This is a genomic window from Drouetiella sp. (assembly GCF_059504425.1).
Window position 1 is genome coordinate 1 of record NZ_JCACIN010000073.1, and the last position, 115,343, is coordinate 115,343.

The following is a 115,343-nucleotide window of genomic DNA, read 5'->3' on the forward strand; positions in this document are numbered from 1 at the left end:
TTTTTGTCTACACAACCCGATCTAATTTGCTCTCGCAAAACTGTCTGAACTATTGCTATAAACAATAATCAGTAACTCTGTACTTTTGCCGAAAAAATTAGGGGCGATCGCACGGCTATCCGTAGATTTTGGGGAACAGCATAGTTTGACTTGAGTTGAGAGGTCTTGATTCTAAAGTCAACCCTAGTGGCTCTATCGGTGCTATAGAAAATTCTATTAGCGACCCTTGCGATTCTATGGGCAGTATAGATTTTCTTATGGCTGATGTTTTTGCAAGCATACAATCTATAAAACTATCTACCTTAAACAGATTTGATTGTATGAATGCGTGGCTTTGAGCTATACCCGATCTAGATGATTGAGATCAGATCATAAGCTGATGACAATTGATCCCAGCAGTTACTCAATCAATGCACAATGGCAGCTAGCAGTTGAGCAATCTGTTGATTAATGGCTTCGAGATGAAAGCGCTGGCTGGCTTCTTGCTGAGCCTGCTGAGCGATCGCATTTGCCTGCTGCGGATGATTGCGGCAGTTCATAATGATCTCTGCCAGCCTTTGCGGATCATTGGGTGGACACAGCCATCCTGTTTTGTCGTGGTGCACGAGTTCTACTGCACCTCCCTCTTGTGCTGCCACTACCGGACGACTACACAGCATGGCTTCTACAATTACGCGCCCAAAGGGTTCGGGTGCAGTGGACGTGTGGGCTACTAAATCACAGGCGGTCATGAGCTGGGGAATATCGGAGCGAAACCCCATAAAGCGAATGCGGTTTTCTAGTCCCAGTTCAGCAACCTGATCATGAAGCTGTTGGACATAAGCCTGTTCACCAAACAGGGCATCGCCGACCAATAGGGCAGTCACATCTTCTGAACAGTGCTTTAGCGCCTCAATCAAAACATGCTGCCCTTTCCAGGGCGAAAGGCGGCTAAAGTGACCGACAACAAACTGGCGATCGAGCTGAAGGGTCTGTCTGAGTTGCAGCGCCTCTGCTTGATGGTGACTGTAAGACTCAGGCGTAAACCCGTTATAAACAACTTCTGTCAGCTCTACGCGCCCCCCGGCATCTGAAAACGCCTTTTGAGAGGCTTCAGAGTTGGCGATTACGAGAGAAGCAAAGCGATTTGCCAGCGTGATGATCAGGCGGCGATTAATAGCGCTGAAGTGTTCAGGCGAGACAATGTCGTGCAGATGATAAACCAAAGGGCGGCGGCTGAGAAAAGAGGCGATCGCCCCTATAACTAGAGCCTTTTGCGTGTTGGCATAGATTAGATCATAATCGCGACTGAGACGAGCCACACAACCGATTAGCGGTAGCAGTTGCTTAAGACTGCTCAATCCTTGGAGAAAGGTGCTTTCTTTGCGAACCTGAATAGACTCGGTTGTGAGAACCTGTACGGGAATCTGGTGCTGTTCTAGTAATTCCCTAAAGGAACCGTCTGCTAGTAAACAGACTAGGCTGCGATCGTGATAAAGCTTGACAATATCCAATAAGCAAAGCTGTGCGCCCCCAAGTTTGCCACTTTGGTCTAGAAATAGAATATTCATAGCTCTCGACTCAGTAAAACTTGCCGCACTCGTGGAGCAATTATCTGCCAATCAAAATTACGGCAGGCATATTCCCGACAGGCATCGCGGGAGGGCAGGGGTAGTTTCCCGGTGAGGAAATCAGTTAGCCGCTCGGCGATCGCCTCTGCCTCAATAGAATCGGTAATTAGCTCAGGGCAAAAGGGCGTGATTACTTCCGGCATTCCTCCCACTGGGGTACAGAGTGCGGGAGTTCCAGCAGCCAAGGATTCCAGTAAGATTAGCCCAAACCCTTCTAGGCTTTGGCTGGGAACAACGGTTAAGTCAGCAGCTTGATAAGCAAGGGGCAACTGCTCATCGGGCAAAAATCCCAAAAACTTGACGTTGTCTTGCAGTCTTAGCCGTTGAACCTGCTGCTCTAGATCTGCGCGGATGGGGCCTTTACCCGCGATCGCCAGCCAAACATCAGGCACTTGACGTTTCACCTCCACCAAAGCAGTCAGCAGTTTATCTAAGCCCATGCGATGCACCAGGCGACGGGTGGTAAAAAGCGTTGGGCGATCGAGATGCCAACTCAGCTGCGATCGGGCTTCCTGTCGCGATAGGTTGCGCTGAAACCGCTGAGTATCTACTCCGCCCGGAATAATATGAATCTTGTTCCAGGGAATACTGTATGTTTCGTGCAAGATCGTGCCAAAGGCTTTGCTGAGAACGATGAAGCGATCGCAGCGGTCATAGACTCTTTTCTCTATCCACTGTTTAAATAAAGTGCTCCACTTCCCTTCACCTTCTTGCTGACCTTCAAATGCCCAGGGTCCATGAAAGGTGAAGGTAACGGGCACATTCTTTGGAAAACTTTGAAGTAGCGGGAAGCTGTACAGTGCGAAGTGGAGGTTAATCGCATCGGGGTACGCCATCTGTCGCTGCTGAAAGCGTTGGTGAACTGACCAGAGGCGCTGAGGAAGCTGCTGATGAGGTGATGCGAGATCGGTAAGCATAATGGGCGGATTAAGCAGATAAGCCGGAAGACCAACTCCGCAGAGCTCTACTTTACCCTGAGTCGCAAGCTGCAAGATGAGTTCATGCACATATCGGTTGAGTCCACCTGGTGTTTGCGGGAACCATCCCATGCCAAGACAGAGTGTCGATATGGGCGAAGCCTCCAGATTTAACATGGTAATAAGAAAAATAGGGGGGTTAGAGCCTTGCGCATTAGAGAGCTGTTTCACTGCAACAGGTAAAACTTTGTCAGCATTGCCAGGTCTCATCTCCACTTACATATAGGTGATTCTTGTTTCCGCAAAGCTATAAGTAAGCTCATAACTTTTTTACTAAGAGCCATCACATGTTTAAAAAAAGATGTGTTGCCTTTAAAGCTAGCTTAACTCTGCGGTTCACTTCATGATCTCCGCTTCCAGAATAATCAGATTATTAAGTTTTCTGACTAGAGCTACTGTCTATTTCTAGAGGTCGCGCCGGAACTCCAACAACGGTTTGTCCAGGCAGCACATCTTTAGTGACTACGGCATTAGCTCCAATTTTTGCACCGTTACCAATGTGCAAGCTTTTATTACCTTGACCAATAATAATTGCACCAGCACCTATCATGACATCATCTCCAATAAAGATTCTGTGTTCAGAGCCAATCCAGGTCTCTGCTGCCAAGGTGACATGATGATAGATTTTGACTCGCTGACCGATTTTAACATTTGGATGAGAGACAATGCTCAAGCCATAGTGTTCTAATCTGAGATCTTTTTCAACTTCGGCCTGATAAGGTAAAAGTGCATGAAATACGAGAAAGTTAAAAGCTTTAATTACAGAGGCTAAAAGCTCATTATTATTTTTATGTGCTTGACAGCTAAGCCACCAAAGATAACCTGGTTTAAGAAGATACCCTCTTATCAGTTTGCTATTACTTTTAGTATTTTCCATAGTATTTGTAGTGCTCCTAAGTATGCTTAAATAAACGTTAATAATGGCTAGAGTAATGCCCTAACTCTTATGTAGCTTCAGACAATGTTTAATAAAACATGAAGACGTAATCAAGAAAACTCACTTTAACAACCTTAAACAATAAGTTTTATAAGGTTTGGTGCTGGTGATATCTTTGAGCAGCCAGACTAATGCCTAAAAATCCCCAAAGTATAAGAGCGAATACATCAAAGAAAACATTATTGAACCACACTTGTGCTAACGTTCCTAAGACAATTGATCGAGAGGCACTAGCGAAAGTATCTTGACCGCTATCTTTGCTTCGGAGAACTTGAAGAAGAATGAGAGAAGTTCCTGTTAAATAGGGAACCACTCCAAGCCATCCTAATGAAAAGAATAGAGGAAGGATTCCACTATCTGCACCTCCTAATGCAGTTTCAGGTCCAGCGCTTCCTAGCCCTTGCCCAATAGGCTCAGATAGAGCCAAATTGAGAGCATCACTATATCCTTCTGATCGGCCCTGAAGGCTAACATCTCCCTCAGGATTAGACAAGCTTTCGAGCCTCTGATTAATGCCTTCTGCAAAGGGTTCCATCGTAACTAGCGGTGTCACTAGCATCACCATCAAAACAAGGGTCAAGACGAAGCGCATTTGGAAGCGAGGCTTTAAGAATGGAAAGAAGGTAATAGTCCCAGCGATCCAACCCAACCAGCCTGATCGAGCCATAGAAAGTAGGAATGATAAATATCCAATGCTAGATGCTGGCAGACGCAGAGCATCAGAACTACTAAATAGTAAAAGCAGCCCCCCCATCATTACAGTTGCAAAGGCTTGAGGAGAACTTAGTGAGCTAAAGACTCTGATTTCAAATGGAAAGGGTTTACCAAAGGAAGTGGCTGTCAAATTATCAAGATAGAAACGATCCCAATTAGGGGCAACACAAAATTGAAAGATGCCATAGGCACCCATAAACAATACACCCCAAACGAAGCAGCGCTCAGTAACTTGACGATAGAGGGGATAGGAGCGCCAATTAGAAAATAAGTGGAAGCCAAAAGCAATTGGACCCAACCACTCAAAAAAGCTAACCATGTATTGTAGGTTAAGCCGACCATAGGCCAATCCAATAAGGAAGCCATAAATCACGCTCATTGCACTGAGAATAAATGGCAAACCTCTATCTCGACGAACCTTAGGAATCTGCTGGAATAGTGTGATAAGACTGATAGATGCTACTAGCATGGATGTCAGTCCCCATCTCCCTGGCGTAATTTGCCCACTTTGATAGTCGATGATACGCCGGATTAGAGAACCTAGAAAACAGAACCACCAAGTATACCCAATGTACAGTGCAGGTGCTCTGAAGTAGAGAAAAAGACCAACCGTTACTGAGCCAACTGGAAATACAGGAACCAGTACTCGCCCTGCTCCTGCCAGTAAGATAATCGCCAAAACTAGAATCCAAGCCCAAATGATTAGCCAAGCAAATTTGTTATGGCCTGGTGATTCAAGCGAAACTGCAGCGATAGTAGAGCCTAACCGCGATTGTTGCAGCACAATATACCTTCACCTACAAGGATATTGCTCACGGAGAGCACAAGTTGACTGCAGCTTTCTTTTCAATGGCTTCCTTATAGCAGGTCAGCCTATCATCAGCAATTCGTTGCCAGCTATAGTTTTGGGCAGTGGCATAAGCATTTCGACGCAAGGTTTCCAGAAAAGGTAAGTCTGTAATTAAACGCTCTAACGCTCGCTCAATGGCTAGGCTATCGCGCATTGGAACCACTAAGGCATCATGCTGATCTTGAACAATTTCCATCGGTCCAGCAGCATTGCTGGTGACTGGTGCTAATCCACAGGCCATTGCTTCAACAAGCGCTTTACCAAAACCTTCAGATAGAGTAGGCAACAGCTTAATATGATGTCCTTTGAGCAATTCGGGCAGCGTCTCATGCTTAAAGTACGGCACTACTTGAATACGATGGTGTAACTCAGAATCAAAGTCGGCATACACTGCTTTTTTTGCCTCTGCTAGGGCTGTGCAAGCTGTTCCTAGAAAGCTAACTTCAACGTTTGGATACCGTTTCAAGATAGCTTGTAAAGCTGGCGAAGCATACTGAATGCCCTTGCGAGGAATATAAGTGCTAATTTGAGCAATGCGAATGGTGAGATTGGAATCAACGGGTAAGGGATCGAACGGCAGACTTAAGAATGTGTTAGGAATACCGTTAGGAAAAACGTGGGTGCGCTCTGGGGAAACTCCCAATTCTTTTACAACATAGTCTTGCTCTTCACGATTAAGAAGAAATACCCGATCAGCATCCTCAATAGAACTTCTAATTTCCCAGAGTTGAAAGCCACCCCGATACAGCGGATATATCCAGCTCAGCTTTAGATTACCCTGACGCGCCTCTTCAAGAAGCCAAAGATGCTCTAGGAGATGAAGGCCGTGACTGCGAGTTACTAATAGTGGACGATGTTTTCTAAAAATACGAGTGACTTTAGCCCAGAACCACATATCTCCTGGAGAGCAATCTACAACGTCTAAAGGATCATGGCAGCAGAGTTTGGCAATGTGGGCCGCAACAATTTCTGGAAATACAATCCGCTTAAGATGTTCTCCTACTTTGGGCATATCATCCATTGAGAAGAAAAACACTTCATGCCCTTGTTTTCGGTATTGCTCTCCAAGCCTGAATGTGCTTCCTGCAGAACCTGAATCTGGATTGAACTTCTCGTGGATGACTAAAAGAATTCTCATAGGAACTATGCTTTCACAATCTTCTTGAGCTGTTCACGCGAGTTTAGAGCAAGAACCAGGAGTTTAGTCTATACCTGATAATTCTATTCCGCTTGCGAGAGGTTCGTCCCGCTGCAATACACATCATTTCGTTCTTCTAGCAAAGGGGGTGTTTGTCCGGATAAAAGACGCTGATAAAGGCTGTCTAACTGCTCATTGAGACAATTGATGTCATACTGCTGCTCCACAGTTAGTCGAGCAGCACGAGCTATCTCAGCCCACTGCTCAGGGTGCTGAATCAAGCCAATCAGGATTGCGGACAATGCCTCTACATCTCTCTCTGGAATTAAAAAACCAGAAACGCCATTTTGCACTAACTCAGGAATACCACTATGATAGGTGCTAACAACAGGAATACCGCTTGCCATTGCCTCCATTAGCACGACTGGAATACCTTCTTGATTACCATCTTTAGCGGTAACACTAGGAGCTAGCAGAATATGGGAGTGATTCATCAGCTCAACCACCTCAGTTTGATCTTTCCAACCTAAAAGCTTAATTTGATTGCCGGCTCCCAGGTTGTGGATAAGGTGTGTCAGAGACTCTAGAAGTTCTCCATCTCCCACAATGTTGTACTCAATCTTTGGATGCTGATCCAGAATTTTTGCAACTGCACGAATGGCAAACTCAATGCCCTTTTTCTCCGTTAACCGTGCCACCGAAATGAAGCGAACAACGCCTAGCGTAGGAGTGCGTGGGGCAAAGATAAATCGCTGGCAATCTATGCCCATGTGATGGGTAGCAATTCTATCAGGATGACATCCTAGCTGAATTAATTTATTTTGCCAGTGCTGGCTGATGGGCAGGAAATAGTCACCTGCTTCAAAGAGCCTATCATAAAGATGTTCACCAAAAATTTGTAAATTTTGGCTCATATCGACTCCATGAAAAGCCGTAATAAGGTTACCTTTGATTGCCCCCACATCGCGCAGGATCATTCCTCTAATACCCAATAAGCCAAAGTGGCACTGTATAGCATCGTAGGTAGGTTGCTGTCTCACAAATGGAGTCACTGCATACAGTAACCGCAGCGTCACAGCATCTCTGCCGTATTTAACGAAATTGAGGCATCGCAAAGTTAGAAAAGGAGCACTTAAAAAGTTTGTAGCTAGAAGCTTTAACCCCTTAAAGATACAGACAAGCCTATTTTGAGGAAATCGTGGATGAAAAATTGCCCGCTTTAAGAGATTATATTGTTCAACTTCTGGATGAGTTTTTTGCTCATCTTCATTAAATTCAGCATAAATAAATACTTCATGTCCCCGATCAATCAAGCCAGTGATTTGGTTAATAATAAAAGTCTGAGAGAGAATTGGAAATTTTTCAACAATAAATATAATCTTCATAAATGCTCTCAAAGAATTATTTCTGAGTTATTACCTTTCGTTAAACTTAAAGATTTATAGAATAGTCGTACTTGACCATTTTATTTTTATGAGCAGCTTATAGTTAAAAGTTACATAATTTATTTCTATAGCCAACTCAATCAAACCCACCAATTCGGAAATAATATTCGGCAAATAGATCGGATAGTATTAATTGCTATCTGTCTCGGCGATCGGTAATTCTTACGCCAATGAGCGGCTTGGCCCACTGGATCAACACTAATAGGCCACCTCAATATTGCTCCCTCTTGACTTTTAAAGATAATTAGCTTGTAGTATAAAAGCTCTTCTATTTTAGGGACTTTCATAGTTAAATCCGCTTTAGCTCCATACAATTTTTCTCCATAAAATTCAGTTGAAAAAATCATCAATTGAGTAGTGGTGAAAGCATGAGTAGAGCGCCTTAGAAAAGCGCTATTTCTACAGTCGACGGCAAACAAATATTTTAAAGGGAGGTGATTGAGTAAACTTGGAAGATTGGGAAAAGTAAGCCGTCCAGTTGCTTTGATGAAGTATTCAGAGGACTTAATCAATTCGCTCGTTTGATACGCTCTGTCAAGCATATCAAGCTCAGCATATCCATAATGTAGTCCCAATGGAATATTGTTACAGCAAAGCGAGATAAACTCAACTTGCTTTGCTAAAGCATTAGAGTTAAGTACAAGCTCCTTTAGAGAATCTAGAGAATAGCCTGAATTTTCAACAAAGACTATTTTTTGGAGGCGGCAGTCTTTTATCTTTAACCAAAAAAGAAGAGACTTTTCATAATCTGCAAGACGAGTTAATGGATCACTTCTAAATACTTTAACTGTTTTTGCTGACCCTTGAGAAGGATCAATGCAGGCAGTTAATACCACAACATATCTGCTCTTATCTTTAAGGAAAGAGTTGCTAGTTAAACTAGCGTCCTCACTTTTACTGAAAATCCATCTCATTTTATAGCTCCAGTTCTTACAATTTAAACACGCTTTTCAGCATAAATGAAATGCTTGTTATTCTTGAGAATTAGTCATTTTCAAAAAACTCTAATCTTGATTCAGGTCATGAGATTTGATTAGAAAATCTTGTATAGTAAGAGTCTACTGCTTGTTGAAAGACTTCTTCTAAATTATCAACTACTTTTTCGAGTTGAAAGTTTTTTCGAGCTGTGGTAACTGCAATTGACGAAATTGTATCTGCCGAATACTCAATTTTCTCTAGAGCCTCTAACATTGTTTGCTTCACCGCTTCTGGAGTGTAATCTTCAAAAAGAAAGCAGCAAGTAGGGCTGGTAAAGTCTTGAGTTCCATTCGTTGGCCCTAAGATCACAGGGACACCGCAACAAAGTGCTTCAGCAACTGCAGATCCAAAATTTTCGCCTTCGCTAGGCTGAATTAAGACATCGCAGGATTTAATCAAGTCAGGAATCGTTGATCGAGATAAACTAGGCTGATATTCAATGTGCTCTTGAGCCTCAAAAGAATCAATAAGCTGTTTGTAGCCCTTATACATTGGTCTAGCAGCACCAATAATCTTGAGGCGGACATCCTGGCGTTCTGCGAGCAATAAAGCAAAAGCTTCCATCATTAAATCTAGACGCTTTCTAGGATCGATGCGACCTAACCAGAGAAAAGTTTTGACGGTGCTCTGAGATTTCTTTACCTGAGATTCATCATTAAAAAATGGAATATCCATAGGATAGGGAAGAATTTTGATAGATCCCGGCTGGATACCATAAGCTACTAACTGCTCTTTAGACCATTTGCTACCGCAGATGAAAATGTCCGTCTTCCATACTTCAAATCTCAACCTTGAGTATTTCAGGGTATAGAATGCCTTAAGTTGCCAATACACGAAGGGACCACACAACTGCACCAGAATTTTTTGGAGTTTGTGAATATAGTGCCATTCTGTTTGGGGAGGTCCTTGAACCCAGCTAACTGTTGGTACTCCATCTACATTAAACGTTCCATATAGACCCAGAAATAATAGAAGATCGTATTGGTGAATGGCGTGTTGTGCAACAACGGCTTTCAGAATATTCTTCTGATTACGTCGCTCGCTGTATAGATTTTGCATCAACGCCCCAAGCGTTTGGTTGAATGTATTATGTAGCAATTTAGGTAAAAAACCTTTGATAAACTCGCGGAAAATAGATTGCTTAGGTAATTCGTAGTAAACAAAGTTTGGACATCCTATAAGTTCAAATGGAAAATTAGAATCTTTCCATCCAAAAAAATCAATCTTGTATCCCCGTTCTAGCAGCTCTTGTAGCATTAAAAAGTTGGCACCAGTTACGCTGCCAGATTCCTTTTTAACATAGCCATAGCAAGCAATTTTTAACATAGACTTTTTCTTGAAATCTTTTAAGTGGTATCCGCAATAATTTATTAAGTGAGTTATGGAGGAAAAGCAAGGCATTTAGTTTTTGAGAACCGATTCACTAGATAAAGGAGCTGCTTGTTGTAAAGCAGCAGAAAGTACGATCTTGAGTAGAGTTCTGCCTGGATCTCTATCAAATTTGCTTAGAGCAACTTTGTGAGCCTGAGTTCCCATAGTTTCCCAAATAGATTGCGCTTGCCATGCTCTTTCAAGAGTAGATGTCAGAGATCGTACTGTCGGCGCTTCAGCAATAAAACCAGTGAGTGCCTCTTCAACCCACTCAATATTACCGCCCACATCGGTGACAATTGCAGGGCGACCACATAGCATTGCTTCAACAAGGGATATGGGTGTTCCTTCACGCTTAGAAGGAAGAATCAGACAATGGTTGGTAGACCAAATTTTTCTCACGTCCTGAACATGACCATGAAACTTAACCCGATCGCCAATGCCATAATGGTAGGCAAGCGTTTGTAAGTACTCGCTATTACCTCCACCGTAGAGATTCAGCTGCCAGTTACGGGTTTGCCAAATTACACCACTAAGAGCTTCAAAGAGCGAATCTTGTCCTTTAGAAACAACATCTAAACGGGCAACATTCGCAAAGTTAACCGTTTCTAAGATTGGCCAATCTATGGCACCGACTGTGATAAGGTTGACCGGATTTCGGACTACCTGTGCATTGGATAACTTGCGCGCAAGCTGGCGTTCTGTCGTCCTTAAATTGTGTTCTGCTACAAATAGCACCGATGCCGCATTCTCAAAAAATTGGATAGCTTTTGCTCGAACTGCATCTGATGGGATATAACTGTCCTCGTTGCGATGACAAATAACGATGTAGGGAATTGATCTGTTGTAGAGCAGACTGAACAGGTTTCCTAACTTCATTATTAAGGGATCATAGGTTGCGCCCTGATTAATGATGAGAACATCAGGCTGAAAACGAAATAATTTATTAAATGAGATATTAAATTGGGACATGATCCGACCTAAAACTCCAGGTTTAGGGCGTGGTTGAAACAGTAATTTTGCTCCTCTTTGCTGAAGCTGCAAGATATGAGGTGCGATCGCAGGCCATCGAAAGGTTGAAGTAATTACAGAATGTCCATCTTCTAGCGCTACAGTTGCCATTGCACTCCATAGCTCCTCACTCCCACCCCAAGGGCTTCCTTGCATTGTTGAAATAATTGCAATTCTTGTCATCACATTAGCAAGCCTAAAGGCATAAATAGTCTAAAAAAGTATAGAAAAATAATGATCTACCTAGCGTGGGAGCATTTCTGATCACACAAATTTCAATTTCATCCTTAAGTTTATTTTAGCGAATTTGTAACTGCGTTGTATTTCAGCTATGAATCCGGTAATAAACTAATGACATCTTTAAATTAGCTAGCTTGTATTTAGTAGCCAGACTTAGCCAGAGATCGCATTCCTTAATATTTGAGAAATTCCTAATAGTTGCCTACATTCTGCCCTGTGGAACGCTTGAACAAAGCAGATGGCTCAGCCATAAGTGAGCTATGTCATCATGATAACAAGGTGCAATACATAGTTGACCGCTGACTTGAATTGATTGAAAAAATATTTACTCCATTGAGGCTCCAAACTGGAGGAGAAACAATGACTTCAAACTTTTTCATAAGTCCTCCTATTAATGTTTTAACCAAATTTAAAACTTCAACCCATTAATGAATGTTTGTGTTTGATGAATCAGACTGTCTGTTTTACGCCTAACACCAGAACTTAAATAAGCAACTAATTGTATTAAAAGTCGCAGTTCTATAAAGGTTTCAATCCTCTTAGATAAGTTATATATTTTTAATATACCTTTAGAGGTAATCTCTCCTCGTCTTATTCTAAAAAACAGTTCTTCAATAAGCTTGCTCTTGACAAGGGATGAAATTTCTTCAGATAGTTCAATTTCTCCCTTTAGAAATAGAAACACCTGCATTTTTTCATAGATTTCAAGCCCTCCTTGCTGCGACTTTGAGCGAACTGAGGAGCTATGATAACGAAAGTAATTAAGTGGCTCAGCAGCAAATGCAACGTCTGTTAACAGAAGCAATTTAATCCAGGTTATCCAGTCTCCGCATAGGAACATCGATTCTTCGGCGTAACCAGCTTGTTCAAATAAACTGCGTCTGAACAAAACAGCGCTTGCATTAGGGATGATATTTTTAATAGCTAAATAATTTTTACACTCATCTAAGCCGTGATTAAGATAATTATTTCGCCAACGCTGCTCATCTAAATCATCTGTCCAGTAGTGAAAACTGGTGATAATTTCTCCTTGTGAATCAACTTTCCAGGATTGGCAATAGGCGAGTCCTACATTCAGGTTTGCATCTAGAATCGGAACAAGCGTTTCCAGAAGTTTTGGATCTGCGAAATCATCTGATTCTGCGATCCAAACATAATCTCCAGTAGCGTTTCTAATGCCTTTGTTCCATTGTTTAAAGGGAGATCTAGTGTTTTGCTCGTTGAAAATAGCTTGAACTTTGGGGTGACCCGCAAATTGGGCAAATACTTCACGGCTATTGTCGGTTGAAGCATCATCTAGGAAGAGAATCTCAAAATCCTGATAAGTTTGCTCTAAAACACTATGAATGCGCTGCTCTAGATAGGGCGCATGATTATAGTTGGGAATAATGACGCTAACTTTAGGCATTGCTGATAGCGGAGATAGGTTGTTGTTCAATGGGTAATGCTACATTCTGCAATGCTCTTGTAGTAGCTTCTAGGTAGGCATGTCCCCATTTTTGGCAGGGTTCTAAGTGATTGCCTTCTGCCCACTCATTCCAGGCATTGATGAAAACGATGCGATCGCCCTCTTGCTTGGATCGCTCTCTTCGGATCACTTCACTTAACCAGTGTTCATAAAGCTTAGGCGTTGCATTGCGGAATATGGTTGCATTTCCATTTTTGCGGCGTGCAGCGTTATCCCATGAGGGTGTAACACAGGGAAAACGCTTATAGTCTGCAGTTGGTTTTGCTAACATCTGCTCAACAATATCAGCGTATTCATAGATATTGTTTTCGATATAAGCTTTTTCAGCAATCCCAAGTTTTCTTGCCCAATTCCAACGCCTACCTCGTTGCAGCGGCTTTCCTAATTGAGTCCAATCAGGTTGAAATTCGACTGTTGCATCAAAGCCAATCGAACTAGGATTGTTATGCTCATTAGCAAAGCTTTCAACAAAGCAAAGATGGAGATCCCCAATGCCTAGTTTGTGAGCTTCTTCACGCCAAGTCTCAGTTGTTCTGTAAGGATCTGGAATTTTTGCCGCTCGATATACTAGAAACAACGGTTTGCCATCAATCCGTATGTAACGAGGATCGCGAAAAGCCTGTGCTAACCATTGCATATGAAGGCGATCGTCCTCTTCTGCGTAAATCTGCCCCATTAATACTTCGTCTTCCAGACCATCCCAGCGTCGAGTCCAGTTTTCGTTAGCCCAGCAGAGACAAAAGGGAAAATCAGGTTCTCCTGATGCAAGTACATCATTGAAGGGACGCTCTAATAATCGCTTACCATTAAACCAGTAGTGATAATAGCAAAAGCCGTGAATGCCATAAGCTTTAGCTAACTCGGCTTGAGCTTGCTGCGACTCTGGCAATCGCAGATCATAGAAGCCTAAATCAGCGGGCAAATGAGGTTGATAATGCCCAGGAAATAATGGTTTAGCTTTTGTAACATTCCTCCACTCGGTGAAGCCCTTGCCCCACCATGCGTCATTTTCGGAAATGGGATGATATTGAGGAAGATAGAAAGCTATCGCTTTTGCCTTTAATTCGTGATCTGACACTTCACTTCCCCTTGAGCTTGGTTATGGTTTACACGTTTAACAGCCTCAAGGTATTGAGTACCGTGCTTCAAGTCAGGCTCAAGGTGGTTTCCTTCTGCCCATTCATTCCAGGCATTAATAAAGAGTAATCGTTCATCATAGGGTTTATCCATTAGAGAATTAACCATCTTTAATAAACCTTCTTCAAAATATTCTGGTTTAGCATTGACGATGATGGTAGCGTTTTGCCCTCGTCTAGCTGTGTTATCCCAAGAAACAAAAATACAGGGATGATGCGAGAAATTCCTTTGGCGGCGGAGCATCAGGCGGCGCGCCGTCAAGTAGTCATATACTTTTAATTTGGGGCTGTCAATACCTAGCTTTAGGTTTCTTAAAAACTTTGATAGCTTGGCTCGATCGTCCATAAAATCGGGTAATGCCCCAAGCTGAGGCTCAAAAGCTAAGGTACTGTCGAAGCCAATTTCTGCAAAGTTAAAACCCGGACGATGGGCATCTACTCCAACTAAATAGGGTTCGGGAAGCCCCTGTTTTACACATTTAGATTTGAAGGTTTCTATCGTTCTTTTGGGTTCAGGCAAGTCAAGCGGTCTATAAATTAGGAATAGCGGTCTGCCTTTGATTTGAATATATCGAGAGTCAGAAAAGGCATTCATTAGCCATCTGATATGATTCAAATCATCTTCAGCAGAATAGGCTTGCTTTTGTAGGATGTCTCTTTCTTCTCCTAGCCAGCGTCTAGACCAAACTTCATTAGCCCAACAAAGGCAGAATGGTAAATCTGGTTTTCCAGAAGACAAAACATCATTGAAAGGTCGCTCTAATAACCGTTTACCGTTGAACCAATAGTGGTAATAGCAAAACCCTTCAACACCATGTGCTTTAGCAAGATCAGCCTGGGCGTGACGAGCTTCTGGAAGCCGTAAATCGTAAAACCCCAAATCTGCTGGGAGATGAGGTTGGTAATGTCCTGGAAATAGTGGTTTTGCCCTAGTGACATTCGTCCACTCTGTAAAGCCTTTGCCCCACCATTTATCATTTTCTGGGATAGGGTGATATTGAGGGAGATAAAAAGCAATACAACGTAACTTCTCCTGAATTGTTTCAGCGTTTTGCATACTCAAAATATATCTAATCTACTTCAATTAGCTTTTGGACGAGCTACTATGGCAAATTGGAGATAGCGCATATCCCTAAATCTACCAAGCGTAATACAGTTTAGAAGATTAAACTTTCTTGACTGGTGAGGATGCTTTTTCTCGACAGGATTAATACCCTCTATTAATTCAGTTTGAAAGCCTAAGTCATCCAACGTCCTCAAAATGCTACTCTCCGTAAAGAAGCGCAAATGGGTTCTATCGAGTATGCCGCACTCCTCATATTTCCATTCTTTTTCAATTATTAATTTCCAAATATTGTCAAAATAGCGAACATTTGGAATTGAAATTACTAAATATCCGTTATTTCTCAAGATTTTCTTGCAGTAAGTCAATGCCCCAAAAGGATCAACAAGATGTTCAAGTACATCATTAAAAATAATGCAGTCGAAGCTGTGTTCTGGTATATCTAGCTCGTCAGATAAAGTGCTGTTGATCACTTTATCTAGTCTTTGCCCTGCAACTGAAGCAGCATCTTCATTTGGCTCAATACCCCAAACTTCAACCTGGCGGATCTCTTTAAGAATCTGACCAAATCTCCCGCTTGCACATCCAATATCAAGAATTAGTGAAACGTCGGCTGGTATGTATTTAATCATTTCATGACGGTCATCCTCATAGTAGACATGAAAGGGTTTTGATTTGTAATCATCTGCAAGTAGGACTTCAGATAGTTTATTTGCCATTTCTCGAATCCCCACTCTACGCAATTTTCATTCCATTTCTAGGTAAGCATCTTATATGATTCATTGCTAGAACCAGATACAATTACCAAAGAATTATCTTTAAAGAAGATGTTTCCCCAACTAGAGTTCCAACTTGATATATTTGTTGAATCCTCTAAAAGAGGAAGAATCTGGAAACTTGGTTTGCCTACAACTATTTCTAAATCTTTTCGTACTCCTTCCTTTTGCCCAAAACCGATACTAAAGCCAGCGTAATAAGAACCCGGAGCAAGATTCATATTCGAAACGGTGAGACGTAGGTTTAACTGTTTATTTGCACAAATGTCGAATTCATCACTGATAAGCGAACCTATACATATTCCATCATTTTTGAAGAAACTGGATCCTATACTCAAACCCTGAAAGTTGTGATCAGAAGAAATCTCCAACTTATAAGTAATTAGCTCCCCAAATCGTATATTGTTATCTCTTGATAGGAGTTCTATGTTAGAAAACCTTATTTTCTTTCCAAATCCCGGCAATCTCAGATCACCTAGTTCCTGATTTTTATTCTTAAGTACTTCAGAAAAGTACTCTGTCACAATCCTTTCTGTTTCTCCAATCGAATGAACTTGTCCTTTCTTCAAAAAAACTACTTGATTACACAAAGCACTAATTGTGCCCATTTCATGGCTAACGAAAATGATTGTTCTCCCCTCCCCTGCAACTTGCTCCATTTTGCCTAAACATTTTTTCTGGAACTGGATGTCTCCAACTGCCAACACCTCATCCACAATCAAAACTTCTGGTTCCAGGTGTGCTGCCACTGAAAATGCAAGCCGCACATACATCCCAGATGAATAGCGTTTCACCGGAGTATCCAAAAACTTCTCCACTTCTGCAAACGCCACAATTTCATCAAACTTGCGCTTAATCTCTTCGCGGCTCATGCCCAAAATGGCACCATTCAGGTAGATATTTTCTCTACCCGTTAACTCCGGGTGAAATCCCGTCCCTACTTCCAGCAAACTCGCCACGCGACCTTTAATGCTAATTCTGCCGCTTGTCGGTTCCACAATGCGGCTCAACACCTTTAACAAGGTCGATTTTCCAGCCCCATTCCGCCCAATAATGCCAACCCGATCGCCCTGCTTAATCTCAAACGACACATCCTTCAACGCCCAAAATTCTTCCTGAGTAGGGCTAAGTTCCGGTTTCCCCATCGGCTTCATTAGCCTCTGCCCCAAAGACTTTGCGCCCTCTGCAATCACATCCCGCAAAGCCTTATACTGCTGACCTTCTCGCTGATGGCTGAGAACATACTTCTTGCTCAAATTCTCAACGCGGATGACGGTATCGCTCATTCTTCAAAAGCCCACTCAAAAGTTCAAATAGGATAGCTAGGGTTGATTAAAGCCCAACCTGTGTCGATATCACAAGCCTTGCATGATTAATCTCTGCATCAACCTCTTAGCCTCGAAGTTGTTCCATCACTGCCTATCTCTACCAGCAGCCAATAACACTATCAGGAAAACTTGGGGCAACAACCTATTCTTTGTCGCATCTTCACCCAGCTAAAGCTTAGATTCATCTTTAATAAGTTGGTATAAGAGTTAACTGAAAGGTGGAGAATTGCTCAATGAGCGCGATCGGTTAACCGTAAACTTATCCCAACACTGCCCATCTTTACTGGCAGCTGATGGTGCAATCAGGAAAACTTGGGGCGATCGTGCCTTTCTTTGCCAAGTCCAGACGAGCGAGATATCCACCCCATAAGACTTTTAGATCAAGTTGTCTATTGCATTAGCCCGATTCAAAATTACCTGTTGACAGCGATCGCAAATTCCGCTAATCTCGCTTACTTATAGGCAGTTGTTGCGCCCTTGCTCTTCTGTCTATTCGCCGCTCAAAAACTTAGTCGCCACCCAAAGCTGCTGGTAACAGCAATGAGTGGCTAACCGGCCCAAACTGATGACGCAGTTCGGCTGGCTAACGATGGATTTTAACACTCCTCTTAGCCACCCTGCTTTGTTATGGCAAGGTGGCTAAGTTTTTGGGTTTTCTTCAACCATCCAAAATAGGAGAAACCCTTATGCTTCAAGACTTTATCGCGACGCTCACCCAAACCGAAGGGGCGATCGCTCACCCCGCCGCCAAAGTGCGGATGATCCTGCTCGGCACCCCCGAAGACGTCAACAGCGTGATTTATGACCTCTATCAGCGGGGCTTTGCCGAAGTTACCGCCTGGAGTCCACCCCAGCCGATTCCAGACTCCCAAGAAGTCATCCGCCTGTTGATTCGTCGCTTTGGGCGATCGGCGAGTCCGCATCAGGGGTAAGGGAACCTCAGACCTCCGAGTTTTCAAAACCTCGGAGGTCTAAAACCTCGAAGTCTGCGCGATCGCCTGATCGTGAAATCAGCATTGCAGCTCAGGCGATCTTGTCCGATACCCAAACAGAATCTGAATTCTGAAAACGGTTGGATTTAGTGAGAGCCATACTCGTAAAACAAGTTCCCCCAACTCAGGTCTGCGGTTTAGAAGGGAGATGACCATGCTGAAAAGTTATGAAGCGATTTATGAAAACGGCCAAGTAAAATGGCTAGCAGAGCAGCCAGAGATTAAGTTTGCACGAGTAATTGTGACAATTTTGGCAGAAACTGAATTGCCGACACGCACCTTCCCCGTATCTATGGCAGGCAAAGTAGAAATACTGGGCGACATTGTCAGCCCAATTGTTGGCGAGGAAGATTGGCAGTGTTTGAAGTAATTATTCCTGACACTCACATTTGGCTTTAGCTAATCGATGGAAATTTTGATCAATTTCCGTCCATGCTTTTGGTGATACTGTCTGGTTTTTGTTTGGTGATCGCGTCAGTAGCCAACGTATTTTTGCACAACCATAGTTGATTGAAGAGATCAAACGCCCCCTCAAGTGCACCAGATACAGCTGAATTCCGCTGGTCAGGGTTGGGGTCATCCTCCAACCTTTTGACTAGGCTTCAAATGTTTCAGGATCTATTCCCAACTCTCTTAACTTCTGAGCTAACCGTTGAGTTGAAGATCTCTCTTGTTCCAAAGCAATTTGCGCTTGCTCCGCCCGTTGCCGCTCTTGCTCCGCCCGTTGCCGCTCTTGCTCCGCCCGTTGCCGCTCTTGCTCCGCCCGTTGCCGCTCCTGCTCCGCCCGTTGCCGCTCCTGCTCGACCCGTTGCCGCTCTATCTCTATCTGTTCTCCCCCCCACAGCAATAAACCCCCTGACTGATCCCACCAGCGTAGCCAACCAGTCGTCATGTTTGCTTTCTTGCCCTGCCACACCCCCAGAAATAGGCTGACTTCCTCAATCCAGTAACGATTCTGCTCATCGGGCACCTGCTGCTCATACTTACCGTCAGTCAAGCGATAAACATCAAGTTCACCAGTCTTGGGGTGAAAAATTCCATAGACAGGGACTTGCAAGATCCGCTCGTAAAAGTACCATTTTCCATAGGGATAGTGAGGATTGATCGAGTATTCACCCCCCTCAGTTTCAGAGACAAATTCCATCACGATCGCCGGAACCTCCCCCTCAGTATGGGGTGTATAGCTGCGCCGCACTTCTCCTTCTGGCAGCGGCTGCACCGACGGCACATAGACCCAATCTGGAGCTTTTACGATCGTCTTATCGCCTACCGTGGCACAAATCCCAAAATTTGAGGCAACCAGACTAGCTTCAAGGATTAACCCTGCCAACTCTAGAGATTCTCGTAAAGCTGCTGCCAGTAGAGGCTGAAGATTACTTTCCACGGGTTCATCCGGTAAGGTGAAATCCGGCGGCAGTTTTGCCCAAGTGATGGGAGGTAGCGCGTTTAACTGACGAAGTTGTAGAGCTGTCATAAACCGTCCTCTATCCATAAACAGGGTGCTGCGGTAGCCAAGCGCCCCTTCTACTCTTTAACATAGCTTATGTCTCTAACATAGCTCATGCTCAAAAAGCGATCGCCCCATTCAATGAAAATAGCTTACTCCACAAATAGAGAGATAGCCGACCTAAATTACGTCTGCAAACGTCCGTTCCATCCTGCGAAAATACCAGATGCCCGTAATTAGCACCACAAATACCAGCCCCACCGATAGGGTAAACCCTGGCCAGTAGATAGCGGCATCTTTGCCAATAATAGCCCACCGAAACCCGTCAATGACTCCCACCATCGGATTGAGCGAATACAGCAACCGCCACTGCTCCGGCACAATGCTGCTGCTAAATCCCACAGGCGAAATATATAGCCCAAATTGCACAATAAATGGCACGATATAGCGAAAATCGCGGTACTGCACATTTAACGCTGCCAGCCATAGCCCTGTACCGATCGAGGCTGCAAACGCAATGAGCACAAACAGCGGCAGCGTCAAAATTCGCCAGTCCGGCACAAAGTTGTACCACGCCATTAGCCCCAGCAAAATAATGCCTGAGATCATAAAATCAACAAAGCTAACGATCACCGCACTCGTCGGTACGATCAGCCTGGGGAAATACACTTTAGAGATCAGATTAGAATTGCTAATCAAACTATTGCTGCACTCGCTGAGGGCATTGGCAAAGAACTGCCAGGGCAACATTGCTGAGAATACCAGAATTGGATAAGGTGCTCCTTCAGATGGCAGCTTTGCCAGATTACCAAAGACAACTGTAAATACCACCATGGTCAAAAAAGGACGAATGAGCGCCCAAGCAAGCCCGATCGCCGTTTGCTTATAGCGCACTAAAATATCGCGCCATGCCAGAAAATAGAACAGCTCTCGATAAGTCCAAAGATCCTGCCAATACTGTTTTTCAGCGCGTCCCGCCTCGATCGTCAATTCCTTTGTTTTCATGATGCGATCGCCTTTAGTATGTTGCACATGTCTTACTTGTCTTACTTGTCTTTGAAAGTATCTATCTTAATTTTTTGTTAGTCAGCACTCAGGGTCAAGATTAGCTTAGGAATGACCATCAATAAAAACTTTAGATCCCACTCTAACGACCAGCCTTGCAGATAGGCACAGTCGTCTTGATAGCGATCGCACAAGGATAGAAGTTTAGAATCTTCGACAAGCAAATATCTTTTGATAGGTTGTATCCCCACAATTCCAGGCAGCAGATTGAGACAGCAGCGCGATTCTAGATTCACTTGGGTAGCACTACTTAAATCGAAAGGATGAGAACCCACCAGACTCATTTCACCCCGCAACACGTTCAACAGCATTGGCAATCTATCTAACTTCAATCTACTCAGCCATTGCCCCAGATCCGTCAAGTTAAGGGAACTGCCCGTGCGAAATCTAAAGCACTGAAATAATCTACCCCGCTCTCCTACACACCACTGACGCAAAACCGCAGGCTCAGAAGATTCAAGCTGAAGCAGGACTAAAAGACTGAGCAGGACAGGACTTAATACGACCAAAAGTAGTGCTGCTATGATCCAATCTAGCCGCCGCTTCAGCCACCAGTGCAGAGGCTTTTTATTCTGTGGTCGATTAGGAGCAGCGGGCAACCGCAGGAAAGCCTGTCTATCCGTATGGCGACAAGCCTCTGCCCAAATTTTAAGACAGACGTCACCTAACCCTAAGTCAAGTTTAACTAGCTTAACGGGAGAGTTTTGCAGGCAAGCGACTAGCCATTCCTGTTCGTGAGAAGAGGATAAAGAGGACTGCTGGCGCTCAGGCAAAAGCTGCACAATGAGCTTGCGCTGTCTCCACCTTAAGGCATAGTTGGGTATCCAAGTATTGGGTACGTTGGAATCTGGTAGGTAATCAGACTGACTAATTAATAGATCATCTTGAGAAAGATCATATAATTTTTTTTGTAGACCATTCTGCACAGAAATTTTATTGTGTAGATACCTATGTAGATCATGCAGTAAGTCACTCATAAAGATTCACTAGGCGATTAGCAGAAATATCAATGATTAGAGCTGCCTTGAGAAAGAGCAGTCTGGAATGGCAGCGACTGAGACGAGTGACTGTTGGAAAAATCTTCTAGACCGTTGGCAACCACCCCGATAATGTTTAATTTGCTCAACATAGCGATCGCCTGACTCATTCTCGATCGCGTCACCTGATCAACTCGTTCGACTAAAAGGATGCCATCGCAACAAGAGCCAAGTAGAATCGGATCAACCTTTCCAGAAACAGAAGGCGCATCAATAATGACTAAATCATAGGATTGTTCAAAAACTGCGATCGCATCTCGCATCCGCTGAGAACTGAGCAGCATCACCGGATCATCCGGAGCAGAACCAGCCGTCAGAACTGAAACATTGCTAGAGGTCTCTGCACCCTGGGAGCCAATGTGTTTAGGAATAGACGCATGGCTAGCAAGCAGCGTTGATAAACCCTGCTCGTTCGATAAATTCAGCAACTCGTGCAAATGGGGCGATCGTAGGTTGGCATCAATTAACAGCACCCGCTGATGAAGTCGAGCTGCGCTAATCGCCAAGCCTAATGCCAGCGTTGACTTGCCTTCACCCGGCAACACCGAAGTAACGACCAATGACTTAAGCGATCGGGAACTGTCCAATAGCTGAATGTTCTTGTACAAAAGATCGCAGGCTTCCCGGAAGGGTGCCCAGTAGACAACCTGATCGCTAGGCAAAGTTGATTTCTCAGTTCGGCTGAACGGCAAAGCGATCGGCAGTCTGGCTTCAGCCTTGATAGAAAATTGCGGCAGCATCCCTAGCAGCGGCAAACCCGACTGGCGACGTAAATCCTCTGCATCGTGAATTACATCATCAGAAGCCTCTCGCAAAAAGGCAGCCACTCCCCCCAGCATTAAGCCCACCACCGCCCCCAGCAGTAGATTTCGTGCCAAACTTGGACCTGTCTTTAAGCCCAGCTGCGGCTCTTCTACCACTTGCCAGTCAAACCCTCCTTGAGCGATCGCCAGTCCCAATTCTTGACGTGCTGCCAAGAGCTGCTTCAAGGTGTCTCGATTCAGCTCAATTTCTGGCTGTAGCCGACCATACTCAGCTAGCAATTCAGGAAAGCGCTGCAATTCTGCTCGCAGCTGCTGCTCAGAATTGACTAGGCTGGAATCTCGCGCCTCTAATGCGCGTAAGTTAACTTCCGCATCGACCAAATTGTTAATTAGAGTTAAGTCAAGCTGACCAAGCTGGATTGCTGTCCCATCCCCACTGTCTCCCACTACCTGACTCACTTCATCTTGAAGTAATCCCACCTGCTCCTGACGCTTGTCTAGCAACACTTGGACTTCTGCGGTATTGTCATTGAACAATAGGCGCTGCTGTACTAGCTCTAGCTCTGTCTTTTGAATCTCATTCAGCAGTGTCTGGTAGCGCAGTGATTGATTTAACCGAGCTGCAATGACGGCTTCTTCAGGAGCCAGCCCTACCTGTGCCTGCAAGCTAGTAAATCGATCCTGAAGTTCTTCAATTTGAGCGCTGTTAGTTCGCAGTTCATCCTGAATTCGGTTTAGCGCTTCCGCCTGCGCCTGTGCCTGTACCTGCGGATCAATTAGCTCTTGGTCAGTTCGAAATTGCTCTAAAGAGTCTTCAAACTGTTTTACCTTATTTTCAATTTGCGGGAGCTGTTGATCGATAAAAGCCAGACCTTTTGCCAGCCGGTTCTTTTGCTGCTCCAGGTTATAGTCTTGGTAGACCTTCTGCATAGTTTCTAATACAGATTTCGTCTTTACGGGATCATTGTCTGTATAAGTTACTTGAAAAATTTTGGTTGCGCCCTTTTCTTTTACACCCGTAAATGTAACCTGGGTCACACTCAGAGAGCTTTTAAAGGCTGCTAAGCTATCTGAATCTTCTGGATCAATCTCTGGATATTCCCTATTTAGAGACACCATAGCTTTCCGCAATAGTCCAGAACTTGTCATTAAGCTAATCTGAGTACCGCTATCGATCTGAACATTAGAATCAGCAAACTGATCGTCCAGATTTTGTTCCTGCCCCTGCCCCTGTTTTCCCTGATAGATGGGTTCTACGAGTAGCTGCAACGAGCTAACATATGTCGGTTGCTGTAGCTTCGTCATCACAAAAGCAATTCCTACAGCTGCACCTAGCGCACCTAACATCCATAATCGGCGACGTAGGAGGACGGCAAATAGCTGTCCATATCCTGGTTCGCTCTCAGTCATGAGTTTAAGGTTGCTATCAGTCACGTCTGCAATCCTGAAATTTGGTCAGCTTAATTGGATTCCATTGGAACCCAGCATTACATTTAACCTATTCCACAGAACTGGCTAATAATCCGCTCAACTTTACTGAAAAATACAGGTTCTGAGAATTGATTCATTGCATGGTCACAAATCTGTTGATAATTCCATGCAGTAGCTTGTGCTTCTAGCACGGCAGATTGGATGGACTCTGGCGTTTGTCGCTTGAATAAAAGACCTGTTTTTCCATGCTGTTGAGTATCCAGCACACCACCCGCGCCATAGGCGAGCACAGGCGTACCGCTAGCATTGGCTTCTACAGGAACTAACCCATAGTCCTCTAGTGCTGCAACAATGACCGATCGCGCCTTTGACATCAAATTGCATCGCTCAGCATCGCTAATATGTCCCACAAACTGGATATTGGGCAGCGCCTGAGCCTGTAACCGCTCTCGCTCAGGGCCATCCCCCGTGATCACTAAGGGTAGACCCAGCCAGTTAAAGGCTTCGATAATAACATCCACTCGCTTGTAGCGCAGTAGCCGTGCTGAAGCTAGGTAAAAGTCGCTCTTATCTGCCGAGAAGGTAAACTTCTTACTGTCGATCGGGTAATTAACGACGATCGCCCGTTTGCCGTATATCTTTTGAATGCGACGCGCCACCACGCTAGAGTTGGCTATATATAGATCAGGCTCCTGAGAATATCGCAGATCGGCTTTGCGCATCATTCGAAAGACTCGCTCAATCACGGGGTAGAAGTGGCGGTAGTCGCCATATTCTTTGAGATAAGTTTTGGTGTCCCACAAAAAGCGAGTAACGTTATGACAAAAACAAATATGCTTAGCATCCGGTCGTTTGCGTACTACTTTGGCAAAGCTGGTGCTGCTGCTAATAATTAAGTCGTAGTCCTGTAAATCTAGCGCCCGGAAAGCCGGATAGTACAGAGGCGCCATTAGCCTAAAATGCTGAGCAGCTCCAGGAATGTGCTGCAAAAAAGTAGTCTGAACCAGACGTTCTCCCAGTTCAATTGTGCGATCGCGATCGTAAAGAGAGGTAAAAATATCCGCACTGGGATATTGCTGACACAAAAGCTCGAAGACTCGCTCTGCCCCGCCTCTCTGAGTGAGATAATCATGAACTAAGGCAATCTTCATAAGTTCGCGGTTTTGACTACACGACTGAATCTAATGCTTTTGCAGAAGGATAAAAATGAATCGGTAGCTACCCCAAGATTTCTAGACCATGCTCAACACTTCTATGACTGCTCCGAGAACAATCTCTAAGAACAGTCTCCAAGAACAATCTCTGAGAGTAATCTATAGCGATCTATATTTGCAGCGACCCTGATTATAAAGACCCTGATTATCTTGATGCAGATGCAGTACAAACATCAGTCAGTTCTTAGATCTGTTGCTGGCATACAAACCTATTCAGGCTTCTTCAGGACAATCACGTAGATTTATATAAAGATTGAATAAATATTGCTAAGAGTCAATTCAGCATCGAGGCTGCATTATCGAAATAGCTTCGTCTCTACCACAAATCTTTAAAACCTGCAAAGTTCAACCTAGACACACACTTTGAAAACACATATGAATCTTTCGTAAGGAACGGTGGCAGCCATGCTGCCTTCCCTTGCATCTTCAAGCATTCCATGACAGTGTATGTACTGATAACCCTAGATAGAAGCTTATATCTTGTGGTTTCTCTTGAGGGTTGCTTTTGGGTTGTCTACCTTTTCGTCTCATTGATGCAACCTACCGAAGTGATTCTTAAGTTATTACGTCACTTTCCGGATAGTTATCGACTGAAGACGGCTAATACAGAACTAATTTTGCACGACTACGCACATCTACTATTGCACTGTTTGCAGAATTTGACAGGCATCTACCGGGCGTAGTGACTTATTCCTCTAGCATTTACTTCGCCGCTTTAAGAGATTTTCTCAGCCAAGCTGCGATCGCGCATCAACCTTTCATCCTCTCTATTACGAGCAATTAGTTCAAAGTTATCGCAAAACAGCGATCGCTTCGTTCACGCTCTAAGCAAATCTTTTAAGAGCGCCACTGAATTTTCCTGTAATCCGCAGGAAATTTATCCGGAGCACTTTAAATTTTTCTGAAGGGTCTGCTAAATACCGGGGAAGCTTTAAAGCTTCTGCTTACACTTCGGGCGCTTATATTTCGGACGCTTATACTTCGGACGCTTGCATTCGGACACATGTACACCTTCCTCAATAGGTAAGCCTTACAAAAATATGTTAGAGGCATTTCCCCCTATCCAAAATGTAATTGGATTTCCTGTAACCGCGTTACCCTTTGATGCCCAGATTAGTCTGGTGATGAAATGGGCTAGCGCTCGACTCAGTAAATATGTCTGCGTTGCCAACGTGCATATGTTAATGGAGGCTCATACTGACCCCTCATTTGCTTCGGTGTTAGAAGCAGCCGATATGGTGACTCCCGACGGTATGCCACTGGTTTGGCTAATGAAGCTAATGGGTGTACCCCATCAAGATCGAGTTGCTGGAATGGATATTTTCTTAGCCCTGTGCAAACAGGCTTCAACTGAAGGCATCAGCGTGTTTTTCCTAGGCTCTAAGCCAGATATTTTGGAGCGAATGAAAAAGAATCTCTGTGAAGAATTTCCTGAGCTTCAGGTTGCTGATATGCAGCCCTTGCCCTTTCGACCGCTCACCCTAGAGGAAGATGAGGCAATGGTACAAAAGATCAATGAGAGCGGGGCTAGACTGGTTCTAGTGTCGTTGGGCTGTCCTAAGCAAGAAATCTGGATGAATCAGCATCAGGGAAAAGTTGAGGCCGTCATGCTGGGCCTAGGAGGCGTTTTTCCAGTCTATGCGGGCATTCATAAATGGGCACCTAATTGGGTTAGGAGAGCAGGTTTAGAATGGCTCTATCGATTGCTTCAAGAACCCCGTAGGTTATGGCGGCGCTACTTTGCAACCATACCTCCTTTTCTCTATTTAGCCAGTAAACAAGTGTTAGCTAATTGGGTCAGATCTCTGCGAAAGGTGCGATCTGACTACTCGCGCTATTTATGAATGCTTAAGTTATGAATGCTTAAGCTTATGAATTCTTAAGTTTATGAATACTTGAGTTTATGAATACTTGAGTTTATGAATACTTGAGTTACCACAAATAATGGCTTTTGTTAGTTAATCTTATTATGAGTTCTTTAGTAATTTTCCTAAGAGTTGGCAATCTTTAATTGCTGATTTTTACGGGAGAGCTGTATTGTGGCGATCGCCAAGACAATCCTGAGGCTCTTGCGATTCTCATAGAATTTCTCGTGCTTTAACAAACAAATTAGCGTTTTGACGTTTTGAGTGTTGGCAAATTATTTGATATCGTCATTCTACTTTCAAGAATTGCTCAAGCTTTTTATGGAACTGATCTAAATCATTAATTTAAAGCTCATTTTAGGAAAAAATAGTGTTTAAACTTTTTAAGTTGCAAAGTTTTTTTCTACAAAACCCGGCTCCGAACTCCAAAAACATGAATGTACTGGCGGCATTGAACGACAGCTATGACTGGTGGTCTAAGCGCATTTCTTCATTACCCGCTAAAGCTATTTGGAATATTTCAAAGTCAGCTTTTGTTGAAAGAAATATTCTGTACCCACGCTATCAAAAGTATATACAGCAACATAAAAACCGTCTTCCTAAGCTTAGTGCGGCAGATACGGCGATCGTTGAAGATATTAGGCAAACAGGTATTCATGTTTCTTCTCTAAAAGCACTCAATATTCCCCATACTGAAGAGTTCTTGGCAGCCTCTGAGGCAGTTTTCCAAGCATTGGCTGAGCGCGCAGCTTTACCAGAACATGGCAGTAAACATGAAGTTTTAGCAAATACGGCTCAACTCTTGCAGCATGAGGAAATATTTCAATGGGGCTTAAGTGGGAAACTCTTAAACATCGTTGAGAATTATCTACAGCTTCCAGTGGGTTACGATGGACTTCAACTTGTACGTAGCCATGCAGATGGTAGAGAAATAGGAGTCAGAACCTGGCACAAAGATCGAGAAGATCGACGGATGCTCAAAGTCTGCGTTTATTTGAACGATGTCCAGATGGAGGGAGGCCCGTTTGAATGCTTGCAGCCAATGGTCAATACCCCTATCTACGGCTTGTTTCAGTATCAATACAAATTACTTTCTGATAAAGAATTGAAAAGCCTGTTGCCTGGGACAGAAGCTGAAGGCATCAGAACTTTAGTTGGGAGCATGGGCACCGTAATTTTTGTCGATACTGCCTTGTACTATCACCGGGGCAAACCGCCTACTCAGCATCATAGAACTGCTGTTTTTTTCAGCTACTTCAGCCGCCGTCCTCGAAATCCCTACTTTTGTCAGCGATCGCACCTCTCTCGATCAGATCTTGATTACTTAGCTCGAAATGCTTCTGCTGAAGAACGAGACTGTGTCTATTGGTTTGATCAGCTGCCCTGGTTGGCAAAGCAGATGCCTAAAAGCCAGAACTAGCAAACAGGTATTTTCTTCTCGCCATTCACTTATGGCTGTCGCCAGTTTGCTTCGGACATTTAGGGTGGGGCGCTTTGCGCCCCACCCTAAATGTCCGAAGCCCTAGCCGCCTTGGCAGTTGCTATATCCGTCACTTATCCGCAAATTTCTGCCAATTGGGGTAAAGTTGGGGTAAACGAGCCGACTGATCTCCATGCCTGCCGAAGTTGTTTTAATCAAGCATCCGTTAGTACAACACAAGCTGACCATCATGCGTCTGGTAGAAACCAATACGCAGGATTTTCGCCGTTTGCTAAAGGAAATCTCAATGCTGTTGGCTTATGAAGTGACGCGAGATTTGCCTCTGAAATTTGAGTCCATCCAAACGCCGCTTGCCGAGATGGAGGCACCCATGCTTGCCGCCGATAAAAAGATGGTGATTGTCTCAATCTTGCGGGCAGGGCAAGGTTTACTGGACGGCATGATTGAGCTGATTCCAACAGCAAAAGTAGGTCATATTGGGCTGTACCGTGAGCCGACGACGCTGATGGCGATCGAATACTACTTCAAGCTGCCACCCGACGTGGAGCAGCGCGATATGTTGGTGGTTGACCCCATGCTGGCAACCGGAAATTCTGCAGTTGCCGCAGTCGATCGCCTCAAGGAAGCCAATCCGGCATCCATCAAGTTTGTCTGTCTGTTGGCTGCTCCCGAAGGCATTGAGCATTTTCACGAGCAGCACCCCGATGTGCCCATTTTCACGGCGGCAATCGACGAAGGGCTAGATAGTCATGGCTACATCATTCCAGGCTTAGGCGATGCGGGCGATCGGCTTTATGGAACCAAGTAGTGATAAAAAAGCAATGAAGGATGCACAGCAAGCGATTACCTACCTGCGATCGGCTCAAGCTATCCGCGATCGCTGTGGTCAAATTTTTGCGCTGGCAGAAGCCGATCGGTTAGAACATTTTTGGCTAGATTTGGAGCAGATCGACCCTGTGGCAGACTATGTGCTGGACGTGATGCGATCGAACTATCCTGACTTACAGGTGCCGTTTCATAGCCGTTGGCGACATTTTGAGGCGGGTGGCATACCGCGCTTAGAGTGGCTCGACGCTCGGCTGAATGAACTTGACCCGATGGAAAAAGCAAGAGCCAAGTTTGATCTAGCCATTACCAGCGTTTTGCTAGATGCGGGAGCTGGAGCAGATTGGCAGTTCTCAGAAATCAGGACGGGGCTAACTTTAGGACGATCGGAAGGATTGGCGATCGCTAGCTTTGAACTTTTTCTGCAAGGCGGTTTTTCCAGCACTCCGGCTTGCCTCCAGGCTGATGCTGTGGGCTTGCAGAACCTTGCCGAAGCGGCTTTTATTCAGGCTTTTCAGGTGAGTCCGCACAATCCTCTGGTCGGGGTGGCAGGTCGGCTGGCGCTGATGCATCGGCTAGGAAAGGCGATCGTCCATCAGCCAGAATTATTTGGATCTCCTCCGCGTCTGGGAAATCTCGTCGATTACTTCATGCAGCAGTCCGTTAATCATCAGCTCCAGGCTCGTGCTGTATTCGCAGCTGTATTAGAGGGATTTAGCGAGATTTGGGTGGGGCGAGAGACGATCGCCGGACTCAATCTGGGAGATGTCTGGAGATACAAGACATTACCTGATCAGGGTATTGGCTCTCAGCTCGTACCCTTCCATAAGCTCTCTCAGTGGCTAACCTATTCGCTACTGGAGCCATTACAAGAATTAGGATTAGAAATCACTGATTTAGATGAACTAACTGGACTCTCTGAATACCGTAACGGTGGACTGTGTCTGGATCTAGGATTGCTTCAACCTAAGCATGAGGCAGTGATGGGTCAAGCTCATCAACCTGGCTCGGAAGTGATTGTAGAATGGCGATCGCTGACGGTCATCCTGCTCGATCGTATCGCGCAAGCCATTCGTGAAAAGCTCAATCTGGATGCCACGCAGCTGCCGCTTGCCAAGGTTTTGGAGGGAGGCACCTGGGCAGCAGGACGAAAAATTGCCGCAGAGTTGCGAGGCGGAGTGCCGCCCGTTCAAATCATTAGCGATGGCACTGTATTCTAGCAAGGCTGTATTCTAGTAAAGCTGCGTTCTACACAGAGCTGACTAGATAGAGCCGATTCTAGTCAGGCTGATCAACTCATCTGTTAACTTATTCGCATCCCTACCCCCATGACTGCCACACCTCCCGACAACTCAGACCTTCAGCCCACTGGAGACTCCGAACAAGATCTGGTGCGATCGCTTCGCCGTAAAGAGGGTAACTGGATTGCCTGGGGGCAAGCCTGCCAGCAGCTTCAAAAGCTAGGATATTCGCCCCAAAAGATTTTTGAAGAAACGGGCTTTGAGCCAATTCAGCAAAATCAGCTGATCGTTGCGGCGCAAGTCTATGGCTCAGTGGCGAGTGGCGGCGCATCTCCAGAGGTTTTAGCACGATTTGAGCGGACGGGCAGCGACTCACTCTATGAGCTGCGAATTTTGACGCAAACCGATCGCGTTGAGGCAGCAAATCTGCTTGTCGTCAAGGGCTTAGATTCTGAGGGTGCCCATGAAGTTGCCAAAGCGTTAAAAGAATATTCGCGCCTGTCGAAAAAGCCAGAAGACTTTGCCAGCTATCCCGATGATGCGGTGGCATATGCCTACTGGAAGCTGGCACGCCAGCAAGCCGATCTCCAGGCGCGATCGCGTCTCATTGCCTTGGGTTTGCGCTTTGCCCAAAGTCCCTCAGCCCGTCAGCAGATTGAAAAACTCTTGACCGATTTCACTGTAACCAAAGTCCGTCCGGCTCCCCGCATTCCTTTTTATCGTATGGAATCTGCCGACGAGCAGCCCGTGGTAATTCCAGTTGCGGGCAAGATGCCCCTCAGCACAGCCGAACTCAAAGCGGTGCCCATGGTCGAAGCGGAGGGTCTGTTTCAAATCGTTAAATTTTCGGGAGCTGGAGCCTGGGTGGCACTACCAGGATGGCAGGTTGTCTTGGGTTCCGAAGATCCGGTGATGGTGCTAATTTCGAGTGAGCAGCTACCGCGATCGCCCCTCGATGCGCCGCTGGATACGGTAGAGGAAATGCTGGTAATGGTGGATCGATCGCAGCGCCAGTGGGACAGCGAGAGCTACTTTGTCCTGGATGATGCTGGGCAACTGCGGATTGACTGGTCTGAAGATGTGCCTGAACTGACAATTTTGGGCAAAGTTGCGCTGGTTCTGCGTCCCAAAAAAGTTCTAGATGAAGACTTTAACAAGCAGCTCTGGCAGCTAGACGAGTAAATTTGGCGCTGAGCTATGGCTGTTGCCAGTTTGCTTAGGGTATTTGTGGTGGGGGCCAAGCCCTCATCACAAAAAATTATTACCCTTTGAGAACTGCCCAAACTTAAATGCGATCGGGTAATTGATTTCCAGCCGTTATCCTGATACCATATTCGGACTCTATAGGGTTAGATTTTTCTGATCCACAACCATGCCAGCAAGGTTGCAAATTAAATCAGAAGATTGCTCTCCTCTAGGGCAATTTATTCTGAAATATCTGGAAGAACAGAGCATCAGCATGAATCGTCTGGCTGATCTGTCAGGTGTGCCGCAACCTCGGCTGAGGGGGGCTTGCTTTAAGGGCACCTGTCCCACTCCTGAAACCTTGAGAAAACTCGCCAGAGTGATGGGAAAACACCATTTAGAGCTTTACACCCTGGCATATGAAGGCAGAATTGAGCAGATACCAGAAGATGCCGATGACAACTCGCTGGATATGCTGATGCGAGAGCTATTTGAGACGGCTAGAGAGATGGGACTCGCCGCTCCTAAAGTTCGACCCTCCAAGGCTAAGATCCGCAAAGCTCTTCTAGAGCTTGGTTTTTCAGTAGATATCGACGAATCTGCCTGAAGCCGCTGAATCAAACCATAAAAAAGGGAGAGGGCGATCGCCCTCTCCCTTTTCACAAGCCATCTCACTTACTTTTTGCGGTAAGGAACCGACTGCTCGATATTGATGTTCAACGCCGAGATTCTCTGAGGCGGATTGCTCCGGGGGTTAATGCTCCGCGCCATAGCCAGAAACTGATCGGGGCTGCCCGCTCTGATCTGCTTCTCTTGGGGAACGTAGCTGCGTACCGTGGTTTGCCACATCACCTGTGGGAAGCCCAACTGAGCGCGATGGTAGGCATCATAGCGGGGAGACTTGATGTTGAAAGGCAGTTCACCCTCCGATCGCCCAGGCAAAACCCGACGACGCTGGTAGGGCAGAATATCGTAGCCAAAGGCTCCCAGGTACTCATCGCTATTGAGCAGCTGATCGACAAAACCCACGATACCCTTGGTTGCTACAACGATCGACCAAGCAATCTTTTCACGTTCGCTATAAACATCACGACCTAACACACGCTGCACGGTCTGCTCTACAAAGCGGTAGTTGCTATTAAGTTCATAGAAACTGCGCTTGTAGGTGTTGGATAGCAGCAAACCCCGCACAAAATCGCGAACTGTGATTTGACCGCTACGGAGCTGAGACTCTAGAAACTTCTCCCGGTCGGCCGCGAAGGCATGGAAGAAGAACTGACGATAGGCTGCTTCAATCAGCGTATCTAGGTCTGAGGGAGAAAGCAGGTTTTCTGTAGAGTAAACTCTGGGCTGCTCATCCCCAGGTATTTCATAGCTTGCTACCCGCTGATTCTGGCTAGCAGGAGAATATTCTAAAAGAGGAATTGCCACGCTTATCAATACTCCCTTTATCTTACGGAACCTTACAAATTACTCATAACTATACGGGACAGGGGAAAGCATTATTCGATGTAGTCTGATAAAAATTACATAACTTAACAGGCTACTCATTTCACCAGGTGACCGAGCCATCTTGAATGACCGAAACGCCCCTCCAATCCAAGATTTCAGACCTCTATTTCCTACCATAAAATGCAGCACGCGATGAAATAACTTCACCTTAAAAGAGTGACTTCTTAGGAAAATTCCGGCATTGAGCCAGCAAAAAGTCGGTCTGAAGCCTGCTGTTCGCTGGCGGAATCTTGTTATTCGAAGTCTTATAAAATGAGAATACCTCTGGGTAGACACCTTAAACTCACGAACTGCGACAGAACGACTTAATTTACGCGATGTGTGACTCTTTTTCTAAAGCCCCTGATCTATGTGGGGCGAGTATCTTGCTTGACCAGATTCGTACGGGCAGGATGCCCATCACAAGATTTTTAAACCAAGTTGTACATCGCGTTAATTTTGTAATCTGCAATTCGTAACGCCACTCAGTTTTGGCAGAGAAAAAGTTGAACAATCCCTGTAATGTTGTCATCGCCATAACCTTGAGCGATCGCCTCCTGATAGACACTATGAATAGCAGTAGAGACTGGCGTTAGGGCATTGCAGGCTTGTCCAGCTTGAATCCCATAGCGTAAATCTTTCTCAACTAGCCCGATCGGAAACAGTGGCGCATGCTGATTCACCACCATCAAGCTGCCTGCTCCCTTCGCCGCTGGACTGATGACGGGTAATTCACCTAAACATTCCATTGCTTTTTGACCCGTTATGCCGTTTTTGGCTAGCATCCCGATCATTTCTGCTAAGGCTGCAACCTGGATGCTAAATAGGGCATTGACTGCAAGTTTCATGGTCATCCCTTGACCAACTGAGCCGACATGATGGATAGCTGAAGCGCCTGCGGCTAAAAGAACAGGCTGTGCTTGGGCTAGAGTTTTTGCCTCGCCCCCCACCAAATAAATCAGTTTTCCGGCTTCTGCCTGCGGACGAGAGCCAACTACAGGCGCATCCAGAAAAGCAGCTCCACGACTCTCGATTTCTGCTGCCAGGTCGCGTGTCCAATCCACCGTCAAGGTGCTGGACTCAATAGCGATCGCCTCTTTGCCCAATCCCAGCACGGCACCTGCATCGGGATCAAGCCAGACGCTTCGAGATGCCTCATTATTTGTAACCATACTGATCACAAAGTCAGCTTGCTCGGCAGCTTCTTTAGGTGTCGCGGCATAGATAGCCCCCTGACTTAGCAGAGGTTCTACCTTGGCTTCGGTGCGATTGTACACAACAACTTGATACTTAGCCTTGAGCAAGTTCTGCACCATACGAGTACCCATTGCTCCGATCCCTAAAACTGCAATCCGTTCCATAAAACTCCTCCATAAATTTTCAGCGTGGACACTCCTGTCACCCATTTTTCACATCGTGGCAAATTGTTTTTCGATCGCTTTGTGATCCTGCTTCCATGCCGTATAAAGCTGAGTAGACATAGGGTCTGGAAAGATATCTTCTTGCCCTGCTTCAATCCCCAACAGCACAGCAGTGGCAACATCGGCAGGACTCGTTTTATCAAACTCAATTTCTGCTGCCATAGCTGTATCCACAGGTCCCGGAAAAACTGCGTGAACCCTGATGCCCTTTTCAGCGACGCTAGCTCGAAGGGATTGCGTCATTGACCAAGTAGCGGCTTTGGAAGCGCTATAGGCAGATAATCCTGGCATACTGACCAGCGCTACTACTGATAAAAGGTTGACTATAGCGCCGCCCCCATTTTTCTCAATAACTGGAACAAAAGCGCGTGCCATGTTCAGAGAACCATAAAAATTAGTCTCAAACTGGCTAGCGATCGCTTCAACGGGAACATCTAGGATACTTCCAAATGTAAGAATTCCAGCGTTATTGATCAAGAGATTGACATCAGGTGCCTGAGTAGATAATTCCTTCACAAGGTCATAGTCTGTAACATCGACTTGAAGCGGAATGACCCGATGGATATCCAGCGCTGTTACCGCTGTCAAACTGCTCAGATCACGGGCGGTTGCATACACTTTCGTGACACCTGCTTCTAATAGAGCGTTGACGAATGCGTAGCCGATACCACGATTTGCGCCAGTTACCAGTGCAGTTGCATTTTGAATTTTCATCATCTTGGTGTCCCTTGAGATTGAAGAAATTGAGATTGAAGAAATTGAGATTCAAGAAATTGAGGCATTGCTCAAAACCTTGACAAAACTGTACTTGTTGCAAAGGAAGCAGTAAATACAAATTTATGAATGATTCTCGTGCATTTTTCGCATTAATTAATTCCTATTGTTGCAGGATAGCCTCTTTAAAGCGGATGAATACGGCTAATTGATGCTTATAATTCAGCAATGGATATATCGGTGCTACAACTCTTTATAGAGGTTATGAAGCAGGGCAATTTTGCTGCTGTTGCCCGCGATCGCAATCTTGACCCCTCTTCAGTTTCACGGGCGATCGCCAGTCTAGAAGCAGAGCTAGGAATCAGATTATTTCAGCGGACAACGCGCCAGTTGTCGCCCACTGAAGCAGGAAAGATTTATTTTGAGCGCATTGAGCCACTCGTCGAAGAGATGCAGCAAGCCATTGACGTAGCCGCAGACGCTTCTGGGCAGCCCAAGGGAATACTCCGCGTGACGGCTTCTGTCTCTTTTGGTCACAAGTGCATCGTGCCGTTATTGCCTCAATTTGCATCGCTCTACCCCGATCTGACAATCGATTTGCTGCTGACCGATGCCGTTGTTGATTTATTCACCGAAAGAATGGATGTGGCAATTCGCCTCGGACTCCTCGCAGATTCGACTCTGATTGCTCAACAGCTCATGCGAACGCACTATTCAGTTTGTGCCAGCCCTGAGTATCTGAAGCGATCGGGGTCACTGGAGAAACCGCTCGATGTGGAACAGCAGAACTGTTTGCTTTTCCCGCTAGCAGGCTTCCGATCGCGATGGTTATTTAAAGATCGGAATGGAGCGCTAAGTGAAGTAGCAGTCTCTGGGCGCACTCTAATTTCAAGTGGAATTGCCCTTCAGCACTGTGCGATCGCCGGGATGGGTTTAGCACTGCTTCCCAACTGGCTAATTGACGAAGATCTACAGACTGGAACTCTTATCAATGTGTTTCCAGATTACGAGGTAACGGCAACGGATTTTAGTACCGCCGCTTGGCTTGTCTATCCTTCTCGTGCCTACGTTCCCCTCAAAGTTCGAGTCTTTATTGATTTTCTGAAGCGCTCTAAGCTTACTTGCAGCTCAGCCTCCGCACCAAAAGGCTAGAGGATCTTCGGTGGGTGGGCAGTAGGGATAAAACCGTAGGCGGTTTGCCATACTGGACGGCTGCATACCCCACTCCTCAGGGGGAGGAGCAATGCCCAAACCTAAACACAAGTGAGAGAGCGATCGGGCAAACTGCGAATGGTGCCCTGGAGAACCCGCATGGGCATGGGCATATTCATGGGCAACCAACGCTAGCCAGTCCTGCGGCTGTACGCGCCCCACATCGACTAGGAGGGTGATGGGATGAGTCTGAAAATTGCAGATTCCATCTACCCCAAAACCTTGAGCCAGAGGAGCCGCAAAGATTTGAATAGCAGGCTGCTCCCAAAGATGGAAACAGTCACAACAAGCCTGAAGACAGGTTTCAAGCTGGAGATTCACCGCATCGATATGTTCACCAATCCAGGTGCAGATAGCAACGCGGCGATCTAGATCATGAACCACATTAACCATCTCTGGCTCTAGCGCTAAACCGCGCACTCCATACAGGTAGTCCAGCCCGCGAGTGAAGGGGTTAGCGCTAGTTGTGATAATCAGCCTATCTGTCAAGGTGTTTGCCCAAGATTTACCCGATCGCTTTCTACCCAGTAACTCAACTGCCTCGTCATTCAACCGCCAAACAAGGAGAAGTATTTTGCAGGTTCAGTAGCACTTTTGTCTGAAGTCTCTTCCGGATCTTCTGCCACCCGAAATTCAGTACAGAACGTTGCGGTGCTAAAGCCGCCAAACCGCTTGACGGTGCTGGTGCGCATCCTCAGATTAGGGCTAGGAAACCAGAATCGCTCAACTGAACTCATGGTTTCGTAGTCAGTTGTCAGAACCAACCCGTCTTCCTCATCCATGTGATAGTGCCCTGCAACAGGGACAATCTCAGCATAGCCGCGTTCGCGTAGCATAGTGCCCTGCCGAGGCTGCGTCGGATCAGGAATCAGAGCAAAGACTGTAGTTCCTTCGTGATTTTCATCCGCCTTGTCCCAGCCCATTGAGCCTTGCCAAGCAACAAATGCTCCGCCGATCGCTAATTGAGGATCAACCTCATGGAGCTGACAGATTTCAACCACTTGAGGATGATCGGCAGCAAGCGCCTCAACTCGAATCTCGGACTCTCCGGCTTCAGAGCGTCTGAAGGCAAGGTGATGGGTGGTTCGCTGCGATCGCCACTTCCCTGTACTTAGCTGAAAGAACTCCATTACATCCATATCAAACTTGGCTCTAAAGAACAGTATTTCTATTGTGACGCTAACTGTTCCGCCTGGGAGCTATTGCCTGGGATGGTGGCGATCGCATACTTCAGCGACTCCAGCTCCATTATTCGGAAGTGTATAAATCGGCTCACTTGTCAAACAGATGTAATTTTTGTTAATCTACTATTGTCAAAGTCAAGCTAAAAAATATAGATAAGTTCAATCTCTTAAAGCCCTGAAATATAAACACTACAAGTCTTTTTAAGAGACCAACTGAGAGCAAAGATTCAACCTCTGGGGTATGTAATCTTTCTTAACCTTGAGATACAAAGTATAGAGAAGCCTAATGTTGTTGAACAACGGAGTGCGAATACTATGGACATCCCGATAGGTCTTAATCTAGAGCAGGAATTTACCCTGAGAACCTATAAAGAGCAGGTTAAAAAGCTCAGCACTGAAGAATCCCAGGAATATCTTCTAGAGGTGCTAAGGCAATTAATGATCAAAGAAAATATGATCAAGCATTTAATTAAGCAAGCCTAGACTTAACTTAGGGCAAAGCCTTGAGGCGTAAAGCTTTGAGCTTGCTGAGAACGCAGAAAATACACCCGACAACAGGGTATCATCCCCCGTCAGAATCAGCCTGATGGGGGATTGTTTTTTGAATATTAAGGATTATTGCTTAGTTTCTCATAACTGGGACTTGCACCCCCACCGTCTCCTATCTTCTAAATTGTCCTGTTTGATACAACGACGTTTGATCCGACAGACCTTGTTTAACGAATTTTGTTTAAGCAAGTAATACCGATTTACAGATCACCAATTTTTAAGGAGAGCGAAATGCTTGACGCTTTTTCTAGAGCTGTAGTTGCAGCAGATGCCAGCACCTCCACCGTGTCTGACATTGCAGGTCTAAAGAAGTTTGTTGCTGAAGGCAACAAGCGCTTGGATGCTGTGAACGCGATCGCCAGCAACGCCAGCTGCATGGTTTCTGATGCTGTTGCAGGCATGATTTGTGAGAACCAAGGTTTGATTCAAGCGGGCGGCAACTGCTATCCCAACCGTCGCATGGCTGCCTGCCTACGTGATGCTGAAATCATCCTGCGCTATGTCACCTACGCTCTGTTGGCAGGTGATGCTTCAGTGTTGGACGATCGCTGCCTCAATGGATTGAAAGAAACCTATGCTGCTTTGGGCGTACCCACCACTTCAACCGTGCGTGCTGTTCAAATCATGAAGGCTCAGGCTGCTGCTCACATTCAAGACAACCCCAGCGAAGCTTTTGCAGGTGCTAAGCTCCGCAAAATGGGCACCATTGTGACCGAAGATCGTTGCGCTAGCTTGGTTGCTGAAGCTTCCAGCTACTTCGATCGCGTAATTTCGGCTCTGAGCTAATCAATCGCCCACGCGATTCGCTCAGGAAGATTGAAGCTTACAGTCAAAATTCATTTGGGAGATTTAAAACATGAAATCAGTTGTTACCACGGTTATCGCATCAGCAGATGCAGCCGGCCGTTTTCCTACCACGTCTGATCTAGAGTCCGTTCAAGGTTCTATCCAACGCGCCACCGCTCGTTTGGAAGCTGCTGAAAAGCTAGCGGGCAACATTGATGCAGTAGCGACCGAAGCTTACAATGCTTGCATTAAGAAGTATCCTTACCTGAACAATGCAGGTGAAGCGAACTCCACCGATACTTTCAAGTCCAAGTGCGCTCGTGATATCAAGCACTACATGCGCTTGATCCAGTACAGCTTGGTTGTCGGCGGTACCGGACCTCTAGATGAGTGGGGCATTGCAGGTCAGCGTGAAGTTTACCGCGCTTTGAGCCTACCTACTGCTCCTTACGTTGAAGCTCTGAGCTTTGCTCGCAACCGTGGCTGCGCACCCCGCGATATGTCTCCTCAAGCTCTAACCGAGTACAACGCTCTGTTGGACTATGCAATCAACTCGCTATCCTAGTTGAGTGATTCTGGTGGAATGACTCTGGCACGACTTGAACACTTTGCACAACCGCATTGCAAGGCTTTTAATTTCGTAACAGGATAAATTCCTCCCCAGCAAACCTGGGGGTTCTTAGCTCTTTGCTTGACTTGTTTAGGTTAAGTAATTGCGCAGAATCTCCAGGTTTGCTCTGTCTTGAGCGCTTGCTTTAACAAACATTCTCTAAAGATTCTAATCTGCAAGAAATCTAAATTTGGATACTGGTATTCATGTGATGATTTTTCATGGGGTGAACTTCGCCCACCCCATAAAAATCATCACATTTCGAGGACCACCACAATTTGCTTTATGGATAAACGCTTTTTTAAACTTTTTAATCTGACGGAAGATCAGGCGATCGCCCTTTTAGACACGCCTCAAGATCAAATCGGTGAAGAGGATTCGCGCTATATTGCAGCTTCCCATTTGGTGAATTTCCCTACAGAGCGATCGGTTCAGGCGTTGATGAGAGCCGTGCAGCAAACCGATTCGGCGCTAGATAACCGGATTGTTCGTCGCAAGTCGGTCGAGACTTTGGGCTGGCTAGAGGCACCCCAGGCACTGCCGCTAATTCATACCTGTTTAGCAGATGATGACTGCTACATGGTAGAAAATGCGGTCTGGGCGATCGGCGAAATTGGCACCCAAGATCCCGATATTCTGGAAGATGTGGCAAAGCTGCTAGACAGGCCGGGACAAACCTATCGGGTGATCATTCACACGCTGGCAAAGCTCAACTATCACCCTGCCCTAGAGCGCATTCGCAAATTTGTTCAGGATGCCGATCCGCCGACGGCTAGTGCAGCGATCACAGCGGTCTGTCGCTTCACCCAAGATTTTTCCCAGATGGATAAAGTGGTAGCAATGTTGCAACACCCAAATGTGCTGGCGCGGCGTTTGTCCATCCAAGATCTGATTGATGCCCATTACTACGACGCGATTCCTAACATTGCTCGATGTCCAGTGTCTCTGGTGTTTCGGCTGCGCGGCATTCGGATGCTGGTCGAGGGATCTGAGGGAGCGATCGCCTTCCCAGCAATTCAGCCCTACCTAGAACAAACGCTATACGATCATCCGAAAGATTTGGATCTGGTGCATCGATACGATCGAATTCCCGACCTTCCCGATCTGATCCGAGGGCTGTACGAAACGGACTTTGGGCGTTGCTATCTGGCGGTCAAAACCATTCTGGAGCATTACGCAGAGGCGGCTCCGGCGGCGCTGTTTGCTGCCTATGAAGAAGCCGTTCAGGACTATGGAGCGCATTTCCATGTCGTCAAGCTGTTGGGCTGGTTGAAACAGGCTCCGGCTTACGATCTGCTAGTGGAATCCTTGCACAATACTCAGCCTCAGTTTCAAAAGTCGCGTGCTGGAGCTGCGATCGCTCTAGGGGAACTCGGCGATCCACGAGCCGTTCCTGAACTGCAAAGCTGCCTAGAAACCAAAATCTGGGATCTAAAATATGCGGCGCTAATGTCTCTGGAAAAGCTGGGGAATAGCACCTATGAGCCATTTATAGATGACACTGACTGGTTTATTCGAGAGAAAGCGCAAATTCATACAAATTCGCGGCTCTAATATCAAAATTGTTAACCTTCTAAATCTCCTATGTCTACAGAAGAACTTTTTCAACAGCTCAAGCATCCCAACCCGCACTTGCGCGATCGCGCCATGTGGGAACTGGCTGAAAACCCAGACGAAACCACCATTCCTCGGCTGATGAGTATCTTAGATGAAGACGATACTACCTACCGTCGGGCGGCAGTGAAAACTTTGGGCGCGATCGGATTTGATGCCATTCCGCCGCTGGTAGAGGCGCTGCTGAAGAGCAAGAATGTTACGGTACGGGGCAGCGCTGCCAAGGCTCTAGCGCAGGTTGCCATCAATCATCCAGAGACACCCTTCCCAGAGGAAGCTGTGCAGGGTTTGAAAACGGCGCTCAATGATGCAAACCCTGTGGTCCATATTGCAGCTGTGATGGCGTTGGGTGAGATTGGCACTCCGGTTGTCCCTGTGCTGATTGAAGCGCTGCAAACCACCGATAATCCGGCTTTAGGGATCTCGCTGGTTAATGCCCTTGGATCGATCGGCGATAGTCGAGGGGTAGAGGTACTAAAAGCTCTAATCAATGATGAATCTGCTGATTCTTACGTGCGAGAATCAGCTGCTAGCTCTCTGTCTCGTTTAGAACAGATGGTGAAGTTTAAGGGAGGATAGAAGGTAGTGTTTTAGAGAGTTGAAACACGATCCCCTGCACCTCTTACCAAAGCTCATGTCAGATTCTCAACCCAATTCCCACCTTAATCCTCAGAAAATCAGCGCGGCAGTTGCCCGACTGTATGACACCTATCCCTTTCCGCCAGAGCCACTGTTAGATGAGCCACCTCCGGGCTATAACTGGCGCTGGAACTGGCTGGCGGCATCTAATTTTTGCACCGGACGAAAGCCTGCTCGACAGAATATCCGAATTCTGGATGCGGGATGCGGCACGGGCGTGGGAACCGAGTATCTGGTGCATCTCAACCCTGAAGCTGAAGTGGTAGGGATTGACTTGAGTGCTGGAGCCTTGGCGGTAGCAAAAGAGCGCTGCCAAAAGAGCGGGGCATCGCGGGTCGAGTTTCATCACCTCAGTCTATTTGATGTGGAGAGGCTGCCCGGTGAATTTGAGCTGATTAACTGCGTTGGGGTCTTACACCATACGCCTGATCCGATTCGCGGCATTCAGGCTTTGGCAAAAAAGCTGGCTCCGGGGGGCATCCTGCACATCTTTGTGTATGGCGAACTAGGACGCTGGGAGATTCAATTAATGCAAGAGGCGATCGCACTCCTTCAAGGCGATCGGCGGGGTGACTATACGGATGGCGTTCAGGTCGGACGGCAGATTTTTGCGGCGCTGCCAGAAAATAATCGGCTCCGCCAACGGGAAACCGAGCGCTGGTCTTGGGAAAATCAGCGAGATGGCTACTTTGCCGATATGTATGTGCATCCGCAAGAAATTGACTACAACATCAATACCGTGTTTGAGTTGATTGACGCATCCGGTTTAGAGTTTATTGACTTTTCTAATCCGCAGGTGTGGCAATTGGCGCGGTTAATTGGTCAGAACCCCGAATTAATAGAGCGGGCAAAATTGCTGAGCGATCGCCAGCGCTATCGATTAATTGAACTTCTTGATCCCCAGGCGATTACCCACTATGAGTTTTTCCTAGGACGCAGCCCGATCGATAGAGAAGATTGGCGGGGAGATGATCGCCTCCTCTCTGCGGTACCCGAACCGAGTCCCTGTATTCATAGCTGGCAGGACAGTCGGCAGTTCTTTAACCCCGACTATCAAATTGTCAGCATTGAAGAAGCTGAATGGCAGTTTTTACTAGCCTGTGACGGCAATCAGACGGCACGAAAAACCGTTCGTGAGATTTTGCAGAGTCATGAAACTTTACAGACTGTAGGGTTGGAAGAGGTGCGATCGCTCCAAAGACAGCAGCTCATTCTTCTAACACCTGCCTAGACTCAAATATCTTTGAGTGGTATGCAGTTAATGATTTTTTGTGGTGTGGGCTTTTCCCACACCACAAAAAATCATTAACTCTTAAGGACTACCTACCTTTACAGAACGTAACAGAATTGTGAGGGAAGGTCAGACTCCGTTCTAGACTGGATCACTGATGGCAATATCGCTGATGATATCGCGATCGCAGCCCTTCAATTTTCAGCTTAATTCTCATCCTTTAGCCAACGTTAGTAAACGCCATGTTCCCAATTCAGCGCCCTCGCCGTTTGCGTAGCCATCCTCAACTGCGTCGAATGGTTCAAGAAAATTTGTTGACCACCAATGACTTGATCTACCCCCTGTTTGCCGTCCCTGGTGAAGGATTTGCCAAAGAAGTCAAATCCATGCCGGGTGTGTATCAGCTCTCGATCGACAAAATTGTTGAGGAAGCTAAAGAGGTTCACGACCTCGGCATTCCAGCCATCATTTTGTTCGGCATTCCTGCCGATAAAGATGTGGACGCAACGGGCGCATGGCATGACCACGGCATTGTTCAGCTTGCAGCAACGGCGGTGAAAGAAGCCGTACCCGATCTGATCGTCATGGTGGACACTTGCCTATGCGAGTATACCTCTCATGGTCACTGTGGCTACTTGCAGGTGGGCGACCTGACAGGGCGCGTGCTAAACGACCCTACATTGGAGCTGCTGAAGAAAACGGCTGTCGCTCAGGCGAAAGCAGGCGCGGATATCATTGCACCCTCTGGCATGATGGACGGGTTTGTTCAAGCCGTGCGTGCAGGTCTAGATGAAGCGGGTTTTGAAGATATCCCTATCATGTCCTATGCCGCCAAGTATTCTTCGGCGTACTATGGCCCTTTCCGAGATGCTGCCGAATCGGCTCCGCAGTTTGGCGATCGCCGTACCTATCAGATGGATCCAGCAAACGGACGCGAAGCCCTCAAGGAGATTGAGCTAGATATTGCTGAGGGCGCAGATATGCTAATGGTGAAGCCAGCCTTAGCATACATGGATATTATTTGGCGCGTTAAGCAAGCGACCCAACTTCCGGTAGCGGCCTATAACGTGTCAGGCGAATACTCTATGGTCAAAGCGGCTGCCCTAAACGGCTGGGTGGATGAAGAGCGTGTGGTCATGGAGACGCTTTTGGGCTTCAAGCGGGCAGGTGCAGATTTAATTCTCACTTACCACGCTAAAGATGCGGCGCGCTGGTTACATGGGTAGGCAAACGGTACGAGAGGAGTAGCGTGCGGAGGTGCGGAGAGCTGCGCCTCCTTCTCGCTGTAGAAACATGGCTAGGGATCGGTTTGCATGGTTTGGGGTTGCAAAAATGCCACCATTTGCTCCAACCCGCGTTGGATTCGGCGAGTGACCGTCATCGGACTCACCCCAATGCGCTCGGCAACTTCTTTACGGGACAAGTCGCTAAAGAATACGAACTCGATCGCCGCTCTGGTTTTTTCCTCTAGCTGACCCAAAGCCCGCTGGAGCTGCTGCCGATCTTCTTCCAATCGCTGCATAATTAAGTAGCTAGCATCAGGCAAAGTTTCACCCAAAGTAATGGGCGAATCAATCTGATGGCACACCGTTGCGTCAAGGCTCAAAGGCAGACGGTTTTTAACAGCCATGCGGATTTCCTGCCACTCATGCAGAGATATGCCTAACTCATCGGCAATTTCGCCATCATGAGGCTGCCGTCCTAGTGTTTTGGCGAGTTCCAAGCGAATCTTTTGTCCTTCTTTCTGCAAATCTTGCCAGCGACGGGGCACCTTGATGGGGCTACTGCGATCGCGCAGGAAGTGCAGCATTTCGCCTCGAATATAGGGAACGGCAAAGGAGCTAAAGGCGCAACCTTGAGTGGGATTGAACCGCTCGATCGCCCGGATTAAACCTAAGTAACCAATTTGCTCCAAATCTTCATAGGGTTCTGCACATTGATGGCTCACACGATGAGCAATCTTGCGGACTAACCCAGCATTTAAGCGAACCAGTTTGTTACGAAGAGAGACAGAGGGTTGCTGCTGATAAGCCATCAGCAGTTCCATGCTATTAACGCGGATAGAGGATTGAATCGCCATCATCTGAGAACCACCATTCATCAGGTTGTAGGCACATTGTCTAAAGAGAACCTCTTCCAAACCATCGTTATTTCACGGTAATGAAAAAGACTTTTCCTGGGAGCGTCAGCAATAATACTGAACGACCACTCTGGGTGAAATGGCTTAGCTAAACGTCATTTAAGGGAGGCGATCGCTCATTCCCAAGGCTTTCCTAAGCTAAATCGCCTAGAATCAGGGCAGAATGCTCCCTGAGTTTGGATGATAGCTATTTAAACCTCCGGTAAACTCGTTTGCTTACCCATGCCCTCTCCTTCAAAAAGTCTTGACCTGCCCTATGGCTCTCAGCTCGATCGATTTTTGGTTTGCGGGCTGGGTAGCTTAGGACAGCACTGTGTTGCGGAGTTGAAAGAATACGGAGCGATCGTCAGCGCCATTGTTGAGGCGCCGCCCAAAAGCTGGGAAATCCCCGAATTACCTCAGCTGCTAGAGGAGGTTCTTATTGGCGACTGTCGGCTAGAAACTGTGCTGAAGCAGGCGCGGATTCACGACTGCCGTACTATTCTGCTGGTTACAGGCAACGAGCGGGTAAACACTGAGGCGGCACTGGCGGCGCGATCGCTCAACCCTAAAGTGCGGCTGATTGTGCGATCGGACAAGCAAAACCTGAATCAGCTTTTGGGGCAGAGTTTAGGCAATTTTGCCGCCTTTGAACCCACGCAGCTCTCGGCTTCTGCCTTTGCCCTATCTGCGCTGAGCGTAGAGACGCTAGGGTACTTTAAACTAGAGAAACGGCTGCTGCGAGTGGTGAAATATCAGGTGGAGCAGGGCGATCGCTGGTGCGATCGTTGGTGGGTACATGGATTAAATAGCCGCAGTCGGAGGTTGCTGAGCCATACCCCATTAGACCCTCCATCAGATTCCCCACTCAACCCCTTACATCCTGAGCAGTTTCATCAGTGGAACTCCGAAGCCGTCCTCAAGCATGGAGATACCGTGGTCTATGTAGAAGTGATGAATTCACTGGATATGGGTGATATGCTTGCCCGTCCCACGCATGACCGTTCTAATGACCATGATCTGCGGACAAAACCTTCCCGCTGGCAAAAGAGCGTAGCTCGGATATCTCAACTGTGGATTCAGCTAGGGCATTGGGGAAAGCCGGGGAAAACCTTAGCCCAAATACTACGGCAGTTTTGGCGATCGACTGAGCAATACCAAACTCAGCGAGTGGCGATCGTTTGTGGAATCACGCTGGTGTTTATGTGGCTGCTAGGTATCTTACTGTATCGGATGTCCTATCCTACAATTGGTCTTGCAGAAGCTTTCTATGCGCCGATCATTCTGCTGCTAGGGGGCTATGGCGATCTGTTTGGCAGCGTTGATTTCGCCAATCAGCCTGCTCCGGCAGCTGAAATGCCGGGGTGGCTGCGGCTGTTTAGCCTGACGTTGACTTTGGCGGGGACTGCCTTTGTGGGTGTGCTGTATGCGTTGTTGACTGAGGCATTGCTCACCTCTAGATTCATGTTTTTCAGCAACCGCGATCCGGTGCCGCACTCTAACCATGTGGTTTTGGTAGGGCTAGGGCGCGTCGGGCAAGGTGTAGCAACCCTGCTGCAAGAGCTGAAGCAGCCGCTGGTGGCAATTACGATTCAGGCGATCGATTCCAGCACGTTGCCGCGTATGCCGATCATTATGGGCGATCTGCCGCATCTGCTCGCCAAAGTAAACTTAGAGACAGCCAAAAGCATTGTGGTGGTAACAGGGGACGATATCCAAAATTTGGAGCTGGGGCTGATGGCACATACGATCAATCCCAACAGCCGTCTGGTGATCCGCACCTATGACCAACATTTCAGCAACAGCGTCACCCGCCTGTTTCCCTATGCTCAGGTGCTGTGCGGCTCGGCGCTCTCTGCCGAAGTCTTTGTAGCGGCAGCGTTTGGTGAAAATATCATCAGCCTATTTCACTTTAATCAAAAAACGGTGCTGGTAACGGAATACAGCATTGAGGCAGGCGATACGCTCAACGGAAAGCTGCTGTCTGAAATTGCCTATGGTTATAGCGTTGTGCCCGTGCTCTATCAACGCAACAGTCAAGAGCTGCCTGAACTGATGCCTTCTGAGGATATCCGGCTATATGGAGGAGCAAGACTGATTGTTTTGGCGACGAGTCAAAGTCTTCAGTGGATTGAGCGAGGAGAACTAGCACCTCGGCAATGGCAGGTGCGAATTGAGCAGGCTTTGAATTCTCATGCTGTCATTGAAGGTGCAAATAAAATTGCTCTAGTTTCGGGCTGTAATATTGGTGCAGCTAAGAAACTGATGGTAAATCTGCCTGCTACGTTAGAGCTGCCTTTATATGAACATCAAGCTCAGCGATTGGTGCGTAAGCTCAATGAGTCCAATGTCGCAGCATTGGCGCTGCGACTGTAGGTCGCGATCGCATAAAGCTAAAGTGCGCAATCGCATAAAGCTAAAGTGCGCGATCGCATAAATATAGCTAGAGATAGTAGTCAAATTCTCTCCTCCGCTAGACAATAAGCAGTGAACATTAGCCAAAGCAAAACCTAACACTAGAAATCATGATTGTTAATTTGATCGAGAATGGTTGGGAAGTCATTTATCATCGGGCACATGCTTTGCTTGCGGCTCAGCTTGGCGGACACTGGCGCAAAAAAGATTCCCCCGAACGCCTTTACGAAACGTTGGCTGCTATTTCTCATCACGATGATTTGGCAAAAGAATGGGAAGGTGACCAGCTGACACCAGCAGGGGCACCGCTAGATTTTAAGCTAAATTCAAGCGATTCTTTTGATGCCCTGGAAGAGTTGGTGAATAATGCTCGTTATCGAGGGCGCTGGGTTACATTACTGACCTCTAAACATGTCTGTTACCTGACTCAAGACAAGCAGGGTGAATCACCTGAGTGGGATCAGTTTTTGAAGAGTCAGATGCAACTTCAGGAAAGCTACCGTCAGCAGTTGGGCATTGGTGAAGAAGAAGCAGAGCGGGCTTACCAATTTATGCAGTGGTGCGATCGCTTTTCCCTGATTTTAGCGCAAAGGGAGATTCCTGAAGACGGACGTGCGCTGGAGATTACGAGCGGGATCGATGGTCAGCGTTACGATGTGCGCGAGTTGAATGATGGTCATTTGACAGTGGAACCCTGGCCGTTTGAAGATGAAAAATTTACCGTCAATGTTGAAGCTTGTTATCTGTCTGAACTGAGGTATGAGAGCAATGATGATCTCGTTGAAGCTTTGCAAAAGGCTCCTATTAAAGCTCTAAATTGGACGTTTGTCAGAGTAGAGAGTTAGCCGTAGTGCTCGACTTCCTGAGATCTTTGGGATTCACTCTAAGGACAGACGATCGCCCCTAAGAAACTCTCTATCTTGGTATCCAAGGCGATTTGCGCCGTCAGAATTTTATCCTTGAGGCGTTTCTCATGCAGTCATACGACGTTGTCATTATTGGAGCAGGTCACAATGGACTGACTTGTGCTGCCTATTTGCTCAAGGCAGGGTACAGCGTCTTGCTTTTAGAGAAGCGCCCTATTCCAGGGGGTGGTGCAACGACGGAAGAGTTAATGCCAGACGAAGCACCAGGATTTATGTTCAATCGTTGTGCGATCGATCATGAGTTCATTCACTTAGGGCCTGTCGTAGAAGAGCTAGAGTTAACAAAGTATGGCTTAGAGTATCTTTATTGCGATCCCGTTGTATTTTGTCCTCATCCTGACGGCAAGTATTTTCTTGCTCACGCCTCTGTAGAGAAAACCTGCGCAGAAATTGCTCAGTTCAGTCCTAGGGATGCTCAGAAATATGCCGAATTTGTTGATTTTTGGCAGCGCCTTCTGTACGGAATTATTCCTATCTTCAACGCGCCGCCAAAATCTATTATTGACATTGTCGGTAACTATGATGTACCCAAACTGAAGAATTTGCTTTCAGTCGTTGGGTTCTCCAATAAAACACTTGATCTGTTTCGCACGATGCTTAGCAGTGCCGAGGATAATTTGAATGAATGGTTTGACTCTGAGTTTCTCAAGGCTCCTCTAGCGCGACTTGCTTCAGAATTAGGTGCGCCACCCAGCAATAAGAATATGGCGATCGGTGCCATTATGATGGCGATGCGGCACAATCCCGGCATGGCACGTCCTAAAGGTGGAACAGGCGCTTTGACTGAGGCTTTGCTGAACTTGGTTCAAAGCTTGGGCGGCAAGGTTTTGACCGATCAATCTGTCCAGCAAGTGCTGATTGATGACGGTCGGGCAGTGGGTGTTCGAGTTGAGGGTGGCACCGAGTATCGAGCCACTCGTGGCGTGATTTCTAACATTGATGCTAAGCGTTTATTCTTGCAAATGGTCGATTCTAGTGATGTGGATTCGGCTGATCCTGAGTTGCGCGATCGCCTAGAGCGCCGAATTATTAACAACAACGAAACTATTCTCAAGATTGACTGTGCATTATCTGAACCGCTGCGGTTTGAACATCACAATCACCGAGATGAGTATCTCATAGGTTCTGTATTAATTGCAGATTCAGTCAAGCAGGTGGAACTTGCCCATAGCGAACCTGGAATCGGTCGTATTCCCGATGCTGACCCATCTATGTACATTGTGCAGCCCACCATGCTTGATCCAACAATGGCTCCCCCCGGATGCCATACCCTCTGGATCGAGTTCTTTGCACCCTACAAAATTGAAGGGCTAGAAGGCACAGGACAGCAGGGCACAGGCTGGACAGAGGAGTTGAAGAACAAGGTCGCCGATCGCGTGTTGGACAAGCTGGCAGACTATGCGCCTAACCTAAAGCAAGCGATAATTGCGCGTCAGGTAGAAAGTCCGGCAGAATTGGGCGATCGTCTAGGTGCATACAATGGCAACTACTATCATATCGACATGACGCTAGAGCAGATGATTCTCTTCCGGCCGCTGCCTGAACTTGCCAACTATGAAACGCCGATCGCCAATCTCTACTTGACGGGAGCCGGAACTCATCCCGGTGGATCGATTTCTGGAATGCCAGGTCGCAATTGCGCCCGTGCGTTTCTCAAATCTCAGCAGCCTCTCGCGCAGGTGATCAAAGATGTGCAAAGTTCGTTCAAATCAACCGTTGACTCTGTGTTCAAACGGAGCTGAAGTGAGATTGATGCAGGATAGCGTATGGCAAACCGAGTCTTAATTCTGGGAGGTAGAGGACGAATCGGCAACAGTGTGGCGATCGATCTGCTAACTCATACCTCCGCTCATGTGACGATTACCGGGCGTAATTCAGTTGCTCCTCTTGGAGCAATGCCGGGTCAAAACGTAGATTACCTAGCGCTTGACCTTTCTAACGAGCAGGGGTTGGCAACAGCGATTGCTTCAACCGATTTAGTAATTCACTGTGCAGGGCCGTTTCGGCAGAGAAATACGCAGGTTCTACAAAGCTGCATTGAGCAAGGCGTGAACTATCTTGATGTGAGCGACGATCGCGCCTTCACCCAGGCTGCATTAAGCCATCAGGCAGCGGCAAAGGCTGCAAACGTCACGGCAATCGTTAACACTGGCGTTTTTCCCGGCATTTCTAACAGCATGGTGCGTCAGGGCATTGAGCAGCTAGATACGGCTGATTATATTCATTTAAGCTACGTAGTAGCAGGTTCGGGCGGTTCGGGCGTGACGGTAATGCGCACCACTTTTCTGGGTCTGCAAAATCCTTTTAAGGTGTGGCTCGATCGCCAGTGGCAAACAGTAAAACCTTACACCGGGCGGGAAACTGTCGAGTTTCCTCAACCGTTTGGGAAAACGGGAGTGTACTGGTTTGATATGCCAGAAGCACTGACGTTAACTGAGAGCTTTCCGGTGGCGACGGTGATTGTGAAATTTGGCTCTACACCTGATTTTTATAACTATCTAACGGCGATCGTTGCCAATGTTTTTCCGCGTGCTTGGGTGCATCAGTCTCAAGTCGTCGAGTTTTTGTCACAAGTCAGCTACCGCATGACTTCAGTGACTAATCGCTTTAGCGGCATTGGGGTTGCTATGCGAGCCGAGATACGAGGATACAAAGCAGGGCAGCCCGTCCGGTATGTTTCTACGTTTGTGCAGAGTGACACGGCGGCAGCAGTAGGCTACGGCACCGGGAGCGTAGCGCAGCTCATGCTATCAGGACAGCTCAACTCCCCCGGCGTGTGGGCAGTAGAGCAGGCGTTGCCGACTGACTTGTTTCAGCAGACCATGCAGCAGCGTGGCGTGACGATCGCCGAGCAGTGGTTGTGAGAGTTTTGCCTTAGCTCATCTCCAGCATTCGCTGAATGGGTCTGAGGGCTGCCAAACGCACTTCTTCAGGTAACGTGATTTCTGGCGATCGATCGCGCATAGCTAGATACAGCTTTTCCAGGGTGTTTAGCCGCATATGAGGACATTCGTTACAAGCACACTGGATCATCGGCGGTGCTGGAATAAAAGTCTTCTCAGGCGCATATTTTTCCATCTGGTGAATAATTCCTGGTTCCGTCGCCACAATAAACGTAGAGCTGGCGCTGCTTTTGGAGTAGTTGAGCAAAGCTGTAGTGGAGCCAATGTAGTGGGCATGGCGCAGCACGGCAGGTTCACATTCTGGGTGGGCGATCACTTCCGCATCCGGATGATGAATTTGAAGCTGCACAATTTTCTTTTCTGAGAAAGTTTCATGTACCATACAGCTCCCCTGCCAGAGAACCATTTCGCGACCCGTCTGCTCCATCACGTATCGCCCTAGATTGCGATCGGGGGCAAAAATAATCGGCTGATCTACCGGAATTTGCTGCACGAGCTTGACCGCATTAGAGCTGGTGCAAATGATATCACTCATGGCCTTGATCTCAGCCGTGCAGTTCACATAGGAAACCACGATGTGACCAGGATGCGCTGCCTTAAACTGGGCAAACTCTTGAGGAGGGCAGCTATCAGCCAGAGAGCATCCGGCGTTGAGATCGGGCAGTAGTACGAGCTTATGGGGGTTGAGAATTTTGGCGGTTTCTGCCATGAAATGCACGCCAGCAAAAACGATCACATCGGCATTGGTACTCGCCGCCTGTTGTGCTAGCCCCAAAGAGTCGCCAATATAGTCGGCAATGTCTTGAATATCTGGATCTTGATAGTAGTGCGCCAAAATGACCGCATTCAGCTCTTGCTTGAGCGCCTGAATGGCTGAGAAGAGGTCGATCGGCAGGGCAGATTGCGTCGAATTTTGGTGAAAAAGAGTAGTTGTGAACACGGTAAATTGCGCTTTTCCTATATTTAGGCTAGAAAAATCAAGTCTCTTGCCTACGATTATAGTTTTTTTTACCAAAAATGTGAGCAAGCAAAGTGGTAAATTTCTACGCTAAGCTGTAAATTTAAGTCAAGAGTCTTTGGGAATGCCGTCTTCGGGAAAGACCCACTGCGTTGGAGCTGTTGCTTTCCTGCGAATGGCTTCCTCGGCGATCGCTAGCATCTGATCGAGCGAAGTCTCCTGAATAAACTTAGACGTCTGATCGCGAAACGTTTGGTTTGGGCACCTTTCGCCCAAGACGCAGCCGTCAGCGCAAGCCGTCGCGCAATCAATTGTTGCCGGATCAAGGTCTGCCGGATTCATCGATCGATCTCCTCTCTCAATAGGATTGCTGGTAGTGCATAGCCACCAGTAATATTATCGCCTTGAAAGCCAAGTTCATCCTCACTTCAGCAGCAGTTCTCATATCAATTTAAGACCCAAACAGGGCAGATGATTTTCGAGAGCCGCGCGGAGTGCGGCTCTCGAAAATCATCTGCCGCCTCATCAATTTAAATTGGTATTATTGTGGATTTCATATTGGGGAGTTTGCGCCCTGCGGGCGCAAACTCCCCAACAAAGCCTGTTTTATCACCTCATTGCACAGTTTGCCAGTGCAAAGCTATTGGGAGTTAGGTTGAGCTGTTGATTGCGATCGCTTAATCAGCAGCGATTGTGAAGCAATCTGTCAATTCTTAGCCTCTAAGGAAATGGGACGAGTAGAGTTTGATGATTTCTTTGAGTTGAGAATGTCATCCTCTAGCGATTCTAAATCAACACTAAGCTGACTCTGCCGTTGCTTCAGTTCATCTAAAAATAGAATGGCAAATTGCTCAAGTTGTCTGCGTTGAAGCGGCTTGATAAATATGTCAAACGGATTGAGATCCACTATGAATTCACCTATCTTCACGCCCAAAGGCTCTAGATGCTTGCCCTCTAACTCTTTATGCAAAATTGGAAACTTTCTCTTCTTTAACTCCCCAAACAGCCACAGCACGTCGCTGTTTGATCTAACATCTTCAGACCGACATTCATCAGTTTCACTGCCCGCTAACGTATCGCTATCAAAAGAAATAAGGGCGGTTAAGTTAAACAAAAGGCTGCGCTCAACAAAGCGTTGAGTTTGATCTCTCGTTGGCTTTGCCCCTAGCCCGATACGATCGAGAAAGTGAGCGATCGGCCGAACCGGAATGGCGCTTTCTGTATCGCTAATATCAGGTGCAATCAGTAAAGACGGTTGATCCAAAATAGAGGCATTTTCTAATCCAGCGCTGACAATAAGGGCTTCAATCTGCTGGTAAGCAGCCTGCCCAAGGCTAGACTCTGTGATTTGTTTCCACTGTTGACCGCTCAAGAATTCTAGAAGCGCAATGTATTTGCACCCTAAACTATGTCCTAGCCAAAAGTAGTTGGCTTTATCTTGATAGATTTCATTCTGATAGCCTAATTTGTTGGCAATTTCTGTCAGCTCGTGGCGCAATATCTCTTGCTCCTTAAGCAGGTCGATCGCGATCGCCCAGTGACGAAAACTAAACCTGAAGGGCAGCGCGATGATTGTGTAGCCTTCTTCAAATAATGTTTGCAGGAAATATCTATAGAAAACAGTTGGAAAAGTGCCGAAGAAAGCACCTCCAATGAACTGGATAACCCCTTTAGGTTGGGGATGAATTGCAACCCAGCTAAAAGAAATTGGACTAAACTTAAAGGTTCCAGGCATCGTATTTTCACATTGTAAAATTGTTCTAACAGAAGCAACTAAAAGGGGTGAAATTTAATTCACCCCTCAAGCCAATTTGAACAAGCAGAACTGTATTACGCGTTAGAGAGTTTGAAAACTCCACCATTGCTAACAGGCAGGTTATAGGTGGTTTGATCAAGTGCAACTGCGGCTGGATCCTCAGTATCCAAAGCTTTAAAGAAGGTTCCACGTTGTTCAGGATTAACTAGCAGGGTTGCTGTGTCTGATCCTGAAAGTGAGGACAAGAAAATTTCGACATATCCACGAGCTTCAAAATTTGCCTCTTTAAGTAGCTCAGGTTGCTTAATGAAATCAGGCTGCAACACAAATAAGCTAGTGGCATTTTCAGGAATAGTGAAGGTTAGTCGCGCCTTATTGTTTTGTGGAACAATCTCTGGAACCAGCACTGCTTGAGGATCGTTTGGGAAAATATTTTGTCCTGAAATATCAACAGCATTAATAAAATCTACAAACGATGTAGGACGCTCTGAAGGGTCATCAAGGTTAATAGGAAACTTGATTGTCAAGACCACAGACACGGTAACAGGAAAGAAATTGACGTTGGCGATCGTCAGAAAATAGCCTTGAACTGTTGTCCGGGTAAGTACATCAAAACCACCTGGAATTTTAGGAAACTGAGGCTTAAGGAGAACTTCAAAAGTAGAAACAAGCATATTTTTTGGCTTCTAGGCAACTATGAATCCACTATAGGTTTTTGTTAATTGAAGTCTACAGTACCCGCATGGGTACTCTCAAATTACTAGCTCCGCTATTCCCACATATCTTACGCCTGCTGGAGTTACTTCAAATCGACAGGGCAGCACTTCTAAACCTTGGGCGATCGCCTCTCTCAGCAACTTTCCATATACTGGGTCAGCACTGTCTCCAGGAGCAAACTGAGTGCAATCGTCCCGGTTGATTAAGTACAGCATCACCGATCGCGCTTCGGGCAGCAGCGCTGTTAGCTCCCGCAGATGCTTCTGTCCACGCGTGGTAACGGTGTCGGGGAATAAAGCAATTTCGCCGTTCGTCCAGGTCGTGTTTTTCACCTCTACGTAAATGGGCGGTGTCTCTTCGCCCGTTAGCAGAAAATCGATGCGGCTTTTTTTATCCAGTCCATAAGGCACTTCGCCGCGAATTTCGCTGTACCGACCCAGCGTTGGAAACAGCCGATCGGTGAGGGCAGCTTTGATCAGACGATTAGGTAAAGCCGTATTCACGCCTACCCAGGTCGATCGAATGTCATGCACTTCGATCGCTTCCCAGGTGTAGAGCAATTTTCGAGTCTTGCTGTCGCTGCGAGACACCCAAACTCGATTGCCCGGAATGCAAATTCCGGTCATCGGTCCTGTGTTGGGACAATGCGCCACAATTTCTTCGCCCGAATCAAGCAAAATATCGGCAAAAAACCGTTTGTATCGCTTAATTAGCGTTCCGTACAGCAGCGGTGGATAGGCATAAACCCAATCGGTCATAGTGATGTTTTAAAGCCTAAACGGGGCAGATATTTTTGAGATCAGGAGTGATTGTCCAAGAGGCATAGGGAGGAGCGCCAAGATTTCCTGTTTTTACTCTGCATTTTTACCGTACTGAAACCTCTCCACTGCACCATAAAGAGTACAACTTTATGACTGGCATCAATTTATGGTGAGAACTGAGGAGTAATGTGTGTGATGACCCCTAAGTTTCCGATGCTTGAAGAGATTTGGTGAATGTTGAGTCATGGTCGAGCCGTACTGTATTTTCACTCTGCTTTTCTCCAAATCGATCGCGAATTCAAAGACACTGCCCAACATCTAAAATAAGTGGGTAGGCTGACGACGATTCACAGCAAGCCGCAATACTGAAAGGCTCAAGATCAGTAAGAACATCGCCAAACCGATCGTGCAAGCATAACTAATTTCTAAATCTTGAAAAGCGCTTTCATAGACGTAATAAACCAAAGTTTTAGAGCTGTTGCGCGGCCCCCCCTGAGTCATAATGAACACTTCTTCAAACACTTTGGTTGCCGAAATTGCCGAAATCACCGCTACGAGAAACAAATAGGGACGCATGAGCGGAATGGTGATATCCCAATGCTTGCGCCAGCCGTCAGAACCGTCGATCGCCCCAGCTTCATACAGGTCTTCCGGAATCGACTGCAATCCCGCCAAATAAATCACCATGTAGTAGCCCAAGCCTTTCCAGACCGTCACGGCCATGACGCTAAACAACGCAAACTGCGGGCTGGTTAGCCAGGGAAGCCCCTGATCGCTCAGGTGCAGCCAGCGGAGAAACTGATTGAGTAATCCCGTCTCGGCGTAGAGCCAGCGCCAAGCAATGCCAGCCACCACCATCGAGATCACCACGGGCGCATAGTATGCCGCACGAAACCAGCGCATTCCCGGCAGCTTTTGATTCACCAGAATTGCCAGACCCAGAGGCACAATGACTAAAATCGGCACTGCCCCAATCAGATAAATTAAGGTATTCCGCAGCGTCCTCCAAAACACCCTATCTGAGAGGAGCCGCTGAAAGTTCTCTAGCCCCACCCATCGCGGCGGCTGGGTAATGTCAAAATCATATTGGGTAAAGCTGAGGTAAAACGCTTGTAGAGCCGGATAAAACACCGTCAGCGTGAGGATTAGGAGCGCGGGCAGCAAAAATAAGTAGGGCGTAAGCTGGGGCGGAAGCGACGCCCATTGAAGCGATCGGCTAGGTAAGTTCTGACGAGACAGGTTCTGATTGGACATGGCTGGACGCGCATTGTACTGGACAATCTGGCTGCTGGACAATCTGGCTGGGCTGTAACAAACCAGTCTAAAGCCAAGTAAGGGATTTGGATGCAGCCAGGACACCAATGCCCTGAACCCGATCGCATACCCACAAACCGATCGCGCCCTATGCTTTTCTTCCAGGCGCATTTCTGGTAGGCAAGCCTAGAAAAATCAAAAGCCTCGCTTCTTCAGTAGGGTCTTGATAGCTTCGAGCGAAATTAGGGTACTTTAGCTTTGAGTAGAGATTCAGTAGATCGTAAGCCAGACTCACGCTAGAAATACTCCTGTCTGATCCCCCAAATCCCCGCGCTATCGCGCCGCTGCGCTAGAAACAGGGGGGATTTGAGTTCTGAAGCTCCCTTTTAAGGGGGTTGTCTGAAGCTCCCTTTTAAGGGGGGTGGAGGATCGAGGGTAAGCTTTGCGATCTACTGAGATTACATCAAAAGTTGAAGAATTTTCACTATTTTCTGTAGACAAGAGCTAAACATAGAGAGAATAGCGTAAGTATAGGAAAAACTAAGTTGCGCACATCAGGTAAGAGAGTTCATGACTGAGTTAAACGCGAATAAGCTCAGGCTCATGGTTGTTGATGATGAGGCAGACAATCTAGATTTGCTCTACCGCACTTTTCGGCGAGATTTTGAAGTCTATAAAGCCGATAGCGCCGCCACAGCAATTCAAATTCTGGAGCAGGTCGGTGAAATGGGAATTATCATCTCAGATCAGCGGATGCCCAAAATGAGTGGAACAGAATTTCTCAGCCGCACCGTCGATCGCTTTCCAGACACCATCCGGATCTTGCTCACAGCCTACACTGACGTCGAAGATCTGGTAGGAGCCATCAATGCGGGAAAAGTCTTCAAGTACATCACAAAACCCTGGAATCCGGCTGAGCTAAAGGTCACGATTCAGCAAGCTGCCGAAACCTATGGGATACTGAAGCGGCGCACAAACGAGCTGCATCGCGCCTTGCGCCGAGAGTCCTTATTTAACACTATTACTACGACCATTCGAGAGTCGCTCGACTATCGCAACATGCTGCAAAAAGTTGTAGAAGCGATCGGAGAGGCGTTTGAAGCCGATGTGTGTGCCCTCTGTCCTCTAGAACGGACAGAAGACTTAGATGTGCCGTACCAGTTCTCCTCAGAGCTGTTTGTTTATTCGGCGATCGCTTCAGAAAAATTGCCTGATAAGCAGCAGCTAGGCTTTAATGCAATGGCTCTAGAGCAAGTTTCAGATTCTCCAACGTCTCAAGTCACTCAAACTCAGGTTCGTGAGCAACTTCAACTAAGAGTCTCATTGACCTATCAGCAAGAGACGTTAGCCATCTTAATGCTGCATCGGGAAGGCAACACCACCCTTTGGACGACAGAAGAGGGAATGCTATTAAGGGGAGTTGCTGAGCAGGCAGCGCTTGCCATTTCTCAGGCAAAGCTATATCAGCAGATTCAAGAACAGTCGGCTCAAATGCAGGCAGAGTTAGCCGTGGCACGCCAGATTCAAACCAATCTGCTGCGCCAGAGCTTACCTAAACTAGAAAGTGCTAAGGTGCAGGCGCTATGCCTGCCAGCTCGGCAGGTAGGAGGCGACTTTTTTGAGGTGTATGTGCATCCCCAGGGCGATATCTGGCTGGCAGTCGGCGATGTGTCAGGTAAGGGCGTTCCAGCAGCGCTGTTTATGGCTAGCGGCATTTCGCTACTGCGGCGAGAGCTGACTCAAGAAGTTTCTCCTGAACCTGATGTGGTCATGGGCAACCTCAATCAGAGCCTCTCAGAAGACCTCGTCGGCAGCAACTGCTTTATTACAATGGTACTGGCGCGGTACACTCCTAGCTCAGGTAATCTAGTCTACGCCAATGCAGGGCATATTTATCCGATGGTCTGGTCTGGTGAAAAGGGCGGAGAGCCTGCCTATCTTAAGACGCGAGGGGTGCCTCTGGGCATCTTGCCTGTCTGGAAAGCCAATCCTGGCAGTTTGAAGCTCAGCTCAGGAGATATCTTTTTGCTCACCTCAGACGGCATCACGGAAGCCACCGTTTTGCAGACTGAGGGAAGCCAGCCTAGCGGTATGCTTCACCAGTCAGGACTGTGGCAGATGTTGCTTCAACAAGATTGTCTAGACCTTAACCGTTTGCTCGCAGAAATTCAAGCTCATAACCCCATTCAGGAAGATGATCAAACCATGCTCTCTCTGGAGGTGCTGTAGCCCATGAGAACTGAACTGCACGTACCCAGCGATCTGAGATTTTTAACGGTTGTAGAAGAATGGCTACTCGGCACTCTAGAGTTAGAGTTGCAGGATGAAGTAGATTGGTCGCGGCAAGCCAACCGACTACGCCTTGTGCTGGTAGAAGCTTACTCAAATGTGGTGCGCCATGCCCACCGTGAGCAGCCTAATTTGCCAATTTTGGTGCGTCTAGAGCTGAAAGAACGCAATCTGCATCTAGAGATCTGGGATCACGGCAAGGGATATGATCTTTCTACCTATCTTCCTCCTGAACCGCATGAATATCAGGAGGGCGGATATGGTTGGCTAATTCTCAACCGCTTGATGGATCGAGTAGAGTATCGGCTGCAAGTGAATGGTCGCAACTGTCTAACAATGGAAACCGAATTGCCACAGAAGGTAGAAGCTGCCGAATAAACTCTCTAAATTAGGCATATCTGTTCCAGGTGTTGGGAAAGGTCGGCGTAGAATGTTGGACGATCGCCAAGTCATCCTGAATTCCTAGGCTCCGAGTTTCCTGGTCTAGCGCTTGAATGACCTTCTGGTAGATAATTTCTGCTTCTTGAGGCGAATTGCCGATGCTGGTTAACCCCAATTTGCCAAACTCTGAGAGACAGCCGATCAAATGGAACACGGTGCCTGTTTCAGTATTGCTGTTGAAGTGGAGATTATGTTGGGCAATGATATCCATTAGGTCGCGAGGGCTGAGTCCCTTGTAGGCATCTTTTTGTAGGTTATCGGTGGCGGTATAGTATTTGGGTTTGCCCTCCTGGTTGTAGAAAAGCCCGGTGGCAAAGTCATAGCGCCCGTGAGTCAGGAGTTTGAGGGTCATGAAAGGGTGGGTCGTTCCTCCTTTGCGGAGGTTGATTTCGATCGCCTGAATTTCCCACTCTCCCACAGCATTAGATGAGTCAGGCTGACGCACGGCGATAAAGTCGAGGCTAAAGCGTTCGAGTGCGCCTTTTGCCGCCAGCGCTTGACCCACCTGCATCCCATACCGATGCAGTCGTACGCGATAGGCCTCATCGGCAGGAAAATAACAGCCCAAAAACACCTGACCGTCTGGCCCACCCAAAATTTGGTCATGGGTCGAAAGGATCTCGACTTCCCCAGCTGGCGTAATTTTGCCCTGGACGCTGGGCGATCGCTTCTCCTCCCCTTCGACAAATGCCTCAACGATCGCCCCTAGTTCAGGAATACGGCTGCTGAAGGTTTCCCAAGTTTCGCCCTGGGCTTGGAAGCTGAGAAAGGGAAAGCGATCGCCCATAGCCGTTGCCCGATCGGCTGAGGATGCCAGACCTGGAGCAACGGACTGGAGCGGCTGGAGATTCAAAATAGCGTTGCCGCCCCCCGAAAAGCCTTCGTTGAGTTTGACAACAATCCGCTTCAGGTGAGGATTTCTCTCCCACAGCTCTGCTGCTGCCGCCGCTAAATCTGGGGCATTTCGCACTAAGCCGCTACCATCCGGACAAGGCACTTTTGAAGCCTGAAAAATTTCACGGCTGCCGCTCTTGGTTCCCCAATACAGCAAATCTGGATCGACGGCAAGCAGCGGAATGTTGAGCTGAACGGATAGCGATCTCTCTAAGGGCGTAGCGTTGTAGCAAGTCATGTAAGCCCGATCGCTCCGCATGGCATTCCGCAAACGCGCCATCAGCCGAGGGCGTTCCAAAATCTTTTGGCTTAAGGGCTTCAGCGAGGCATCGTAGGCACAAAAGAGCAGGAGGCGATCGCGGGCATGGGAAAAGGGTACGCCAGGGAGAAGCTGAAGATAATAGTCGATAACGCTGGGGTGAATTGGCTGAGAGGTGATGTAGATCAGCCGTGCACGAGGGTTCTGGAGCCGAATTAGAGAAAACAGCAGCCGTTCTTCATAGTGGTGTACGCCTTTGACCTTTCGCAGCTCGCCCTGATCGAGACTCAGCGACGGCACAATCAAAATGTCAGAATCGTCTTCGCCGCCCGACTGCCAGCGATCGCGGAGCTGCCCCTGTAGCTGACGAAACTTTTCAGCGTGCAAAGCTTCAGCCTGTGAGGCTTCCTGAGATACTGAGGAAAGTGAACCCTGCATAAAACTTGCCCCACCGCGGCGAATGAGAAAATAGAGGAAGATATGCAGCCATCTTATCCAGACAAGGCATCTTTCTCGCTACTCTCTAGAGAATGAATTTACAGCGCTTTGCGCTTGAGTCTTTTTAGATTTTTTGGTGTGTGCCGCGCGGAGCGCGGCACACACCAAAAAATCTGTGGCTTAGGCAATTGAAAATTGCTGTAGATGCCTTAGCGATAACCTTCTATATGCTGTTTTAGTTCACGTGCCATGCGCCGCATACCCTGCTGCTCATCCTGACGCAAAAACGGCAAAAATAAACGGGTAATAATCCCTGAAAAGTATGCCTGATGTAAATACTGAGTGCGATCTTTGCTGATTTCCTGTAGCTCAAACACATGCTGGCTCCGTAGCCCTGGAGCCGAGTAGCTCCAGCGTAGGCAAATTTCTGGCTGTAGTAAGGTGATGCGCGGCTCAAACTCCGTTTCGGATTCTTCCTGCAATCGCCGCAGTGAGAGATGCACGACCTGCCCTTCGACAAATGGCTTGCTGGGATCGCGATCGTACAGAAAAGTGTTCCACTTCAGCCAATTTTCTTTGCAGACCAAAGCCTGCCAGATCACAGACTTTGGCGCACTGATTTCAATTTCTGCGTAGAGGCTAGGCATAGGCTAAATCTGGAACATCCTTGAATACATCTTGCCGAACCTTGCCAGGTGTTGCTGGTTTCATCTGTGAATTTTTTTTGAAAGGGCTGCTCCGCGCTCCTTTCAAAAAAAATTCATACCCAGATTGAGCAATGCCCCGTGCTAAACCGTACCAATAAGTACAGTTGCGGGAGGCACGATCTTTTAGATTGAGTCTGAGACAGGCGGTAAGATTGTAAGCCTGTTAACGACTTTTGCACAGGAGAACAGCAGCGATCGCATGGTACAGTTGACCCCCAATCCCAGTTATAGTTTGACCCTCCGGTTACAGATTCCCAATCAGGCGGGTATGTTGGCTCATGTGATGCAGGCGATCGGCTCAGCAGGTGGCAGCATCGGGCAAATCGATCTGATTGAACAGACGCGCAAAGAGCTGGTGCGAGATATCTCCGTCGATGCCTTCAGCACAGAACATGCAGAACAAATTACGGAAGCGGTCAAGGCAATTGCTGACATTAAGGTGCTGAATGTCTACGATCGTACCTTCAATCTCCATCGTGGGGGAAAGATCAGCGTCCACAGCAAAATTCCGCTGAAGAATCAGGGCGATTTGGCAATGGCATACACGCCTGGAGTGGGGCGAATCTGTACTGAGATTGCCCAAAATCCAGACAAAGTTTACAGCCTAACTGCAAAGGGCAACATGGTGGCGATCGTCACCGATGGCAGTGCGGTCTTGGGCTTGGGCAATTTGGGTGCGGCGGGTGCCCTGCCCGTAATGGAGGGTAAAGCGATGCTGTTTAAGGAATTTGCGGGTGTGGACGCATTCCCTATCTGCTTAGCAACGCAGGACACCGACGAGATTGTTCAGACCATTAAGAATATCTCGCCTGTGTTTGGCGGTATCAACCTAGAGGATATTAGCGCTCCTCGCTGCTTTGAGATTGAGGCGAGGTTGCAGAAAGAGCTGGATATTCCGATTTTTCATGATGATCAGCATGGCACGGCGATCGTCAGCCTAGCGGCGTTATTCAACGCCCTGAAGGTGGTCGAGAAGTCGATGACAGATATCAAGATTGTGATTAATGGGGCAGGAGCTGCGGGTGTGGCGATCGCCAGACTGCTGCAAAAGGCGGGGGCAGCTCATATTGTGATGTGCGACTCTCGCGGCATTTTGTCTACGAGCCGCACGGATCTGAACAGTCAAAAGCTGGAATTTGCGGTGGCGCAGAGCGGTGGGCTTGCCGATGCCATGGCGGGTGCGGATGTGTTTCTGGGGGTAAGCGCTCCAGGGGTTGTCTCGCCAGAAATGGTGCGATCGATGGCGGCAAAGCCGATCGTGTTTGCCATGGCGAATCCGGTTCCAGAAATTCAGCCGGAGCTGGTTGTGGACGATGTGGCGGTGATGGCGACAGGTCGTAGCGATTACGCCAATCAAATTAACAACGTGCTGGCATTTCCGGGTATTTTTCGGGGTGCGTTAGACTGTCGCGCTAAAACAATGACGACTTCGATGTTTTTGGAAGCGGCGATGGCGATCGCCTCTCTGGTCAAGCCTAGCGAACTCGATGCCGAGCATATTGTGCCTTCGGTGTTTGACGAGCGGGTGGCAACGACGGTGGCGGCGGCGGTGCAGCGGGCGGCACGGGCGGACGGAGTGGCTGGGAATTAAAGTTAGGGGAACAGTTAAGAGTGGATGAAAGGATGGGTGGATGGGTAATGGGGGAATGAGACGATGGGTGGATGGGTAATGGGAAGAAGAAAAACCACTCCCCCACCTATCGACGCACCTACCCATCGACTCATCCACCCATCCATCTCCCCCACTCTGTCAGTGAGCATCGCAGCCTCCACCACAAGCCGGATATGCAGACTGATAGGTGGCGCTGCGCTTGCCGAATAGGGTGTAGCGATTGTCTCGAATCTGCTCATAGGTGCGATCGCCCATCCATTTCATGCCGGGTAATGTCCGGTAGGCGCTGATAAAAATGCTGCCTAGGGGCAACAAGCGTCCGATTTCTTCGGCTGCGTCGCTGCCCTGCCATCGCTGGTCGGGCGCTTCTGCGTTCAGCAAAATCATGCCGAGTTCGCAGTCTTGAGGCGTGATGCCGAAGCGATCGAGGATTTGCTGGTCTTGCATAGGCGTGTAGAGAAACCGTTCTCCGCGATCGAGGGTTTCTAGGAGCTTAACTAAATTGACGCAAAGGTTACAGTTGCCATCGTAGATAACTTGATACATTGCTTGCGGTCACAGAGAGTTGATAGGAGGCGACACTAAAACGACTCTTCTAATTTTTAACACTTTGTCTTCTAACACTTTGTCACAGAGGGCGATCTTAGGTTGGCGGTCTCCGCTGAAAGCTCGCCCAGAGACTTCACTAAACTCTTACTTAAGTCGCAATTCATGTGAACTCAAAGGAAAGTTTTTCCTGAGAACCTGTTAAGTTTATTAAAATCTCTAAAAAGATAAACAATCCTTTACCAAAAGATCACGTGACCTAGACCCTAGGACAGTACGATGCTTGCGACACACCACGTAAAAATTCTTTACTGAGTAGACCGCATGACCTCACAATCACGTCTCAGACGACGCACTGTTCTGACAACCCTGGCAGCTTTCTCGATGGGATTGGCTGTCTCCTGTGCTCCTTCTAGCCCTGATGTAGCAACTTCTCCTTCGACCGATGCCATGTCTTCGCCCGCTGGTGGCGGTGGCGGCAGCGCTACTCTCAGCGGTGCAGGTGCATCCTTCCCCGCTCCTGTTTATCAGCGTTGGTTTGCTGATTACAACAAAGCAAATCCCGGCGTTCAGATCAGCTACCAATCTGTGGGTAGTGGTGCTGGTGTAGAGCAATTTCAAGCAGGTACCGTGGACTTTGGCGCAACGGACGCTCCTTTGAAAGCTGAGGATCGCGCCAAGTTTAAGGCAAAATATGGCGCAGAACCTATCCAGATTCCGATGACGGGTGGTAGCGTTGTGTTTGCCTATAACCTGGATGGTGTAAAAGATCTGAAGCTGTCTCGTGAAGCCTATTGCGGTATTGCTGCAGGCAAGATCACAAACTGGAGTGATCCGGCGATCGCCAAAGCCAATGCTGGTGCCACCATACCCGACCAGCCGATCGAGTTTGTTCACCGTTCAGACGGCAGCGGCACAACCTATCAGTTCACCTCTCACCTGAAGGCAGCTTGTCCCGACTGGACTGCGGGTGCAAACAAATCAGTGCAGTGGCCTGCGGGTACAGGTGCGAAGGGTAACGAGGGCGTGACGGCTCAAGTTCAGCAAACTCCTGGCGCAATCGGCTACGTCGAGTATTCCTATGCCAAGGAAAATGGTCTGACGATGGCGGCGATCGAAAACAAGTCGGGCAAGATAGTTGCCCCTTCTCCTGAAGGTGGTGCAGCAGCCTTTGAGGGAGAAACCGTTCCTGCTGATCTGGCGTTAGAAGTTCCAGATTCTAGCAACCCCAATGCTTACCCCATCTCAGGTCTAACCTGGCTATTGCTCTATCCGGAGTACAAAGACACTGCCAAGAGCGCAGCTCTGAAGGAGGTCATTGATTGGTCTTTGACTACTGGCAAAGCTACGGCTAGTGAGCTGGGCTATGTTCCTTTAGAAGCATCTCTGGTGACAAAGGTTAACGCCGAACTCGACAAAGTTAAGTAGGTTTAGCATCTACTGCCATCATGGGGTGAGCTAGTCTCACCCCATGAACTTATCCCTTTTGAGCCACTGTATATCAAGGATTTCATGGTGCAGCAACTCAATTTAGGTCCTGCGGGGAAAGTCGCCATCTTTCAACGGCAGTCTGAGCCTAAAGTTTTCTCGGTGGGTGAAGTGATTTTTGAAGATGGACAGCCGGGTGACTATCTCTATGGCGTTCTAGAGGGCGCTGTTGATCTGGCTGTTGATGGTAAAGTCCTCGAAACTATCGAAATGGGCGGTGTGTTTGGTGCCGGTGCTTTGATTCACCCAGAAGGGATTCGAGTCTACAGCGCGATCGCCAAAACAGATTGCAAGCTGGCTTACATGGATGAGTCTCGAATGCTATTTGCGATTCAGGAAACGCCCATGTTTGCCCTAGATGTAATGCGTAACTACTCTGAGCGCTTGCGTCGCCTTAGCAAGCACCCGCTAGGTGGAAAAGCCTAGTCCAGTCGTTCAAGGCTCAGTTTTAAGGCTATTGAAAAATCTAAATCGTTACAGTCGTTAGAACCCCCTATGACCTCACTGACCACGGCTCCAGCAGAAACCCTCATAGATTCATCAACTAAGTTTCAGCCAGAGCGGCAGATTAACCAGATTTTTCGCTGGTTGACGATCGCCCTGGCGGTCTGTGTGGGTTTAGTTCTTCTTTGGATTACCTACTCGCTGCTTTTGATCGCTCTACCCGCCATTCGCACGTTTGGTCTGGGATTTCTGACCAACAGTACCTGGAATCCGGTTGAAGAGATCTACGGTGTATTTCCTCAGATATACGGCACCATCCTTAGCTCTTTTCTGGCGCTGCTGTTTGCTGTGCCTCTAGGCGTTGGCGTAGCTGTTTTCTTAACTGAAAACTTTCTGCCGCCCAAAATTCTGACGCCGATCGCCTTCATCATGGAGCTGCTAGCGGCAATTCCTAGCGTCGTCTACGGCTTGTGGGGCATTTTCGTTTTCCTGCCAGCCATCAGGCCAATCTTGCAGGGCATCAATCGAGCGTTTGGCTGGATTCCCTTTTTCTCAACCACTCCAGGTGGTCGGCATCTGTTTGGCGCATCGTTGGTTCTGGCAATTATGATTCTGCCGACGATTGTGGCTATCTCACGAGATACTATGAGTTCTTTGCCGCCCCAACTCCGTCAGGGTTCCTACGGGCTGGGCGCGACTCGTTGGGAAACGATCACCCGCGTTTTGGTTCCGGCTGGACTGTCTGGAATCATTGGATCAGTCATGCTGGCACTAGGGCGAGCATTGGGCGAAACCATGGCGCTGGCCATGCTGGTGGGCAACGCCAATAACGCAAATATTTCCTGGTTTTCTCCAGCATCAACCATTGCTTCACTGATTGCCAACCAGTTTGGCGAAGCTAGCGGTCTTCAGAAATCTTCTTTGTTCTACGGAGCCTTGATTCTGATGGTTTTGACGCTATTGGTCAATATCCTGGCGCAAATGGTAGTCAGCCGCTTTCAGCAGGTTGAGTAGACCCAGTTAAGTGGACATGTGTCGCTAATTGCATTGGCTGATTTGTCAGGCTGTTTATCTGGCGCTGTTTATTTGGATAAGTACTTGTTGGCTCATTACTTGTGAACTATGGCTCATTCATCCTCTCAATCTGCTCCTTTGGATAATCAGTTTGCTGTCTCTTCGGGTCGGAAGATGTTTGGCAACATCATGACTGCCCTAGTGTTCTCTTGTGTGGCGATCGCGGCTATTCCCCTGGTTTCTATTCTGTTCATGGTGATCACTAAAGGGCTAGGGGGATTGACTCCTGCTGTCTTCACGGATCTACCCCCGGCAGCAGGGGTTGCAGGCGGTGGCTTCAGGAATGCGATCACAGGAACCCTGATCACTTGTTTAATTGGGGCGCTGATTAGCGTTCCCTTTGGCGTTTTGACTGCTGTTTATACTATTGAGTTTGGTCGCGGCAACAAGCTCTCGCAGTTTGTCAGCTTTTGCACCAACATTCTCAGTGGCGTACCCTCCATCATTGCGGGTCTGTTTGCTTACGGGATTGTGGTGCTGGCAACTGGAACCTTCTCGGCAGTTGCGGGGGGCATTGCCCTATCGGTGCTGATGCTGCCCATCATTATCCGCACCAGCGAGGAAGGGTTCAAGTCGATTCCGAGGGATACTCGACTGGCGGCAACTGGCATCGGTGCCACTAACTTTCAGAGCGTCACGCAAATCATCTTGCCTGCAGCAATGCCGTTTATTGCAACAGGCGTTACGCTGGCTCTCGCGAGAGCGGCAGGAGAAACGGCTCCTTTGCTGTTTACCGCCTTGTTTAATCAGTACGATGCCAAAAGCATCTGGGAACCAACGGCTACGCTGTCGGTTTTGATCTATAACTTCGCAATTTCTCCCTACAAGAATCAGCAGGCTTTGGCTTGGGTCGCAGCTCTGATTGTTGTGCTTCTGATTTTGGTGGTCAGCATCCTGGCTAGAATCGTTTCCCGTCGCAAGGTTTACTAAGGTTTGACATATGAATCCCTCAACTCGGCCCAATTCTGCAAGCGATACTTTGGAAAATAACGACATCGTGATTCGGACAGAAAATGTCTCGATTTTCTACGGTGCTTTTCAGGCGGTACGGAACGTTTTCCTCGATGTTCCCAAAAATAACGTGGTGGCTCTGATTGGACCTTCGGGTTGTGGTAAAAGCACCTTGCTGCGCTGCTACAACCGCCTCAACGATTTGATTCCGGGCGCTAGAGTAGAAGGCAAGATTGCCTACCAGGGCGTTGACCTATACGATCCCAAAATTGACCCCGTAGAAGTGCGGCGGCGGATTGGCATGGTGTTCCAAAAGGCGAACCCTTTCCCCAAATCTATCTATGAGAACGTAGCGTTTGGAGCGCGGATCAACGGCTTTAAGGGCAATATGGACGAGCTGGTTGAGCGATCGCTCCGAGGTTCTGCCCTCTGGGACGAAGTTAAGGACAAGCTGAAGGAAAGCGGTCTGTCGCTCTCAGGTGGTCAGCAGCAGCGTCTGTGCATTGCTCGGACGATCGCCATTGAGCCTGAAGTGATTCTGATGGACGAACCTTGCTCGGCGCTTGACCCCATTTCCACCCTGCGCGTCGAAGATCTGATGCATGAGCTGAAGAAGCAGTTCACCATCATCATCGTGACCCACAACATGCAGCAGGCTTCGCGGGTAGCTGATATGACGGCCTTCTTCAACGCTGAAGCCACCGAAGGCGGTAGCCGCTTTGGCTACTTGGTGGAGTACGACAAGACCTACAACATCTTCAATGCGCCGAAGCAACAGGCGACCCAAGATTATGTCAGCGGTCGATTCGGCTAAAGTTGATAAAAAAGGGGCGCATGGTCATGCGCCCCTTTTTTATTGCCCTACTGGCTTTTATAGCTGTTGCCAGTTTGCTGAGGACATTTTTGTTGGGTGCTTCGCGCCCCAACAAAAATGTCCTCGTCCTAACCGCCTTGGCGGTTGCCATACCTCAAAAAAACAGCCACAGCTTTAAGTAAGCTGTGGCTGTTGCGATGGCAAACCTTAAAACTTACTGTTTTAAGGTTTCGTTGTTAAGAATCGTCGGCCAGTTGGCGTTGGCTTGCACAATCTTGCTGGCAGTATCTTGTCGCCATTCTTGCTGAGCTGCCGCGCTGTAGTTTAGATACAGCTTGCCATCACGCACTTCCCAAGCTGTGGGAAGAGTGGTTGCCAACACACCGCCTGCCGCCGCCTTGGAGCAGTAGCCGCCATACTGAGGCGCATACTTTTCGGGACTTTGAGCAAACAAATCCCGATTGGCTGCACTGGAAAACAGCCATTTTGTTCCTTGCCAGCGGTGAGTGTATTGCTGACTTCCCTCTACAAGTGCGCTTTGGGTGAAGTAAGCTACAACATCCTGTCCATCTAGTGCCACGCCGTTCTCGGTATAAACGGCAGGATGGCGGGTAGCTTGGGCTATCTCTTGAGACACAGCAGATTCAGATGTAGCAAGCTCACGGGTCACTGAGGCATTCAGGCTGCTGCTCAGCCCTAAGGTTAGACCGCTGATGATGGCAGCGGCTGACAGATACTTAAAGTGTTTGAAATTCATAGGTTGCTTAGGCTGCATATTTGCTGGATGTTTCCCGATGCTTGCACGACATTAATTCGTTCAAACAATTGGGGTTGAGATGTGAGGGCAAAATTGTTTTTCGAAACAATTTTGCCTTCAGACTCAGATTAGAGATTCGACCCCCAAGTTTGATGAAATTTTGCTTAGAAACCCCTTAAGGAATTGAGAAAAGTTTTACTCCTACCAATTTGAATTGAAACCACGACAGATTCCGGTACGGGCTTGGCAATGCCAAGCCCCTTCTGAGGTTTGATGTGCCCACAAATTCGTTTAAATCGGTATCAGGACATCTAACTCCGTAAGGCAAAGATATGGAGCAGAGGAGAAAAGACTGAACTAATCTCAGCGCGATCGCTGTAAACCTGCCAAAATAATGGGAGGTAAAGTTTTATTAATCTCTTTTATTGCGGCAATGACATCAGCAATTTCCACTTCTTTCAATGCCCTTGCAACTCCGAAAAACTGGACTTGGCGAGGTTTTTCTATTAGCTATCAGACACAGGGAGAAGTGGGAGAAGCCGTGGTTTTAATCCACGGGTTTGGCGCATCTTGGGGGCACTGGCGGAAAAATATTCCGGAGTTATCTGAGCATTTTCGGGTCTATGCGATCGATCTAATTGGGTTTGGCGATTCTGACAAGCCTTCTCCTGACGAGATCGCCTACACCTTTGAGACTTGGGGCGCACAAATTGCCGACTTTTGCCGAGAGGTTGTTGCCACTCCGGCTTTCTTGGTTGGTAACTCTATTGGGGCGATCGCGGCAATGCAGGCTGCCGTCGATCATCCTGAGATTGCCCTAGGGGTTGCCCTACTAAATTGTTCGCTCAGAATGCTGCACGATCGCCGTCGGGACAAACTGCCCTGGTATCGCAGTATAGGCACCCCCATTTTGCAAAATCTGCTGTCCATTCGCTGGCTGGGGCATAGTTTCTTTCGCCTCCTTGCCAACCCCAAGACCGTGCGTAAAATCTTGCTGCAAGCCTACGGACGCGATGAAGCGGTCACAGACGAGCTGGTGGCAATGCTGATGGCGCCAGCGGCGGATGCTGGCGCAGCAGATGTGTTTCTGGCTTTCACGCGCTACTCTCAAGGACCGTTACCCGAAGATTTGCTAGAAGCGCTCCCCTGTCCGGCGCTAATGCTGTGGGGCACTGCCGATCCTTGGGAGCCGATCGCCCAAGGTAGAGAGTTATCCAAGTTTCCTTGCGTACAGCAGTTTATTCCCCTAGAAGGCGTAGGGCATTGTCCCCAGGATGAAGCACCTGAGCAAGTCAATCCGATTCTGCGAGATTGGATTTTAGCTCTGCAAAAAGCTGCCTGAGCTTCAATAGCGCCCTGTCGCATCCAGTCGCACCCTGTCGCCAAAACTGAGATTCGGGGAACTCTAGAGCCATCTAGAAAGCTCGTGAGCCATGAAATTTCAATCAGCCAAGGCGCGTATTACTCAAATTTCACGAAAAGGCATCGTTCGAGACACTCTGTGGATGATGGTTTCACAAGGGTTGGGGCTAGGAATGCAGCTCACGAGCTTTGTGTTTATTGCTCGTGCTTTGGGCGTTCAAGACTATGGTCTTTTCATTGGGATCACTGCATTTGCCGCCATTTTAGTGCCTTTTGTGGGCGTAGGCAGTGGCGAGATTCTGGTGAAGCAGGTGGCAAGGGATCGCAGTCTGTTCGATCGCTATTGGGGAGAGACGCTGTTTACGGTTTTGGCTTCTGGGGCGCTGCTGGTTGGCATCTCTTTTTTTACGATTAACGCCATCATTCCTTCCAGAACTTCTCCGCTACTGATCTTTCTAATTTTGTTGTCTGACCTGTTTTTCCTCAAGCTCTGGGAAGTTTCCGTTCGGGCTTTTATGTGTGTTGATTTAGTGGGCTTGGCCGCAAAAGTTAAGCTATTTCTGAACTTTAATAAACTGATCGCAGCAGCTGTGTTGCTCTTCTGTTTCAAAGATCCCAGCATTGGTACCTGGACAGTTTTATATTTATCCGCAACGGCGATCGCCGCAATCGGATCTTTGCTGCTAATTGCCAAGCTCATCGCTCCACCTCAGCTCATTATTCCAAAACTAGATTCAGAAATTATTCAAGGCGTTTATTTTTCGATCGGGCTTTCAGCAGACAGCATCAACGCAGGCATTGACAAAACAATGCTAGCTAGTCTCTCTACCGCTGAGGCTACGGGTCTCTATGCCGCTGCCTATCGCTGTATTGATGCGGGCTATTTGGGGCTACAGGCAATTTCTGGAGCTGCCTATGCCAAGTTTTTTCAGCAGGGCGCTAAGGGCATCAAAGGCAGCTTGGGCTTTGCCAAACGCCTCTTTCCGGTCGTTAGCGCCTATGGAGCGATCGTCTGTGTCGGATTTTTTCTATGCGCTCCAGTGATCCCCCGACTGCTGGGAGCTGAATACGCTAACTCAGTAGAAGCCGTGCGCTGGCTTGCCCCCGTGCCCTTGCTGATGTGCCTCCAATATCTAGCCGCAGACACCTTAACGGGTTCTGGGTTTCAAGGCATCCGCAGCATTGTTCAGGTGTCATCGGCGCTGCTCAACGTTGCGCTCAACTTTTGGCTGATTCCTCTCTATGCCTGGAAAGGATCAGCTTGGGCAACGCTAGCTTCTGAGACAATGAGGCTGGTTAGCCTCTGTCTGGTGGTCGCTTACTTGTACTACCAACAGGTTAAACCTGCTCAAGATGCCTGAGCACTACATTCCCATGATCTCGTAACCTGCATCGACATAGAGAATTTGCCCTGTGATGCCGCTCGATAAATCGCTACACAAGAATGCAGCCGCATTACCTACCTCAATCTGAGTCACGGTGCGCTTGAGGGGTGCAATCTTCTCAACATGATGAATCGCATCTAGGATGCCGCCTATGGCTGACGATGCCAGGGTGCGAATGGGACCGGCAGAAATGGCGTTGACTCGAATATTGTGCTCTCCCAACTCAGCGGCAAGGTAGCGGACATTCATCTCCAGCGCCGCCTTCGCAATGCCCATGGTGTTGTAGTTGGGAATTACGCGTGCGCCACCTACGTAAGTTAATGTTACAATGCTGCCACCCTCAGTCATAAGCGGCTTGGCTGCTCTGCTGAGGCTGATGAGAGAATAGGCGCTAATCTCGATCGCTTGGGCAAAGTCTTGAAGAGAGACGCTGCTAAAGTCGCCACTCAGCGATTCTTTGCTGGCAAAGGCAAGACAGTGGATCAAGATATCTAGCTTGCCCCATTTTTCTTGCACCGTTCTAAATGTTGCCTCAACTTGGGACTCATCCTGAACATTGCAAGGAAGAAACAGTGTGGGCTGGAGCGGTTCAACCAGTTCTGCGACTTTTTTCTCAAATCTACCCTTGTCATCGGGCAAATAGGTGATTCCAATGTTAGCTCCTGCCGCATGGAGCTGCTGTGCGATTCCCCAAGCAATCGATCGATTGTTGGCGATTCCTGTAACGAGAGCGTTTTTTCTGGTCAGGTCTAGCATGATGTTTTGTTTATGTAACTTACTGAGATACTCAATTCACTGATGTGTGGGAAAGCGCAATTAGGAGAATACTGAAAAATGGGTGCAGGGGGATAGAGGTCGGTACGTTAAAGTAGGCGCAAGCAATGAAGGCTCGATCGAGTTTAGAGCAAAAACTTGATGAAGAGTTAATGAAGACTTTTTATCAAACAGAGCATAAACTTTGATGCCATCAATGAAGATCACCCGATTGTAGGAAGGCAAGAACGACAATGTAGCCCATACTACAAAAAAACATTGCAAAGTTAAGTTTATTCTTTTAAAGTCAGAGTCTTATCACAGACAATGAATCGCAGTAATATTAAGGCGTGTTGAGATAAAAGTCTCACGCATCTGCGGGAAAGATACACGTTAGCAAAGAGACAAAAATCTTGCGAACTGACAAATGCTCCAGGACATCTAAAAGGCATAGGCTGGGAATAGAGGTATGGTAGTGGCACAGGATAGACCATTAGCAAACGTGTTTAGGCAAATTAGTGGTAGTGCCTTTCCACCCGTTGTCGAAACCTATGAGCGTGGCAAGACTATTTTTTTTCCAGGCGATCCAGCCGAACGCGTCTACTTTCTAGTTAAAGGGGCGGTTAAGCTCTCCAGGGTCTACGAGGCAGGTGAGGAAATTACCGTAGCCCTACTGAGGGAAAACAGCGTTTTTGGCGTGCTGTCTTTGATCACAGGGCAACGAGCCGATCGGTTTTACCATGCGGTTGCTTTTACACAGGCAGAGCTACTGTCTATCCCGATTGAACATGTGGAGAAAGCGCTCAAAGATAACCCAGAGCTATCAATGCTGATGCTCCAAGGGCTTTCGTCCCGCATCTTACAGACTGAGATGATGATTGAAACTTTGGCGCATCGAGATATGGGATCGCGCCTAGTCAGCTTTTTACTGATTCTCTGCCGCGATTTTGGCATACCTACCGTGGATGGCATCACCATTGATTTGAAGCTATCGCATCAGGCGATCGCCGAAGCGATCGGCTCCACGAGGGTTACAGTGACACGCCTATTGGGCGACTTGCGCCAGGACAGCATGATTTCTATTCACAAGAAAAAAATCACTGTTCATAATCCAGTCACCTTAAGCCAGCAGTTTACTTAAACTTCAGAGAGGGGACAGTGAGTTCCCTTCTGCAGGATACTCATTGAAATTAGCTATGGGGAGGGTATTTTTTGAGAGCTGCGCAAAGTGCGGCTCTCAAAAAATACCCTCCCCGCTTAGACTTTAAAACGGCATGAGATATGGCTGTCGCCAGCTTGCTTAGGATGTTTTGGGTGGAGCATGAAGCCTCCCACCCAAAGCATCCCCGTCTTAAGCGCCTTGGCGGCTGCTATAGATCGCTAAATCGATTCCGGCTCTTGACCCGAAATGACGGGTGCACTGGTTTTGAGCTGAAGCGATGGATGTTCGCCCTCTACCTGCCGACAGTTCCACTCATTGCGGAATAGCAGTACTGGGCGACCCCAGCTATCTTTGGCGGTCGTGGTGTTGAACAGGCGACCTACCTTTTGCAAAGCATCCCAGCCGCCTCCCACCCAACGCGCCACGCTGTAGGGGAGGGGGTCAAGCAGCGTTTCTACGCCATATTCATTCAGCAGCCGAAACTGCACGACCTCGAACTGAAGCTGCCCCACCGCCGCCAAAATCGGGTCGCGCTTTGCTTCATCTGCCGAGTACATGATTTGTACGGCTCCCTCTTCTCGAAGCTCGCTCACGCCTTTGCGGAACTGCTTGAACTTAGAGGGGTTAGGATTCTTGAGGAAGGCAAATATCTCCGGTGAAAACATGGGAATGCCGTCAAATTCCAGCTTTTTGCCGTTATAAATGGTGTCTCCGATCGCAAACACCCCCGGATTATTCAAGCCAATCACGTCACCCGGATAGGCTTCCGACAGAGACTCTCGATCTTGCCCAAACAGCTTTTGGGGATGGGACAGCCGTACAGTTTTGCCCGATCGCGCATGGCTGACCACCATGTCTTTCTCGAATTTGCCAGAGCAGACCCGAATAAAGGCAATGCGATCGCGGTGCTTGGGGTCCATGTTAGCTTGCAGCTTGAACACAAAGCCTGAGAACTCAGGATTCGTCGGCTCAATTTCACCTAGGGTACTGCGTCGTGAACCGGGCTTTAGCGCGTAGTCTAGAAACGAGTTGAGGAAAGGCTCTACCCCAAAGTTGGTCATGGCGCTGCCAAAAAATACCGGGGTCATTTTGCCCTGATGGACTAAATCGGCGTCAAATTCATCGCACACACCATCCAGCAGCTCCAGATCTTCCTTCAGCTTGTAGTAGAGATCTTGCTCTAATAAGTCCTCAATCCGGGGATCGCCCAGATCTACGACTGTATCGATTGCCTCCCGACTGCCGTGAGCGCTACGTTCAAACAGGTGAATTTGCTGCGTGCGCCGATCGAACACACCCTTGAAGCGATCGCCTATGCCAATTGGCCAGTTGACCGCATAGGTCTTCAGGTCTAGCTCCTTTTCAATCTCATCCATCAGATCAAAGGGGTCACGTCCGGGGCGATCGAGCTTATTGAAAAAGGTGAAGATGGGAATACCGCGCATCCGGCAGACCTCAAACAGCTTGCGCGTTTGTGGCTCTAGCCCTTTTGCCGCATCTTCCAGCATGACCGCATTGTCGGCAGCGGCGAGGGTACGGTAGGTGTCTTCACTAAAGTCCTGGTGTCCGGGGGTATCTAGCAAATTAATCCAATAGCCATCGTATTGAAATTGCAGCACGGTTGAGGTAATGGAGATGCCCCGCTGCTGCTCCATTGCCATCCAGTCCGAGGTGACATGCCGCTGTGCCCGCCGCGCCTTGACGGCTCCTGCCTCATGGATGGCACCCCCATATAGCAGCAGCTTTTCCGTCAGCGTGGTTTTTCCGGCATCGGGGTGAGAAATAATTGCAAAGTTGCGGCGTTTCTCAACGGCGATCGCCAAATCTTCCTGGAGTTCTATAGACATGCTTAAAATTTTTGACTCTAATCTCTCATTAACCCTAGTCTCTCATTATAGGAAGTATGAGCAGCGATGCTCTCAAGCAGCAGCCCTACTTGAACACCCATGCCTAGCGCTATGTAATTGAGTTAGGACAAAGTATTTTTTGAGAGCCTCGCTCCGCGCGGCTCTCAAAAAATACCTCATTGGATCTAAGCGCGTAGCACCATACTTGAGCAGGCAGCTCTTGAGAAACGGCTACACTGCCTTAAAGTAGGGGTCTCAAGAAAGTAGAGGCTTCAAGTAAAGTAAAACCAGTACAGCCGCATTCGGGTAGAAAAAGTCCCGTATTAATCACGCCAAGGAGATATTTGGGTCATGGACGCAAACGAGCTTAAGGCTACCGCACAGGCAATGATCGCTCAAGGCAAAGGAATTTTGGCGGCGGATGAAAGTTTTAGCACCGCCAACAAGCGATTTCAGCAGTTAGGGATTCCTACTACAGAAGAGATGCGGCGGGCTTATCGGGAGATGCTATTCACGGCACCCGGTATTAATCAGTTTTTCAGCGGCGTGATTTTGTTTGATGAAACTATTCGGCAATCGACAAAATCGGGAATTCCTTTTCCTCAGCTGTTGACCGATGCCGGAATTTTGCCGGGGATCAAGCTGGATGAAGGCGCAAAGCCTTTAGCAAAGTCGCCCCATGAGCTAGTGACGGAAGGCTTAGACGGACTGCGCGATCGCATCACCGAGTATTACAAAATGGGCGCACGGTTTGCCAAGTGGCGGGCGGTGATCACGATCGGTCAGCAGATTCCCTCTAGTCGCTGTATTGAAGCCAATGCCCATGCGCTGGCTCGGTATGCGGCGCTGTGTCAGGACGGAGGGCTAGTGCCGATCGTTGAGCCGGAAGTGCTGATGGATGGGGATCACACCTTGGAGCGCAGCTTCGAGGTGCATCAGGAAGTTCTCAACGTTGTGTTTGAGCAGCTCTATCGTGCTGGGATTGACCTAGATCAGATGATCTTGAAGCCGAGTATGGTGATCTCTGGAGTTGACTGCCCTGAACAGGGAAGCATTGAAGCGGTAGCCAAGGCAACTGTGAAGTGCTTGCTAGACGCTGTTCCGGCATCGGTTCCGGGCTGTGCCTTCCTGTCGGGCGGTCAGGCTGACGAGACGGCAACCGCTCACCTCAATGCCATGAATCAGATCTTTGCGGGAGAGTTGCCCTGGGCGCTGACTTTTTCCTACGGTCGGGCACTTCAGCAGGCGGCAATGCAGACCTGGATGGGTGAGGATGCCAACGTTGCTGCTGCCCAGAAAGCTCTCTATCATCGGGCGCAGTGTAATAGTGCGGCTGCGTTAGGTCAATATGACAGTGGCATGGAGAAGTAGGGAGGACTTAGTCTAGGTATAAATTTTTCGGGGAGGGGTTCTCCTTACCTCTTCCCGAAAATTTGACTTGAGCCAAGCGCTATTTTTTCGGTTCCTAGGCATTGAGCTTCGCCAGAATGGTCGCGACTCTTCTGCCCAAAAGCTCGACTGACTCCTGCTGTTTAGGATCGTTCAGCCTGCCGTCTGCATCAAATGCTTCATGGGCTTTTGGGATTGCGACCTGATCAGGCAGCACTAAAACTCTGATGTTTCCTAGCAGCATCCGTAGCGGCACCAGCCCCCGCAGACCGCCCAGCGCTCCGGGAGAGGTACTCATGATGGCGGCTACTTTGTCCACAAATGCCGCTAGTCCAGATTCATTGGGTTCGGGTCGAGAAGCCCAGTCGATCGCATTTTTCAAAACAGGGGTGATGGAGCTGTTGTACTCTGGTGAGGCGATTAGTATCCCATCATGGGACTTGAGCAGCTTCTTGAACTCGCGTGCGTTGGCAGGTATTCCAGCTTCAGCCTCCAAATCTTCATCAAATAGCGGCATGGGCAAGTCTCGTAGATCAACGTAGGTCACCTCGGCACCTGCGGCTCTGGCTCCGGTTGCGGCAACCTGAACCAGCTTTTTGTTGTAGGAATCGGTGCGAGTGCTGCCTGCGAAGGCGATGATTTTTGGGGTGTAAGTCATAGGTCAAGAGATTTCAGCGCTGGATCTTTATTTCATTATGGTATGGCTGTAATCATGGAGCTTAGGACATTTTTGAGGGCGCGCTCTGCGCGCCCTCAAAAATGTCCCGGTCTTAACCGCTGCGACTACAGCCACAGTGCGATTACTTTTCTAAAAAAGCGGGAAGTGGGTAAAACACTGAAGCAAAGAGAGGAAGCGATCGCTTCCTCTCTTTAAAGACTCCTTCTCTCTAAAAAACAGGCGATTTGAATTGTGGCTACACTACCTCTATCTGGCAATCATCCCCAATCATGAACCGAAACGCTTTGGGTCGTCTGGGTGCTTCTTTGAGATAGGCACGCTGTCCAATGACGCTATCCACAATCCGCTTATGAATGCCTTCGACTTTAGCGCCCTTCAAAATTACGCTATGTTCTAAATCTGTTTCAATCAGAGTTACTTCGTCGGCAACGCTGCTGTAAGGTCCAATGAAACAGTTTTCTAGATAGCAGTTTTTGCCGATCGTTACAGGACCTCGAATCGTGCAGTTCAAGACTTTGGAACCTTCACCGATTTGCACTCGCCCGATAATCTGGCTGTCGGCATCAACATCGCCCTGAATAGAAGACTCTAGGCAGGTGTCCAGAATTACCCGATTGGCTTCCAACAGATCATCTTTCTTTCCGGTGTCTAGCCACCAGCCGCGAATCTGGCGGGCTTCCACAGGTTTTTGCCAATCGATCAGCGTTTGGATGGCATCTGTGATTTCTAGCTCACCTCTGGCAGAGGGCTGAATAGCGGCGATCGCATCATGAATTACGGGCGTAAAGATATAGATACCGACCAACGCCAGGTTAGAGGGCGGATCTTTAGGTTTTTCCACAAGCTGGAGCAGTTTGCCATTTTCATCCACTTTGGCAACCCCAAAAGCGCTGGGATTGGGCACGGGACAGAGCAAGGTAAGGGCATCAAGGCTGCGGGTAGAAAACTGTTCTAGAAACAGCGCCAGTTCACTTTGCACCAAGTTATCGCCTAGATACATCACAAAAGATGAATCTTCTAAGAATGGCTGTGCTACTTTGACGGCATGAGCCAGACCCGCAGGCTTTTCTTGAAGAATGTAGGTGATATTCGCGCCAAATTGACTGCCATCTCCCGTTTTTGCCTGTACCTCTTCACCCGTTTCGGGGCTAATAATGATGCCAATATCGGTAATTCCGGCTTCCACGATCGATTCGATACCATACCAAAGAATCGGCTTGTTAGCGACCGGAACAAGCTGCTTTGCGCCAGTATGGGTCAACGGGCGGAGACGAGTTCCCTTACCGCCAGAGAGGATGATTGCTTTCATAAGTAGGTCAATGAATAAAGTTCAGTGAGCATTTGACGGAGGCTCTGTCGCCATTGGGGCGGAGAGGTCTGCAAGATCGCAGATATTTTCTGGCAGGCTAGTGCCGAATAGGCTGGGCGCTGAGTCGGGGTGGGATATTCGGCAGTGGTGATAGGCACCACGCGTTCTAGCTTCAGCGGAAAGCCGATCGCCTCAGCTTCTTCAAAGATGGCAACCGCAAAGTCATACCAGCTTGTAATGCCGCTGTTCGTAAAGTGATAAATGCCGCTGGGGGCAGCAGCGTCTAGAAAATGCGGTGAGAGAGCGGCGATCGCTTTAGCAATTTCAGTTGACCAGGTCGGTGTGCCCACCTGATCGGCAACCACCCGCACTTCTGGGCGATCGGCTCCAAGCCGCAGCATGGTTTTGGCAAAGTTGCCCTTGCCTTGAGAGCCGTAGACCCAGGCGGTGCGCAGAATCGCATAGCGGAAATTAGGAGAGCGATCGCCCACCTGCCGAATGCCCTCCTCGCCCAACAGCTTGGACTTGCCGTAAGCGCCGATTGGATTAGGGGTATCCAATTCGGTGTAAGGCGTGTTTTTGCGACCGTCGAACACGTAGTCTGTAGAAATATGGATGAGGCTAGCGCCAAGCTGTTGAGCTGTTTCCGCCATAACGGTGGGCGCTGCGGCGTTGATCGATTTTGCCAAATCCATCTCTGATTCGGCTTTGTCTACTGCCGTGTAGGCAGCAGCATTCACAATCAGGTCAGGCTGGGCGGTTTGAATCACCTGGCGAATGCGATCGCTTTGAGTTAGATCTAGGTCATCACGGGTGACGCTGATCACTTTGCCTAGGGGCATCAGCGATGTTTGCAGCTCTTGCCCAACTTGCCCTCCTCCGCCTATTAATAAGATGCGCCTCATGCTTATTCCCTCCCCTATTCACAAATCATTTAGTAAGCCCTAAATCTGATATTTCTTGGAGTGTAGAAATCTTGAAGTGTAGAAATCTTGAAGTGTAGAAAACCATGCCGTCTAGAGTTCTCGACTTAGCACTTCATTTTTCTAAACATCTTTCTAAACGTCGCCATGTTCGTCCTGGGAGGGTTTCGCGCTAACCCGGTAAGCGGATTACTCAAAAATGTCAGCTGTTTTCAAGGGTTGACCTGCCTGATCTTTAGCCGTTAGCACAGGTTCAGCGTCAAGTGGCCAGGCGATCGCCAATTCTGGATCATTCCATAGCAGGCACCGTTCATGGGCGGGGGCGTAATAATCGGTTGTTTTGTACAACACCTCGGTGCGATCGTCCAGCGCCAGGAATCCGTGGGCAAACCCAGCTGGAACCCAGAGCTGACGTTTGTTTTCAGCACTTAGCTCATAGCCAACCCACTGTCCAAACGTAGGAGAACTTTTTCGTAAATCTACGGCGACATCAAAGATAGCCCCTGAAACCACGCGCACCAACTTGCCTTGCGGCTGCTGAATCTGATAGTGCAAACCCCGCAGCACATGGCGCGCTGAACAAGAGTGATTGTCTTGAACAAAACGAACGTCTAGCTCTGTTTTATCCCTAAAGAGTTGCTCATTGAAGCTTTCAAAAAAGAAACCTCGATGATCTGAAAAAACACGGGGTTCAATGATTAAAACTTCAGAAATCTCAGTTGGGGTAATATTCATCGCAATCCTCTATTTGATAGCAAACGAACCAACAAGATAGGTCATTCTAAACTCATCGGGCTGTCAGATAGACAAGTCATCAAACTCAGACGAGTCCCAGACATCCTAGCTAATCTCTTAGACACAATACCTAGATAAGGACAAAGCTTTTATTTAGCCTTCACATTTATTCCAGTATTGTTAGGGAGGCTGTAAAGACCCCAATTAGAGTTTTGGAGCATCTACGGGATCACGATCGGTGCGAACCCACTTTGTTTGGGGACGAACCAGAAATGCGAAATAGAGCGGAATTTTCCACAGCACATACAGCGGAACTGCGAGCAAGGTTTGAATAGGCAACTCGGCGCGACCAAACTTTGCCCAGGCAACCAAAATTGCCGTCAGTAGCAAGATGCCTTCGCCCCCTAGAGCTAGCGCTGGGAGCCAGGTGATTCCTACGAAACCCACTAGCGCAGTTAGGCAAGCGGTTGCAAGCCAGAACATGACTAAGAGCGAAAGCGGCGGCACCGATAGATCAAGGGCGATCGCCAACACATCCAGCCGCCTTTGCTGAAGCGCGAGTTTAACTAAGCGGGGCACTTGAGTGAGCAACGTTTGGAGATGCCCATGCTCCCAGCGAGTTCTCTGGCTGGTGGCGGCTTTGTTTTGCTGAGGCAGCAGCCCTGTGACTTGTGCCTCTCCACAAAAGAGAGGTGGGGTGCCCGCGATCGCCAAATCAATTCCAAGCTGCATATCTTCAACAATGTTGCTGCTTGCCAGCTTCACGTCGCGCAGCAGCGCCCAGGGAAACGCCATGCCTGTCCCTGTCAGCAAGCAGGGGAAACCCAGACGATCGAGTCCTCTAGGACGCACTAGGTTTTTGACCCTGAAGGCAAACGCCGAAACTGCATCCTTGGGCTGAGGCTGTGCCGGGCGTTCCATCAGGTAAAGTGCCTGAACTGGGCGATTGGTTGCCATTGCCCAATCTGCGATCTTAGCCAAACTGCCGGGTTGCACTAGGCAGTCAGCATCGGCAATCGTCACGATATCTGGCGGATCGGCAGCGAGATAATTGATGCCATAGTCCAGGGCATAGCCTTTGCCCCGGCGATCGCCATCCTGACGCTCAATGACGATCGCTCCGGTCGAACGGGCAATAGCTGCCGTTTCGTCTGTGCAGTTATCGGCAACAACGACAAGGCGATCGCGCTCTGTCAATTGCGCCATGAGTCCAGCCAAGACAGGCTGAATCCCGATCGCCTCGTTGTGGGCTGGAACCAAGATAGCGGTTCTGGGGCGGGAGATGGGACTAACCGTTTGGCGACGGCTAGGGAGCAGAGCCGCAAGGCATTCTACAAGCAAGACAGCAATTGGGATCAGTAGAAGCAGGGCGATCGCCAGCAGCACGATCTGAGTTAGCAGAACTCCAGATGAATGGATTGACAAAACCTGATTCCTCGCTCAATTGGGGTCAGCAGCGATATTCACTAACGTTCCCACTGGACATGCAGTTATGCAAGCTAGAGTTATGCAACTAAATTGTCCTGTGCTAGAGATTCGATCGGCTAGATGTTGGGCAGCTGATGGGACGAATCTTCACAGAGTAGCCCAGAGCTTTGTAAAGATTTAGCCATTCAAAAGAAATAGCCATAATAATTAGCAGATCGCAAATGCTCGTTGATTCTCTAAAGAGTTGATTTTCAAAGGCGCTTCGCGCCTTTGAAAATCAACTCTTTGGGTTTTTGGGTTGCGATCTACTAACAATAAAAGACCTGGCAGCCCCCTGCCAGGTCAATCAATGAACGTCACTTATCTTCACTAATGTACGGTGAGCTGGCCCTAACAGACTTCACCTAACTAGCTCACCAGGTCGGTTCACCTGATAGAGTGAGCCTAAACGGGTAGCGCTCTCTAGACTCACCGGATTGGGCAAGCGAATTACTCAACTCCCTCAATCCGGTCTTCCACCTCTTGATAGAGTTCGCGTAGCTTGTCTAGGTTCTCTTCACTGGTCTCCCAATAGCCACGACCATTTACCTCTAGCAGCGTCGTCACGATTTTGCGGAACGAGTGAGGGTTGAGGTTCATGAGGCGATCGCGCATGGCTTCGTCTTGAATGAAGGTGCTGTTGGCATCTTCGTAGATCCAGTTATCCACCGCGCCCGCCGTTGCCGACCAGCCCATTGTGTTAACCAGACGCTTTGAGAGTTCGCGCACGCCTTCGTAGCCGTGGGACAGCATCCCCTCGTACCATTTAGGGTTGAGCATCTTGGTACGGGCATCCAGCCGCACGGTTTCAGAGAGCGATCGCACCTGAGCATTTGCCGTCGTGGTGTCGGCGATGAAAGAAGCCGGGGTTTTGCCGTCGCCACGTAGCTTAGAAACGACTTTGGTAGGGTCAGAATCAAAGTAGTGGGAGACATCTGTGAGGGAAATCTCGGAGGAGTCAAGATTCTGGAAGGTCACTTCCACGGTTTTTAACGCCGACTCAAAGATATCCCGCGACTGATCCATCATGCCGGGATTGTCAGAGTTAAACGAAAACGACTTCCGCGCCAGGAACATGTCCTGAAGCTCTGCCTCGCTTTCCCAGGTGCTGTTTTCCACCGCCAGGTTGACGTTGGAGGAGTAGGAGCCAGAGGCGTTAGAAAAGACGCGAGTGGCAGCCTGACGCAGATTGACTCCCATTTCTTCAGCTTGCTTCAGGGCGTGCTTGCGGACAAAGTTCATTTCCAGTGGCTCATCGGCTTCGGCTGCCATTTTGACGGCGCGATCGAGCAGATTCATCTGGTTAATGAATAAGTCGCGGAACACGCCGGAGCAGTTGACCACCACATCCACGCGCGGACGACCCAGCTCTTCCAGGGGAATCAGCTCCACCTTGTTGACCCGACCCAGGGCATCGGCTACAGGACGCACGCCCACCAGCAGCATCACCTGCGCTAGAGATTCGCCGTAGGTCTTGATATTGTCTGTACCCCAGAGGACAAAGGCGATCGTCTCAGGATATTGCCCGTTGTTCTCAGCACGCTGACGGGCAAGGAGGCGATCGACCACGATCTGAGCCGACTGGACAGCAGCCGTTGTGGGAATCGACTGCGGATCGAGGGCATGAATATTCTTGCCAGTGGGCAGCACATCCGGGTTGCGAATCGGATCGCCGCCGGGTCCTGGCAGGATGTATTCGCCCTCCAGGGCTTTGATCATGGCGCCTAGCTCGTTATCTGCCGTCACCTGCTTGAGGCAAAACTCCAGATATTCAAACAGCGGCTTAATGGCTTCGGCATCCACCTTGGGATAGCCCGATTGGTGCAGTGCCTCGATCCAAGGTTCTTTTCTGCCCAGATTGAAGAAATTCAGCTTGGTGACTTTGGAAACGCGACCTTCCGCATCTACCTGTTCTTTCACCATTGCCGCAACCGCAGTTCTCACAGCTTCGTTAATGTCAAACAATAGCTGCACGTCTTCCAGGACACCGCGATCGCTGCTCTTGTACAACTCATCCATGTCACGCCCCAAGCTGTTGGCAATAATCCGGGGGAGGCTAAGCAGATTGTCTTCAGGACGATCGAGGGCAGAAATATTAACCAGGGTGGCGATCGCCTCTTCTGCCGTGGGAGCCTTGCCAATGATGTGTAGACCACAGGGCAGCAGCCGCGACTCAATTTCCATCAGCTTAATGTAAACCTTGCCCACCAGCGCATCGCGCTCCTCGGCAGGCAGCTCTACACCGTCCTCCGGCATATCGATATCTTTGTCAAGATTCACCAAACGGCACTTATCGACAATGGCGTTGATGATGGGCATAGCACGTCCAGAGTCCTTCAGGGTTTGGTAGGAGGCGATCAATTCGCTTAGCTCCTTCAAGCCCTTGTAGAGTCCGGCATTTTCTGCGGGAGGAGTCAGGTAGCTGATGGTTTCGGCATAGCTGCGGCGTTTGGCGATCGTCGCTTCCGAAGGATTGTTTGCCGCGTAGTAGTAGAGGTTGGGGATCTTGCCGATCAGGCTGTCTGGATAGCACTCCACCGACATACCCATCTGCTTTCCGGGCATAAATTCTAGCGAACCGTGGGTGCCGAAGTGCAGCACGGCATCGGCTTGCCAGACATGCTCTAGATAAGTGTAGTAGGCGGCAAAGCCGTGATGGGGACTTGCCGATCGGGAGAACAGCAGCCGCATTGGGTCGCCTTCATAGCCGAAAGTGGGCTGAATGCCGATGAAGACATTGCCAAAGTGCTTGCCGAACACCAGCAGATTTTGTCCGTCCGTATTCAGATGCCCCGGAGCCGCGCCCCAGGATTCCTCTAGCCGCTTGTAGTAGGGCGTGAGGCTCTCGTATTCCGGTACAGACATGCGATAGGCAATGTTGAGTTCAGGGCTGTTGTATTGCGCCTGAGCGTCGTGAATCACCTCCTGCATCAGTGCCTCTGCCGATTCGGGCAAGTCCTGAATGTCGTAGCCGTTTTGCTTCAGGGCGTGAATCACCTGATAAATAGAGCCAAACACATCTAGGTAAGCCGCCGTCCCCACATTGCCCTTATCCGGCGGGAAGCTGAAGACCGTGATGGCAACCTTTTTATGCAGCTTTGGCTTACGGCGCAGATTTGCCCACTTCATCGCCCGCTGTGCGATCGCCTCTACCCGGTCTTGCAGGGCGATCGCCTTGCCCGTTGCCCCATCTCGACCCGACATGACGATCGGCTCGATCGCCCCATCCAGCTCAGGGATGGCAATTTGCAGCGCCACCTGAATTGGGTGCAGCCCCAGATCGCTGTCCTGCCATTCCTCAGTGGTTTGAAACACTAAAGGCAGCGCCACCATGTAGGGACGGTTGAGACGCTGAAGCGAAGCGATCGCCTTGGGATGATCTTGCCGAGCCGGACCGCCCACCAGCGCAAAGCCTGTGAGGGAGACAACGACATCGACGATCGTTTGCTCTTTATGGATTGGGTCATAGAAATAAACATCGACAGGTTTGGAGAAATCCAAGCCACCTGCGAATACTGGAATGACCCTTGCGCCCATGCATTCCAGCTCCTGCACCATTGCCACGTAATGCGCATCATCGCTTGTGACTAGGTGCGTTCGTTGCAGCACCAATCCCACAGTGGGCGCTAGCGGATCTTTCAAGCTCTCAGGAATATCCTTGCGTGAGGCGTGCCAGTTGAGGTACTCCTTCAAATCCTCAAACATCTGTGGCGCGAGGGGATGCCAGATGCCCATGTCGGGATAGGTGACGGGATCGCAGAACTGCAAAGCCTCATTACCCTTGGAGCCATCTGCCTTGACATTGTTGATAATGTACTTCCCCGCCAGCATCAGCAGAAAGTTCTCCAGGTTCTCAGCCGAGCCACCCAGCCAATACTGGAAGCTGAGCATGAAGTTGCGGGCATCCTGCGCCTTGTCGATCGGCAAAAACTTCAGCACCTTTGGCAGGGTTTGCAGCAGCTTCAACATGCCGTCTTGGAACGAAGAGCCAGATTTCTCTTTGCGCTTCCGCATGAACTGAGCGATCGCCCCCTTCGACTGCCCCAACTGCGCCATGGAGAAGGTGCCCATTTTGTTGAGGCGCATCACCTGCGGCATTGAGGGAAAGACTACCGACACGTCTAAGCGATCGCGGTGCGGTTCGACAGCAGCAACAACCTTATCAGCGAGTTCTTCAATAAAGATCAGAGAGGCGATAAATACATTGGCTTCGGCGACATCTCGTTTGAAGGCTTCGTAATTTTCTGAACTACGCAACTCTTCCAGGAGATAGCCGCTGATTTCGATCGCTAGAGCGGGATTATTTTGGTTAATCGATCGGACTGCCGCAGAAAGAGTGCTTTGGTACTGCGGCTCAAGCACGACATAGACCACCTTGACCAGCGATCGCCCGTTGATATGATCGGGTGCGATATGTCTGACTGTGGGCTTGACGTGGGTAAACATGCGGTTCTGCTCCTCAGGATTAAGGCATCTAGACGGGGTAAAGAACTCGCAAAAGCAAATTAAAGCTTTGAAGCTTAGCCATTAATCAGCTTTTGTTATCTAATTCTTCACATATTGTTTGTAGCAGAAAACCTATGCCCAGTGAGCATTGAGGCGAATATCTGACACAATTTGATAAAAATAATGAGATATTTGTTTACACTTATTCACAACTTTGTGAGTAAGCACTCAGAATATTTCGTCATTTTGCAACAAAAAATTAACAATTCCTAGCAAAGACTAGGATGTTTTTGTCTGAATTCATGGAGAGGTCAAGAGTCAGGATTTGGAAGAAAAGTACCCTGGCTCCTGACCTCCAGCTGCTCAACAGCTCCTCCAACCCTGTGGAGAATATCTAAGGGTCATCAAATATCTGCTGCAAAAGCCCGCACCAAGGGCTTCCACAACTCAAAATTTCAAGCTCAAAATCCCATCAGCCCTATAGATGCCTACTGTTACCCTCTAGCTACCTACTGTTAGCAGAGGACGAAACCCATGCTTGATCGAAACTTGACCAATCAAATCCATTTTTTCTAGCGTAATTTGATTCCGACCCCAGGAAAAATTGGTGTAAAGCTTCTCAAATTCCAACAGCATGGATTCTGCGAAACAAGCAAAGAGTTGCCGTGCTGGGACATCCATGTTGACGATGCTCATAATCTTCCAGTCAATGTCGAGGGAATGCTCAACAATGCCGCCGTTCAAAATATGCACCCCTGGCTGCTGAATCTGCTTTGCCATATTTTTGGGATAGCCACCATCAATCATCAGACAAGGCTGCTTGAGCTTTTGATAATCGATTTCTACGCCCTTAGGCATACTGGCAACCCAGACCACAATATCTGCCTGGGGTAGAGCTTCCTCTAGGGGCAGAATTTTGCCTCTACCTAGCTCCTCTTGCAGGAGCTGAAGGCGATCGGGATTACGAGCCACCAGCAGCAAATCAGCCACATCGGCACGAGAGTTGAGCCAGCGACAGACAGCGCTGCCGATGTCACCCGTCGCCCCACACACAGCAACCGTGGCCTTGGAGAGATCAATGCCAACTTGCTGAGAAGCCTGTTCGACCTGACGACAGATGATATAGGCCGTGTGGGTATTCCCAGTAGTGAAGCGATCGAACTCTAGCTTGATGTTACGCACCTGCTGAATTTGATTCAGGTTGAAATTCTCAAAAATAATGGATGAAAATCCGCCTAGAGCCGTGATGTTAATACCATTTTTCTGGGCATGAGCCATCGCGTTGATGATTTTTCGCGTGGCGGCTTTGATGCGTCGAGCTGCCAGCATTTCTGGCAGAAAGCAAGACTCTACGTATCGTCCTTCAATCTGCTGCCCTGTAGCACTTGTCACCTTGATGGTGTCAACAATTTGGGGCGGGGCGCTACACCAAAAATCAAGCCCCTGATCTGCGTATTCGGGATAGCCAAGTTCTTTTGCAACAGATTGAGCGTGTTCTAAACTCGTGAGATGACCAATTAAACCAAACATGGACAGCCTGTATAAGCCTGCTAAGTCGAGTAGCGATGAAGTGGAGCCAGCCCACATCATGCGCCCTTTAATGAATGGTACACAAAATTAGTCTCCAAAGTTTGCGCCTTTAGGAGACTTCTCGACAGTATCTGAGGATATTTACGAGAATTTCAACACTGTAGTTTCAAGATTCCTTTATTTCAAGCCTCTTGGGGAAATGGGACAGCAGCGGAGCAGCGGCTAAAAGAGTCCGAGTATAAGAATGTTGCGGACGGGTGAAGATTTCCTCCGTATTTCCTAGCTCTACAATTTTGCCGCTTTGCATAACCGCGATGCGATCGCACAAAAATCTTGCCACTCCCAAATCATGGGTAATGAACAAATAAGTTAGCTCAAACTCCTGCTTCAGTTCCAGCATTAAGTCCAATACCTGTGCTTGAACGCTGGCATCCAGCATACTGACGGGCTCATCGCAGATCAGCAGCTTGGGTCGCGTAATTAGGGCACGGGCGATCGCCACTCGCTGCTGCTGTCCGCCAGAAAGTTCTTTGGGATAGCGATCGTAAAAATCTTCGGCGGGAGTCAGCCCTACGCGCTCTAGCATCTGCTTTGCTTGGACTTTTGCCTCTGCGGCATCGGCAAGATGGTGAATCAGTAGCGGATCGGCAACGCTTTTACCCACCGTCATCAGCGGATTAAGGCAGGCGTGAGGATCTTGAAACACCATCTGCATCTGCCGCCTCTGTTGCCGCAGGGCTTGAAACGATAGGCAAGTTAGGTCTTGCCCCAAAAACTCGACTTTGCCTGAAGTGGGGCGAATCAGATGTAGCAAAGTCCGAGATAGGGTGCTTTTGCCGCAGCCCGATTCTCCCACTAGCCCAAGAATTTCCCCAGGGTAGAGATCAAGCGTGATGCCATCCACGGCTTTGATTGTGCGATCGCTCTGCTTTGCTCCTGGTGACAGTAGCCTTGCTGCAAAGTTTTGTTCCAGCGTGTAGTGCTGATAGAGGTTTTGAATACTGAGCAGCGGAATTTTGTCTCTCTCCAAAGCGGCTCTCTCAATTGCTCGCTCTACTTTAAGCTGTCCCCCACCCGACTGAAGATGCAGCGCCGACTTTAGCAGAGATTTTGTATAGTCATGCTGCGGCTGGGTGAAGACCGTTTGAGTTTCGCCTGTTTCTACGACCTTGCCGCCATACATGACGGCAATCCGATCGCAGTATTCTCCCACCATTGCTAGATCGTGGGAAATCAGCAGCAAGCCCATCTGTCGCTCTTGGCAAAGGCGGGTTAGCTCCTGCAAGATTTGGGCTGAAACGGTGACATCCAGACTTGTCGTCGGCTCATCGGCAACAATCAGCTGAGGATTGAGCAACAGCGCCAAGGCGATCGCTACCCGCTGCCGCATACCACCGCTAAACTCATGGGGAAATTGCGACCAGCGGCTTGCCGGAATTTTGACTGCCTCCAAGGTGGCGATCGCCCGATCTTTTGCCTGCTGACGAGACTGAGGCTCGTGGGCACGGAGAGTCTCGACGCAATGTTCACCGATTGTCATTAGCGGGTCGAGGCGGGTCATGGGATCTTGAAAAATCAGCGCCACTGCCTCGCCCCGAAACCGCCGGAGCTGCTCCGCAGAAAAATCAAAGACCGACTCGCCATTAAACCAGACTTTTCCCTCAATCTGAGTGGAGGCAGACATCAGGCGCATGGCGGCCCGTCCCAAAGTCGATTTGCCACAGCCCGATTCGCCCACTAAACCCAACCGTTCTCCTGCCGCCAGATCGATCGACACATCATCTACTGCCCAGGCTGTAGGGGCGATCGCCGTCCCGTTTACCCCCCTATCCCCTTGGTGCGGATAGGCGACTCGTAAATTTTCGATCCGAAAGAGAGGCTGAGTCATCAATTTAGCCGAGTCATCAATTTGTTAGTTAAGGATGTTAGTTAAGGCTCAGATCTCGTCTCGATTGAAGACAAGACCCATCTGTTCTTTAAGATACGATCGCGCCGCTCTGGCAAACGCGTCCCGCTGGTCAAAGCGATCGGTGCGCTTCGGCTTGCGCTCCTGATCCAACATCCAGCCGTAGTCGCTGCTGAGTCTCAGCTTGTCCTGCCAATCTGAAACCGAGAGAATCAGCTGAGGGGCAGGGCTATTGTCATAATCCTGCACTTTAAACACGTAATTGAAGGTATTCTGCTTCCCTGGCGCGACAGTAGAGGGTTGTCCCAGCTTTTCCTGAAGGTGCGATCGCGCTTTCTCCACCAACTCTGAATCGAGCGTCTCATCTAGCGTTTTGACCGCCAACGTCAGCGCAAAATAAAATTCTTCAACCGGAACAAACTCTAGTCGCATAGCTGTTTGAGTATCATGGCTATCTACAGAACCGTCTACAAAACCCATTCTTCGCACAGATGAGTGTATCACTGGGAGAGGGAAGCATGGGAGTAGGGGGACTCAATAGAATAGTTTTTTGTTGGGTAGGCTTCGCCTACCCAACAAAAAATCATCCCGCCTTGAGGGCTACCGGAGTAGGAAGTGCGGGAGTCGCAGGTAAGGAGCGTCGCCAATTTGGGATTACTGAAATTGGCACACCTTTGAACCGCCGATTTTTCTATCATGACCTACAGCGTCAGAATCTCTGACATTCCCACCACCGATCGACCCCGCGAACGCTTAATTACCCATGGCTCCAAGGTCTTGGCAACTTCAGAGCTGATTGCAATTTTGCTGGGTACGGGGCAGGGAGCTGGAAAACTCTCAGCGATCGGGCTGGGGCAGCATATTTTGAACGTTTTGAGCGCTCATCAGCGTGATCCCCTGGCAGCTTTACGAGACATTAGCATTCCAGAGTTAACCGAGATTCACGGCGTTGGCAACGCGAAAGCTACGACTATTTTGGCGGCGATCGAGTTAGGCAAGCGTGTGCTATGTTCTCGTCCGCTCGATCGCACCATTGTCGATGACCCTGCCATAGCGGCTGCCGCATTCAGCCATGATCTGATGTGGCAACCCAACGAGCGTTTTGCAGTCTTGCTGCTAGATGTCAAGCATCGGCTGATGGGAACTGAGGTTCTCAGTATGGGCACTGCTACAGAGACGATCGCTCACCCTAGAGATATTTTCAGAGCCGCCGTACGGCACGGAGCTGTTCGAGTCATCGTGGCACATAATCATCCGTCAGGCAATTTGGAAGCCAGCGCCGAAGACATGGCTCTCACTCGTCAACTGCTAGAGGGGGGACGATTGTTAGGCATTCCTGTCTTAGACCACTTAATTCTGGGCAACGGAGGACATCTGAGCTTGCGTCAAACCACGGGTCTGTGGCAAGAACATCCCCAAGGCGATTAAGTGTCCTAAGGCGACTAAGTGCCCCAACCCAATAGCGCAAGACTTAAAAGTAGGTTGCATTCTACCTTACCCTGCCCTATACTTAAACCTCGGATAATAGTTATGCGGCTACGAAACGTCCAGCCAGGAGGAATTTATTCCTGATTCACTTCCCCTAACCGTTAGTTTAAGAGGCACACGCGAAGTTAGAGATAACTGTCAGCTCTTCCGCCTCGCAGGCTTGCTAGATGCATTTTCTGAGCCTACATTTCGTAAGGTTCTAGAAAAGCATATTGAAGAAGGACCTAAGAATTTAATTCTTGATCTTTCCCAAATTGATTTTGTAGATAGCTCCGGACTAGGCGCTTTGGTTCAGCTTGTTAAGAAGGTGCAAGGCGCGGCAGGTTCTTTACAAATTGTAACCAATCCTCGTGTGACTCAGACAGTCAAACTTGTGCGTTTGGACAAGTTTCTATCGCTTCAAGAATCGGTGACGGTTGCCCTAGAAAACCTCAAAAAAGTCTGAATAACTTGGCTAGTTTGACTCGCACTGAACTGCCTTAGCAGGTTGATCCTTAAAAGATGAATTTTCAGGAGGAAGGCGACTTCGGAGCTTCAAGAGATGAGCTTCTGTCCGGTTCGAATAGGAGCGCAGAAGCTAATTCGTCATCCGAAGATTTCTTAGGAGGGTCTGATGGTGTGTTGCGCCAGATTTCACCCGCATCCCTAGCGTACTTAGGAGATGCCGTATATGAGCTGCACATCAGACGACACCATCTACTCCCGCCCAAGCGAATACAGCTTTATCACGACCAGGTCGTTGCTGAGGTTCGAGCTGAGGCGCAGGCAGGTTATCTAAATTCGCTACAACCTCGCCTAACGGACTCTGAAAAGGAGGTTCTTAAGCGAGGTCGTAATGCGTCGCCGAGAGGGCCAAAGCGTCTAGATCCGCAGATTTATCAGCAGGCGACAAGTTTGGAGACATTGCTGGGATATTTATACTTAACCGACTCAGACAGATTGACTGAGCTTCTTCAACATATTTCGGGCAAGCAAACCATTGTTAATTGATTTTTCTAGGGAAGCCGGAAATAATTTACGTTAGAGCTGAACCGGCGATCGCCCATTCAGCCTGTTTTACATACCAAGCTGATAAGATAAATTCTTTAGGGTTCAGTGCGGCAGCAAAACTGCTGTTCTTCATAAGTTTTAAGTTTCAGCTGTATTCCACCTTCAATGCACGAGTCTTCTTGTCGCTTCTAATACCAGGTTGACTCAAAGCAATGGTCGGTCTGACTGGTGATACTCAACTGAATAGAATTACAGTCGCTTATTAGGATTCAGCCTCTAGAAGCTTTTAGGCTGTGATGAAATGGTGAGAGCGATATAGATAGGAATTAGACCAAGTTTTTAGACTACGGTTGATCGAGTTTTTAGCATCAAATTCAGGAGAAAGACATCATGGCGGGTAAACCTAGAAATTCTAATGCGTCTGGGCGATCGCACAGCGCACCTAAAAGAGTCAGTCGTCCTGCTAAGGGTTCGACTAAATTTGAGGGGAACCGATCTGACTCTCAATCTGAGCGACCTGCCCGACCTCAGAGAAACGCTTTGAGCAAGCAGCGTTATGCTCCTAGAGATGGTTATACGCCTAGAGAAGATGGCTATAAGCCCAGAGAAGACGGCTATGGGTCAAGAGAAGATGAGGCTCAACCCAGACCTAGACGCTATGGGAATCAGGACAGTAATCAGTCGAAACCCATTAGGGTAAAGCGCTACAGCAATTCTGAGGGCAACCGAGAAAGTAGCGATCAGCCGACGCGCGATCGCTACAGTTCAGACCAGCCCACAAGAGGCAAACGCTATAGCAGTCGTGAGGAACAGCCATCGCGTCATCGTCAGGATTCGACAGACCAGCCCAAGTTAAAGCAGCGTCGCGGCGATCGCCCCTTCTCCAGATCAGCCCGTCCTGATGGCAATAGTGCTAACGCTGAAGGCTTTCCCGCTAGGCGCAGCGCTTTTTCGGGTAGATCTACTTCGGACAGATTCGCCCCTGATAGACCTGCCTCTGATCGATTTTCTGCTCACAGACCTGCTTCTGATCGATCCCCGGTCTCAGGCTCGCGCGATCGTTTCAACAGCTCAAGTTTGTCTCAAGATATTGAACAAACTACCGTTGATGCGGATACCGAGACCGATTTGATCTACGGTCGGCACAGTGTTTTAGCGGCGTTAGAGGGCAAGCGGTACCTTAACCGCATCTGGATTTTGTCGAAGTTGCGCTATGATCCCCGTTTCCATCAGCTCTTGTCGCAGGCTAAAGCAGATGGCACGGTAATTGATGAAGTAGATTACCGTCGCTTAGAGCAAATGACTCAAGGTGCAAGCCATCAAGGCATTGTGGCGCAGGTTGCTCCCTATGCATACCTTGAGCTAGGCGAACTGATTGCACAAGCCAAAGCCGCAAGCGATCGTCCAGTTTTGATTGTTGCCGATGGGATTACTGATCCCCATAACTTAGGGGCAATTATTCGTACCGCAGAAGCATTGGGCGCACAGGGGATCGTGATCCCACAGCGTCGTGCTGTAGGAGTAACCTCTGCCGTTGCTAAGGTTGCAGCGGGTGCGCTAGAAACTTTTCCAGTGGCAAGGGTCATCAATCTCAGCAGAGCATTAGAGGAGCTGAAGAGCGCCAACTTCTGGATTTATGGTGCGGCTGCAAATGCCAGTCAGCCTGCCGATACAGTCGAGTTTAGCGGAGCAACGGTCTTAGTTGTTGGCTCTGAAGGAGAAGGGCTGAGCCTTTTGACTCAGCGCAGTTGTGATGTTTTAGTTTCTATTCCACTTCAAGGAAATACTCCAAGCCTCAATGCATCAGTTGCGACTGGCATGGTGCTCTATGAAGTGTATCGGCAGCGTCGTGGTCAAGCTCATCATCTAGGAAGTCGCCCCAAAGAAGCTTTGCAAAAATCGGCACAAAACGGTATAACCGAAGTGTAAAAACAGAAGTTTTTTCTCAAAATTTCAGCTTTCTCGAAGGATTGCTTCGCGTATTTGCGGATGACCTTGGCAGGTGAATAAGAATCTATGAAAGAACTTTGGATCGATCTACTTGTTTCCTGGGGTCTAGCTTGGTGGGTAGAGATTTCGACGAAATCGCCGGACTGTGCCTACTACTTTGGCCCTTTCGCAAACGCGAGAGATGCAAAAGCTAACGAATCTGGATATGTTGAGGATTTGGAACGAGAAGGCGCTAGAGGTATAGCAGCCGTTGTAAAACGTTGTAAGCCCGATAAGCTAACAGTCTTTGATGAATCTGCTGAATTAAGATTTAGTCAGCTCACCACTGCTCCCAGCTTGAGTAAGTGATCTGAGGAGTATGGATTTAACAATATGTAATCCTTGGGGTAGGGGCTTAGCCAAGCCCTTACCCAGGTCAGTTGTACAGGTTATTTAATCCACGATCCTAAGTTATTTTTGTGAACCGTTCGTCAGCTGAAGTAAGTTCTGGCACTGCTGATCAGGGAACTCGCCTAGAGTTTTTCAGTTAAGCCAACTTTTTCCAGCCAACGATCAATGTCTTGAAGAACTTTCCCGCTGATTTCCCAGGGGAAAAGATGAGCCGTGTTGGCATAGCAACGCATTTCGCATGCGTGTAGATGTTGAGCAGTCTCGCGGCTTGATTGTGCTGTGATGTGCCGATCGCTCTCTCCTGCCAGCATTAGAGCAGGGCACTTGATCAGGGCAAGATCAGGAAGGCGATCGTAGCGAGTTCTTTGTGCCTGGGCATTCCAAAGCGCTTTGTGAGCCAACTGAGAGGTTTGTAAATAGGCTGAAACGCCTTCTTTTGCCAAATGTTGGTAAACGCTGGTGGTATGCTGCTGCACTAGGTAACGGTAGAGCGATCGCTTGCCAAACATGTCTATATTCCACTGCCAGGCAGGCTTGAGTAAGTTCAATACAGAGGCGATTCCGGTATACAGGTTATCCTGCCAGTTTACAGGCGGATGGCTGCCTTGGGGTCGAGCCGCCGTGGCCACTAGAATGAGTCCACTGACGCGATCGGGCATTCTTAGCGCTAGCTCGATCGCCAATATCCCGCCCAGCGACCAACCCAAAATTATGAACTGATCGAGCTGAAGGCGATCGACTAATGCCTCTAGATCAGTCAAGTGATCTTCCATCTCAAACGCTTGGCGAGTCTGACTTTTGCCATAGCCACGTAGGTCAGGCGTAAGGGTACGGAACTGATGAGGGCGATCGGCACTGCTTAAGTGATCGGTAAACACACTCATAGACTGTGCCGATCCCGGATGCCCATGCAAACACAAAATAGGGTACCCTCGCCCCTTCGCCTGTACAGTTAGCGGGAAAGCCTGAGACTCTGGCATGGGATTTTCGAGCTTTTACAATCTAAAGATTCATTCGCTTATCATAACGAACCCATTGATAGACTAGGTTTAGAGCCTTTGCGTTTATGAGGTCGTGCAGATGGTAGCCCAACCGCAAGTCCCGCCTGAAAAAGTTCAGCCTGAAAAAGTCCAGCCAGCCCAGGAAACTGTATATCCCGACTGTGACGGGAACCCCATGTCAGACAATACAAAGCAGTTTCGCTGGATTGTGACAATTCAACAGAACTTAGAGTGGCTATTTGCCCATGATCCCAATATTTTTGTTGCGGGCGATCTGCTGTGGTATCCGGTTCAAGGTGAACCCAAGATTCGCACTGCGCCTGATGTGATGGTTGCCTTGGGCAGACCCAAGGGCGATCGCGGCTCCTACAAGCAATGGGAAGAGAACGGAATTACACCGCAGGTTGTGTTTGAGATACTCTCTCCAGGCAACACCCAGACGGAGATGAACAAAAAGCTGGTGTTCTACGATCGCTACGGAGTCGAAGAATACTACCTTTACGATCCAGATGATCATGACTTGAGTGGCTGGCTTCAGGTCGATCAAAAGCTAGACGTGATTGATCCGATGCACAATTGGGTCAGCCCTAGATTAGGTATTCGATTTGAATGGTCTGAGACTGAGCTGCAAATCTTTCGCCCTGATGGAAAAAGGTTTTTGAGCTATGTGGAAATTGCTGAGCAAGCGGGGCAGGCGGAGCTACGAGCAGATCAGGCGGAGCTACGAGCAGATCAGGCGGAGCTACGAGCAGATCAGGCGGAGCTACGAGCAGAACAATTGGCAGAGAGGCTGCGAGCTGCTGGAATTGATCCAGATACGCTGTAACGGACGGCAGCAGTTGACCTCTGACAAAAGCCAGTTAAATGCAACCCCATTGCCAGAAGGCCTTATACTGCTAGATTGTTTGTGATTTAAGTTGTTTGTAATTGCTTAATCTAGAGGTTTTCCCATGGCATCCATCCGCGAGTTGCATCAACAGCTGATCTGTAAGGAAAGATCCGCTGTTGAGATTGCTCAAGCCGCACTCGATCGCATTCAGGCTCTAGAGCCAAGAATTCGCAGTTTTCTGCATATCACTGCCGATCGCGCCTTAGAGCAAGCCCAGCAGGTGGATGCCCAACTTGCCTCAGGGCAGGAAATTGGTTTGCTTGCCGGAATCCCGATCGGCATTAAAGATAATATGTGCACCAAAGGCATTCCAACGACCTGTGGCTCCCGCATTCTGCAAAACTTTGTGCCGCCTTATGAGTCTACGGTCACTGAGAAACTGGCAATAGCAGGTGCCGTGATGGTGGGCAAAACTAACCTGGATGAGTTTGCCATGGGCAGCTCCACCGAAAATTCAGCCTATCAGGTCACCGCCAATCCTTGGGATCTAGAGCGTGTGCCGGGTGGGTCGTCGGGCGGCTCAGCGGCGGCGGTAGCGGCAGCGGAATGTACAGTGGCTTTGGGATCAGACACAGGCGGCTCGATTCGTCAGCCAGCGGCTCTGTGCGGCGTTGTCGGCATGAAGCCCACTTACGGACTGGTATCTCGCTACGGATTGGTTGCCTATGCTTCATCGCTTGACCAAATTGGCCCCTTTGGGCGATCGGTTGAAGATGCGGCAATTCTGCTGGAGGCGATCGCGGGCTATGATCCCAAGGACTCTACTAGCCTCAAGGTTGAGATTCCCAACTATACAAGCCTTCTAAAGCCTGACTTGAAGCAGTCCAAAGGCAAATTTCGCGTTGGCGTGATCAAAGAAACCTTTGGCGAAGGGTTGGATGCTGTGGTTGAAGAGTCAGTCATGGCAGCCGTCGAGCAATTTAAAGCTCTAGGTGCCGAAATTCAAGAAATTTCCTGTCCGCAGTTTCGCTACGGATTGCCTACCTACTACATCATTGCGCCCTCGGAAGCCTCAGCCAATTTAGCCCGCTATGATGGCGTGAAATTTGGCTATCGCAGTGAGTCGCCCGATAACCTAATGACGATGTATACCCAGACCCGTGCTCAGGGCTTTGGAGCTGAGGTGAAGCGCCGGATTATGATTGGCACCTATACTCTTTCAGCAGGCTATTACGATGCCTACTACCTGAAAGCCCAAAAGGTGAGGACGTTAATCAAGCAAGATTTTGAACGGGCTTTTGCAGAGGTTGATGTTTTAATTTCGCCTACATCGCCCACGACGGCATTCAAGGCAGGTGAGAAAACTGACGATCCGCTCAGCATGTATCTGTCTGACTTGATGACGATTCCGGTAAATTTGGCAGGATTGCCCGGTCTGAGCTTGCCCTGCGGCTTTGATGCCCAAGGATTGCCGATCGGTCTGCAAATTATTGGAAACGTTCTGCGAGAGGATCTGGTGCTTCAGGCAGCCTACGCCTATGAGCAATCGATGGATTGGCACAAGCGCAGCCCACAGCTTTAGGGTGGCAGAGAACGGGGCTAGAGATTTATGCGAGAAGTATGAACTTACTGAGCTTACCCATAGATTTCAGCACCAGTTCTCAAAGTTTCTAAGGAGGCTTCGTAAAAGTAGCGACGGTTGAAGTTCTCTTCTTGCAGAGCGATCGCAAACTGTACTTCCTGCTCTACTTTAGAGTTCGCCGCACTTTCCAGGGGCTGCGCTAATTCTTGCCATGCGTCTTGCCGCTTCATGCTCAAGTTCTCATCCTCGGCAACTACAAAACCCAGTCTAGAAAGACCTTGCAAGCCAATTCGCAAAGTGCGATCGCCCACTCCCAATTTCTCGCAGAGTTGAGCTTGAGACGTAGTTTGACCTGTGCGGCTCAGATACTTAGCAACCCCCACAAGATTCTGCCAGACTTCAGTTGGGGATTTCTCAGAGGGGGGATCGTAAGCGATCGCCAGCTTTCTCTGCGATTGTCTCGCTCGATTCATCCATCCATGCAGTTCTGCCCAGCTGCTTGGGCACTGGGTCAAACGCAAGATGTCAGCCTCACTGCTCCTAGCTTCTGTCTGTCGCCAGTCCAAAAGCCAATCCCCTGAAGGTTTTGGCTGCATTGTCTGTTGCGATCGCACTGCCACTAATCGAACTTCATAATGCATCTGACGCTTTGCATCCTGATAGCTATTGAAATCTAGCTCAACGATCGCATCACACCGCCCGCTAGGAATTTCGTCTTTGTAGTGACCCCACCAAATGCCTGGAAAGCCGCGATCGCTCGACTCATCCCAAATCTCAAACTCTGTTTTGATATACCCATCCGGATCGCCTAGTGCAGCTTTGATTTTGCGATGCCAGAGTCGCGTAAACCAGCAGTTGTGAATCAGCAGCCTCGGCATCGGATTGCCCATACCGCAGGGTTCTAAAAGACTCAGCTCAGCAAATAGGGCTTTGCCCTCCTCCTGGATTAGATCTGCTACCGTGACAGTTAGGTCAGCCTGAAGGGTTGTGGACGCGATCGCCGCCTGCTGACGCAACTGCCGATTCAAGGCTTCAGCAAACAGAGGAATATTTTTGACGGGCAGGCTCAATCCTGCGGCAAAAGGATGTCCGCCAAAGCTGTGCAAAAGATGAGCTTGCTGCTGGACAAGTTGATACAGATCGATTTGATGAGTCGATCGGGCAGAACCCCTAGCCAGATGCACTTTACCCTCGCTTTCTTCATCTTCACGCCCTTCATCCTCACTTTCTTCGACGCTCAGCCTCTCTTCAAAACTCAGCAAAATGGTGGGGCGACCATACTCTTGGGCAACTTGCCCTGCCACCAATCCCAAGACTCCGATCGCCCACTGAGAATCCGCCAGAACGATCGCGTGAGTCGTCGATAAATCCAGATGCGCCAGCCTTGCCTTCACCTGTCGTAAGAGATCACGCTGCAAAATCTTACGACGGGCGTTAGCTAGCTCCGTGTCTGTCGCGAGATGATAGCAGCGGCTTTTATCCCGGCTCGTCAGCAGCTCCACACAAAATCGGGCATCTCCCTGAATGCGGCTAATGGCGTTAATGCGCGGACCCAAGCCAAAAGAGATATCCGTAGGGCGATCGCCACTCTTGCGGCACAGCTCCAGCAGTCTAGCTACCCCCGGACGAGGCGCAGCATCCCCTCGATTCTTCTGAAGCTGAGCAATGCCGAGCTGTGCCAAATAGCGGCAGTCTCCTTTGAGCTGAACCAGATCAGCAATTAGCCCGATCGCCACCAAATCCAGCAAATGCTCCAAAGGACGCTCTGGCACATCTGGCAGAGTTTGGTACAGCGCCTCAACCAGCTTAAAAGCCACCGCCACACCAGACAAATGAAACAAAGGGTGTTCTGAAGGTAGGTAGCGCGGATTCACAATTGCCGCGACAGGAGGACGATCGATCGCCAACGTGTGGTGATCCGTAACAATCACATCCATCCCCAAACCCTGAGCATAGAGAATTTCAGCAGTGCTGGTACTACCCGTATCGCAAGTAATGATCAGGCTACACCCCCAGTCAGCAAGAGCATCCAGACCCGCGATCGACAACCCATGCGACTCCGTCAAACGATTAGGAATGTAGTGACTAAGCTGCTCTAGCGGAAAAAACTGCCCCAAACCTTCCCATAGCACCGCTGTTGCCGTAATCCCATCCGCATCGAAATCTCCCCAAACAGCGACCTTTTCGCCCTGCCGACGCGCCAGTACCAGACGATCGATTGCCATCACCATTTCCTGTCCAAAGGCAAACGGACTGGTAGGCTGATACTCCGCAGGATTCACAAAGCCCTTAAGCTGATGGCGATCGCGTATACCTCTCTGCCAAAGCAACTGCGCCGCATATTGTCCTGAAGTCTGATCCGAAGCGCTGCCCAAATATTGACTCACCGATTCAACAAACCACTCCGGCAACGCCACACTAGGCAGAATCTCCCACTGGATCGGTTCAGTCATAAACAAGGCGTATACTACACTTCAATTGTAAGAATCAAGGGATGGATTCCCTCCCTCAAAGCCCTGACTCAATGAACCCCCTTGCCTCCCCTCAACGCAAAGCGACCTCTCCCGCTCAACCCCCATTTCGTGCCGAGGGGGTGTGGGGGACGTGCCCGTCCCCTGCCGGGGTGTGGGGGAGACTCCCAAGGCTGTTGGTTTTCCCAGACTTTTGCTAAGTCTCTTGCAAATTAGGTTTAGTGGGGACACAGCCCCCACTAAACCTAATCCCAAAACTTTAATCTGCAAGAAGTTAGCTTTCGTCAGGTGTAGCTTTAGGCTTCAAAATCTTAGCCGGAATGCCCACCGCCGTCTGCCCCGCAGGAATGTCGCACAGCACAACCGCATTTGCACCCACGCTGGCTCCATCTCCCAGCGTCACCTTACCCAAAATCTTAGCTCCCGCTCCAACGTTTACCCGATCGCCCAGCTTTGGCGCATCAAAAGGGCGATCGAGATAGCGATTCCCCAACGTCACGCCTTGCCGAATAATGCTGTCATCGCCAATTTCGCTGTAGCCGTGAATAATGATGCCGTTTTGATGCTCAATCACCACCCGCCGTCCCAGCTTGACGGTGTAAGGCAGATCAATACCATAGCCATTACGAACTTTACGATAGAGCGATTTATAGAGAAGGCTGAGGGGTACACGCAACAGCTTAGGCTGCACCTGCATTCGCCAAACGCCAAATCGATACACCGCAACTGCCCTAAATCCGGGCTTTGTCCAGTCGCGCCCATGAGCTTCCCAATCTTCTTGAATTTGCTGCCAGAGCGTTAATGCGGCTTCTTCTGAGGAAGATACTGCGTCTGGTAGAGGAGGCTGATCCGTCGCCAAAGCCTTGAGAATACTCAAATTTCTGCCCCCTTTACAATTACGCTATTGAGCAAAAAGTCGGTCAGCATTTGGGGGGGATCGGTATCAGGCTTTTGCTGTAGAGAGCGCCGCAATCGCCAAATCGCAAAGCTTAGCGACCAAGCGATTTCTGTCAGAATGGCATAAGCCCAGCCATAGTTTTTGACAAAAAATCGTCGCCGCGAGTCAAACCAGTAGGTGGGTCTGCGCTTGGGCTGGCGCTTGGTGTCGGTCACACCCGAACTCTGTCCCACAAAATGCACGACTCGACTAGCGGGTACGTACCAGCAAGGCCAACCTGCCCGATTTGCCGCCAGACAAAAATCCAGCTCCTCGAAATAGAGAAAATACTTCTCGTCCATCAACCCCGCAGCTTGAAACACCTCTCGCCGGACAATCATGCTGGCTCCTGCCACCCAATCCGTCTGGCAATTCACCTCAGACACAGGCGGTGCAACAACCCAACGAGAAAGTAGATTAGACACAAGCCCTAACCGCAATCCCTCATCTAACTCACTCCAAACAGATGGAAACCGGAAAGCCGATCGCTGAGGTGTGCCGTCCGGGTCTTCCAATCGACTTCCAGCAATACCCACGGTAGGGTTTGCATTCATGAAGTCCACCAAAGTCTGGATGGCATTGGGTCGGACGATCGTATCAGGATTGAGCAGTAAGACATAGGGTGGTGGGTTGAGGGATGCTAGAACAGGACGAATGGCAGCATTGTTGCCAGAAGCATAGCCTCCGTTCTTTTCCAGCGGCATGAAGGTTGCCCAACGGCCCCAGTTGTTAGCGGTGATCGCCCCCTGAATTTTTTCAACTGACCCATCGCCAGAAGCATTATCTACAACAGTGACATGCGTTCCCGCCAACGCCTGCACTTCATCTGTTAAAGAATGGAGGCAATCGATCGTCAATTCAGGCGTACGGTAGTTGAGTACAACGATCTCAAGATGGGCTGAAATGGGCTGAGTTTCGTCAGACATAAATCCTCTCTACCTGTTCAGAAGCTCAAGGGTCAGTAAAACATCAATATCAAAGATAAATGTCTACACCTCTGCTATCTAGACTAATCAGAATCTCAGAGAAAAATTATAAAAGCTTACTCAATAGACCGATCGCTTCTAAGAAGATTTGAAAAAGATCGAGTACAAAGTTTTCGCGAAGAAAGAGCTTGAACTTGATGAAAACACGGTGTTACAGGGCATTTTTGCCATAAATGCAAAAATTATGTGATAGCTTGAACGGATAATTTGGATGCAGGGCGCCGCAAAGTTGTCTTCAGCACCCTGTCCTAAAAGTTCTGGAAAGTTCCGGATTTTTCAATTTAGGACAGGGAACAAAAGATCATATAAGGGTTGAAAGCTGACACAACTGGCATAAGCTACCTCATGCCCGATCAACTCCAGAAGTTACCATCAAAATTTTACATCTAGATTTCTATCAACATATGAGAGCCACGGTGAACAGGGTTCAAACCATCTCGAAGGGGAAAAATCATGCCCACCCTAGGTTTCAAGAATCTTCCTCTACCTGCAATTCCATCATGTCCATTCAACTAGGGAAATCGCTCCAACCCCTCATTGGTTTGGCGATCGCCACCTTAACCTCAGCTGTCTGTGTTTCACCAGGATTTTCTCAGACCCCAACCCCTTCAGGCACAACCCAGATACCTGTCACGCCTGCTCCCGTTGCTCCCGCTAATTCGCCTTCCCCATCGCAACCCGAAACAACCCTACCCTCCTCGGAAATTATTCCCAACTCGGCTGTAAGCCCAGTTCCAGTCCCCGGACTTGCACCAAATGCTGTGCCCAACCGGACATTAATTCCTCCCTCCCAAGCGGGTACAACCTCTGGTGAAGACACTTATCTGTTGGGAGCGGGTGACCAAATTGGCATCAATATTTTCGATGTTCCTGAGTTAAGCGGCGCAGATGGAACCTACACAATTTTAGTAGATGGCTCAATTAATCTTCCCTGGGTAGGCAGAATTTCACTTCAGGGGTTAAGTCTTGAACAAGCTTCTAGCAGGCTGGCGACTGCCTATGCTCCCTATATTCGAGATCCGCAAATTACGGTAAATCTTCTGACCGCTCGGACGCTGAGAATTAGCGTTGTCGGCGAAGTGAAGCGTCCAGGCTCCTATATCATTAGCCCAGCCGGAACAACGAATCAGATTTTAGTGGGAGAAGCAGGAGTTGCAGGAGGTGGAGCCGCCAGCCAATGGCCCACCGTAACCCAAGCCATTCAGTCGGCAGGCGGAATTACGCAGCTTGCCAATCTCCGTCAGATCCAAATTCGTCGCCCCGTCCCCAATGGTTCAGAGCAGCTCATCGACTTAAATCTGTGGGAACTGCTGCGGACAGGTCGCATTGGTCAAGACATTACCCTGAGAGACCGAGACACACTCATTATCCCTAAGGCTGAGACAATTAGCCCCGATGAGGCGCTGCTGATCGGTTCTGCGAGTTTTGCACCAGAAACCATGCGAATCAGCGTGGTGGGAGAGGTTGCGACCCCTGGTATTGTTGAGGTATCGCCCAATACCTCCCTAAATCAGGCATTGCTATCTGCCGGGGGGTTTGACAAGCGCAGAGCCAGAACTAGCCGAGTTGACTTAGTTCGCCTGAACACAGACGGGACAGCCGTAAGGCGAACCGTCAAAATTGACTTGGCATCTGGCATTAGCGAGGAAACCAATCCTTCACTCCGAGATGGTGACACTATCATTGTGGGACGCTCTGGACTCACTGGGGTGAGAGATTTCCTAGATGATGTGTTTGGACCTTTCGATGGCGTTGTAGGGAGGATTTTCGATATCTTCAATATTGGTGATTAGGGAATATTTGCCATTGGTAGAGTTGCCGGAACTTAAAGCGATGCTCCTGTATCAAGTTGAGTAAATGTCAATTTTAATGAAGTGGTAGTTGTCGTACAGGTTACAGTTTAGAAACAGGGTCAAACTGCCAGCGAGTCTCTAAAGTTCAGCAAATTGGAAACATGAAGAGAAACTGCTGAAGTGCATGCTGAACAGGTATGAAACCACTACTGAAGATTTAGTCATAATTTTGGAGACACAGCATTTAGCTTTTCCATCCCAGAGAGTGGTTTACTTTAATTAGCTCAAGGGGTTAGAGGCTTAAGAGTTGAAGGCTTAGGGAGAGTCCACGCCACTTTCCGGACGTTAAGCCTGAGTTGGTAATAGCAACTCGTATTTTCTTGGAGTGGGTTACTTAAGCGACACAGAGGTCAACATGGAGACAGAACAGACATCTCAAGCCCTAGCTCCTAAGCGGAGCCGATCGCCTATCCAGTCGCCGCAAAGTGAATCGGATGATTTGGACAATCCACCAAATAAAGGGCTTAATCTGCGATCGCTAGGCAGAACAATGCAGCGTCAGTCTTTGCTGATTGCAGGAGTGGCAACTGTCGTCGCAGGTGCGGCTGCGCTCAATGCCATCAATATGCCGCCTGCTTATCAAGGCGATTTTCAGCTTCTTGTTGAACCTGTGACCAATGCCGCTAGAAGCGTTGATCCTCTGACGGTGACTCGCACAGATGGCGCTGTTCCGGGTCGTGATGCCTTCACGTTGGACTACCCTACCCAGCTTCAAATTTTGCAAAGCCCCCAGCAGCTAGATACCATTACCCAAGAAGTTCAGAAGAAATATCCAGACTTCTCTGTTGAAGAGCTGCGCACGGGGTTAACTGTAGGACGGTTGGTAGATCCAGATGCGCCTGATCCGACCAAAATTATTGAGGTTACCTATAGAGGTGGTGATCCGGGTCGAGTGCAGGAAGTCTTACAAATCACGGCTGATCAATACTTGCAATACAGTTTGAACAATCGGAAAGACAGCTACAGCCAAGGGATTAAGTTCATCGAGGATCAACTCCCTGAAATTCAGCAGCGCGTCAGTAAGGTTCAAGATGAGTTGCAACGCCTTCAGCAGCAGTATGCTGTGATTGATCCCGTGGCTCAAGGCGGGCAGCTCTCAGGGCAAATTAACGATATTTCTACGGAGCAGTTAGCCAGCCAGCGAGAGTTGAAGGAGCAGAGAACGCTCTACGATAGCCTCCAGCGTCAGCTTCAATTGTCTCCACCTGAAGCTCTTGCCGCCTCTGTTGTGAGTCAAGATCCCAACTATCAAGCCACACTGGGAGCCATGCAAGAGCTTGATGCCCAGTTAGCGATCGAGAGAGCCAGATTCAATGATGCCAGTCCCATTGTTTCTGCTCTACTACAGCGCAAAGAGAATTTAGAAAAATTGCGTGATGAGCAAATCAAAGGCATCTTGAGGCAGAATTTGCCCGGTGGTTCGCAAGATAAAGTCACGCCCTACCAGAACGAGATTCGCTTAGGGCTAATTCAGCAGCTTGTAGCGACTGCCAACCAGCTTCAAATTTTGGAAGTTCGCAATCAGGAGATTAGTCAATCTAGAGGTGATGCTGAGCGTAAGCTCCAGCAATTTCCCGCTGTCGCTCGTCGCTATGCAGATTTGACACGAGAACTGGAAATTTCAACTCAGACGCTAAATCGCCTGCAAACTCAACGGGAAACGCTGCGGGTTGAGTCAGCTCAGACCCAAAAACCCTGGGAAGTGATTTCCAAACCCTCCATCCCTCGGAATGCCGAAGGCACGCCTCAAGCCGTACCCAACAGAGCCTCTAACTTAATTATTGCAGGTGCTGGATTAGGTCTAGTCTTGGGGACGCTTTTGGCGCTGCTGCGAGAAAAGTCACGCAACGTTTTTTATACGGTTGATGATGTTCAAGATGCTGTGCAGATGCCTTTAATTGGCATTATCCCCTTCTCTAGAGGGGCAAAACAATCTCTTGATTTTCCAGTTGGCTTTGATACCACTAGAGAGGAGGAGAGTCGGCTTGAGACAGCTTCTTTCCGCGAAGCATTTAGCGACCTATACTCGAATATTCGCCTTGCCGAACCCCCCATTCGATCGCTCATGGTCTGTTCGGCTCAGGAAGGAGATGGTAAAACAACGATCGCCCTCTACCTGGCTCAAACCGCAGCCGGAGCCAATCAGCGGGTGCTGCTGATTGATACCAACATGCGATCGCCACAAATCCACACTCGGCTGAATCTTCAAAACAAAGAGGGATTGAGCGATCTGTTGACCAGCAATCGCAATCCAGATGATTTGAGGCTAGTCACGTTGTCTGAGAATCTGTTTGTGCTGCCCTCTGGTCCTTCTGTTGCTGGTGCGGCGCGGCTGCTGGGAAGCGATCGGATGCAGTTCCTGATGGAGCAGTTTCAATCCAAATATGATCTGGTGATTTATGACACCTCGCACCTATTTGGCTTGACAGACGCTAGCTTCTTGACAACCCATGTCGATGAAATCTTGATGGTGATTGCAGCGGGCAAGACAAACCGCACTGCTGTCGAGCGGGTGCTGAATAAACTGATTGCTCTCCGTGCTCCTGAAGTTAACTTAGTGACAAACTATCTTCGGGAACACAACAGCCCAAATAACGTCTACAGCAGCTACAACCCCAATGTCAGCCGCAGAGGAAATTAGAAGATTCAAGGAGATTAGAAGCTTTCACTTGAATCTTCCTTGACAACACCCTCAAATTGAGACGCTGCTAGTGTCTTAGGGACAATTTTGTAAGAGAGGTGCAGAGCGCTTCTCTCACAAAATTACCCCCTAACTTAAAAAATAACGCCTTAAATTGATAGACGACCGACCAGCTTAGGCTGTAAGCGAGACGAAGCTGCTAGTCGAGACGAAGCGATCGCCGGATCGTTGGGTTGTGCTACTAGGGTAAGCACGGTGACTTCGGGCGGGCAAAATAGCCGTCCTGGTGGATAGGTTCCCAAGCCGCGATTAACGTATAGACCGTTGGTTCCCACATAGTGAAATCCTTGCGCCCATTCCCAGTGCTTAACAACCTTGTGGTGTTCTTCACGCATATAGGGAATCCAGCTCCTTAGCTGCTTAGGTATAGAGCGGCGAACTGTTTGGTACCAGGTTGGAACAGGTCCCAATCCAGGTATGACAATTTGTCCGCCATGGGTATGTCCAGATAGCTGTAAATCTACCCGCCAGTTTTGGAGTTTTACCGCACTGTCGGGATTATGGGACAGGACAATTCGAGGAACAGAAGGGTCAAGTTGGGACATGGCGATCGCCGGATTAAACTCCCGCGACCAAAGATCTGCTAGCCCCACGATCGGCAGCTCTTGACCGAAGGGATAAGCAATTTGATTCCACAGCACTTGAATTCCTGCTTGGTCGAGAGCCAAACTCACTTTTTCTTTAGAGCCGTTGGGATAAATGTCATGGTTGCCCAGCACTGCATAGACTCCTAAGCGACTTTGCAACTGCTGTAGTCGCCGCGCTAGCTCCTTGATCGGACTGGGATCATCTGTGACGTAATCTCCGGTCAAAACCACCAGATCGGGGATGACTTGATTAGAAGCAACGATCGCCGCCTCTAACATTTGATCCGATAATCGCAGCCCGTCAAAATGCAAATCTGAGAGTTGAACGATTGTGGTTCCATCCAGAGCCGCAGGTAGTCCGGCAATCTCAATAGAGAGGCGATCAACCCTCAAAGCTCCTGAAAATAGTTTATGCATGGCGCTGAGTCTTCTCCTGAGCGGTCACTTCAGCCTAGCAAAGGAAGCAGCCATGCCATATGTCATCCAGACAACACAATTGGCGCGTAGATTTATGAAGATGAGAAATTCACAAAGACGAAGAGTTACATTTCATATGGGGCAATTGTTTTAAGAAAGGTCGACATAGCCGCCCTTTCAGAGGTAAGAACAAGGTCTATGAGAGCCTCAATTAGAAGCCAATTGATGTGAAGTTTGTTTATTTTGCCTTGTGATCCGCGATCGCCTGATTCTAAGTTTGGGGAAGCCCCCATAGCTTAAGTCTTTCTAAAGCTTGTGCATAATTGAGGGTCAAAGTCCTGAATACTGATGTAATCGTTGATCAAATTTCAGAGATTTTCTAAATATTTCAAAGGGGGTCGAAAAGCCCGGTCTTAAAATAAATACAAAACTCAATCTTGAGATTAAACAAATCGCCATAACTGTTTCATTGCCAGAGAATTAGGGCAAAGTAGTGATGTGGTTAATACCTAAACTGCTGGGGAATACGTTTTAAGAGGGTACCTTATCAAGATGTCTGTCGTTTTACAAGTAGCGGGTCGATCGATCACAGCTGATGAGATGCTGCCCTTGATGGCAGGCTATCAAATGCTGCCACAGTTCGTGCAAGAGATTTTGATTGATCAGGCTATTGCTAGCATTGAGTGCGATCTCGAAGAAAGCACGAGTGCTGCCCAGCAGTTCTATACCCAAAATCAGATTACGAATGACGAGGAACTGCAAGCCTGGCTAGGGCGATATGGCATGGTTAAAGCTCAGCTAGAATCTCTAGCAACCCGTGAATTGAGAATTGAAAAGTTCAAGCAATCTACCTGGGGATCTAAGCTAGAGTCTTATTTCCTGAGCCGTAAAAATCAGCTCGATCGCGTGATTTACTCGCTCATTCGCACTCAAGATGTCGGAACGGCTCAAGAGCTATACTTCCGCATTCTAGAGGGCGAACAGTCGTTTGCAGAGCTGGCTCGGACTTACTCTCAAGGCCCAGAGGCTCAGACTGACGGCCTGATTGGGCCTGTCGAGCTAAGCGTACCCCATCCTGTTCTGGCACAGTTGCTATCGTTAAGCCAGCCTGGGCAGATCAACCCCCCGACCCGCGTGGGCGAATGGCTAGTTTTGGTTCGGTTAGAAAAATTCATTCCTGCCCAAATGGACGATGCGATGCGTCGCCGTCTATTGACTGAATGCTTCAATACTTGGCTGCAAGAACAGCTAAGTCAAATCGGTTCTCTAGCTCCCGGTGGTTCTGCTGCAATTTTTACTGCCCCATGACTTATACCAAAACTACGGTTCAAGAATTTCTAGCCTCGATCGCCCCCTTTAATGAGTTAGATTCCAGTGCCTTAACTCAGCTCACGGAGCAATTCCAGCTCTTGCGTTATCGCATGGGGCAAGCCGTTGTCGTCCGAGACAAAATGCCTGCGCAGGTTTCGATTCTCTATGAAGGGCAGGTGCGGCTCTTAGCCTACGATCCGCGTACGCAGAAGCCTGTCACCTTATCCTTACAGCAGCCAGGAGCAATTCTGGGCTGGGTGGGGCTGATGCGGGGAGTGCCTTGTGAAACGGCGATCGCTTCTCAAGAGACGATTTGTCTAACCCTAGAAGCCGCAGATTTTCTAGCGCTGCTGGAGCGTGAGCCGAAACTTGCCGCTGCATTTCGTAACCAGGCTCCTCTAATTGAGATCTTTGACCTTCTGGGCGCTGAACTCCATCGGCAGGCGATCGGCGATGTCGATCTTAAGGAAGTTTCGCTTCAGGCAGAGTCCCAAGCCGTGGTTTGCAACCTGCCGCCCGGTCAAACGCCTATTAGCCAACTAGAGCGCGATCGCGTTTGGCTGGTCAGCGGTGGAGAAATCAGCGGCTATCCGGCAGGAAGTCGAATTGAGCCGGGAACGGCTGGCTTGACCTCTCTAGAAGTGTTGGGAGATAAGTCTGCTCGTGTGATTGGCTTTCCCGGTTTTGTAGAGGAAGAAGTTTCATCAAGCCACGAGAATTTCTCTACAGAGACAGTACCCCACACAGAAGCCGATATTCCCTTTGCGCCCGATCGCCCGCCCGCCCTCGATCCGGCAATCCTTGCCCGCCCAACTGGCTCTACCAAAAATTATCCGTTTATCCGAGGCAAAGGTCAGCTAGAGGAGGCGATGGCCTGTCTGCAAATGCTCTGCCAGCACCTCAATATGCCCTTCCGTCGGGATGTGATCAAACGGGTGCTGGTCAACCAGGTGGAGCGCAATGGCAGCATTTCTCTAGAGCTATGCGGCGCAGTTTCAGAAATGATGGGTCTGCATGCCCAGTTGGTGACAGTACCCTCTAGCGCGGTGGGTCGGCTAGAAGCTCCGGCGATCGTTCAGTGGCAAGGCTCTTTTGCCCTGCTGTATGAAATTACCGAACGTGAGATGGTAATTGCAGTTCCAGAACTGGGGCTAGTTCGACGCAAGCCTGCCGATTTTGTGGAAACCTGGGGAGAGCAGGGCGAAGTCTTGCTGCTAAAATCCACTCGCCAGACCCCTCAGAAGCGGTTTGGGCTAGACTGGTTCCTGCCCTCCATCAAGCGCCATCGCCGGGTGCTGATCGAAGTCTTTGTGGCTTCGTTCTTTGTGCAGCTTTTCAATCTGGCGAACCCGCTGATGATTCAGGTGATCATCGACAAGGTGATTATTCAGAAGAGCGCCGACACGCTGCATGTTCTGGGGATTTTGCTGCTGGTGCTGGCGGTATTTGAGGCAATCCTCAGCAGTTTGCGAACTTACCTGTTCGTAGACACCACCAACCGGATTGACATGACCCTAGGGTCGGAAATCATTGATCACCTGCTGCGGCTGCCCCTGCGCTATTACGAACGCCGACCTGTGGGTGAGCTAGCAACCCGAATTAACGAGTTGGAGAATATTCGATCCTTCTTGACCGGGACAGCGCTGACCGTGGTGCTAGATGCCATTTTCTCGGTGATCTACATTGTGGTCATGTTTATCTATAGCTGGCTGCTGTCACTGGTTTCGCTGGTCACGATTCCCTTCTTCGTGCTGCTAGCAATGGTGGCTTCACCGATTATTCGTGATCAGCTCCGAGTCAAGGCAGAACGCAATGCCGAAACCCAGTCTTACCTCGTAGAGGTGGTGAGCGGTATTCAAACGGTCAAAGCGCAGAACATGGAACTACGGGCGCGCTGGCAGTGGCAGCAGCGCTACGCCAGATATGTCAGCGCTGGCTTCAAGACCGTTCTAACTTCCACAACCGCCGGATCGGCAAGTAATTTTCTAAACCAGCTTTCGGGTCTGCTGGTGCTGTGGGTTGGGGCTTACCTAGTGCTAGAGAATCAGCTAACCCTAGGTCAACTGATTGCCTTCCGAATTATTGCGGGTTATGTGACCAGTCCCTTGCTGCGTTTGGCACAGCTCTGGCAGAACTTCCAGGAAGTGGGGCTATCGATCGAACGTTTGAGCGACATTGTAGACTCGGCTCCAGAGGCGGATGAACTCGATCGCCAAAATATTCCCATGCCAACAATTGAGGGTCTGGTTAGATACGACGATGTCTCCTTCCGATTTGGCACTAGCGGGCCACTCCAGCTCAGCAGCGTCAGCCTGGAGTTTCCTGCCGGGGCGTTTGTGGGCATCGTCGGGCAAAGCGGTTCCGGTAAGAGTACGATGATGAAGCTCTTGCCTCGACTCTACGATCTAGAGTCTGGACGCATCTTGATCGATGGCTATGACATTGGCAAGGTGGAGCTATATTCTCTGCGCCGCCAGATTGGGATTGTGCCGCAAGACCCGCTGCTGTTTGAGGGCACGGTGCAAGAGAATATTTCTATTACCTGCCCGGATGCTTCGCCTGAGGAAATTATCCGAGCGGCTAAGATCGCAGTTGCCCATGAGTTCATCATGACGCTGCCCAATGGCTACAATACACGAGTAGGGGAACGAGGGGCTTCGCTCTCTGGCGGTCAGCGGCAGCGGGTGGCACTCGCCCGAACGGTGTTACAAAACCCGCGAATGCTAATTTTGGATGAAGCGACGAGCGCCCTAGACTATGATACCGAGCGACGGGTTTGCCTCAATTTGGCGGAAGCTTTTGACGATCGCACGGTCTTCTTCATCACCCACCGCCTCACGACTATTCGCAACGCCGACATTATTCTCCTGATGGATAAAGGCTCTCCAGTTGAGCAGGGCACCCACGAAGAACTGATGGCACTCCGAGGACGGTACTACTGTCTCTATCATCAGCAAGAGGCTGAGCTGTAGCCTGTTCTGGAACCCCATTCAGCACTCTACCTCAATCCAACCTAACAATCTCCGCTAAAATCCTCACTGACGAAGGAATCCCCCCTATGAATGGACACAACGGCGCTAATGGTGCTCAGAATGGTTCTAATGGCAAGGCGACCAAGGCTAAGGCTGGCGGTTTAGTCAAGCTAGCGTTAGGCAAAAAGCCTGTTTCCGCCCCTTCTGAACCTCCTGAACCGATTAATCGGACAGAGGTTTTTGATCAGCCTATCATTTTGCAGCAGACAAACCGATGGTCGCAGGGGATTGTCTGGGCAATTGTGGGCGTGACCTCTTTCGTGATTATTTGGGCTTGTGTTTTTGAAATTGAGGAAGCTATTCCAGCACAAGGAGAGCTGAAGCCCCAAGGGCAAGTGCAGCCTGTTCAGGCTCCTGTAGGTGGCGTAATTAAAGAAATTTATGTCAAAGACGGTCAAGCCGTGAAGCAGGGAGATTTGCTAGCACGGCTTGATCCCACCGCAGCCGAGGCGCAGCAGCAGTCCTTACAGCAGGTCAAAGATTCGCTGCAAAGGCAAAATGGATTTTATCGATCGCAGCTCTCAGGAGCCAGCATTCCTACCTTAACTGAAGCACAGCAGCTCAAGCTGCCGCCGGAAGTTTTGTCGTTGACCGCCAATCGCGCCTCTTTAATTGATGAGAATCGTCTGTATACGGCACAGCTCAATGGCACCACCGCAGGGCTAGCGGCGGATCAGGTTGCCCGCGTTCAGTCAGGCTTGCAGGAGTCTAGCTCTAGAGCTGCCGCCGCTCGTCTGGAAACATCTCAGTTGCAGGAGCAGCTCAACCAAACGATTTCTCAATTAGAGTCTGCAAAAAAGACGTTGGAGATTGATAAAAGCGTCTACGCTGATTTGGCGACGCTGCTAGAAGAAGGCGGTATCCAGCGGCTGCAGGTTACCCGGCAACAGCAGCAGGTCATCGCGTCTCAGGCTGAGGTGGATAAGCAAATTTTAGAAAAGCAGCGCTTGGAGTTTGCGATCGCCCAAGCTCAGCAAAGGATGACCAACACGATGGCGCTATCAGACAACGATCTGCGCAATAAAATGGCAGAAAACGACAAGCAGCTTGCCTCACTAGATACTCAGTTAAACAAGGCGATCGTCGATAACGAAAATCAAATTTCTGATATTAACAGCAGGCTGAGCGAGACGGGCGTAACCCTTAAATACCAAGAGCTACGTTCTCCGGTCGATGGCGTAATCTTTGACTTGCAGGCCAAAGGACCGGGTTTTGTGGCAACGACCACGGAGCCGATTCTGAAAGTGGTGCCAACTAACAACCTAATTGCAGAAGTCTACATTACGAATCAGGATATTGGTTTTGTGAAGACCGGAATGCCTGTGGATGTGCGGGTAGATTCGTTTCCTTTCAGCGAATTTGGCGATGTTCAGGGCAAGCTGGTCAATATTGGCTCTGATGCTTTGCCGCCTGACCAAATTCATCCCTACTCCCGTTTCCCAGCTAGGGTGGAGATGGAAAAACAATATGTAGCGGTTAGCGGGAAGGAAGTACCGCTCCAGTCTGGGATGTCCGTAACCACAAACATCATTACCCGTAAACGGACGATCATGAGCATCTTTACCGATATGTTTACCCGCAAGATCGACAGCATCCGCACCGTACGCTAGGCTGCCCTCCACGAAAAAACCGCGCTGCCAGCAGCGCGGTTTTTTCGTGGGAAATGAGTTAGCCCAGCGCTTCGGCACCACCAACCACCTCAAGAATTTCTTGAGTAATGGCTGCCTGACGCGCCTTGTTGTAAGACAACGTCAGCGTTTTGATCAACTCTTTCGCATTTTCACTAGCGTTGTTCATTGCTGTCATCCGAGCTGCCAGTTCGCTAGCAGAGGCTTCTTGCAGCGATCGCAACAGCTGGTTGTTCAAGTACAGCGGCAGGAGCGCATCAAGAATCTGCACCGGGTCTTGCTCAAAAATCATGTCTTTTGGCAGCGGGTCAGATTCAGAAACATCCACTTTCTGCCGTTCCACCTGAAAGCTGCCATCTCTGGAGGTCAACCGGAAGATTTCGTCATCAGCGTTTTCAATGCCCTGCGGGTCAAGTGGCAGAAGAGTCTGAATCACGGGACGAGAGCTAATCAACGAAACAAACTTTGTGTAAATCAGCTCTACATCGTCCACTTTCTCAGAGAGAAATAAGGACAACAGCTCGTCCGCAATTTGCCCTGCCTCATCCGCAGAAGGAATCTGGTTAAGATTGGCAAAAGTCGCGGCGATCGGCTGATTCCGCCGCTGAAAATACTGAATCGCCTTCCGCCCAATCAGCACCAGCTGGTAATCTAGCCCTGCATCCTTTAATTCTTTAATGCGGATTTCCACGCGCTTGATGACGCTGGCATTATAGCCACCGCATAGACCGCGATCGCCCGACACCACCAGCAAACCCACTGTCTTCACCTGAC

97 protein-coding genes (1 of these 97 running past the window's edge) are annotated in these 115,343 nt (G+C 48.7%); 45 read left to right on the forward strand and 52 right to left on the reverse strand.

All coding sequences use genetic code 11. The features are described 5' to 3' along the window. Nucleotides 1-407 precede the first annotated feature (407 nt). From AC5JMP_RS16795 to AC5JMP_RS16860, 14 genes are all read right to left on the reverse strand, one after another. On the reverse strand, nucleotides 408-1,550 hold the full coding sequence (locus tag AC5JMP_RS16795; protein WP_495852631.1) for a glycosyltransferase: 1,143 nt from the start codon (nucleotides 1,548-1,550) through the stop codon (nucleotides 408-410). Further along, the gene (locus tag AC5JMP_RS16800; protein WP_495852632.1) at nucleotides 1,547-2,704 is read right to left on the reverse strand and encodes a glycosyltransferase family 4 protein; all 1,158 of its coding nucleotides are present in this window, start codon (nucleotides 2,702-2,704) and stop codon (nucleotides 1,547-1,549) included. Before AC5JMP_RS16800 ends, AC5JMP_RS16795 begins: the two co-directional genes overlap by 4 nt. Before the next feature lie 256 nt (nucleotides 2,705-2,960). Further along, nucleotides 2,961-3,464, reverse strand: a complete 504-nt coding sequence (locus AC5JMP_RS16805; protein WP_495852633.1) for a serine O-acetyltransferase — start codon at nucleotides 3,462-3,464, stop codon at nucleotides 2,961-2,963. 148 nt (nucleotides 3,465-3,612) lie between these two features. Continuing rightward, nucleotides 3,613-5,022, reverse strand: a complete 1,410-nt coding sequence (locus AC5JMP_RS16810; RefSeq protein ID WP_495852634.1) for an O-antigen ligase family protein — start codon at nucleotides 5,020-5,022, stop codon at nucleotides 3,613-3,615. A gap of 28 nt (nucleotides 5,023-5,050) precedes the next feature. Beyond that, nucleotides 5,051-6,226: a glycosyltransferase family 4 protein gene (locus tag AC5JMP_RS16815; RefSeq protein ID WP_495852635.1), complete on the reverse strand. Its 1,176-nt coding sequence runs from the start codon at nucleotides 6,224-6,226 to the stop codon at nucleotides 5,051-5,053. Nucleotides 6,227-6,309: 83 nt separating this feature from the next. Then, a complete protein-coding gene (locus AC5JMP_RS16820) occupies nucleotides 6,310-7,623 on the reverse strand; it encodes a glycosyltransferase (RefSeq protein ID WP_495852636.1) in 1,314 nt (437 codons plus the stop codon). Between the two features lie 128 nt (nucleotides 7,624-7,751). Next, entirely contained in the window at nucleotides 7,752-8,585 is an 834-nt protein-coding gene (locus AC5JMP_RS16825) for a hypothetical protein (RefSeq protein ID WP_495852637.1), read from the reverse strand. Between the two features lie 106 nt (nucleotides 8,586-8,691). Then, nucleotides 8,692-9,975, reverse strand: a complete 1,284-nt coding sequence (locus tag AC5JMP_RS16830) for a glycosyltransferase family 4 protein (protein WP_495852638.1) — start codon at nucleotides 9,973-9,975, stop codon at nucleotides 8,692-8,694. 75 nt (nucleotides 9,976-10,050) lie between these two features. After that, entirely contained in the window at nucleotides 10,051-11,214 is a 1,164-nt protein-coding gene (locus AC5JMP_RS16835; RefSeq protein WP_495852639.1) for a glycosyltransferase family 4 protein, read from the reverse strand. A 466-nt stretch (nucleotides 11,215-11,680) separates the two neighbouring features. Beyond that, complete coding sequence (locus tag AC5JMP_RS16840) at nucleotides 11,681-12,679, reverse strand: glycosyltransferase family 2 protein (protein ID WP_495852640.1); 999 nt, start codon at nucleotides 12,677-12,679, stop codon at nucleotides 11,681-11,683. Continuing rightward, nucleotides 12,672-13,817, reverse strand: coding sequence for a glycoside hydrolase family 99-like domain-containing protein (locus AC5JMP_RS16845; protein WP_495852641.1), 1,146 nt, complete (start codon nucleotides 13,815-13,817; stop codon nucleotides 12,672-12,674). Before AC5JMP_RS16845 ends, AC5JMP_RS16840 begins: the two co-directional genes overlap by 8 nt. Then, on the reverse strand, nucleotides 13,799-14,932 hold the full coding sequence (locus tag AC5JMP_RS16850; RefSeq protein WP_495852642.1) for a glycosyltransferase WbsX family protein: 1,134 nt from the start codon (nucleotides 14,930-14,932) through the stop codon (nucleotides 13,799-13,801). The genes AC5JMP_RS16845 and AC5JMP_RS16850 overlap by 19 nt, the downstream gene beginning before the upstream one ends. Nucleotides 14,933-14,955: 23 nt before the next feature. Then, a complete protein-coding gene (locus AC5JMP_RS16855) occupies nucleotides 14,956-15,657 on the reverse strand; it encodes a class I SAM-dependent methyltransferase (RefSeq protein WP_495852643.1) in 702 nt (233 codons plus the stop codon). Nucleotides 15,658-15,695: 38 nt separating this feature from the next. Beyond that, nucleotides 15,696-17,000, reverse strand: a complete 1,305-nt coding sequence (locus tag AC5JMP_RS16860; protein WP_495852644.1) for an ABC transporter ATP-binding protein — start codon at nucleotides 16,998-17,000, stop codon at nucleotides 15,696-15,698. A gap of 728 nt (nucleotides 17,001-17,728) precedes the next feature. On the opposite strand from AC5JMP_RS16860, the gene AC5JMP_RS16865 reads away from it, so the two are divergent. Further along, nucleotides 17,729-17,974 carry a hypothetical protein gene (locus AC5JMP_RS16865; RefSeq protein ID WP_495852645.1) on the forward strand — a complete coding sequence of 82 codons (246 nt, stop codon included), beginning with the start codon at nucleotides 17,729-17,731 and terminating at the stop codon, nucleotides 17,972-17,974. A gap of 214 nt (nucleotides 17,975-18,188) precedes the next feature. Continuing rightward, entirely contained in the window at nucleotides 18,189-18,404 is a 216-nt protein-coding gene (locus AC5JMP_RS16870; protein WP_495852646.1) for a hypothetical protein, read from the forward strand. A 225-nt stretch (nucleotides 18,405-18,629) separates the two neighbouring features. Here AC5JMP_RS16870 and AC5JMP_RS16875 read toward each other — a convergent pair whose 3' ends face one another. The 5 genes from AC5JMP_RS16875 to AC5JMP_RS16895 form a co-directional block, all read right to left on the reverse strand. Continuing rightward, nucleotides 18,630-19,508, reverse strand: coding sequence for a Uma2 family endonuclease (locus AC5JMP_RS16875; protein WP_495852647.1), 879 nt, complete (start codon nucleotides 19,506-19,508; stop codon nucleotides 18,630-18,632). A gap of 153 nt (nucleotides 19,509-19,661) precedes the next feature. Next, entirely contained in the window at nucleotides 19,662-20,486 is an 825-nt protein-coding gene (locus AC5JMP_RS16880; protein WP_495852648.1) for an ABC transporter permease, read from the reverse strand. A gap of 77 nt (nucleotides 20,487-20,563) precedes the next feature. Continuing rightward, on the reverse strand, nucleotides 20,564-21,523 hold the full coding sequence (gene hepC, locus AC5JMP_RS16885; protein ID WP_495852649.1) for a heterocyst development glycosyltransferase HepC: 960 nt from the start codon (nucleotides 21,521-21,523) through the stop codon (nucleotides 20,564-20,566). A gap of 29 nt (nucleotides 21,524-21,552) precedes the next feature. Continuing rightward, nucleotides 21,553-23,757, reverse strand: a complete 2,205-nt coding sequence (locus tag AC5JMP_RS16890; protein WP_495852650.1) for a GumC family protein — start codon at nucleotides 23,755-23,757, stop codon at nucleotides 21,553-21,555. 83 nt (nucleotides 23,758-23,840) lie between these two features. Continuing rightward, nucleotides 23,841-24,929: a glycosyltransferase gene (locus AC5JMP_RS16895; protein ID WP_495852651.1), complete on the reverse strand. Its 1,089-nt coding sequence runs from the start codon at nucleotides 24,927-24,929 to the stop codon at nucleotides 23,841-23,843. A 1,103-nt stretch (nucleotides 24,930-26,032) separates the two neighbouring features. Here AC5JMP_RS16895 and AC5JMP_RS16900 point away from each other — a divergent pair. The 6 genes from AC5JMP_RS16900 to AC5JMP_RS16925 all read left to right on the forward strand — a co-directional run bounded on the left by AC5JMP_RS16900 (nucleotide 26,033) and on the right by AC5JMP_RS16925 (nucleotide 32,156). Continuing rightward, a complete protein-coding gene (locus AC5JMP_RS16900; RefSeq protein WP_495852652.1) occupies nucleotides 26,033-26,836 on the forward strand; it encodes a WecB/TagA/CpsF family glycosyltransferase in 804 nt (267 codons plus the stop codon). Between the two features lie 391 nt (nucleotides 26,837-27,227). Next, nucleotides 27,228-28,277 (forward strand): hypothetical protein, encoded by a 1,050-nt coding sequence (locus AC5JMP_RS16905; protein WP_495852653.1) that lies wholly within the window; start codon nucleotides 27,228-27,230, stop codon nucleotides 28,275-28,277. 193 nt (nucleotides 28,278-28,470) lie between these two features. Beyond that, entirely contained in the window at nucleotides 28,471-29,106 is a 636-nt protein-coding gene (gene upp / locus AC5JMP_RS16910) for a uracil phosphoribosyltransferase (protein ID WP_495852654.1), read from the forward strand. After that, nucleotides 29,093-30,343, forward strand: coding sequence for a URC4/urg3 family protein (locus tag AC5JMP_RS16915; protein ID WP_495852655.1), 1,251 nt, complete (start codon nucleotides 29,093-29,095; stop codon nucleotides 30,341-30,343). Before upp ends, AC5JMP_RS16915 begins: the two co-directional genes overlap by 14 nt. Before the next feature lie 108 nt (nucleotides 30,344-30,451). Continuing rightward, a complete protein-coding gene (locus AC5JMP_RS16920; protein WP_495852656.1) occupies nucleotides 30,452-31,546 on the forward strand; it encodes a RuBisCO accumulation factor 1 in 1,095 nt (364 codons plus the stop codon). A gap of 190 nt (nucleotides 31,547-31,736) precedes the next feature. After that, a complete protein-coding gene (locus AC5JMP_RS16925) occupies nucleotides 31,737-32,156 on the forward strand; it encodes a helix-turn-helix domain-containing protein (protein WP_495852657.1) in 420 nt (139 codons plus the stop codon). Between the two features lie 68 nt (nucleotides 32,157-32,224). Here the strand turns inward: AC5JMP_RS16925 and AC5JMP_RS16930 are convergent, their stop codons facing one another. The 3 genes from AC5JMP_RS16930 to AC5JMP_RS16940 form a co-directional block, all read right to left on the reverse strand. Then, complete coding sequence (locus AC5JMP_RS16930; RefSeq protein ID WP_495852658.1) at nucleotides 32,225-32,980, reverse strand: phycobilisome rod-core linker polypeptide; 756 nt, start codon at nucleotides 32,978-32,980, stop codon at nucleotides 32,225-32,227. A gap of 545 nt (nucleotides 32,981-33,525) precedes the next feature. Next, on the reverse strand, nucleotides 33,526-34,401 hold the full coding sequence (locus AC5JMP_RS16935) for an NAD(P)-dependent oxidoreductase (RefSeq protein WP_495852659.1): 876 nt from the start codon (nucleotides 34,399-34,401) through the stop codon (nucleotides 33,526-33,528). A gap of 48 nt (nucleotides 34,402-34,449) precedes the next feature. Continuing rightward, nucleotides 34,450-35,178, reverse strand: a complete 729-nt coding sequence (locus AC5JMP_RS16940; protein ID WP_495852660.1) for an SDR family oxidoreductase — start codon at nucleotides 35,176-35,178, stop codon at nucleotides 34,450-34,452. Nucleotides 35,179-35,403: 225 nt separating this feature from the next. Here AC5JMP_RS16940 and AC5JMP_RS16945 point away from each other — a divergent pair, with 225 nt between their 5' ends. Continuing rightward, nucleotides 35,404-36,327 (forward strand): LysR family transcriptional regulator, encoded by a 924-nt coding sequence (locus AC5JMP_RS16945; protein ID WP_495852661.1) that lies wholly within the window; start codon nucleotides 35,404-35,406, stop codon nucleotides 36,325-36,327. On the opposite strand, the gene AC5JMP_RS16950 is transcribed toward AC5JMP_RS16945, so the two are convergent. Continuing rightward, nucleotides 36,304-36,939, reverse strand: a complete 636-nt coding sequence (locus AC5JMP_RS16950) for a hypothetical protein (protein WP_495852662.1) — start codon at nucleotides 36,937-36,939, stop codon at nucleotides 36,304-36,306. The genes AC5JMP_RS16945 and AC5JMP_RS16950 overlap by 24 nt on opposite strands. Beyond that, complete coding sequence (locus tag AC5JMP_RS16955) at nucleotides 36,936-37,526, reverse strand: phycobiliprotein lyase (protein WP_495852663.1); 591 nt, start codon at nucleotides 37,524-37,526, stop codon at nucleotides 36,936-36,938. Before AC5JMP_RS16955 ends, AC5JMP_RS16950 begins: the two co-directional genes overlap by 4 nt. Nucleotides 37,527-37,886: 360 nt before the next feature. Between AC5JMP_RS16955 and AC5JMP_RS16960 the strand changes: the two genes are divergently transcribed. The 7 genes from AC5JMP_RS16960 to hemB all read left to right on the forward strand — a co-directional run bounded on the left by AC5JMP_RS16960 (nucleotide 37,887) and on the right by hemB (nucleotide 44,226). Beyond that, nucleotides 37,887-38,054 (forward strand): NblA/ycf18 family protein, encoded by a 168-nt coding sequence (locus AC5JMP_RS16960; RefSeq protein ID WP_495852664.1) that lies wholly within the window; start codon nucleotides 37,887-37,889, stop codon nucleotides 38,052-38,054. Nucleotides 38,055-38,351: 297 nt separating this feature from the next. After that, nucleotides 38,352-38,906, forward strand: a complete 555-nt coding sequence (cpeB, locus tag AC5JMP_RS16965) for a phycoerythrin subunit beta (RefSeq protein WP_495852665.1) — start codon at nucleotides 38,352-38,354, stop codon at nucleotides 38,904-38,906. 70 nt (nucleotides 38,907-38,976) lie between these two features. Beyond that, the gene (cpeA, locus tag AC5JMP_RS16970; protein ID WP_495852666.1) at nucleotides 38,977-39,471 is read left to right on the forward strand and encodes a C-phycoerythrin subunit alpha; all 495 of its coding nucleotides are present in this window, start codon (nucleotides 38,977-38,979) and stop codon (nucleotides 39,469-39,471) included. A gap of 330 nt (nucleotides 39,472-39,801) precedes the next feature. Continuing rightward, nucleotides 39,802-41,070 (forward strand): C-phycoerythrin alpha-cysteine-82 phycoerythrobilin lyase CpeY, encoded by a 1,269-nt coding sequence (gene cpeY / locus AC5JMP_RS16975; protein ID WP_495852667.1) that lies wholly within the window; start codon nucleotides 39,802-39,804, stop codon nucleotides 41,068-41,070. 30 nt (nucleotides 41,071-41,100) lie between these two features. Further along, entirely contained in the window at nucleotides 41,101-41,709 is a 609-nt protein-coding gene (locus tag AC5JMP_RS16980; protein WP_495852668.1) for a HEAT repeat domain-containing protein, read from the forward strand. 55 nt (nucleotides 41,710-41,764) lie between these two features. Then, nucleotides 41,765-43,000 (forward strand): class I SAM-dependent methyltransferase, encoded by a 1,236-nt coding sequence (locus tag AC5JMP_RS16985; protein ID WP_495852669.1) that lies wholly within the window; start codon nucleotides 41,765-41,767, stop codon nucleotides 42,998-43,000. A 242-nt stretch (nucleotides 43,001-43,242) separates the two neighbouring features. Continuing rightward, a complete protein-coding gene (hemB, locus tag AC5JMP_RS16990; RefSeq protein WP_495852670.1) occupies nucleotides 43,243-44,226 on the forward strand; it encodes a porphobilinogen synthase in 984 nt (327 codons plus the stop codon). Between the two features lie 71 nt (nucleotides 44,227-44,297). On the opposite strand, the gene AC5JMP_RS16995 is transcribed toward hemB, so the two are convergent. Continuing rightward, nucleotides 44,298-45,080, reverse strand: coding sequence for an RNA polymerase sigma factor SigF (locus AC5JMP_RS16995; protein WP_495852785.1), 783 nt, complete (start codon nucleotides 45,078-45,080; stop codon nucleotides 44,298-44,300). Between the two features lie 282 nt (nucleotides 45,081-45,362). On the opposite strand from AC5JMP_RS16995, the gene AC5JMP_RS17000 reads away from it, so the two are divergent. From AC5JMP_RS17000 to AC5JMP_RS17015, 4 genes are all read left to right on the forward strand, one after another. After that, nucleotides 45,363-47,495: a potassium channel family protein gene (locus AC5JMP_RS17000; RefSeq protein WP_495852671.1), complete on the forward strand. Its 2,133-nt coding sequence runs from the start codon at nucleotides 45,363-45,365 to the stop codon at nucleotides 47,493-47,495. Between the two features lie 149 nt (nucleotides 47,496-47,644). Further along, on the forward strand, nucleotides 47,645-48,379 hold the full coding sequence (locus AC5JMP_RS17005) for a DUF3891 family protein (RefSeq protein WP_495852672.1): 735 nt from the start codon (nucleotides 47,645-47,647) through the stop codon (nucleotides 48,377-48,379). Nucleotides 48,380-48,507: 128 nt separating this feature from the next. Continuing rightward, the gene (gene crtO / locus AC5JMP_RS17010) at nucleotides 48,508-50,202 is read left to right on the forward strand and encodes a beta-carotene ketolase CrtO (RefSeq protein WP_495852673.1); all 1,695 of its coding nucleotides are present in this window, start codon (nucleotides 48,508-48,510) and stop codon (nucleotides 50,200-50,202) included. Nucleotides 50,203-50,226: 24 nt separating this feature from the next. After that, nucleotides 50,227-51,324, forward strand: a complete 1,098-nt coding sequence (locus AC5JMP_RS17015) for a saccharopine dehydrogenase family protein (RefSeq protein WP_495852674.1) — start codon at nucleotides 50,227-50,229, stop codon at nucleotides 51,322-51,324. A gap of 10 nt (nucleotides 51,325-51,334) precedes the next feature. Here the strand turns inward: AC5JMP_RS17015 and nadA are convergent, their stop codons facing one another. From nadA to AC5JMP_RS17045, 6 genes are all read right to left on the reverse strand, one after another. Then, nucleotides 51,335-52,303: a quinolinate synthase NadA gene (gene nadA / locus AC5JMP_RS17020; protein WP_495852675.1), complete on the reverse strand. Its 969-nt coding sequence runs from the start codon at nucleotides 52,301-52,303 to the stop codon at nucleotides 51,335-51,337. Nucleotides 52,304-52,429: 126 nt separating this feature from the next. After that, entirely contained in the window at nucleotides 52,430-52,663 is a 234-nt protein-coding gene (locus tag AC5JMP_RS17025; protein ID WP_495852676.1) for a hypothetical protein, read from the reverse strand. A gap of 364 nt (nucleotides 52,664-53,027) precedes the next feature. Further along, nucleotides 53,028-54,056, reverse strand: coding sequence for a DUF1350 family protein (locus AC5JMP_RS17030; protein WP_495852677.1), 1,029 nt, complete (start codon nucleotides 54,054-54,056; stop codon nucleotides 53,028-53,030). A gap of 95 nt (nucleotides 54,057-54,151) precedes the next feature. Beyond that, on the reverse strand, nucleotides 54,152-54,751 hold the full coding sequence (locus AC5JMP_RS17035) for a hypothetical protein (protein WP_495852678.1): 600 nt from the start codon (nucleotides 54,749-54,751) through the stop codon (nucleotides 54,152-54,154). A gap of 78 nt (nucleotides 54,752-54,829) precedes the next feature. Further along, a complete protein-coding gene (gene sfsA / locus AC5JMP_RS17040) occupies nucleotides 54,830-55,552 on the reverse strand; it encodes a DNA/RNA nuclease SfsA (protein WP_495852679.1) in 723 nt (240 codons plus the stop codon). A gap of 321 nt (nucleotides 55,553-55,873) precedes the next feature. Then, nucleotides 55,874-56,980, reverse strand: a complete 1,107-nt coding sequence (locus AC5JMP_RS17045; RefSeq protein ID WP_495852680.1) for a carbohydrate ABC transporter permease — start codon at nucleotides 56,978-56,980, stop codon at nucleotides 55,874-55,876. 399 nt (nucleotides 56,981-57,379) lie between these two features. On the opposite strand from AC5JMP_RS17045, the gene AC5JMP_RS17050 reads away from it, so the two are divergent. Then, a complete protein-coding gene (locus AC5JMP_RS17050; protein WP_495852681.1) occupies nucleotides 57,380-59,038 on the forward strand; it encodes a SpoIIE family protein phosphatase in 1,659 nt (552 codons plus the stop codon). Between the two features lie 3 nt (nucleotides 59,039-59,041). Next, complete coding sequence (locus AC5JMP_RS17055) at nucleotides 59,042-59,476, forward strand: ATP-binding protein (RefSeq protein ID WP_495852682.1); 435 nt, start codon at nucleotides 59,042-59,044, stop codon at nucleotides 59,474-59,476. A gap of 10 nt (nucleotides 59,477-59,486) precedes the next feature. On the opposite strand, the gene AC5JMP_RS17060 is transcribed toward AC5JMP_RS17055, so the two are convergent. Both AC5JMP_RS17060 and AC5JMP_RS17065 read right to left on the reverse strand, forming a co-directional pair. Then, nucleotides 59,487-61,130, reverse strand: coding sequence for a peptide ligase PGM1-related protein (locus AC5JMP_RS17060; protein WP_495852683.1), 1,644 nt, complete (start codon nucleotides 61,128-61,130; stop codon nucleotides 59,487-59,489). 209 nt (nucleotides 61,131-61,339) lie between these two features. Further along, entirely contained in the window at nucleotides 61,340-61,777 is a 438-nt protein-coding gene (locus AC5JMP_RS17065; protein ID WP_495852684.1) for an SRPBCC domain-containing protein, read from the reverse strand. Nucleotides 61,778-62,036: 259 nt separating this feature from the next. Here AC5JMP_RS17065 and AC5JMP_RS17070 point away from each other — a divergent pair, with 259 nt between their 5' ends. Then, the gene (locus AC5JMP_RS17070; protein ID WP_495852685.1) at nucleotides 62,037-63,428 is read left to right on the forward strand and encodes a malic enzyme-like NAD(P)-binding protein; all 1,392 of its coding nucleotides are present in this window, start codon (nucleotides 62,037-62,039) and stop codon (nucleotides 63,426-63,428) included. Nucleotides 63,429-63,587: 159 nt separating this feature from the next. Here AC5JMP_RS17070 and AC5JMP_RS17075 read toward each other — a convergent pair whose 3' ends face one another. Next, complete coding sequence (locus AC5JMP_RS17075) at nucleotides 63,588-63,995, reverse strand: thiol-disulfide oxidoreductase DCC family protein (protein ID WP_495852686.1); 408 nt, start codon at nucleotides 63,993-63,995, stop codon at nucleotides 63,588-63,590. Nucleotides 63,996-64,319: 324 nt separating this feature from the next. On the opposite strand from AC5JMP_RS17075, the gene pstS reads away from it, so the two are divergent. From pstS to AC5JMP_RS17105, 6 genes are all read left to right on the forward strand, one after another. Further along, nucleotides 64,320-65,423 (forward strand): phosphate ABC transporter substrate-binding protein PstS, encoded by a 1,104-nt coding sequence (gene pstS / locus AC5JMP_RS17080; RefSeq protein ID WP_495852687.1) that lies wholly within the window; start codon nucleotides 64,320-64,322, stop codon nucleotides 65,421-65,423. An 84-nt stretch (nucleotides 65,424-65,507) separates the two neighbouring features. Continuing rightward, a complete protein-coding gene (locus AC5JMP_RS17085; protein ID WP_495852688.1) occupies nucleotides 65,508-65,909 on the forward strand; it encodes a Crp/Fnr family transcriptional regulator in 402 nt (133 codons plus the stop codon). A 69-nt stretch (nucleotides 65,910-65,978) separates the two neighbouring features. After that, the gene (pstC, locus tag AC5JMP_RS17090) at nucleotides 65,979-66,941 is read left to right on the forward strand and encodes a phosphate ABC transporter permease subunit PstC (protein WP_495852689.1); all 963 of its coding nucleotides are present in this window, start codon (nucleotides 65,979-65,981) and stop codon (nucleotides 66,939-66,941) included. Between the two features lie 108 nt (nucleotides 66,942-67,049). Further along, complete coding sequence (pstA, locus tag AC5JMP_RS17095) at nucleotides 67,050-67,931, forward strand: phosphate ABC transporter permease PstA (RefSeq protein ID WP_495852690.1); 882 nt, start codon at nucleotides 67,050-67,052, stop codon at nucleotides 67,929-67,931. Between the two features lie 10 nt (nucleotides 67,932-67,941). Continuing rightward, nucleotides 67,942-68,766: a phosphate ABC transporter ATP-binding protein PstB gene (gene pstB, locus AC5JMP_RS17100; RefSeq protein ID WP_495852691.1), complete on the forward strand. Its 825-nt coding sequence runs from the start codon at nucleotides 67,942-67,944 to the stop codon at nucleotides 68,764-68,766. A gap of 26 nt (nucleotides 68,767-68,792) precedes the next feature. Then, nucleotides 68,793-68,948, forward strand: coding sequence for a hypothetical protein (locus AC5JMP_RS17105; RefSeq protein WP_495852692.1), 156 nt, complete (start codon nucleotides 68,793-68,795; stop codon nucleotides 68,946-68,948). A gap of 32 nt (nucleotides 68,949-68,980) precedes the next feature. Here AC5JMP_RS17105 and AC5JMP_RS17110 read toward each other — a convergent pair whose 3' ends face one another. Then, complete coding sequence (locus AC5JMP_RS17110; protein WP_495852693.1) at nucleotides 68,981-69,523, reverse strand: YHS domain-containing (seleno)protein; 543 nt, start codon at nucleotides 69,521-69,523, stop codon at nucleotides 68,981-68,983. 433 nt (nucleotides 69,524-69,956) lie between these two features. Here AC5JMP_RS17110 and AC5JMP_RS17115 point away from each other — a divergent pair, with 433 nt between their 5' ends. Next, nucleotides 69,957-70,865 carry an alpha/beta fold hydrolase gene (locus tag AC5JMP_RS17115; protein WP_495852694.1) on the forward strand — a complete coding sequence of 303 codons (909 nt, stop codon included), beginning with the start codon at nucleotides 69,957-69,959 and terminating at the stop codon, nucleotides 70,863-70,865. Between the two features lie 91 nt (nucleotides 70,866-70,956). Next, nucleotides 70,957-72,246: an oligosaccharide flippase family protein gene (locus tag AC5JMP_RS17120; protein WP_495852695.1), complete on the forward strand. Its 1,290-nt coding sequence runs from the start codon at nucleotides 70,957-70,959 to the stop codon at nucleotides 72,244-72,246. A gap of 3 nt (nucleotides 72,247-72,249) precedes the next feature. Here AC5JMP_RS17120 and fabI read toward each other — a convergent pair whose 3' ends face one another. After that, nucleotides 72,250-73,026 (reverse strand): enoyl-ACP reductase FabI, encoded by a 777-nt coding sequence (gene fabI / locus AC5JMP_RS17125; protein ID WP_495852696.1) that lies wholly within the window; start codon nucleotides 73,024-73,026, stop codon nucleotides 72,250-72,252. A gap of 466 nt (nucleotides 73,027-73,492) precedes the next feature. On the opposite strand from fabI, the gene ntcA reads away from it, so the two are divergent. Then, entirely contained in the window at nucleotides 73,493-74,164 is a 672-nt protein-coding gene (gene ntcA, locus AC5JMP_RS17130; protein WP_495852697.1) for a global nitrogen regulator NtcA, read from the forward strand. Between the two features lie 239 nt (nucleotides 74,165-74,403). On the opposite strand, the gene prfC is transcribed toward ntcA, so the two are convergent. Beyond that, complete coding sequence (gene prfC, locus AC5JMP_RS17135; RefSeq protein WP_495852698.1) at nucleotides 74,404-76,032, reverse strand: peptide chain release factor 3; 1,629 nt, start codon at nucleotides 76,030-76,032, stop codon at nucleotides 74,404-74,406. A 351-nt stretch (nucleotides 76,033-76,383) separates the two neighbouring features. On the opposite strand from prfC, the gene AC5JMP_RS17140 reads away from it, so the two are divergent. Beyond that, the gene (locus AC5JMP_RS17140) at nucleotides 76,384-77,403 is read left to right on the forward strand and encodes a class I fructose-bisphosphate aldolase (RefSeq protein ID WP_495852699.1); all 1,020 of its coding nucleotides are present in this window, start codon (nucleotides 76,384-76,386) and stop codon (nucleotides 77,401-77,403) included. Nucleotides 77,404-77,497: 94 nt separating this feature from the next. Here the strand turns inward: AC5JMP_RS17140 and AC5JMP_RS17145 are convergent, their stop codons facing one another. The 9 genes from AC5JMP_RS17145 to AC5JMP_RS17185 form a co-directional block, all read right to left on the reverse strand. Further along, complete coding sequence (locus AC5JMP_RS17145) at nucleotides 77,498-78,079, reverse strand: NADPH-dependent FMN reductase (protein WP_495852700.1); 582 nt, start codon at nucleotides 78,077-78,079, stop codon at nucleotides 77,498-77,500. 256 nt (nucleotides 78,080-78,335) lie between these two features. After that, nucleotides 78,336-79,409 (reverse strand): glucose-1-phosphate thymidylyltransferase, encoded by a 1,074-nt coding sequence (locus tag AC5JMP_RS17150; RefSeq protein ID WP_495852701.1) that lies wholly within the window; start codon nucleotides 79,407-79,409, stop codon nucleotides 78,336-78,338. Then, a complete protein-coding gene (rfbD, locus tag AC5JMP_RS17155; protein WP_495852702.1) occupies nucleotides 79,406-80,314 on the reverse strand; it encodes a dTDP-4-dehydrorhamnose reductase in 909 nt (302 codons plus the stop codon). Before rfbD ends, AC5JMP_RS17150 begins: the two co-directional genes overlap by 4 nt. A gap of 207 nt (nucleotides 80,315-80,521) precedes the next feature. Then, complete coding sequence (gene rfbC, locus AC5JMP_RS17160) at nucleotides 80,522-81,067, reverse strand: dTDP-4-dehydrorhamnose 3,5-epimerase (protein ID WP_495852703.1); 546 nt, start codon at nucleotides 81,065-81,067, stop codon at nucleotides 80,522-80,524. Nucleotides 81,068-81,271: 204 nt separating this feature from the next. Beyond that, entirely contained in the window at nucleotides 81,272-82,492 is a 1,221-nt protein-coding gene (locus tag AC5JMP_RS17165) for a glycosyltransferase family 2 protein (RefSeq protein WP_495852704.1), read from the reverse strand. A gap of 492 nt (nucleotides 82,493-82,984) precedes the next feature. Beyond that, nucleotides 82,985-86,980 (reverse strand): magnesium chelatase subunit H, encoded by a 3,996-nt coding sequence (locus tag AC5JMP_RS17170; protein ID WP_495852705.1) that lies wholly within the window; start codon nucleotides 86,978-86,980, stop codon nucleotides 82,985-82,987. 501 nt (nucleotides 86,981-87,481) lie between these two features. Then, nucleotides 87,482-88,510, reverse strand: coding sequence for a long-chain acyl-[acyl-carrier-protein] reductase (locus AC5JMP_RS17175; protein ID WP_495852706.1), 1,029 nt, complete (start codon nucleotides 88,508-88,510; stop codon nucleotides 87,482-87,484). Nucleotides 88,511-88,676: 166 nt separating this feature from the next. Continuing rightward, complete coding sequence (locus AC5JMP_RS17180) at nucleotides 88,677-90,398, reverse strand: dipeptide ABC transporter ATP-binding protein (protein ID WP_495852707.1); 1,722 nt, start codon at nucleotides 90,396-90,398, stop codon at nucleotides 88,677-88,679. A 48-nt stretch (nucleotides 90,399-90,446) separates the two neighbouring features. Continuing rightward, nucleotides 90,447-90,848, reverse strand: a complete 402-nt coding sequence (locus AC5JMP_RS17185; RefSeq protein WP_495852786.1) for a hypothetical protein — start codon at nucleotides 90,846-90,848, stop codon at nucleotides 90,447-90,449. 264 nt (nucleotides 90,849-91,112) lie between these two features. Here AC5JMP_RS17185 and radC point away from each other — a divergent pair, with 264 nt between their 5' ends. From radC to AC5JMP_RS17210, 5 genes are all read left to right on the forward strand, one after another. Continuing rightward, nucleotides 91,113-91,844 carry a RadC family protein gene (gene radC, locus AC5JMP_RS17190; protein WP_495852708.1) on the forward strand — a complete coding sequence of 244 codons (732 nt, stop codon included), beginning with the start codon at nucleotides 91,113-91,115 and terminating at the stop codon, nucleotides 91,842-91,844. Between the two features lie 136 nt (nucleotides 91,845-91,980). Further along, a complete protein-coding gene (locus AC5JMP_RS17195; protein WP_495852787.1) occupies nucleotides 91,981-92,349 on the forward strand; it encodes an STAS domain-containing protein in 369 nt (122 codons plus the stop codon). A 56-nt stretch (nucleotides 92,350-92,405) separates the two neighbouring features. Then, nucleotides 92,406-92,894, forward strand: a complete 489-nt coding sequence (locus AC5JMP_RS17200) for a Mini-ribonuclease 3 (protein ID WP_495852709.1) — start codon at nucleotides 92,406-92,408, stop codon at nucleotides 92,892-92,894. Nucleotides 92,895-93,584: 690 nt separating this feature from the next. Further along, nucleotides 93,585-94,823, forward strand: coding sequence for a 23S rRNA (guanosine(2251)-2'-O)-methyltransferase RlmB (gene rlmB, locus AC5JMP_RS17205; protein WP_495852788.1), 1,239 nt, complete (start codon nucleotides 93,585-93,587; stop codon nucleotides 94,821-94,823). An 87-nt stretch (nucleotides 94,824-94,910) separates the two neighbouring features. Continuing rightward, nucleotides 94,911-95,192 (forward strand): DUF1816 domain-containing protein, encoded by a 282-nt coding sequence (locus tag AC5JMP_RS17210; protein ID WP_495852710.1) that lies wholly within the window; start codon nucleotides 94,911-94,913, stop codon nucleotides 95,190-95,192. A gap of 164 nt (nucleotides 95,193-95,356) precedes the next feature. Here AC5JMP_RS17210 and AC5JMP_RS17215 read toward each other — a convergent pair whose 3' ends face one another. Then, the gene (locus AC5JMP_RS17215) at nucleotides 95,357-96,214 is read right to left on the reverse strand and encodes an alpha/beta fold hydrolase (protein WP_495852711.1); all 858 of its coding nucleotides are present in this window, start codon (nucleotides 96,212-96,214) and stop codon (nucleotides 95,357-95,359) included. Nucleotides 96,215-96,314: 100 nt separating this feature from the next. Here AC5JMP_RS17215 and AC5JMP_RS17220 point away from each other — a divergent pair, with 100 nt between their 5' ends. Both AC5JMP_RS17220 and gatA read left to right on the forward strand, forming a co-directional pair. Further along, nucleotides 96,315-97,061, forward strand: coding sequence for a Uma2 family endonuclease (locus AC5JMP_RS17220; RefSeq protein ID WP_495852712.1), 747 nt, complete (start codon nucleotides 96,315-96,317; stop codon nucleotides 97,059-97,061). Nucleotides 97,062-97,185: 124 nt separating this feature from the next. Further along, entirely contained in the window at nucleotides 97,186-98,646 is a 1,461-nt protein-coding gene (gene gatA / locus AC5JMP_RS17225; protein WP_495852713.1) for an Asp-tRNA(Asn)/Glu-tRNA(Gln) amidotransferase subunit GatA, read from the forward strand. A gap of 53 nt (nucleotides 98,647-98,699) precedes the next feature. On the opposite strand, the gene AC5JMP_RS17230 is transcribed toward gatA, so the two are convergent. From AC5JMP_RS17230 to AC5JMP_RS17240, 3 genes are all read right to left on the reverse strand, one after another. Then, nucleotides 98,700-101,099, reverse strand: coding sequence for a single-stranded-DNA-specific exonuclease RecJ (locus tag AC5JMP_RS17230; RefSeq protein WP_495852714.1), 2,400 nt, complete (start codon nucleotides 101,097-101,099; stop codon nucleotides 98,700-98,702). A 292-nt stretch (nucleotides 101,100-101,391) separates the two neighbouring features. Next, on the reverse strand, nucleotides 101,392-101,976 hold the full coding sequence (locus AC5JMP_RS17235; protein ID WP_495852789.1) for a serine O-acetyltransferase: 585 nt from the start codon (nucleotides 101,974-101,976) through the stop codon (nucleotides 101,392-101,394). A 14-nt stretch (nucleotides 101,977-101,990) separates the two neighbouring features. Further along, nucleotides 101,991-102,980 (reverse strand): glycosyltransferase family 2 protein, encoded by a 990-nt coding sequence (locus AC5JMP_RS17240; protein WP_495852715.1) that lies wholly within the window; start codon nucleotides 102,978-102,980, stop codon nucleotides 101,991-101,993. Nucleotides 102,981-103,540: 560 nt separating this feature from the next. On the opposite strand from AC5JMP_RS17240, the gene AC5JMP_RS17245 reads away from it, so the two are divergent. Both AC5JMP_RS17245 and AC5JMP_RS17250 read left to right on the forward strand, forming a co-directional pair. Next, nucleotides 103,541-104,833 (forward strand): polysaccharide biosynthesis/export family protein, encoded by a 1,293-nt coding sequence (locus tag AC5JMP_RS17245; protein ID WP_495852716.1) that lies wholly within the window; start codon nucleotides 103,541-103,543, stop codon nucleotides 104,831-104,833. A gap of 415 nt (nucleotides 104,834-105,248) precedes the next feature. Next, nucleotides 105,249-107,534 (forward strand): GumC family protein, encoded by a 2,286-nt coding sequence (locus AC5JMP_RS17250; RefSeq protein WP_495852717.1) that lies wholly within the window; start codon nucleotides 105,249-105,251, stop codon nucleotides 107,532-107,534. A gap of 149 nt (nucleotides 107,535-107,683) precedes the next feature. On the opposite strand, the gene AC5JMP_RS17255 is transcribed toward AC5JMP_RS17250, so the two are convergent. Beyond that, on the reverse strand, nucleotides 107,684-108,598 hold the full coding sequence (locus tag AC5JMP_RS17255; protein WP_495852718.1) for a metallophosphoesterase: 915 nt from the start codon (nucleotides 108,596-108,598) through the stop codon (nucleotides 107,684-107,686). Between the two features lie 552 nt (nucleotides 108,599-109,150). Here AC5JMP_RS17255 and AC5JMP_RS17260 point away from each other — a divergent pair. The 3 genes from AC5JMP_RS17260 to AC5JMP_RS17270 all read left to right on the forward strand — a co-directional run bounded on the left by AC5JMP_RS17260 (nucleotide 109,151) and on the right by AC5JMP_RS17270 (nucleotide 114,551). Beyond that, nucleotides 109,151-109,906, forward strand: coding sequence for a peptidylprolyl isomerase (locus tag AC5JMP_RS17260; protein WP_495852719.1), 756 nt, complete (start codon nucleotides 109,151-109,153; stop codon nucleotides 109,904-109,906). Then, complete coding sequence (locus AC5JMP_RS17265; RefSeq protein ID WP_495852720.1) at nucleotides 109,903-112,881, forward strand: peptidase domain-containing ABC transporter; 2,979 nt, start codon at nucleotides 109,903-109,905, stop codon at nucleotides 112,879-112,881. The genes AC5JMP_RS17260 and AC5JMP_RS17265 overlap by 4 nt, the downstream gene beginning before the upstream one ends. Nucleotides 112,882-112,967: 86 nt before the next feature. Next, the gene (locus AC5JMP_RS17270) at nucleotides 112,968-114,551 is read left to right on the forward strand and encodes a beta-barrel domain-containing protein (protein WP_495852721.1); all 1,584 of its coding nucleotides are present in this window, start codon (nucleotides 112,968-112,970) and stop codon (nucleotides 114,549-114,551) included. Nucleotides 114,552-114,609: 58 nt separating this feature from the next. Here AC5JMP_RS17270 and AC5JMP_RS17275 read toward each other — a convergent pair whose 3' ends face one another. Further along, a protein-coding gene (locus AC5JMP_RS17275; protein ID WP_495852722.1) for a F0F1 ATP synthase subunit gamma crosses the window boundary here: on the reverse strand, nucleotides 114,610-115,343 show its 3' portion. The gene runs 217 nt beyond the window's last position; only the last 734 of its 951 coding nucleotides appear in the window; its start codon lies off the right edge, out of view — the gene reads right to left on this strand; its stop codon occupies nucleotides 114,610-114,612.

Bases quoted from the DNA above. Each gene is read 5' to 3' on its own strand.
- AC5JMP_RS16795 (WP_495852631.1), bottom strand. From the start codon at position 1,550: ATGAATATTCTATTTCTAGACCAAAGTGGCAAACTTGGGGGCGCACAG.
- AC5JMP_RS16800 (WP_495852632.1), bottom strand. From the start codon at position 2,704: ATGTTAAATCTGGAGGCTTCGCCCATATCGACACTCTGTCTTGGCATG.
- AC5JMP_RS16805 (WP_495852633.1), bottom strand. From the start codon at position 3,464: ATGGAAAATACTAAAAGTAATAGCAAACTGATAAGAGGGTATCTTCTT.
- AC5JMP_RS16815 (WP_495852635.1), bottom strand. From the start codon at position 6,226: ATGAGAATTCTTTTAGTCATCCACGAGAAGTTCAATCCAGATTCAGGT.
- AC5JMP_RS16825 (WP_495852637.1), bottom strand. From the start codon at position 8,585: ATGAGATGGATTTTCAGTAAAAGTGAGGACGCTAGTTTAACTAGCAAC.
- AC5JMP_RS16830 (WP_495852638.1), bottom strand. From the start codon at position 9,975: ATGTTAAAAATTGCTTGCTATGGCTATGTTAAAAAGGAATCTGGCAGC.
- AC5JMP_RS16835 (WP_495852639.1), bottom strand. From the start codon at position 11,214: ATGACAAGAATTGCAATTATTTCAACAATGCAAGGAAGCCCTTGGGGT.
- AC5JMP_RS16840 (WP_495852640.1), bottom strand. From the start codon at position 12,679: ATGCCTAAAGTTAGCGTCATTATTCCCAACTATAATCATGCGCCCTAT.
- AC5JMP_RS16850 (WP_495852642.1), bottom strand. From the start codon at position 14,932: ATGCAAAACGCTGAAACAATTCAGGAGAAGTTACGTTGTATTGCTTTT.
- AC5JMP_RS16855 (WP_495852643.1), bottom strand. From the start codon at position 15,657: ATGGCAAATAAACTATCTGAAGTCCTACTTGCAGATGATTACAAATCA.
- AC5JMP_RS16860 (WP_495852644.1), bottom strand. From the start codon at position 17,000: ATGAGCGATACCGTCATCCGCGTTGAGAATTTGAGCAAGAAGTATGTT.
- AC5JMP_RS16865 (WP_495852645.1), top strand. From the start codon at position 17,729: ATGCTTCAAGACTTTATCGCGACGCTCACCCAAACCGAAGGGGCGATC.
- AC5JMP_RS16870 (WP_495852646.1), top strand. From the start codon at position 18,189: ATGCTGAAAAGTTATGAAGCGATTTATGAAAACGGCCAAGTAAAATGG.
- AC5JMP_RS16875 (WP_495852647.1), bottom strand. From the start codon at position 19,508: ATGACAGCTCTACAACTTCGTCAGTTAAACGCGCTACCTCCCATCACT.
- AC5JMP_RS16880 (WP_495852648.1), bottom strand. From the start codon at position 20,486: ATGAAAACAAAGGAATTGACGATCGAGGCGGGACGCGCTGAAAAACAG.
- hepC (WP_495852649.1), bottom strand. From the start codon at position 21,523: ATGAGTGACTTACTGCATGATCTACATAGGTATCTACACAATAAAATT.
- AC5JMP_RS16890 (WP_495852650.1), bottom strand. From the start codon at position 23,757: ATGACTGAGAGCGAACCAGGATATGGACAGCTATTTGCCGTCCTCCTA.
- AC5JMP_RS16895 (WP_495852651.1), bottom strand. From the start codon at position 24,929: ATGAAGATTGCCTTAGTTCATGATTATCTCACTCAGAGAGGCGGGGCA.
- AC5JMP_RS16900 (WP_495852652.1), top strand. From the start codon at position 26,033: ATGTTAGAGGCATTTCCCCCTATCCAAAATGTAATTGGATTTCCTGTA.
- upp (WP_495852654.1), top strand. From the start codon at position 28,471: ATGCCTGCCGAAGTTGTTTTAATCAAGCATCCGTTAGTACAACACAAG.
- AC5JMP_RS16915 (WP_495852655.1), top strand. From the start codon at position 29,093: ATGGAACCAAGTAGTGATAAAAAAGCAATGAAGGATGCACAGCAAGCG.
- AC5JMP_RS16920 (WP_495852656.1), top strand. From the start codon at position 30,452: ATGACTGCCACACCTCCCGACAACTCAGACCTTCAGCCCACTGGAGAC.
- AC5JMP_RS16925 (WP_495852657.1), top strand. From the start codon at position 31,737: ATGCCAGCAAGGTTGCAAATTAAATCAGAAGATTGCTCTCCTCTAGGG.
- AC5JMP_RS16935 (WP_495852659.1), bottom strand. From the start codon at position 34,401: ATGGAACGGATTGCAGTTTTAGGGATCGGAGCAATGGGTACTCGTATG.
- AC5JMP_RS16940 (WP_495852660.1), bottom strand. From the start codon at position 35,178: ATGATGAAAATTCAAAATGCAACTGCACTGGTAACTGGCGCAAATCGT.
- AC5JMP_RS16945 (WP_495852661.1), top strand. From the start codon at position 35,404: ATGGATATATCGGTGCTACAACTCTTTATAGAGGTTATGAAGCAGGGC.
- AC5JMP_RS16955 (WP_495852663.1), bottom strand. From the start codon at position 37,526: ATGGATGTAATGGAGTTCTTTCAGCTAAGTACAGGGAAGTGGCGATCG.
- AC5JMP_RS16960 (WP_495852664.1), top strand. From the start codon at position 37,887: ATGGACATCCCGATAGGTCTTAATCTAGAGCAGGAATTTACCCTGAGA.
- cpeB (WP_495852665.1), top strand. From the start codon at position 38,352: ATGCTTGACGCTTTTTCTAGAGCTGTAGTTGCAGCAGATGCCAGCACC.
- cpeA (WP_495852666.1), top strand. From the start codon at position 38,977: ATGAAATCAGTTGTTACCACGGTTATCGCATCAGCAGATGCAGCCGGC.
- cpeY (WP_495852667.1), top strand. From the start codon at position 39,802: ATGGATAAACGCTTTTTTAAACTTTTTAATCTGACGGAAGATCAGGCG.
- AC5JMP_RS16980 (WP_495852668.1), top strand. From the start codon at position 41,101: ATGTCTACAGAAGAACTTTTTCAACAGCTCAAGCATCCCAACCCGCAC.
- AC5JMP_RS16985 (WP_495852669.1), top strand. From the start codon at position 41,765: ATGTCAGATTCTCAACCCAATTCCCACCTTAATCCTCAGAAAATCAGC.
- hemB (WP_495852670.1), top strand. From the start codon at position 43,243: ATGTTCCCAATTCAGCGCCCTCGCCGTTTGCGTAGCCATCCTCAACTG.
- AC5JMP_RS16995 (WP_495852785.1), bottom strand. From the start codon at position 45,080: ATGGCGATTCAATCCTCTATCCGCGTTAATAGCATGGAACTGCTGATG.
- AC5JMP_RS17000 (WP_495852671.1), top strand. From the start codon at position 45,363: ATGCCCTCTCCTTCAAAAAGTCTTGACCTGCCCTATGGCTCTCAGCTC.
- AC5JMP_RS17005 (WP_495852672.1), top strand. From the start codon at position 47,645: ATGATTGTTAATTTGATCGAGAATGGTTGGGAAGTCATTTATCATCGG.
- crtO (WP_495852673.1), top strand. From the start codon at position 48,508: ATGCAGTCATACGACGTTGTCATTATTGGAGCAGGTCACAATGGACTG.
- AC5JMP_RS17015 (WP_495852674.1), top strand. From the start codon at position 50,227: ATGGCAAACCGAGTCTTAATTCTGGGAGGTAGAGGACGAATCGGCAAC.
- AC5JMP_RS17025 (WP_495852676.1), bottom strand. From the start codon at position 52,663: ATGAATCCGGCAGACCTTGATCCGGCAACAATTGATTGCGCGACGGCT.
- AC5JMP_RS17030 (WP_495852677.1), bottom strand. From the start codon at position 54,056: ATGCCTGGAACCTTTAAGTTTAGTCCAATTTCTTTTAGCTGGGTTGCA.
- AC5JMP_RS17035 (WP_495852678.1), bottom strand. From the start codon at position 54,751: ATGCTTGTTTCTACTTTTGAAGTTCTCCTTAAGCCTCAGTTTCCTAAA.
- sfsA (WP_495852679.1), bottom strand. From the start codon at position 55,552: ATGACCGATTGGGTTTATGCCTATCCACCGCTGCTGTACGGAACGCTA.
- AC5JMP_RS17045 (WP_495852680.1), bottom strand. From the start codon at position 56,980: ATGCGCCTGGAAGAAAAGCATAGGGCGCGATCGGTTTGTGGGTATGCG.
- AC5JMP_RS17050 (WP_495852681.1), top strand. From the start codon at position 57,380: ATGACTGAGTTAAACGCGAATAAGCTCAGGCTCATGGTTGTTGATGAT.
- AC5JMP_RS17055 (WP_495852682.1), top strand. From the start codon at position 59,042: ATGAGAACTGAACTGCACGTACCCAGCGATCTGAGATTTTTAACGGTT.
- AC5JMP_RS17060 (WP_495852683.1), bottom strand. From the start codon at position 61,130: ATGCAGGGTTCACTTTCCTCAGTATCTCAGGAAGCCTCACAGGCTGAA.
- AC5JMP_RS17065 (WP_495852684.1), bottom strand. From the start codon at position 61,777: ATGCCTAGCCTCTACGCAGAAATTGAAATCAGTGCGCCAAAGTCTGTG.
- AC5JMP_RS17070 (WP_495852685.1), top strand. From the start codon at position 62,037: ATGGTACAGTTGACCCCCAATCCCAGTTATAGTTTGACCCTCCGGTTA.
- AC5JMP_RS17075 (WP_495852686.1), bottom strand. From the start codon at position 63,995: ATGTATCAAGTTATCTACGATGGCAACTGTAACCTTTGCGTCAATTTA.
- pstS (WP_495852687.1), top strand. From the start codon at position 64,320: ATGACCTCACAATCACGTCTCAGACGACGCACTGTTCTGACAACCCTG.
- AC5JMP_RS17085 (WP_495852688.1), top strand. From the start codon at position 65,508: ATGGTGCAGCAACTCAATTTAGGTCCTGCGGGGAAAGTCGCCATCTTT.
- pstC (WP_495852689.1), top strand. From the start codon at position 65,979: ATGACCTCACTGACCACGGCTCCAGCAGAAACCCTCATAGATTCATCA.
- pstA (WP_495852690.1), top strand. From the start codon at position 67,050: ATGGCTCATTCATCCTCTCAATCTGCTCCTTTGGATAATCAGTTTGCT.
- pstB (WP_495852691.1), top strand. From the start codon at position 67,942: ATGAATCCCTCAACTCGGCCCAATTCTGCAAGCGATACTTTGGAAAAT.
- AC5JMP_RS17105 (WP_495852692.1), top strand. From the start codon at position 68,793: ATGCGCCCCTTTTTTATTGCCCTACTGGCTTTTATAGCTGTTGCCAGT.
- AC5JMP_RS17110 (WP_495852693.1), bottom strand. From the start codon at position 69,523: ATGAATTTCAAACACTTTAAGTATCTGTCAGCCGCTGCCATCATCAGC.
- AC5JMP_RS17115 (WP_495852694.1), top strand. From the start codon at position 69,957: ATGACATCAGCAATTTCCACTTCTTTCAATGCCCTTGCAACTCCGAAA.
- AC5JMP_RS17120 (WP_495852695.1), top strand. From the start codon at position 70,957: ATGAAATTTCAATCAGCCAAGGCGCGTATTACTCAAATTTCACGAAAA.
- fabI (WP_495852696.1), bottom strand. From the start codon at position 73,026: ATGCTAGACCTGACCAGAAAAAACGCTCTCGTTACAGGAATCGCCAAC.
- ntcA (WP_495852697.1), top strand. From the start codon at position 73,493: ATGGTAGTGGCACAGGATAGACCATTAGCAAACGTGTTTAGGCAAATT.
- prfC (WP_495852698.1), bottom strand. From the start codon at position 76,032: ATGTCTATAGAACTCCAGGAAGATTTGGCGATCGCCGTTGAGAAACGC.
- AC5JMP_RS17140 (WP_495852699.1), top strand. From the start codon at position 76,384: ATGGACGCAAACGAGCTTAAGGCTACCGCACAGGCAATGATCGCTCAA.
- AC5JMP_RS17145 (WP_495852700.1), bottom strand. From the start codon at position 78,079: ATGACTTACACCCCAAAAATCATCGCCTTCGCAGGCAGCACTCGCACC.
- AC5JMP_RS17150 (WP_495852701.1), bottom strand. From the start codon at position 79,409: ATGAAAGCAATCATCCTCTCTGGCGGTAAGGGAACTCGTCTCCGCCCG.
- rfbD (WP_495852702.1), bottom strand. From the start codon at position 80,314: ATGAGGCGCATCTTATTAATAGGCGGAGGAGGGCAAGTTGGGCAAGAG.
- rfbC (WP_495852703.1), bottom strand. From the start codon at position 81,067: ATGAATATTACCCCAACTGAGATTTCTGAAGTTTTAATCATTGAACCC.
- AC5JMP_RS17170 (WP_495852705.1), bottom strand. From the start codon at position 86,980: ATGTTTACCCACGTCAAGCCCACAGTCAGACATATCGCACCCGATCAT.
- AC5JMP_RS17175 (WP_495852706.1), bottom strand. From the start codon at position 88,510: ATGTTTGGTTTAATTGGTCATCTCACGAGTTTAGAACACGCTCAATCT.
- AC5JMP_RS17180 (WP_495852707.1), bottom strand. From the start codon at position 90,398: ATGACTCAGCCTCTCTTTCGGATCGAAAATTTACGAGTCGCCTATCCG.
- AC5JMP_RS17185 (WP_495852786.1), bottom strand. From the start codon at position 90,848: ATGCGACTAGAGTTTGTTCCGGTTGAAGAATTTTATTTTGCGCTGACG.
- radC (WP_495852708.1), top strand. From the start codon at position 91,113: ATGACCTACAGCGTCAGAATCTCTGACATTCCCACCACCGATCGACCC.
- AC5JMP_RS17200 (WP_495852709.1), top strand. From the start codon at position 92,406: ATGAATTTTCAGGAGGAAGGCGACTTCGGAGCTTCAAGAGATGAGCTT.
- AC5JMP_RS17210 (WP_495852710.1), top strand. From the start codon at position 94,911: ATGAAAGAACTTTGGATCGATCTACTTGTTTCCTGGGGTCTAGCTTGG.
- AC5JMP_RS17215 (WP_495852711.1), bottom strand. From the start codon at position 96,214: ATGCCAGAGTCTCAGGCTTTCCCGCTAACTGTACAGGCGAAGGGGCGA.
- AC5JMP_RS17220 (WP_495852712.1), top strand. From the start codon at position 96,315: ATGGTAGCCCAACCGCAAGTCCCGCCTGAAAAAGTTCAGCCTGAAAAA.
- gatA (WP_495852713.1), top strand. From the start codon at position 97,186: ATGGCATCCATCCGCGAGTTGCATCAACAGCTGATCTGTAAGGAAAGA.
- AC5JMP_RS17230 (WP_495852714.1), bottom strand. From the start codon at position 101,099: ATGACTGAACCGATCCAGTGGGAGATTCTGCCTAGTGTGGCGTTGCCG.
- AC5JMP_RS17240 (WP_495852715.1), bottom strand. From the start codon at position 102,980: ATGTCTGACGAAACTCAGCCCATTTCAGCCCATCTTGAGATCGTTGTA.
- AC5JMP_RS17245 (WP_495852716.1), top strand. From the start codon at position 103,541: ATGTCCATTCAACTAGGGAAATCGCTCCAACCCCTCATTGGTTTGGCG.
- AC5JMP_RS17250 (WP_495852717.1), top strand. From the start codon at position 105,249: ATGGAGACAGAACAGACATCTCAAGCCCTAGCTCCTAAGCGGAGCCGA.
- AC5JMP_RS17255 (WP_495852718.1), bottom strand. From the start codon at position 108,598: ATGCATAAACTATTTTCAGGAGCTTTGAGGGTTGATCGCCTCTCTATT.
- AC5JMP_RS17260 (WP_495852719.1), top strand. From the start codon at position 109,151: ATGTCTGTCGTTTTACAAGTAGCGGGTCGATCGATCACAGCTGATGAG.
- AC5JMP_RS17265 (WP_495852720.1), top strand. From the start codon at position 109,903: ATGACTTATACCAAAACTACGGTTCAAGAATTTCTAGCCTCGATCGCC.
- AC5JMP_RS17270 (WP_495852721.1), top strand. From the start codon at position 112,968: ATGAATGGACACAACGGCGCTAATGGTGCTCAGAATGGTTCTAATGGC.